100 protein-coding genes, 5 tRNA genes and 1 other RNA gene (2 of these 106 running past the window's edge) are annotated in these 115,343 nt (G+C 61.3%); 51 read left to right on the top strand and 55 right to left on the bottom strand.

Annotated features, from left to right (window positions below; all coding sequences use genetic code 11):
• Positions 1-171, top strand: partial view of a sulfite exporter TauE/SafE family protein gene (locus ACFCW2_RS13495; RefSeq protein ID WP_379547139.1) — the final stretch only. Its footprint begins 567 nt before the window's first position; only the last 171 of its 738 coding nucleotides appear in the window; its start codon lies beyond the left edge, outside the window; the stop codon is at positions 169-171.
• Positions 172-177: 6 nt separating this feature from the next.
• Here the strand turns inward: ACFCW2_RS13495 and ACFCW2_RS13490 are convergent.
• A tRNA-Asn gene (locus tag ACFCW2_RS13490) sits at positions 178-252 on the bottom strand.
• A 132-nt stretch (positions 253-384) separates the two neighbouring features.
• Positions 385-1,173: an NAD kinase gene (locus ACFCW2_RS13485; protein WP_379547137.1), complete on the bottom strand. Its 789-nt coding sequence runs from the start codon at positions 1,171-1,173 to the stop codon at positions 385-387.
• Positions 1,174-1,274: 101 nt separating this feature from the next.
• Between ACFCW2_RS13485 and ACFCW2_RS13480 the strand changes: the two genes are divergently transcribed.
• On the top strand, positions 1,275-2,582 hold the full coding sequence (locus ACFCW2_RS13480; protein WP_379547135.1) for an EAL domain-containing protein: 1,308 nt from the start codon (positions 1,275-1,277) through the stop codon (positions 2,580-2,582).
• On the opposite strand, the gene mfd is transcribed toward ACFCW2_RS13480, so the two are convergent.
• Positions 2,579-6,073 (bottom strand): transcription-repair coupling factor, encoded by a 3,495-nt coding sequence (gene mfd / locus ACFCW2_RS13475; protein ID WP_379547134.1) that lies wholly within the window; start codon positions 6,071-6,073, stop codon positions 2,579-2,581. The two genes, ACFCW2_RS13480 and mfd, sit on opposite strands and share 4 nt — an antisense overlap.
• Positions 6,074-6,123: 50 nt before the next feature.
• Positions 6,124-6,402, bottom strand: a complete 279-nt coding sequence (locus ACFCW2_RS13470; protein WP_379547132.1) for a succinate dehydrogenase assembly factor 2 — start codon at positions 6,400-6,402, stop codon at positions 6,124-6,126.
• A gap of 56 nt (positions 6,403-6,458) precedes the next feature.
• On the opposite strand from ACFCW2_RS13470, the gene recG reads away from it, so the two are divergent.
• On the top strand, positions 6,459-8,522 hold the full coding sequence (recG, locus tag ACFCW2_RS13465; RefSeq protein WP_379547130.1) for an ATP-dependent DNA helicase RecG: 2,064 nt from the start codon (positions 6,459-6,461) through the stop codon (positions 8,520-8,522).
• An 8-nt stretch (positions 8,523-8,530) separates the two neighbouring features.
• Here recG and ACFCW2_RS13460 read toward each other — a convergent pair whose 3' ends face one another.
• Both ACFCW2_RS13460 and ACFCW2_RS13455 read right to left on the bottom strand, forming a co-directional pair.
• Positions 8,531-10,108 carry a hypothetical protein gene (locus ACFCW2_RS13460; RefSeq protein WP_379547128.1) on the bottom strand — a complete coding sequence of 526 codons (1,578 nt, stop codon included), beginning with the start codon at positions 10,106-10,108 and terminating at the stop codon, positions 8,531-8,533.
• 87 nt (positions 10,109-10,195) lie between these two features.
• On the bottom strand, positions 10,196-10,690 hold the full coding sequence (locus ACFCW2_RS13455) for a low molecular weight protein-tyrosine-phosphatase (RefSeq protein ID WP_379548986.1): 495 nt from the start codon (positions 10,688-10,690) through the stop codon (positions 10,196-10,198).
• Positions 10,691-10,734: 44 nt separating this feature from the next.
• Between ACFCW2_RS13455 and ACFCW2_RS13450 the strand changes: the two genes are divergently transcribed.
• Entirely contained in the window at positions 10,735-12,486 is a 1,752-nt protein-coding gene (locus ACFCW2_RS13450; RefSeq protein ID WP_379547127.1) for a DUF885 domain-containing protein, read from the top strand.
• 21 nt (positions 12,487-12,507) lie between these two features.
• On the opposite strand, the gene ACFCW2_RS13445 is transcribed toward ACFCW2_RS13450, so the two are convergent.
• Both ACFCW2_RS13445 and ACFCW2_RS13440 read right to left on the bottom strand, forming a co-directional pair.
• A complete protein-coding gene (locus ACFCW2_RS13445) occupies positions 12,508-12,636 on the bottom strand; it encodes an entericidin A/B family lipoprotein (protein ID WP_379547125.1) in 129 nt (42 codons plus the stop codon).
• A gap of 57 nt (positions 12,637-12,693) precedes the next feature.
• Positions 12,694-14,049 (bottom strand): ABC1 kinase family protein, encoded by a 1,356-nt coding sequence (locus tag ACFCW2_RS13440; RefSeq protein ID WP_379547123.1) that lies wholly within the window; start codon positions 14,047-14,049, stop codon positions 12,694-12,696.
• 232 nt (positions 14,050-14,281) lie between these two features.
• Between ACFCW2_RS13440 and ACFCW2_RS13435 the strand changes: the two genes are divergently transcribed.
• The 4 genes from ACFCW2_RS13435 to ACFCW2_RS13420 are packed head-to-tail and all read left to right on the top strand — an operon-like array spanning position 14,282 to position 19,852.
• Entirely contained in the window at positions 14,282-15,640 is a 1,359-nt protein-coding gene (locus ACFCW2_RS13435; protein WP_379547121.1) for an O-antigen ligase family protein, read from the top strand.
• 21 nt (positions 15,641-15,661) lie between these two features.
• Complete coding sequence (locus tag ACFCW2_RS13430) at positions 15,662-16,372, top strand: polysaccharide biosynthesis/export family protein (protein WP_379547120.1); 711 nt, start codon at positions 15,662-15,664, stop codon at positions 16,370-16,372.
• Positions 16,373-16,403: 31 nt separating this feature from the next.
• Positions 16,404-18,608: a GumC family protein gene (locus tag ACFCW2_RS13425; RefSeq protein ID WP_379547118.1), complete on the top strand. Its 2,205-nt coding sequence runs from the start codon at positions 16,404-16,406 to the stop codon at positions 18,606-18,608.
• A gap of 47 nt (positions 18,609-18,655) precedes the next feature.
• On the top strand, positions 18,656-19,852 hold the full coding sequence (locus ACFCW2_RS13420; RefSeq protein ID WP_379547116.1) for a hypothetical protein: 1,197 nt from the start codon (positions 18,656-18,658) through the stop codon (positions 19,850-19,852).
• Positions 19,853-19,869: 17 nt separating this feature from the next.
• On the opposite strand, the gene ACFCW2_RS13415 is transcribed toward ACFCW2_RS13420, so the two are convergent.
• The 9 genes from ACFCW2_RS13415 to gmd form a co-directional block, all read right to left on the bottom strand.
• The gene (locus ACFCW2_RS13415) at positions 19,870-20,670 is read right to left on the bottom strand and encodes a sulfotransferase domain-containing protein (protein WP_379547114.1); all 801 of its coding nucleotides are present in this window, start codon (positions 20,668-20,670) and stop codon (positions 19,870-19,872) included.
• 34 nt (positions 20,671-20,704) lie between these two features.
• Positions 20,705-22,066, bottom strand: a complete 1,362-nt coding sequence (locus ACFCW2_RS13410) for a flippase (RefSeq protein WP_379547112.1) — start codon at positions 22,064-22,066, stop codon at positions 20,705-20,707.
• A gap of 87 nt (positions 22,067-22,153) precedes the next feature.
• The gene (locus ACFCW2_RS13405; RefSeq protein ID WP_379547110.1) at positions 22,154-22,840 is read right to left on the bottom strand and encodes a class I SAM-dependent methyltransferase; all 687 of its coding nucleotides are present in this window, start codon (positions 22,838-22,840) and stop codon (positions 22,154-22,156) included.
• Positions 22,841-22,910: 70 nt separating this feature from the next.
• Complete coding sequence (locus tag ACFCW2_RS13400) at positions 22,911-23,756, bottom strand: sulfotransferase family protein (RefSeq protein ID WP_379547107.1); 846 nt, start codon at positions 23,754-23,756, stop codon at positions 22,911-22,913.
• Positions 23,757-23,785: 29 nt separating this feature from the next.
• Positions 23,786-24,538: a hypothetical protein gene (locus ACFCW2_RS13395; protein WP_379547105.1), complete on the bottom strand. Its 753-nt coding sequence runs from the start codon at positions 24,536-24,538 to the stop codon at positions 23,786-23,788.
• Between the two features lie 34 nt (positions 24,539-24,572).
• Positions 24,573-25,652, bottom strand: a complete 1,080-nt coding sequence (locus ACFCW2_RS13390) for a glycosyltransferase family 4 protein (protein WP_379547103.1) — start codon at positions 25,650-25,652, stop codon at positions 24,573-24,575.
• Positions 25,653-25,837: 185 nt separating this feature from the next.
• A complete protein-coding gene (locus ACFCW2_RS13385; protein WP_379547101.1) occupies positions 25,838-27,079 on the bottom strand; it encodes a WcaI family glycosyltransferase in 1,242 nt (413 codons plus the stop codon).
• Positions 27,080-27,082: 3 nt separating this feature from the next.
• Positions 27,083-28,030: a GDP-L-fucose synthase gene (gene fcl, locus ACFCW2_RS13380; protein WP_379547099.1), complete on the bottom strand. Its 948-nt coding sequence runs from the start codon at positions 28,028-28,030 to the stop codon at positions 27,083-27,085.
• Positions 28,030-29,094 carry a GDP-mannose 4,6-dehydratase gene (gmd, locus tag ACFCW2_RS13375; protein WP_379547097.1) on the bottom strand — a complete coding sequence of 355 codons (1,065 nt, stop codon included), beginning with the start codon at positions 29,092-29,094 and terminating at the stop codon, positions 28,030-28,032. Before gmd ends, fcl begins: the two co-directional genes overlap by 1 nt.
• A gap of 283 nt (positions 29,095-29,377) precedes the next feature.
• Here gmd and ACFCW2_RS13370 point away from each other — a divergent pair, with 283 nt between their 5' ends.
• Both ACFCW2_RS13370 and ACFCW2_RS13365 read left to right on the top strand, forming a co-directional pair.
• Positions 29,378-30,751 (top strand): hypothetical protein, encoded by a 1,374-nt coding sequence (locus ACFCW2_RS13370; RefSeq protein ID WP_379547095.1) that lies wholly within the window; start codon positions 29,378-29,380, stop codon positions 30,749-30,751.
• An 89-nt stretch (positions 30,752-30,840) separates the two neighbouring features.
• Positions 30,841-31,599, top strand: a complete 759-nt coding sequence (locus tag ACFCW2_RS13365; protein ID WP_379547093.1) for an SGNH/GDSL hydrolase family protein — start codon at positions 30,841-30,843, stop codon at positions 31,597-31,599.
• Between the two features lie 29 nt (positions 31,600-31,628).
• Here the strand turns inward: ACFCW2_RS13365 and ACFCW2_RS13360 are convergent, their stop codons facing one another.
• A complete protein-coding gene (locus ACFCW2_RS13360) occupies positions 31,629-32,393 on the bottom strand; it encodes a hypothetical protein (RefSeq protein ID WP_379547091.1) in 765 nt (254 codons plus the stop codon).
• A 254-nt stretch (positions 32,394-32,647) separates the two neighbouring features.
• On the opposite strand from ACFCW2_RS13360, the gene ACFCW2_RS13355 reads away from it, so the two are divergent.
• Positions 32,648-34,627 carry an acyltransferase family protein gene (locus tag ACFCW2_RS13355; protein ID WP_379547089.1) on the top strand — a complete coding sequence of 660 codons (1,980 nt, stop codon included), beginning with the start codon at positions 32,648-32,650 and terminating at the stop codon, positions 34,625-34,627.
• Positions 34,624-35,961, top strand: a complete 1,338-nt coding sequence (locus tag ACFCW2_RS13350; protein WP_379547087.1) for an O-antigen ligase family protein — start codon at positions 34,624-34,626, stop codon at positions 35,959-35,961. The genes ACFCW2_RS13355 and ACFCW2_RS13350 overlap by 4 nt, the downstream gene beginning before the upstream one ends.
• Here ACFCW2_RS13350 and ACFCW2_RS13345 read toward each other — a convergent pair.
• Together ACFCW2_RS13345 and ACFCW2_RS13340 are read right to left on the bottom strand one after the other, a co-directional pair.
• Positions 35,958-37,106: an acyltransferase family protein gene (locus tag ACFCW2_RS13345; protein WP_379547085.1), complete on the bottom strand. Its 1,149-nt coding sequence runs from the start codon at positions 37,104-37,106 to the stop codon at positions 35,958-35,960. The genes ACFCW2_RS13350 and ACFCW2_RS13345 overlap by 4 nt on opposite strands.
• A gap of 73 nt (positions 37,107-37,179) precedes the next feature.
• Positions 37,180-37,256: transfer RNA gene (locus tag ACFCW2_RS13340), tRNA-Pro, on the bottom strand.
• Positions 37,257-37,369: 113 nt separating this feature from the next.
• Here ACFCW2_RS13340 and thyA point away from each other — a divergent pair.
• From thyA to ACFCW2_RS13320, 4 genes are all read left to right on the top strand, one after another.
• Positions 37,370-38,317 carry a thymidylate synthase gene (gene thyA, locus ACFCW2_RS13335; RefSeq protein ID WP_379547083.1) on the top strand — a complete coding sequence of 316 codons (948 nt, stop codon included), beginning with the start codon at positions 37,370-37,372 and terminating at the stop codon, positions 38,315-38,317.
• 73 nt (positions 38,318-38,390) lie between these two features.
• The gene (locus tag ACFCW2_RS13330) at positions 38,391-39,704 is read left to right on the top strand and encodes a 3-methyl-2-oxobutanoate dehydrogenase (2-methylpropanoyl-transferring) subunit alpha (RefSeq protein ID WP_379547081.1); all 1,314 of its coding nucleotides are present in this window, start codon (positions 38,391-38,393) and stop codon (positions 39,702-39,704) included.
• On the top strand, positions 39,704-40,765 hold the full coding sequence (locus ACFCW2_RS13325; protein WP_379547079.1) for an alpha-ketoacid dehydrogenase subunit beta: 1,062 nt from the start codon (positions 39,704-39,706) through the stop codon (positions 40,763-40,765). The genes ACFCW2_RS13330 and ACFCW2_RS13325 overlap by 1 nt, the downstream gene beginning before the upstream one ends.
• 6 nt (positions 40,766-40,771) lie before the next feature.
• Positions 40,772-42,094, top strand: coding sequence for a dihydrolipoamide acetyltransferase family protein (locus ACFCW2_RS13320; protein ID WP_379547077.1), 1,323 nt, complete (start codon positions 40,772-40,774; stop codon positions 42,092-42,094).
• Here the strand turns inward: ACFCW2_RS13320 and ACFCW2_RS13315 are convergent.
• Positions 42,091-42,534 (bottom strand): hypothetical protein, encoded by a 444-nt coding sequence (locus ACFCW2_RS13315; protein ID WP_379547075.1) that lies wholly within the window; start codon positions 42,532-42,534, stop codon positions 42,091-42,093. The genes ACFCW2_RS13320 and ACFCW2_RS13315 overlap by 4 nt on opposite strands.
• Before the next feature lie 189 nt (positions 42,535-42,723).
• On the opposite strand from ACFCW2_RS13315, the gene ACFCW2_RS13310 reads away from it, so the two are divergent.
• A tRNA-Asp gene (locus ACFCW2_RS13310) sits at positions 42,724-42,800 on the top strand.
• Between the two features lie 159 nt (positions 42,801-42,959).
• Positions 42,960-43,934: an NAD(P)H-dependent flavin oxidoreductase gene (locus tag ACFCW2_RS13305; RefSeq protein WP_379547073.1), complete on the top strand. Its 975-nt coding sequence runs from the start codon at positions 42,960-42,962 to the stop codon at positions 43,932-43,934.
• Positions 43,935-43,964: 30 nt separating this feature from the next.
• On the opposite strand, the gene ACFCW2_RS13300 is transcribed toward ACFCW2_RS13305, so the two are convergent.
• The 6 genes from ACFCW2_RS13300 to ACFCW2_RS13275 all read right to left on the bottom strand — a co-directional run bounded on the left by ACFCW2_RS13300 (position 43,965) and on the right by ACFCW2_RS13275 (position 47,494).
• Positions 43,965-45,443 carry an MFS transporter gene (locus ACFCW2_RS13300; RefSeq protein ID WP_379547071.1) on the bottom strand — a complete coding sequence of 493 codons (1,479 nt, stop codon included), beginning with the start codon at positions 45,441-45,443 and terminating at the stop codon, positions 43,965-43,967.
• A gap of 108 nt (positions 45,444-45,551) precedes the next feature.
• Positions 45,552-45,770 (bottom strand): DUF2842 domain-containing protein, encoded by a 219-nt coding sequence (locus ACFCW2_RS13295; RefSeq protein WP_379547069.1) that lies wholly within the window; start codon positions 45,768-45,770, stop codon positions 45,552-45,554.
• Positions 45,767-46,342, bottom strand: a complete 576-nt coding sequence (locus ACFCW2_RS13290; RefSeq protein ID WP_379547067.1) for a 5-formyltetrahydrofolate cyclo-ligase — start codon at positions 46,340-46,342, stop codon at positions 45,767-45,769. Before ACFCW2_RS13290 ends, ACFCW2_RS13295 begins: the two co-directional genes overlap by 4 nt.
• 31 nt (positions 46,343-46,373) lie before the next feature.
• Positions 46,374-46,546, bottom strand: a non-coding RNA gene (gene ssrS / locus ACFCW2_RS13285) — 6S RNA.
• Between the two features lie 10 nt (positions 46,547-46,556).
• Entirely contained in the window at positions 46,557-47,225 is a 669-nt protein-coding gene (gene zapA / locus ACFCW2_RS13280; RefSeq protein ID WP_379547065.1) for a cell division protein ZapA, read from the bottom strand.
• Positions 47,222-47,494, bottom strand: coding sequence for a hypothetical protein (locus ACFCW2_RS13275; protein WP_379547063.1), 273 nt, complete (start codon positions 47,492-47,494; stop codon positions 47,222-47,224). The genes zapA and ACFCW2_RS13275 overlap by 4 nt, the downstream gene beginning before the upstream one ends.
• A gap of 201 nt (positions 47,495-47,695) precedes the next feature.
• Here ACFCW2_RS13275 and tkt point away from each other — a divergent pair, with 201 nt between their 5' ends.
• The 7 genes from tkt (at position 47,696) to ACFCW2_RS13240 (ending at position 56,251) form a co-directional block, all read left to right on the top strand.
• Entirely contained in the window at positions 47,696-49,690 is a 1,995-nt protein-coding gene (tkt, locus tag ACFCW2_RS13270) for a transketolase (protein WP_379547061.1), read from the top strand.
• A 15-nt stretch (positions 49,691-49,705) separates the two neighbouring features.
• Complete coding sequence (gene gap, locus ACFCW2_RS13265; protein ID WP_379547059.1) at positions 49,706-50,710, top strand: type I glyceraldehyde-3-phosphate dehydrogenase; 1,005 nt, start codon at positions 49,706-49,708, stop codon at positions 50,708-50,710.
• Positions 50,707-51,909 (top strand): phosphoglycerate kinase, encoded by a 1,203-nt coding sequence (locus ACFCW2_RS13260; protein WP_379547057.1) that lies wholly within the window; start codon positions 50,707-50,709, stop codon positions 51,907-51,909. Before gap ends, ACFCW2_RS13260 begins: the two co-directional genes overlap by 4 nt.
• Entirely contained in the window at positions 51,910-52,719 is an 810-nt protein-coding gene (locus ACFCW2_RS13255; RefSeq protein ID WP_379547055.1) for a hypothetical protein, read from the top strand. It begins immediately after the preceding gene.
• Positions 52,720-52,834: 115 nt separating this feature from the next.
• Entirely contained in the window at positions 52,835-53,281 is a 447-nt protein-coding gene (locus ACFCW2_RS13250; RefSeq protein WP_379547053.1) for a PaaI family thioesterase, read from the top strand.
• A gap of 7 nt (positions 53,282-53,288) precedes the next feature.
• The gene (locus tag ACFCW2_RS13245; protein WP_379547051.1) at positions 53,289-54,812 is read left to right on the top strand and encodes a tryptophan halogenase family protein; all 1,524 of its coding nucleotides are present in this window, start codon (positions 53,289-53,291) and stop codon (positions 54,810-54,812) included.
• Positions 54,809-56,251, top strand: a complete 1,443-nt coding sequence (locus ACFCW2_RS13240) for a tryptophan 7-halogenase (protein ID WP_379547049.1) — start codon at positions 54,809-54,811, stop codon at positions 56,249-56,251. The genes ACFCW2_RS13245 and ACFCW2_RS13240 overlap by 4 nt, the downstream gene beginning before the upstream one ends.
• Here the strand turns inward: ACFCW2_RS13240 and ACFCW2_RS13235 are convergent.
• A complete protein-coding gene (locus ACFCW2_RS13235; protein ID WP_379547047.1) occupies positions 56,248-57,006 on the bottom strand; it encodes a flavodoxin family protein in 759 nt (252 codons plus the stop codon). The genes ACFCW2_RS13240 and ACFCW2_RS13235 overlap by 4 nt on opposite strands.
• A 152-nt stretch (positions 57,007-57,158) precedes the next feature.
• Between ACFCW2_RS13235 and ACFCW2_RS13230 the strand changes: the two genes are divergently transcribed.
• Positions 57,159-58,055, top strand: a complete 897-nt coding sequence (locus ACFCW2_RS13230) for a fructose bisphosphate aldolase (protein ID WP_379547045.1) — start codon at positions 57,159-57,161, stop codon at positions 58,053-58,055.
• Positions 58,056-58,059: 4 nt separating this feature from the next.
• On the opposite strand, the gene ACFCW2_RS13225 is transcribed toward ACFCW2_RS13230, so the two are convergent.
• Positions 58,060-58,500, bottom strand: coding sequence for a hypothetical protein (locus tag ACFCW2_RS13225; RefSeq protein WP_379547043.1), 441 nt, complete (start codon positions 58,498-58,500; stop codon positions 58,060-58,062).
• Positions 58,501-58,521: 21 nt separating this feature from the next.
• Here ACFCW2_RS13225 and thiE point away from each other — a divergent pair, with 21 nt between their 5' ends.
• Positions 58,522-59,166 (top strand): thiamine phosphate synthase, encoded by a 645-nt coding sequence (gene thiE, locus ACFCW2_RS13220; RefSeq protein WP_379547041.1) that lies wholly within the window; start codon positions 58,522-58,524, stop codon positions 59,164-59,166.
• Positions 59,167-59,232: 66 nt separating this feature from the next.
• Positions 59,233-59,958, top strand: coding sequence for a M23 family metallopeptidase (locus tag ACFCW2_RS13215; RefSeq protein WP_379547039.1), 726 nt, complete (start codon positions 59,233-59,235; stop codon positions 59,956-59,958).
• A gap of 12 nt (positions 59,959-59,970) precedes the next feature.
• Here ACFCW2_RS13215 and ACFCW2_RS13210 read toward each other — a convergent pair whose 3' ends face one another.
• A complete protein-coding gene (locus ACFCW2_RS13210) occupies positions 59,971-60,345 on the bottom strand; it encodes an elongation factor P (protein WP_379547038.1) in 375 nt (124 codons plus the stop codon).
• Positions 60,346-60,485: 140 nt separating this feature from the next.
• Between ACFCW2_RS13210 and efp the strand changes: the two genes are divergently transcribed.
• From efp to ACFCW2_RS13195, 3 genes are all read left to right on the top strand, one after another.
• Positions 60,486-61,049 (top strand): elongation factor P, encoded by a 564-nt coding sequence (gene efp / locus ACFCW2_RS13205; protein ID WP_379547036.1) that lies wholly within the window; start codon positions 60,486-60,488, stop codon positions 61,047-61,049.
• A 6-nt stretch (positions 61,050-61,055) separates the two neighbouring features.
• Complete coding sequence (locus tag ACFCW2_RS13200; protein WP_379547034.1) at positions 61,056-61,889, top strand: inositol monophosphatase family protein; 834 nt, start codon at positions 61,056-61,058, stop codon at positions 61,887-61,889.
• A gap of 28 nt (positions 61,890-61,917) precedes the next feature.
• Positions 61,918-62,002: transfer RNA gene (locus ACFCW2_RS13195), tRNA-Leu, on the top strand.
• A 107-nt stretch (positions 62,003-62,109) separates the two neighbouring features.
• Here ACFCW2_RS13195 and ACFCW2_RS13190 read toward each other — a convergent pair.
• Complete coding sequence (locus tag ACFCW2_RS13190; RefSeq protein WP_379547032.1) at positions 62,110-63,156, bottom strand: zinc-binding dehydrogenase; 1,047 nt, start codon at positions 63,154-63,156, stop codon at positions 62,110-62,112.
• A gap of 85 nt (positions 63,157-63,241) precedes the next feature.
• On the opposite strand from ACFCW2_RS13190, the gene ACFCW2_RS13185 reads away from it, so the two are divergent.
• From ACFCW2_RS13185 to ACFCW2_RS13175, 3 genes are all read left to right on the top strand, one after another.
• Entirely contained in the window at positions 63,242-63,835 is a 594-nt protein-coding gene (locus ACFCW2_RS13185; protein ID WP_379547030.1) for a hypothetical protein, read from the top strand.
• A 114-nt stretch (positions 63,836-63,949) separates the two neighbouring features.
• On the top strand, positions 63,950-65,749 hold the full coding sequence (locus ACFCW2_RS13180) for an SLC13 family permease (RefSeq protein WP_379547028.1): 1,800 nt from the start codon (positions 63,950-63,952) through the stop codon (positions 65,747-65,749).
• Between the two features lie 313 nt (positions 65,750-66,062).
• Positions 66,063-67,352: an amidohydrolase gene (locus tag ACFCW2_RS13175; RefSeq protein WP_379547026.1), complete on the top strand. Its 1,290-nt coding sequence runs from the start codon at positions 66,063-66,065 to the stop codon at positions 67,350-67,352.
• A 10-nt stretch (positions 67,353-67,362) separates the two neighbouring features.
• Here ACFCW2_RS13175 and ACFCW2_RS13170 read toward each other — a convergent pair whose 3' ends face one another.
• The 3 genes from ACFCW2_RS13170 to ACFCW2_RS13160 all read right to left on the bottom strand — a co-directional run bounded on the left by ACFCW2_RS13170 (position 67,363) and on the right by ACFCW2_RS13160 (position 69,867).
• Positions 67,363-67,875, bottom strand: a complete 513-nt coding sequence (locus tag ACFCW2_RS13170; protein ID WP_379547024.1) for a hypothetical protein — start codon at positions 67,873-67,875, stop codon at positions 67,363-67,365.
• 159 nt (positions 67,876-68,034) lie between these two features.
• Positions 68,035-68,208, bottom strand: a complete 174-nt coding sequence (locus tag ACFCW2_RS13165) for a hypothetical protein (RefSeq protein WP_379547022.1) — start codon at positions 68,206-68,208, stop codon at positions 68,035-68,037.
• A 57-nt stretch (positions 68,209-68,265) separates the two neighbouring features.
• Positions 68,266-69,867, bottom strand: a complete 1,602-nt coding sequence (locus ACFCW2_RS13160; protein ID WP_379547020.1) for an isocitrate lyase — start codon at positions 69,865-69,867, stop codon at positions 68,266-68,268.
• Between the two features lie 145 nt (positions 69,868-70,012).
• Here ACFCW2_RS13160 and ACFCW2_RS13155 point away from each other — a divergent pair, with 145 nt between their 5' ends.
• From ACFCW2_RS13155 to ACFCW2_RS13135, 5 genes are all read left to right on the top strand, one after another.
• Positions 70,013-71,395 (top strand): helix-turn-helix domain-containing protein, encoded by a 1,383-nt coding sequence (locus tag ACFCW2_RS13155; protein ID WP_379547018.1) that lies wholly within the window; start codon positions 70,013-70,015, stop codon positions 71,393-71,395.
• 144 nt (positions 71,396-71,539) lie between these two features.
• Complete coding sequence (locus tag ACFCW2_RS13150) at positions 71,540-72,925, top strand: TIGR03013 family XrtA/PEP-CTERM system glycosyltransferase (protein WP_379547016.1); 1,386 nt, start codon at positions 71,540-71,542, stop codon at positions 72,923-72,925.
• A complete protein-coding gene (gene prsK / locus ACFCW2_RS13145) occupies positions 72,922-75,042 on the top strand; it encodes an XrtA/PEP-CTERM system histidine kinase PrsK (protein ID WP_379547014.1) in 2,121 nt (706 codons plus the stop codon). The genes ACFCW2_RS13150 and prsK overlap by 4 nt, the downstream gene beginning before the upstream one ends.
• Positions 75,042-76,418 (top strand): PEP-CTERM-box response regulator transcription factor, encoded by a 1,377-nt coding sequence (gene prsR, locus ACFCW2_RS13140; RefSeq protein ID WP_379547012.1) that lies wholly within the window; start codon positions 75,042-75,044, stop codon positions 76,416-76,418. The genes prsK and prsR overlap by 1 nt, the downstream gene beginning before the upstream one ends.
• A gap of 10 nt (positions 76,419-76,428) precedes the next feature.
• Complete coding sequence (locus ACFCW2_RS13135) at positions 76,429-78,186, top strand: tetratricopeptide repeat protein (protein WP_379547010.1); 1,758 nt, start codon at positions 76,429-76,431, stop codon at positions 78,184-78,186.
• Positions 78,187-78,196: 10 nt separating this feature from the next.
• Here ACFCW2_RS13135 and ACFCW2_RS13130 read toward each other — a convergent pair whose 3' ends face one another.
• Both ACFCW2_RS13130 and panB read right to left on the bottom strand, forming a co-directional pair.
• Positions 78,197-79,270, bottom strand: coding sequence for a DUF475 domain-containing protein (locus tag ACFCW2_RS13130; protein WP_379547008.1), 1,074 nt, complete (start codon positions 79,268-79,270; stop codon positions 78,197-78,199).
• Positions 79,271-79,317: 47 nt separating this feature from the next.
• A complete protein-coding gene (gene panB / locus ACFCW2_RS13125) occupies positions 79,318-80,190 on the bottom strand; it encodes a 3-methyl-2-oxobutanoate hydroxymethyltransferase (RefSeq protein ID WP_379547007.1) in 873 nt (290 codons plus the stop codon).
• A 136-nt stretch (positions 80,191-80,326) separates the two neighbouring features.
• On the opposite strand from panB, the gene ACFCW2_RS13120 reads away from it, so the two are divergent.
• Positions 80,327-81,751: a sodium-dependent transporter gene (locus tag ACFCW2_RS13120; RefSeq protein WP_379547005.1), complete on the top strand. Its 1,425-nt coding sequence runs from the start codon at positions 80,327-80,329 to the stop codon at positions 81,749-81,751.
• A gap of 67 nt (positions 81,752-81,818) precedes the next feature.
• Here the strand turns inward: ACFCW2_RS13120 and ACFCW2_RS13115 are convergent, their stop codons facing one another.
• A complete protein-coding gene (locus ACFCW2_RS13115) occupies positions 81,819-82,301 on the bottom strand; it encodes a pyridoxamine 5'-phosphate oxidase family protein (RefSeq protein WP_379547004.1) in 483 nt (160 codons plus the stop codon).
• A gap of 156 nt (positions 82,302-82,457) precedes the next feature.
• Between ACFCW2_RS13115 and ACFCW2_RS13110 the strand changes: the two genes are divergently transcribed.
• Both ACFCW2_RS13110 and ACFCW2_RS13105 read left to right on the top strand, forming a co-directional pair.
• Positions 82,458-83,351 carry a hypothetical protein gene (locus ACFCW2_RS13110; protein WP_379547002.1) on the top strand — a complete coding sequence of 298 codons (894 nt, stop codon included), beginning with the start codon at positions 82,458-82,460 and terminating at the stop codon, positions 83,349-83,351.
• Between the two features lie 89 nt (positions 83,352-83,440).
• Entirely contained in the window at positions 83,441-84,964 is a 1,524-nt protein-coding gene (locus tag ACFCW2_RS13105) for a DUF6504 family protein (protein WP_379547000.1), read from the top strand.
• A 61-nt stretch (positions 84,965-85,025) separates the two neighbouring features.
• On the opposite strand, the gene ACFCW2_RS13100 is transcribed toward ACFCW2_RS13105, so the two are convergent.
• On the bottom strand, positions 85,026-85,757 hold the full coding sequence (locus tag ACFCW2_RS13100) for a carbonic anhydrase (protein ID WP_379546998.1): 732 nt from the start codon (positions 85,755-85,757) through the stop codon (positions 85,026-85,028).
• 277 nt (positions 85,758-86,034) lie between these two features.
• Between ACFCW2_RS13100 and ACFCW2_RS13095 the strand changes: the two genes are divergently transcribed.
• The 4 genes from ACFCW2_RS13095 to ACFCW2_RS13080 all read left to right on the top strand — a co-directional run bounded on the left by ACFCW2_RS13095 (position 86,035) and on the right by ACFCW2_RS13080 (position 93,327).
• On the top strand, positions 86,035-87,279 hold the full coding sequence (locus tag ACFCW2_RS13095; RefSeq protein ID WP_379546996.1) for a putative DNA modification/repair radical SAM protein: 1,245 nt from the start codon (positions 86,035-86,037) through the stop codon (positions 87,277-87,279).
• On the top strand, positions 87,276-88,718 hold the full coding sequence (locus tag ACFCW2_RS13090; RefSeq protein ID WP_379546994.1) for a UdgX family uracil-DNA binding protein: 1,443 nt from the start codon (positions 87,276-87,278) through the stop codon (positions 88,716-88,718). Before ACFCW2_RS13095 ends, ACFCW2_RS13090 begins: the two co-directional genes overlap by 4 nt.
• Before the next feature lie 107 nt (positions 88,719-88,825).
• The gene (locus ACFCW2_RS13085) at positions 88,826-92,587 is read left to right on the top strand and encodes an error-prone DNA polymerase (RefSeq protein ID WP_379546992.1); all 3,762 of its coding nucleotides are present in this window, start codon (positions 88,826-88,828) and stop codon (positions 92,585-92,587) included.
• The gene (locus ACFCW2_RS13080) at positions 92,584-93,327 is read left to right on the top strand and encodes an extensin family protein (protein ID WP_379546990.1); all 744 of its coding nucleotides are present in this window, start codon (positions 92,584-92,586) and stop codon (positions 93,325-93,327) included. The genes ACFCW2_RS13085 and ACFCW2_RS13080 overlap by 4 nt, the downstream gene beginning before the upstream one ends.
• Here ACFCW2_RS13080 and phoB read toward each other — a convergent pair.
• The 8 genes from phoB to recJ all read right to left on the bottom strand — a co-directional run bounded on the left by phoB (position 93,324) and on the right by recJ (position 101,716).
• Positions 93,324-94,013 (bottom strand): phosphate regulon transcriptional regulator PhoB, encoded by a 690-nt coding sequence (gene phoB / locus ACFCW2_RS13075; protein ID WP_379546988.1) that lies wholly within the window; start codon positions 94,011-94,013, stop codon positions 93,324-93,326. The genes ACFCW2_RS13080 and phoB overlap by 4 nt on opposite strands.
• A 52-nt stretch (positions 94,014-94,065) precedes the next feature.
• On the bottom strand, positions 94,066-94,737 hold the full coding sequence (gene phoU, locus ACFCW2_RS13070; RefSeq protein WP_379546986.1) for a phosphate signaling complex protein PhoU: 672 nt from the start codon (positions 94,735-94,737) through the stop codon (positions 94,066-94,068).
• Positions 94,737-95,504, bottom strand: a complete 768-nt coding sequence (gene pstB / locus ACFCW2_RS13065) for a phosphate ABC transporter ATP-binding protein PstB (RefSeq protein WP_379546984.1) — start codon at positions 95,502-95,504, stop codon at positions 94,737-94,739. The genes phoU and pstB overlap by 1 nt, the downstream gene beginning before the upstream one ends.
• Before the next feature lie 17 nt (positions 95,505-95,521).
• Positions 95,522-96,811, bottom strand: coding sequence for a phosphate ABC transporter permease PstA (pstA, locus tag ACFCW2_RS13060; RefSeq protein WP_379546982.1), 1,290 nt, complete (start codon positions 96,809-96,811; stop codon positions 95,522-95,524).
• On the bottom strand, positions 96,804-98,189 hold the full coding sequence (pstC, locus tag ACFCW2_RS13055) for a phosphate ABC transporter permease subunit PstC (protein WP_379546981.1): 1,386 nt from the start codon (positions 98,187-98,189) through the stop codon (positions 96,804-96,806). The genes pstA and pstC overlap by 8 nt, the downstream gene beginning before the upstream one ends.
• 160 nt (positions 98,190-98,349) lie before the next feature.
• Positions 98,350-99,603 (bottom strand): ATP-binding protein, encoded by a 1,254-nt coding sequence (locus ACFCW2_RS13050; RefSeq protein ID WP_379546979.1) that lies wholly within the window; start codon positions 99,601-99,603, stop codon positions 98,350-98,352.
• 132 nt (positions 99,604-99,735) lie between these two features.
• A tRNA-Glu gene (locus tag ACFCW2_RS13045) sits at positions 99,736-99,810 on the bottom strand.
• Between the two features lie 106 nt (positions 99,811-99,916).
• Positions 99,917-101,716, bottom strand: coding sequence for a single-stranded-DNA-specific exonuclease RecJ (recJ, locus tag ACFCW2_RS13040; RefSeq protein ID WP_379546977.1), 1,800 nt, complete (start codon positions 101,714-101,716; stop codon positions 99,917-99,919).
• Positions 101,717-101,859: 143 nt separating this feature from the next.
• On the opposite strand from recJ, the gene ACFCW2_RS13035 reads away from it, so the two are divergent.
• Entirely contained in the window at positions 101,860-102,288 is a 429-nt protein-coding gene (locus tag ACFCW2_RS13035; RefSeq protein ID WP_379546975.1) for a flavodoxin family protein, read from the top strand.
• 69 nt (positions 102,289-102,357) lie between these two features.
• Complete coding sequence (locus tag ACFCW2_RS13030; protein ID WP_379546973.1) at positions 102,358-103,185, top strand: hypothetical protein; 828 nt, start codon at positions 102,358-102,360, stop codon at positions 103,183-103,185.
• Between the two features lie 57 nt (positions 103,186-103,242).
• Here the strand turns inward: ACFCW2_RS13030 and ACFCW2_RS13025 are convergent, their stop codons facing one another.
• The 7 genes from ACFCW2_RS13025 to miaA form a co-directional block, all read right to left on the bottom strand.
• Positions 103,243-104,214 carry an NAD(P)H-dependent flavin oxidoreductase gene (locus ACFCW2_RS13025; RefSeq protein WP_379546971.1) on the bottom strand — a complete coding sequence of 324 codons (972 nt, stop codon included), beginning with the start codon at positions 104,212-104,214 and terminating at the stop codon, positions 103,243-103,245.
• 117 nt (positions 104,215-104,331) lie between these two features.
• The gene (locus tag ACFCW2_RS13020) at positions 104,332-105,381 is read right to left on the bottom strand and encodes an amidohydrolase family protein (RefSeq protein WP_379546969.1); all 1,050 of its coding nucleotides are present in this window, start codon (positions 105,379-105,381) and stop codon (positions 104,332-104,334) included.
• A 22-nt stretch (positions 105,382-105,403) separates the two neighbouring features.
• Positions 105,404-107,080, bottom strand: coding sequence for a 2-isopropylmalate synthase (leuA, locus tag ACFCW2_RS13015; RefSeq protein WP_379546967.1), 1,677 nt, complete (start codon positions 107,078-107,080; stop codon positions 105,404-105,406).
• A gap of 197 nt (positions 107,081-107,277) precedes the next feature.
• Complete coding sequence (gene ilvC / locus ACFCW2_RS13010) at positions 107,278-108,312, bottom strand: ketol-acid reductoisomerase (RefSeq protein WP_379546966.1); 1,035 nt, start codon at positions 108,310-108,312, stop codon at positions 107,278-107,280.
• 112 nt (positions 108,313-108,424) lie between these two features.
• Complete coding sequence (ilvN, locus tag ACFCW2_RS13005; protein WP_379546964.1) at positions 108,425-108,940, bottom strand: acetolactate synthase small subunit; 516 nt, start codon at positions 108,938-108,940, stop codon at positions 108,425-108,427.
• The gene (gene ilvB, locus ACFCW2_RS13000) at positions 108,940-110,724 is read right to left on the bottom strand and encodes a biosynthetic-type acetolactate synthase large subunit (protein ID WP_379546963.1); all 1,785 of its coding nucleotides are present in this window, start codon (positions 110,722-110,724) and stop codon (positions 108,940-108,942) included. The genes ilvN and ilvB overlap by 1 nt, the downstream gene beginning before the upstream one ends.
• A 101-nt stretch (positions 110,725-110,825) precedes the next feature.
• Positions 110,826-111,782, bottom strand: coding sequence for a tRNA (adenosine(37)-N6)-dimethylallyltransferase MiaA (miaA, locus tag ACFCW2_RS12995; protein ID WP_379546962.1), 957 nt, complete (start codon positions 111,780-111,782; stop codon positions 110,826-110,828).
• Positions 111,783-111,858: 76 nt separating this feature from the next.
• Here miaA and serB point away from each other — a divergent pair, with 76 nt between their 5' ends.
• Together serB and ACFCW2_RS12985 are read left to right on the top strand one after the other, a co-directional pair.
• Positions 111,859-112,659 carry a phosphoserine phosphatase SerB gene (gene serB / locus ACFCW2_RS12990; protein ID WP_379546960.1) on the top strand — a complete coding sequence of 267 codons (801 nt, stop codon included), beginning with the start codon at positions 111,859-111,861 and terminating at the stop codon, positions 112,657-112,659.
• 59 nt (positions 112,660-112,718) lie between these two features.
• Positions 112,719-113,549, top strand: coding sequence for a Coq4 family protein (locus ACFCW2_RS12985; protein WP_379546959.1), 831 nt, complete (start codon positions 112,719-112,721; stop codon positions 113,547-113,549).
• Positions 113,550-113,584: 35 nt separating this feature from the next.
• Here ACFCW2_RS12985 and ACFCW2_RS12980 read toward each other — a convergent pair whose 3' ends face one another.
• Positions 113,585-114,271: a nitroreductase family protein gene (locus tag ACFCW2_RS12980; RefSeq protein WP_379546957.1), complete on the bottom strand. Its 687-nt coding sequence runs from the start codon at positions 114,269-114,271 to the stop codon at positions 113,585-113,587.
• A gap of 110 nt (positions 114,272-114,381) precedes the next feature.
• On the opposite strand from ACFCW2_RS12980, the gene ACFCW2_RS12975 reads away from it, so the two are divergent.
• Complete coding sequence (locus tag ACFCW2_RS12975) at positions 114,382-115,173, top strand: Coq4 family protein (RefSeq protein ID WP_379546956.1); 792 nt, start codon at positions 114,382-114,384, stop codon at positions 115,171-115,173.
• Positions 115,174-115,176: 3 nt separating this feature from the next.
• Here ACFCW2_RS12975 and ACFCW2_RS12970 read toward each other — a convergent pair whose 3' ends face one another.
• Positions 115,177-115,343: the 3' portion of a DUF3052 family protein gene (locus ACFCW2_RS12970; protein ID WP_379546955.1), read on the bottom strand. It continues 241 nt past the right edge of the window; only the last 167 of its 408 coding nucleotides appear in the window; the start codon falls outside the window, past its right edge — the gene reads right to left on this strand; its stop codon occupies positions 115,177-115,179.

The following is a 115,343-nucleotide window of genomic DNA, read 5'->3' as shown; positions in this document are numbered from 1 at the left end:
GACCGGCTTGGCGAAGCCGCAGCATTCGGCCTGCCCCTCATGATCGCGGTGGTGATCGGCGGACAGATCGGAAGCCTGCTCGCGCTAAGAGTGTTTCCTGCACGGGTCATCCGCATGCTGACCGCCGCGCTGACCATCTGGGTCGGCGGGCGCTTGCTGCTTTCGATGTGAAGAAAATGGCTCCCCGAGTTGGATTCGAACCAACGACCAAGTGATTAACAGTCACCTACTCTACCGCTGAGCTATCGGGGAGCAGCCCCCAAGCGGTATGGAGGGGGCAGGGCTGGGCCTATATGGGGGCGTAAAACCTTTGGCAAGGCCCGTTCTCGCTCAAATGAAGCTTGAGGCAAAAAACCTGCCTTCGCCGGGAAAAATACCCGGAGTTCAGGTGACGAATTGCTCGGCCACAATCCGCTCGTCCAGCGTGTGACCCTTGTCGAACAGCAGCGTCAGTTGCTGTTCGCGGGAGATCGAGATGCGGACTTCCGCGATATCGCGAAATTCGGTCTGGTCGGCGACCACCGCAACCGGGCGCTTATCGGGCTCGCGCACTTTGAACGTCACGTCATTGCGCTCCGGCAGAACGGCGCCGCGCCAGCGGCGCGGGCGGAACGCGCTGATCGGGGTAAGGGCGATCAATTCGGAATCGAGCGGCAGGATCGGGCCGTTGGCGCTGAAATTATACGCTGTCGAGCCTGCAGGAGTGGCCACCAGCACACCGTCGCACACGAGCTCCTGAATCCGGACCTTGTCGCGCACGCTGACCTCGATCTTCGCAGTCTGGCGGGTTTCGCGCAGGAGCGAGACTTCGTTGATGGCAAACCGGGTGTGGGTCTTGCCGTCCTGGGTGATGGCTTCCATCCACAGCGGGGCGATGTCGCGGTCGATCGCGCGGTTGACGGAGGAAAGCAGGTCCACCCGCTTGCGCGGCTTGTTCATCAGGAAACCGACAGTTCCCATATTAATGCCGTAAACCGGCTTCAGCTGATGGTCATCGAGCATCTGGTGGAGTGTCTGGAGCATGAAACCATCACCGCCCAGAACCACCACCGCATCGGCATCGTCCAGCGCGACAAATTCATATTGCGCTGACAATTCGGCGGCCGCCTGCTGCGCCCGCTCGGTCTCGACGGCCAGCAATGCCAGCTTCGTGAATTGATGCGAACCGCCCATGCCTGTCTCCGAACCCGCTAATCTTGCGCTGCCGTCCCATAAGATGACGGCTTCGTCAAAGGCCAAAGACACAGGCACGAAGCGGGACTAGGGCCAAGGATATGAATGCAATGGTCGCAATGGAACGGGATGAGCTGACAGGTTTGCCGGGGCGTGCTGCGTCTCTGGAGCGGCTTGACCAGTGGCTGGCGCGCGAGGGCGTGCCGGTGCACGCAATGGTGCTGAGCCTTGGCCGGTTCGAAACCGTCAATCTGGCCTTTGGCGAGGCCACAGGGGATGGCGCCCTGGCCGAGGTGGCGCGGCGGCTGATGCATTTCGGGGAGGACGAGTTCGAGCTGTCCGACTGGATTGCCGCGCGTCTTGGCGGGGGAAAGTTCCTGTTAGCGCTGCGGGAGGATTGCACGCGCGAGCGGTGGCAATGGCTGGCCGAGGCGCTGGCCGATGCCGTGGCGCTGCCGATAGCGGCGGTTGAATCTGATGCCAGCCTGCGTCTGTGGCCACGGATTGCCCTGATACGCGCGGCACCGGGTGAAGATTCGCGGGCCCTGCTAGACCGGCTTGCCGAAGCGCTGGGCCGGATGAAGGGCCAGCCGGGTCGCCGCACGGAATGGATCGACAGGCAGAAGGCCCCCGACGGGATCAGCGGAGCGCAACTGGAGGCCGATCTGATGGGCGCGATGGCGCGCGGCGAGATCGAAGTGCGCTTTCAACCGCAATATGCACTGCCAGAAGACGTCCTGATCGGGGCCGAGGCTCTGGCGCGGTGGCAGCATCCGGTTTTGGGGCTCATCGGGGCAGGACCGCTGTTTGCGATAGCCCAACGCGCCGACCAGACCTCGGCCCTGTCGCGCCATGTTGCGGAGCGGGCGCTGGACATTGCGCGAGAGTGGCCGGAGCTATTGCGGCTATCGCTCAATATTACTCCCAACGATCTCGCCTCTCCCAATTTTGCGAATGATTTTCTGGCATTGCTCGGCCAGAGCGGGTTCGATCCGCATCGCCTGACACTGGAAATCACCGAGCAGGTTCTGCTGGCCGATCTCGACATGGCAGCGGCTGTTCTTGCGAAAATCCAGTCGGCGGGGATCGCTCTGTCGCTGGATGATTTCGGGGCGGGATTCTGCAATTTCCGCTATCTCAAACTGCTGCCTCTCAGCGCGTTGAAGCTGGACCGGACCATGGTGGAAGGCATCGCCGAAAACTCCCGCGATCTGGCGGTTTTGCGGGCGATTGTAGCCATGGCGAGGGCGCTCGATCTGACGGTCGTCGCCGAGGGGATCGACACCGAGGAGAAGCGGCGCATTGTCGCCGGAGAAGGGTGCTCAAGTTATCAGGGTTTCCTGCGGGCGCGCCCTATGAAGCCGGATGCTTTTGCCAAACTCGCGATGGCGAGGGCCGCAGCCGCTTAGGCCGCCTGCTTTTCCTTCGCCTTGCGCGCCTTGGCCGCAATCCCGCTCAGACCCTTGGTCAATTGGAACAAGCCATTCAGGCGGCTTTCGGGGCTGTCCCATGCGCGGTTAATCACCAGCTTCATATCGGGGCGCAATTTCGCAGTGCCTTTCAGCCGGTCGACATAGGCGAGCAGGCCGGGTCCGTCGGGGAAGTCGTCCTGATGGAATGTCACCAGCGTCCCGCGCGCGCCGACATCGATTTTCGAAATATTGGCGATAATCGCCTGATGCTTGATTTCCAGCAGCCGGACCAGATTGCGGGTTGCATCGGGCAGGGGGCCAAAGCGGTCGATCATCTCTGCGGCCATGCTTTCGATTTCGGCCTTGTCCTGTGCCTGATTGAGGCGGCGATACAGCGCCATGCGCACCGCGAGATCGGGCACATAGTCCTCGGGGATCATAATCGGCGCATCGACGGTAATTTGCGGGCTTAGCGCGCTGGTGTCGCGCTCCAGACCGGCTTCACCCGCCTTGGCTGCTAGAATCGCGTCCTCCAGCATCGATTGGTACAGCTCGAAGCCGACTTCCCGGATGTGGCCCGATTGCTCGTCACCCACCAGATTGCCTGCCCCGCGAATATCGAGATCGTGGCTCGCCAACTGGAAACCGGCGCCCAGCGAGTCGAGATCGCCCAAGACCTTCAGGCGCTTCTCGGCGACCTCTGACAGCTGCGTGTCCTGTCCATAAGTGAGATAGGCATAGGCGCGCAGCTTTGCCCGGCCGACACGGCCACGCAGCTGGTAAAGTTGGGCAAGGCCAAAGCGGTCGGCGCGGTGGATGATGATGGTATTGGCGCTGGGAATATCCAATCCGCTTTCCACGATCGTGGTGGACAGCAGAACGTCGTATTTCTTCTCGTAGAAGGCGCTCATCCGCTCTTCAACCTGGCCTGCGCCCATCTGCCCGTGCGCGGTGACAATCTTCACCTCCGGCACATGCTCCCGCAGCCATGCTTCCAGCTGCTCCATGTCGGAAATGCGCGGGACCACAATAAAGCTCTGCCCCCCGCGATGATGTTCGCGCAGCAACGCCTCGCGCATCACCATGTCGTCCCATTCCATCACATAGGTGCGCACAGCGAGACGATCGACCGGCGGCGTTTGGATGGTGCTGAGTTCGCGCAGGCCTGTCATCGCCATTTGCAGCGTGCGCGGGATGGGAGTGGCCGTCAGGGTGAGCATATGCACATCGGCGCGCAGCTGTTTCAGCTTTTCCTTATGCGTCACGCCGAAGCGTTGCTCCTCGTCCACCACCACGAGGCCGAGATTTTTGAAGGTGGTCGATTTTGACAGAATGGCGTGCGTGCCGATCACAATGTCGATCTGGCCGTTTTCCAACCCCTCGCGCGTTTCCTTCATTTCTGTCGGGGGGACGAGGCGCGAGAGGCGACCGATTTTCAGCGGGAAGCCTGCGAACCGTTCAGTGAAATTCTGGTAATGCTGTCGGGCAAGCAAGGTGGTGGGGGCCACCATTGCCACCTGCTGGCCGTTCATCGCGGCAACGAATGCCGCGCGCAGCGCCACTTCGGTTTTGCCGAAGCCAACATCGCCGCAGACCAGCCGGTCCATCGGTCGCCCGCTTTCCAGATCGCGCAGCACATCGGCGATGGCGCGTTCCTGATCGTCGGTCTCTTCCCACGGGAAGCGGTCGAGGAACTGGTTGTAGGTTGCTTCCTCCGCTTCCAGCACGGGCGCCTTGCGCAGGGCGCGGGCGGCGGCGGTTTTCATCAGCTCGCCTGCAATGGCCTGAATCCGCTCGCGCAGTTTTGCGCGGCGGCGCTGCCATGCCTCACCGCCCAGCCGGTCTAGCTGCACGGCCTGCTCGCTGCTGCCGTAGCGGGTTAGCACATCGATATTCTCGACCGGGATATAGAGTTTATCCCCGCTGGCATATTCCAGCATCACACAGTCATGTTTGCTTTTGCCTGCAGCAATAGCCTCCAGCCCGAGATATTTGCCGATCCCGTGCTCGATATGGACCACCAGATCGCCGCGATTGAGAGCTTGAATCTCAGCCAGAAACGCATCGGAATCCTTGCGGCGCTTCTTGCGACGGACCAGCCTATCCCCCAGCACATCCTGCTCGGTCAGCAGCTCCAGCTCGTCATTGGCGAAGCCGGTTTCCAGCGGCAGGACCAGAGCGACCGTCTTGCCCTTGGCCGATTTCCCAAGCGCATCCTGCCAGCTATCGGCCAGCAGGGTCTCGGCACCGGCTTCCGACAGGATCGAAGCAATCCGGCTGCGCGAGCCCTCCGAATAGGTTGCGAGGATCGAGCGCTTCTTCGCTTTGCCGAGCGTGCCGAGATGCTTGGCCGCTGCCTCGTAGATATTGTCGCCCCGCGCGCGCTCTGGTGCAAAATCGCGGGCAGATGAAAAGCCGAAATCGAGCACTTTATCGCTTTCCGGCTCGGCGAAGATCACGCTGCGATGGATCGGCGCGGCCTGCATGGCGCGCTGCCATTCGTCAGCGTCCAGATAGAGCGTTTCCGGGTCGAGCGGGCGGTAACCGCCCTTGGATTGGCCGGTCGCATTGGTCCGCGCCTCGCGGTAGTCGGCGATATCGGATAGCCGCTCGTCAACGGCGGGCAGGGCGGCGTTGTCGATCACCAGTGCATCGTTAGCACTCAGATGGTCGAACAGGGTGACCAGCCGGTCTTCGAACAAAGGCAGCCAGTGCTCCATGCCCGCCTGCCGCCGGCTGTCGCTGACCGCTTCATAAAGCGGGTCCTGCGTGGCGGAGGCCCCGAATTGCTCGCGGTACCGGCTGCGGAAGCGTTTGATGCTGTCTTCGTCCAGCAGCGCCTCGCTGGCGGGCAGCAGCAGGAATTTGTCGAGCGTGCCAGTGGTGCGCTGGGTCGATGGATCGAACAGCCGCAGCGATTCCAGTTCGTCGCCGAAGAAATCGAGCCGCAATCCCTGCTCCAGACCCGACGGGAAGATATCCACGATCGACCCGCGCATCGCGTATTCGCCGTGATCCACGACGGTGTCGGAGCGGGTGTATCCTTGCCGGCTGAGGAGTGCAGAGAGACTGGCATGGCCGATCTCGAACCCGGCCTTCAGCTCGCGGACACTCTCGCGGATACGGAACGGGGTCAGCACGCGTTGGAGGGCGGCGTTGACGGTAGTGACGACCAGTTGCGATCCCGTTTTGCCCGCCTGCAGATCATGCAAGGTCGCTAGGCGGGTGGCACTGATTGATAGTGCGGGGCTGGCGCGGTCATAGGGCAGGCAATCCCATGCGGGAAATTCCAGCACCTGCAATTCCGGCGCGAAGAAGCGCGCTGCCTCGGCCACAGACCGCATCGCCGCTTCGTCCGGAGCGATAAAAACCGCGCGGCCCTTCGCCGCGCGCGCCAGATCGGCCATCACGAGCGGTTGCGCCCCGCGAGCCACGCTGGCGAGGGTGAGCGGCCCATCGGCCTTCAGGATGCGGGAAAGGTCAGGCATGTGATTGGGGTATGCCGGGCGCGCCGAAGCGTTCCCGTGGGCCTATGATGTCAGCGTGGGATATCGACGTAATCGAGTTTTCGCATGGCGTCCATTTGTGGGCCGGTAAAGGCATCGGGGATCGGCTGCGTCCCCAATGCCCACGCCATGATGTCAACATCGTCCTCGTCCAGCAGAGCTTCGAACCAGGCCAGATCAGCCTCGTCCCAGTCTTTGCTGTACCGGTCCAGAAAGCCGCCGATCATATAGTCGGCCTCGCGCGTGCCGCGATGCCATGCGCGGAATTTGGCCCGCGCAAGCCGGGCTTCTTTGGTGAGGGATTGTGCCATCCCAGAGCGGTTAGGCCACTCGAAATCGCCGCGCAACAGGCTATAGGCTGTGGTCGATGCGCCCAGATGAACTCAATCCCCTGTTTGCCGAGGTCGATACGCTCGATGGCGTGGGCCCAAAGTTGATGAAACCGCTGGGCCGGTTGGGGCTCAGCCGTGTGCGCGATCTGGCGTATCACTTGCCGGACCGGTTTGTGACCAGGCGCGCGGTGGGCAATGTGGACGAGGCGGGCGAGGGCGAGCAGATCGTCATCCAGCTGACACCCACCGAACACAAAGCGCCTTACAATCCCGGGCGCGGACCATACCGCATTCTGGCGCAGGATGCGGTCGGCAACATCATCGCCATTACCTATTTTGGCCGCGCATCCTATTCGGGCAAGAAATTGCTGCCGGTGGGGGAAACGCGCTGGGTCGCCGGGCGCCTCGACCGCTATGGTGACATGCTGCAGATCGTCCATCCCGATCATGTGGTGGAGGAGGGCGGCGAGACGCTGCAGCGGCTGTGCGAGCCGGTGTATTCTTTGGCCGAGGGGCTGACACAGCCAAAGATAGGCGGGTTGGTAGGGCAATCGCTGGCCAAGCTGCCCGATTTGCCGGAATGGATCGAGCCGGGACTGTTCGAACGCGAAGGCTGGCCTGCATGGTTCGATGCGCTGAAACTGGCGCATAAGAGTGAGAACGCTAAGGCGCGCGAACGGCTGGCTTATGACGAATTGCTGGCGAATTCTCTGGCGCTGATGCTGGTCCGGGCGGACAATCGCCAGCGCAAGGGCCGCGCGCTGGTGGGTGACGGATCGCGGCGCGGCAAGCTGCAATTGCCGTTCCCGCTGACTGGTGCGCAGGAACGCTCGAACCGCGAGATTGCAGGCGACATGGCACAGGTCTCGCCCATGCTGCGCCTGCTCCAAGGCGATGTGGGCGCGGGCAAGACGGTGGTCGCGCTGGAAGCGATGCTGGTGGCGGTGGAGGCGGGGGCCCAGGCGGCGCTGCTTGCTCCCACCGAGATACTCGCCCGCCAGCATTTCGAGACATTGCGCAGCATGGCCGCACCTACAGGCGTCGAAATTGCCCTGCTGACGGGGCGCGACAAGGGGCGTGCGCGCGAGAGCATTTTGATGGGGCTTATGGATGGCTCGATCGATATGGTAGTCGGCACCCATGCGATATTTCAGGATACGGTGAGCTATAAAGATCTGGGACTGGTGGTGATCGACGAGCAGCACCGGTTCGGCGTCGCACAGCGGCTCATGCTGGCCAAGAAGGGCAAGACCACACCGCACACGCTGGCGATGACCGCAACACCGATCCCGCGCACGCTGACGCTTGCACAATATGGCGAGATGGAAGTCAGCCGCCTGGACGAGCTTCCCCCCGGCAGACAGGCCATCGACACGCGGGTGTTCCCGCAGGCGCGGATGGAGGAAGTCGCAGACGGCGTCGCGCGTCATCTGGAAACGGGGCAACAGGCCTATTGGGTGTGCCCGATGGTCAATGACAACGAGACGCTCGATATCGCCGCTGCCGAGGCTCGCTATGCTGCGCTGAAAGAACGTTTCGGCCAAGCGGTGGTGCTGGTGCATGGCCAATTACCGGCGGACCATAAAGACGCCGCAATGGCGCGTTTCTCCAGCGGGGAGGCGAAATTGCTGGTCGCCACCACTGTGATCGAAGTCGGCGTGGACGTGCCCGCTGCGACGCTGATGGTAATCGAGCAGGCCGAGCGCTTCGGGCTTGCCCAGCTGCATCAGCTCAGGGGCCGTGTGGGGCGGGGGAGCGAGAAATCGGTCTGCCTGCTCCTGCGCGGGGACGCCTTGTCCGAAACGGGCAAGAAGCGTCTCGCTTTGATGCGCGAAACACAGGACGGCTTTCGCATTGCGGAGGAAGATCTGGAACTGCGCGGCGGGGGCGAACTGCTCGGCACGCGGCAGTCCGGCGACACACCGTTCCGGATTGCCACGCTGGAGCAAATCCAGAAATGGCTGCCGGTGGCGCATGACGATGCGCAGATGCTGGTCGATCATGACGGCGGCCTCGCCTCGGAAAGAGGCAAGGCCGCACGTACTTTGCTATATTTGATGGAGCGGGACTGGGGCGTCCAGCTGCTGCGCGGAGGGTAGGCGCGCGATCAGAACGCCACCTGCGCGCCGATCAGTGCGACATTGGTGTCGGCCTCACGTACGGACCAGCTGCTGCCATCGGGTAGATTGCCGCCACTCAGGAAATTGAGCGGCGCCCAGCCGTCCACATGGGTGAATTCGGTGAACAGATTGATCGATTCGCTCGGGAACCAGGAGAATCCGAGAACTGCTTGGTTCTGCCGTTCCCACGGTGCACCATTGTCGCCCGAGATGAACTTGGAGAACTCACCCGATACCGCGAATTTGCGGCCCTGAGGACTGGCTGAGTAATCGCCAAAGCCGAACCGTCCGCCCAGTGTGAAGGCTTCTGCCTCGACCGCAGCAAACTGGCTGAGCGGGTTCATCGGAACGGGGACAGCCGTGCCGGGCCATTCGTCCGTCGTGGTCGCATATTCGCCGATCAGCTTGACCGGGCCGATATTGACCTGGCCATAGGCGGCGACCGCAGGATTGTTGTCGTCACACGGGTTGAAGTGGAAAATCGGATAGCCCTGGCAATAGGCGCTGCCATGGATGTAGCTGGCCCCGGCCATGACGCTGTTGCCATTCTCGCCAAAGGGCAGGGTAAAGCGCGCATCGACGGCGAAATTGTTCAGCCGCGAGGGAACGCTGGTGCCTTGTACAGGGACATTGGCTGCGCGGAACTGCGCTCCGCCTTGCACGGCCATGGCGCGTACCGTCACATTCTCGCTGGTGTACCCCGCTTGCGCTCCATAGGCGAGGCCGGCGAAAGCGTGCCAGTTGGTCGAATTGGTGAACGGGCTGACAGTCTCGTTCAGCCCGAACGGCACATCCATCTTGCCGACCAGCGCGTAGAACGGCGACTTGTCGAGATTGCCCAGCATTACCCAGCCGCGGCGCAGCTGGATCTGGTTGCGGGTGAGGGCAGTGATGTTGCCAGCACCGAAACTTTGCTGGGGATCATACAGCATCTCGGCATAGGCAATCACGCTGTCAGTCAGTTTGGCGGTCACTGCGAGCTGCGCCGAATGGATTACCGCTTCAGACACCGACTTGCCGATCTGGTTATTCGTAGTCGGGTGACGCATGAGATAACCGAATTTGCTGTCGGTATCGCTCCACTGCTGGTTTGCGATGGCAGTCACGCCGCCGGACAGAACGACGCGGCTGTCAAGATCGCCGGCGCTGGCCGCTGCCAGTTGCACCAGCGGTTTGGTGTTGGCGGCCTCTGCATTGTCCAGCATCTGGAACGCATAGGAATTGTTGAAGCCGACCGTACCCCGTGACCGGTCCTGAGAGGCCGTGCCGCCTTCGTCTGCATATGCGGGCGCAGGCGTTTCGGTGGCCGAGGCGACCTGAACTGCCGCTGCTTGCGCCGGTGTCCCTGCTGGTGCCGATGCCGGAGCGATGCTCGCCCTCAGCCGGGCATTTTCGGCTTCGAGCGCAGCCAGCCTTTGTTCCAGCGCAAGGAAACGCGCTTCGACGCTGTTTTGAGCGGCGGTTGGCTGGGCGACATCGGGAGCATCGCTGTCTTGAGCGAATGTCGGCGTGGCAAATGCGCCAAGCAGAAGTGCAGCGCCGAGCGGGAGAAGTTTACGGTTCACGAAAATTGCCTTTGGCTGATCGGGTCAGTCCGGCGGCAATAGGAACTATGGTTTAGAACTTGGTTAACACGGGCATAACATTCGGCTTCATTCCGTGAACGCCGCCACCAGAGCCTGCGCTGCCAGATCGACATCTTCCCATGTGTCCGCGAAGTTCTCCTCTCCGCCATAATACGGATCGGCGACCGCTGCGCCCTCGCGGCCCGGCACGGCATCCATCAGCAGGCCAACGCGGGCGGTGGCATCGGGCGGGGCAAGGGCCTGGATATTGGCAAGATTGGAATGATCGAGCGCAAGGATGTGCGTGAAGCGCAGAAAATCGCGGATTTGCAACTGACGGCCCTTGTATCCGGAAATGTCGATCCCGTGGCGCTGTGCCTCGGCGATACTGCGCGGGTCGGGCGGGGAGCCGACATGATAATCAGCGGTTCCTGCGCTGTCGGCATCGACGCACAGACCTACTTCGGCGGCACGCCTCCGAAACGCGCCCTCGGCGAGGGGGGAACGACAAATATTGCCTAGACAGACGAACAGGACGGCGGGGCGCTGGATCATCCGCATCGGATACTGGACCGGGGCCATATCGCGCAATAGGACAGACTGACACAATCCGGGAGACACACGTCATGCGCCGCTTCTTCACCGCCCTCGCTCTTTCCACCGCGATCGTATCACCTGCTCTGGCAGGTCCGGTGGAAGACTATGAGGCTTTGCGCGAGGAAGTTTGGCAGGCGACTCTCGACAGCGCACCGCAATTGGCCACCAGCATCGGCGACCGGCGCGGCGACGGGAAGTTGGGCGATATCTCGCTCGCTGAATATGAGCGCCAGACAGCGCAAAGCAGGGCGTTTCTGGAGCGGCTGGACGCAATCGACGACAGCGCATTGCCGGGTGATCTGCGGGTTGATTACGCCATTCTCAAACGCAGTTTCGAAGACGGACTGGCAGGCGCGGGTTTCGACCAGAACCGCTATGTGATCTTCACCAATCGCGGGGGCTGGTTCACCTGGTTTGCCTCGCTCCCGCATAGGTCTCCTCTGTTCACCAAGGCGGATTACGTAAGCTATATTTCCCGGCTGGAAGCATTCGCGAAAGTGAATGACGATGGCATCGCGCGCAGCCGCGAGGCGGTGGCGCGCGGGCTGACGCAGCCCTGCGGCCCGATGGAAGGGTTGGAAGACCGGATTTCGCAGCAGATTGTCGACGATTACACCCAGTCGCCCTTCTGGCGACCATTCGGCGAGCAACCTTCGACGATCAGCGATGCCGATTGGGCAGCCCTGACCAGCCGGGCGAGCGCGGCGCTGCAGGAGAGCGTGTTCCCGTCCTACCGCGAATTCCGCGACTTTTATGTCGAAGAATACAAGCCCGAATGCCGCACCGGCACACCGGGTGTCCTCGCCACCCCGGGCGGTGAGGAGTATTATGCCTACCGCGTGAAGAGCTTCACCACGACCGAGATGACGCCGGACGAAGTGCATGATCTGGGCCTGTCCGAAATCGCCCGGATTCGCGCCGAAATGGTCGAAGTGGCAAGCAGCGCGGGGTACGATACGCGCGAGGCCTATATCGAGCACCTGCGCACAGACCCGCAATATTACATGACGGATGCCGACGAGTATCTGCGCTATACGCAGGCATTAGCGAAGGAAATCGACGGCTGGATGCCCAAACTTTTCGGTAAGTTACCGCGTCAACCTTACACCGTTTCTCCGATTCCGGCAGCACAGGCACCGGGCAACACCACGGCCTATTATGAGCGCGGATCGCTGGAGACCGGGCAGCCGGGCATTTACCGGCTGAACCTGACCGAGCTGGACCAGCGGCCTTTGTGGGAGTTGCCTGCCCTGGGCGTGCATGAGGCTGTGCCGGGCCATCATCACCAGCTTGCCCTGCAGCAGGAGCTCGACATTCATCCGCTGCGCGCCAACGGCACGTTCTTCACTGCCTTTGTCGAGGGCTGGGGGCTCTATTCCGAGCGTCTGGGGATCGAGATGGGACTCTATGACACGCCCGCAAAAGAGATGGGTCGCCTGAGCTACGAGATGTGGCGGGCCGCGCGTCTGGTGGTCGATACCGGCATCCATGCCAAGGGATGGAGCAAGCAGCAGGCGGTCGATTTCATGCTCGACAATACCGCGCTCAGCCCGGGAAATATCGATGCCGAGGTCAATCGCTACATCACGTGGCCCGGACAGGCGCTGGCATACAAAATCGGCGAGCTGAAGATCCGTGAACTACGCACCCGCGCCGAAGAAGCGCTCGGCGCGGAGTTCGACCTGCGCGCATTTCACGATGCGGTGCTGGAAAACGGCGCGGTCCCGCTCAGCGTGCTGGAGCAGCATATCGATCGCTGGATTGCGGCCCAGGAAGGCTAGGCCGAGCGGGACCGGCTGCGCTTAGATCGCGCGGTCGCCAGCTTCGCCGACGGATTCGATGTCGCGGCCAACGCCTTTGACAGTGTTGCACGCCGTCAGGGTGAAGACGGTTGCGCCCAGAGCGATTGCGGCGATTGTCTTGCGGATCATGATGTTTTCCTTGCCAGTTAAGGTCTTTGCGGTTGCGCAGCGTTCCTGTCGCGCAGCTTAATTGCCAACGGTTGTGCGGCGAAATGTTTCCTGCACGGCACGGCGCACATTGACCTTCGCCTCCAGCCGCGCGCCAAGCAGGGCGGTTCCGCTGATCTTGCGCTGGACAAAAAGGGTTTCGGCCGGAGGCAGGTGCCAGTTTGCCCGGTCCTCGGCAATTTGCATGCCTTCATCCTTGAGCAGGGGCACGAAAGAGCGATCCCCGAAATCGAATGGGGCATCGGGGCTCATTTCTTCGACAATGATGTCGATGATCTTGCCAATCCGTTCCGGATGTCGCTCGATGACGACCGGGCTGATGAAACCGGCCTTTATCGCCTCTTCGCGAATGCGGTCCGCATCCTTGTCGAGGCCCGCTTCCAGCAAGCTGCGATAGGCCGCCGCGATATCGGGATCGACCGGGCGTGCGGCCCCGAAATCGAGCAGAACAATCTGGCCCGGAGCGCCGTCTTCCCCGCGGCGATAGCGAAAATTGGCGAAATTCGGGTCGGTTTGCATGATCCCGAACTCGAACATTTCGCGCAGGACCAATCGCAGCAACCGCTCGAAAATTGTGTCGCGCAATTCCTGCGGCTCGCTGATCAGATCCTCGATCGGAATGCCATCCTCGAAACTCATCGCGAGAATACGATCCCGTGTCAGTTCGGTGTCGAGGGTAGGAACAACGAATCCCTCGCTTTTGTCCAGATGCGATGCGTAGATCTGCATCTGCTCGCCTTCGCGGTGGTAATCCGCTTCCTCGTGCAATTGCTCCTTCGCAGCTGCCAGCAAAGGCTCGATATCCAGCTCCTTGGGCAGCAGGCCGGACACCCGCAAAAGGGTCGCGACATTGTCGACATCGCTATCGATGCTTTTGGCGACGCCGGGATACTGCACCTTGATCGCCAGCATGCGCCCATCGCGGGTCAGCGCGCGGTGGACCTGGCCAATGCTGGCAGCGGCAATCGGGCGCGGTTCAAAGCGGCGGAATTGTTTGCGCCAGTCCTTGCCCCAATCCTGCGCCAGCACCTTGTCGAGCTGTTTGGGGGGCATGAAGTTGGCCCGGTCACGCAGCGAAGCGAGGATCGTCGACAGCTCGGGCGGCAACAGGTCGCCTGCGTCCATGCTGATCATCTGGCCCATCTTCATCGCCGCACCGCGCAAGTGGGAAAGCCGGTCGGCCAGCCGAGCTGCATTCGCCGGGGTGAGCAGCAGCTCATTCATTGTCGGACGTTCGCCAGCCGCCATCCGGCGGGCACCTTCGCCCACGACAGAGCCTGCAACCCCGCCCGCAAGACGGCTGAATCCCGCCAGCCGCGCGATCCGACCGCTGGGCACCGCGCGATGACGGTCCTTGCCTTCATGATCAGCCACGGCAGGTGATGTCGCGTGCTGGGGGCATCTTTTGGTGAGGCATCAAACGGTTCCTTTGGCCCTCCAATCCACCCGGCCCGCGTCTGTTCCAAATATAGACATCAAAGCGCGGCTTTGGGCTGGTCACTCAGGGAAGTTCTGGCTAAATCACGACCCGATGCTTTCAGCCGCAAACCCTCAAGGCGCGCCTATTCGCGGCGAGCGAAAACTGCTTATCGGAGCAATTGTGCTGATGGCTGTCGCACTGCTCCTTGGCGGACAGGCCAATGGTAATGCTGGGCGTGAGATGGTTATCCAACTCGCCGCACTGTTTGTTGCTTATCAGGCCTATGCATCATCCACTGCCGGGCGCATCTCCGACGAGAAAGTCGTCCGCTGGGCTGGATGGGTGCTGGCCGCGACGATCGGGCTGGTGCTGCTCCATCTGGTTCCGCTGCCGTATAATTTGTGGGCTATTCTCTCGCCGGTGGACACTGCGAAGCAGGTTCTCGAGCAACTGGGTCTTGCCAACGGATGGCGGCCCTTCGCGCTCGATCCGGCGGAAACATTCGACAATTTGCTTCTTCTGCTGCCGCCCATCGCGATGTTCTATGCGGTTTTGCGCCTTTCGGAGCGCGGCCGGACGCGGCTCGCTCTGGTCGCACTGGGTCTGGCGATTGTTGGCGCGGCTCTCGGTCTTCTGCAGTATGGCAGCGGGACCCAGTCGCTGGACTTTTACGAGGCAACCCATATCGGCTTTGGTTCGGGCTATTTCGCGAACCGCAATCATCAAGCCGATTTTGCGATAATTGGCTGGCTGCTGGCGGCGGGATTGATCGCCTCTCCATGGGTGCCGACCGCCCGGTTCGGCGCTGCGGGCCAAGCGGGTATCCTTTTACTGATGAGCGCTCTGTTCATACTCGCCATCCTCGCGACGGGCTCGCGTGGAGGATTTCTGTTGGCCGGCTTTGCCGCTCTGGCCATCCTGATCATCCGGTTTGCCGGGAATGCGGGCAAATTGTTCGGCGCGCTGATCGGGGCCGGGGCTTTGGGCGCCGCCATTCTGGCCATCGCGGCAAGTTCGGGAAGCGCGTTGCTGGGCCGTACGCTGGAGCGTTTCGGAAATGAGGACGAGGTTAGGCTGATCATCTGGCCGCGCGTGCTCGAGATCGTGCAGGATACCATGCCATTGGGCGCAGGCATTGGCAGTTTCGTGGAATATTACCGCTTCACCGAACCGCTCCATATGGTTGGGCGCAAGTTTGTGAACAGCGCGCATAATGAATTTCTCGAAATCGCTTTCGATGCGGGCATTCCGGGTCTGCTCCTGCTGTTTGCCGGTATTTTCGTGATTGGCTGGGCCGCATGGAAGGCGCTGCGCGGGGGGCTTGGCGATGCTGGCGATTATCGGCGGCTTCAGGCTGTGGCGGGTGTCGCCGTCATTGTGCTGATTGCGCATAGCAGTTTCGACTATCCGCTGCGTACCACAGGTCTGGCGGTGACCTTCGCGGCCCTTTGCGGCTTGCTTATGCCCAGACCAAGCGATAGCACGATTGTTACATCGGAAACCGACCGCACCACGGTCGATTCCTCGGCCCGAAACACCACATGAAATGACGGGAATGTTCACGCGATGAAAAATTCGCCGCTCTTTTTGGCAGCTATGGGTTTGATGCTTGCAATGGTGTCTGCCTGCACCAGCACGATCGAACAGGCCTCTCCGCCGATTGCGCAGGTGGCCGAGCAGTTTGAAATGCCGCTGAACGAGGTCGATCCGGCGACATACCGTCTGGGTCCGCAGGACCAGATCAGCATCCGGACATTCCGCGAGGAAGATCTGTCCTTTGACCAGATTACCGTGGATTCGACCGGGGCGATTGCATTCCCGATCCTGGGCCGCGTGGAAGCTTCCGGGGCGACAGTGTTCGATCTCGCGCAGCGTTTGGAAAACGGGCTGGCGCAAAGCTATCTGCGCAATCCCGACGTGACGGTGATGCTGGTGCGTTCCGCTGCACAGCGGATTACGGTTGAAGGCGCGGTTGCCCAATCCGGCGTGTTCCCGATTGATGGCGATCTGACCTTGCTAGGCGCTATTGCCCGTGCACGGGGGACGACAGAGATTGCGTCGCGCGATGATGTCGTGATTTTCCGGACAATCGATAATCAGCGGATGGGCGCTTTGTTCGATCTTACCGCTATCGAGCGCGGGTATGCCGACGACCCGACAATGGTGGCGGGGGACGTAGTTGTCGTCCACACCGATGGCGCACGGCGCAACTATCTCGAGGCTCTCCGGCTGTCGCCGATTGCGGCCAGCATCTTCCGGATAATTCCGTCCCTCTAAACCCGACATTATTGGAACTGTGCAGAAACCAATGAATCAAGCGCAATCCGTGGTCCCGAGTGGACGCCCGAGCGGTGAAGGCACCAATGACAGCGTTTTGCTGGCAGGGGGCGCGCCCTCTGGCAGTGACAATGAGGGCGGTCTGTTCGATTTCGTCGAGCTGCGCGCCATTGTCATGCGGAACATCTGGCTGATCCTTGGATCGGTTGTGACGATGTTGATCGTAGCGGCAATCCTGACTGCACTGACCGTTCCCTTGTTCCGCGCTGAGACGACGCTGCAGGTTGACCCGCAGCAGGCGAATATTCTCGATGTCGAAGACGTGCAAGCTGATGTCCAATCGCGGGATACCGACCAGTTTCTGCAGACGCAGATCGAGATTCTCGAGAGCCGGTCTATTGCCGAGGATGTGGCCGAAGATCTTGGCCTGCTCGATGACAATGCGTTTCTACTGGCGATGAACCGGGCTGCACCGTCGGGCGAGGGCGATGAAGCGGCGACGCAGACCAATCGCACCGCTGCAGTGGTTGCAGCAATTATGGCCAATCGCCGTGTGGCGCGCGTTCCGGACTCGCAGATTGTCGAGATCGAATTTGTCAGCCCCAGTCCCCGCCTCTCGACAGAGATCGCCAACAGTCTGGCGGAAAACTATATCGAAGACAGCCTGACCCGGCGTTTCAGCGTCAACAATTATGCCCGCGAGTTTGTCGGCGAACAATTGGCCGAAGCACGCGAGAGGCTTGAGAATTCAGAAAAGGTTCTGGCCACCTACGCGCAGAATGCGGGCATCGTCACAACAGCACGCAACGCGGAAGGCGACAGCACCGGATCGCTCACCGGAGCGACGATCGAGCAGACCAACGAATTGCTGATCCGCGCGAAAGCTGATCGGATCGAAGCCGAGCAGGCTTGGCAGAGCGCACGCTCCAGCCCCGCGCTGGCGCTTCCGTCAGTCTATCAGAACCCCGCGATCACGAACCTTCTTCGCCGACGCGCCGAATTGCGCGGCGAATTGGCGGAATTGAACGAGCGCTATGTCGATGGCGCGCCCGAAGTGCAGGAAGTTCGGGCCGAGCTGGCCGAGATCGACAGAGAAGTTTCGTCGATTTCCGGCTCGATCAAAAGCTCTCTGCGCAAGGAATACGAAGCGCGCCTGGGCCGCGAGCGTGAGCTGAGCCAGGAAGTTGCGGAACTCACCGGACAGCAGCAGGGCGAACAAACCCGGGGGGTCCAGTACAATATTCTCGCCCGCGAAGTCGCAACCAACCGCTCGCTCTATGACGGTTTGCTTCAGCGCTTCCGCGAATTGACTGCGTCGGCAGGCTTGACCGGCAACAGCATCACCATTGTCGATGAAGCGCAATTGCCGCGCAATCCGTTTGCCCCGCAGCCGGTGCGGAACATGGCCATCGGACTGCTGGTCGGACTGGTTCTGGCTGGTCTGCTGACCATGCTGCGCGAACAGATTTTCAACCGGGTCCGTACGCCGGAAGACATTCGTCGCCATCTGTCGGTGCCGCTCTTGTCGACCATCCCCAAGCCGCACGACGGCGATATGAAGGCGGCGATGGAGGAGAACCTTTCCGGTGTTTCGGAGGCTTTCCAGACGCTCACGTCGATCCTGTCGCTATCCAGCGACACCGGTGCACCGCGTTCGATGTTCATCACGAGCGGCAGGTCGTCCGAAGGCAAGTCAACCACCGCCTTTGCAGTGGCAAAATATCTCGCGCGCCGTGGCAAGAGAGTGCTGATTGTCGACGCCGATTTGCGGCGTCCGCAAATGCACCGTCTCGTCGATTCACAGAACGAGGTCGGCTTGTCGGATTTGCTTGCGGGCCAGACCGATACGTCTTCGATCGTGCATTCGGCCACCGAATTTAATGGCCTGTCCTATGTCACTGCGGGGCCGATCCCGCCCGATCCTGTCGACCTGCTGTCGAGTGCGCGCCTTAAGGCTGCCATCGCCGAATGGCGTGAACAGTTCGATCATGTGATCGTCGACGGTCCTCCGGTTCTTGGCCTGTCCGACGCGTTGATCATTTCTTCCAATGTCGATGCGACCGTCTTTGCACTGGAATCGGGTGCGTGGCGTCCGGGCCAGGTGAAGGATATGCTGCGTCGCCTGTCGAACCATGCGAACCAGCTGGTTGGTATCGTCATGACCAAGTTCGATGCGAAGAGCGACGGATACGCCTATTATTACCAGGAGTATGAATACTCCTATTCCGAACGGTGAGCGAAAGCGCGAATAGCGAGGCCACAGCCGATCCGAAGAGTCGGCGCGTGAAGGCAATTCTCGTCGCGCTTGCCGGACTGGTGGTGGTTGTCCTTCACGGGCTGGGCAACGCCGCCGACGATGCCGATGTCGCCGGGCTTGGCTTTCTTTCGCCGGTCAGGTCCGCCGAGGGGCTTGCCAATGAAGCAGTCGTTCTCGCTTCGGCTGAGAATTTCGATGCGGCTGTGGAGACTGGAAAGGCTGCGGTGCGCAGATTGCCTGTCCAGCAATCCACTGTGCGCAAGCTGGGCGAGATAGAACTCGCGGGCGAAGCCTCCGATGCGTGGGCAAACGACACGATTCGCACCTCAGACCTGCTCGGATGGCGGGACAGCCCGGCGCAGGCACGACTGCTGATGATGGCCGCGCAGGATGGCGACATTACCGGTGCTATCGACCATATCGATGCGGTGCTTCGGCGAACCGAGCTGTCGGAAGAGGTCTTCCGGGCAATTTCCGCCGGCATCGCCAATGAGGAAATCCGCTCCAGAATGGTCACGCGGCTTTCGCAAGATCCCCCATGGCGGCTCGATCTACTCAAGTCGGTCGATGATTTCGGCGATTCGCAGTCGGCGCAGAACTTTGCCCAGATGGTGCTGGAACTTTCCGAGCGCGAAGGCGGCTCGCTGGCAAGCGAAGAGGTAGCGCCTGTCCTGTCGCGCTTGGCTGCGCTTGATCTCAGCGGTCCGTTGCTTGCTGCTGCCGAGCGTCTGGAGCCTGTTACTATGTTTCAGCAGGGCATAAATGATCCCCAATTCAGCGGCCTCCGCGAAGGTGCGCGTGATCCGGACGCTGCCGTCAGCCCCTTCGAATGGAAGCGCGGGCGCGCGCAGAGTATCGTTGTCACGGTCGGCAGCCGCGAGGGGGTCGACGATGCACTCAACATCCGGTCGCGGAGCCGCGTCCGCGGCGTGATCCTGATCCAGACGTTGCGACTCAATCCGGGGCCATATCAGCTCAACTACAGCAAGCTTGGCTCCCGATCGGAGAGCGAGGGTCTGGAATGGCGCGTTTTGTGCGCTGGCGAGACCATTGATACGCCGCAAAATGCCGCCGCCTCGGGCGGTGGTTGGCAAGCCCAGACATTGCCCTTCACGGTGCCCGCGAATTGCCCGATCCAACGCGTAGAGCTGCGCACGGGACGTAATCTTCGCGGCGAAACCCGCAGGGCGTCCTATTCCGATCTCTCGATAACGCCGTCCTAGAACGGCCAGCTGGCCTGCTACTGGGAATAGCCGATCCGGCGCAAGGTCGGGCCGCAGGTTTCTTCGACAAGCTCCTGCACCTCCCGCGGCAGTTCATCACGCCATCCGCCTGATTTGCCTTTGCGCAAGGTCGCGGTTTTCGCCGGAGCTTGAGCGATGTCATCGGGCAATCGGTCGGCAGCGATGCCTGCATGGACGGCGATCCGCTGGAATGCCGCATGCTTCGCCTCGTCCGTGCCGCCGCCACGAGCGCCGATGAGATCTTCGAATCGGACAGTCAGCGTGATGTCGCTTTCCACCCAGGGTGCGAATTGCGCGAGCATTTCGACCATCGGCCGCATGAACGGATCACCCGCATGCCCTTCGATCAGAAGCCTGTATCGTTCGAACTCCGACCGGGAAGGATCGGCGAAGAAGGTATGCAGACGATGCCGCTTCAGACCGAGAATGTAGTGGTAGCGGGACGCGAGCACATCGCGTGGATCCCGCAAGACGAAGAAGGTCGCGATGTTCTCTTCGCGCAGGATTTGCTCGAAGCCGGACGACCAGGGCAAATGCGCGCTGAAATATTGCCCTCCGCGCACCGTCTTCACCGCGCTGGCGATGCGGTCCAGTTTCATGGCCGGGTTGGCGGAATTGTCGAGCTTGTCCTCCAGAATATCGGTGTTGAGCAGATGAAGACGTGAATTCTGCAGTCCCTCGATGCGGGCCAGCTCGGCCGTCAGCAAATGGGTTCCGGCTTTGGGAATGGAATTGACCAGAATGCGCGTGCCCTTGCGCCAGAACTGGGCCCGGGCCCAGGCACGATAAGCGGCCATTCCGGCAGATCGCAGGGCTGCGTTCTGTACAAAATTAGACGACATCATCTGCACCTTTATCGTTCATCGGTTTGTCTATTCCGGTCTGGGCATCGCTGCCGCCCAACATTTTTCCGCGCCAAAGCGGCCGTGCAAACCAGATTTGACCCAGCAGCATGGTGATCGCCACTCCGCACGTCGCCAGCGCTGCGCCAACGGCGCCAAATTGCGGGATCAGCAGAACGCACAAGGTGATGTTTGCCGCCAGCATCAATGCATTCCAGCCGGCAAAGGCTTTCTCGCGCCCACCGATGATCAGCATGGACGCGAAAACCATAGCGAAACAACTGGCTGCCTGGCCCACGACCAGTAGCCGCAGAGGAGCAGCCGCGCCGACGAACTCCGCGCCGAAGACAATGCGCAGGATATCCTCGGCAAACAGCAGCACGGCCGTTAGCAATGGCAGCACCGTCACCGCCGTGAAAGCCAGCGACAGCCGCGTAACACGGCGAACCTGCCCTGCTTTTCGTTTGGCAAATGCCTCGCCGAGCGCGGGGGTCACAATGGTCATCAGGACCACTTGCGGGAAGCTCAGAAGGTAGGTGATCCGGTAAGCGGAGCCATACAGACCTGTCTCTATCAGATTGGAGAGCGGAGCCAGAAGAAGCACGTCCGTCTTGCCAAGCAACAGCTTGGAGGACATGCCGACCAGAATGGGCAGGCCGAGGGCCATCCACGCACGGATACGGTAAGTCGGGACTTGTCCCTTTATCTCGGACGGTGCGAGCCGGTGGACCATGAATGCGGCAATCAATGTGCCGAGCAAAGTCATGCAGGCATAGGTGACGACTGCCTCGCCCAGCGCCATCCCGCCCAGCGCAAGGAAGAGGAGAACCGTGCAAACTGCCCCAAAGCCCTGATCGAACAGCATGCCGAAATGGGCTTTACGAAAGGCAGCCAATTGCTGGCGTCGCAAGATGCAGAACGCGAAGGGAGGGACGAGCATTGCCGCGAACAGCAGCGAGCGCGACAGTTCTCCCGCAAATTGCGCAACCAGAACGATGATGCCGGAGGCTGTGAGTGAGGAGGCGAGGATGATGAAATTGCCGCCCCGCAGCAAACCACGCAATGCCGACCAATCCTGCGCTTCGCGTAGAGCCGGGATCAGACGGTTCATCAATGCGGGCCAGCCCAGTGCCGCCAATTGCCCGACAACCAGTGCGAGACCGGTGGCAAATGTGAAGGCGCCGAAATCCTCCGGTCCGAAACTGCGGCCGACCACCACGGCAAGAGCCAGCAGCCCCAGCCGAGCCATGATGCCGGCACCCATTGCGAGGGATATTCGCTTGAGCGCGGGACCGCGCATCCGTTCACCGATCAGGGTGCGCGCTCGCTGGATGTTGGCGGCAAGGGTCATGGTCAGTGCGTGAAAGTCCTGTCCGGCCCCCGGCTGCCCATTTCGCAGGAGCAGAAGCGGGGAACCGGATTTGGAGGTAACGCAGCGTTAGGCCTTGCCTGCGGAGAGCAGGCGTACCGTCACGATTTCCACTTTGCCATTGTCGTGTTCGCTGGTCAGCAGAACCTCGACAGGGCGATTATAGGGCGGCTTGTCGAGCCACAATCCGCTGCCGATCCCGGCGCGCGCACCGCGGCCGGGGGCGAGGTCGATATTGACCGGCTTCGCGCCTTTGGCGATCGTGTTGCTGACCAGCGCGTGCGGGAAAGCTTCGAGCTTGGGCAGGATTTCCAGGATGGCCGCATTGTCGAGATGCTGCATCACCTCGCGCATCAGGACCAATTCGCCCACCGGTAGCGATTTCTCCGAGGCGTCGACCTGCTGGAAGGAGATCCGGTCGGTCGCGTATTTCTTGTTGTTGTGGTCGATGACCACGCTCGACACATCGCAGCCGGTATAGGTGACGTCGTCGCCCAACCGCTCCATGATACGGCCGGAAACCTGGAAATCTCCGCAGCCGACATCGACGATCGATTTGATGCCATTCGCCTCGACATAGGCGACGATCATGTCCTCATACGCCTTGGAATTCTGTGGCTGGCTGCCCGATCCGGACGAAACTTCGCCCGGGCCATCCCAGATGCCCTCGCGGTAGATTTCGTCGAAAATGTCTTTGTTCGATTTGCCAACGCTTTGCAGCTTTTGGCGGACTTTGCTGGCGAGCTGCTTGAGCATAAAATCTCCTGGGTGTCTTACGAATGGGGTTGATAACAGGTCGGGCGAGGGTGCCCTAATCGAGAAATTGTCAGTGGTCTGGCGGCAGAGCGGGCTTGTTGATGGTGTAGGGGGCAAACTGCTCGGCCAAAGTGGCCCGCATCTGCGGATCGAGTTTTCCGCTTGCCGAGCGGGCCTTGGGCAAGAGCGCCTGCATGGCGCGTTCGCGCAAGGCACGCGGGACAGCCTGCTTTATCCCGCGCTGGTAGAGGCGCGAGGTCACGAATCGTCCGATCAATCCGCGCGCCACCGGCTTTCCTTCGCTGGCATTGAAGGCCTTGTCTTCCTCCGGCTGCGGCAACAGCGCGGGATCGATCCCGAGGAATTGGCAGACGACGAGCAATGTTGCCGCCCGGTCCTGCACATATTCCTCGAAGGATAGCAGCAGAATCTGGCAGGCCGGAAAAGCGGCCTGCCAGGGTTCGAGCTGATAATCATACCGGCTGTAATCGGCGTAACGGCTGTCTTGCGCAAAAGCGGTATCCATGGACAGGTCGGTTTCATGCAGGCCGAATTCATGGCGGTACTGGCTGACCATTCTGCCCACCGGCTCGCGCATGAGGTAAATCAGCTTGAGATCAGGCCCGCACAGCGCTTTCGCCCGGTCTGCTGCACCTTCGAAGGTCGGGCGCTTGGTATAGGCTGTGGAAGCCTCGCCGCGAATTTGCCCCTCGCGTGCACCGCGAAACAGCGAGGCATAATCGCGCAGGATGGCCTCATGGTCATCACCCATGCTGACAAGGGTTTCCGGCTCTTTCTCCTGCGGAAGGAACACCTGGGGATGCAATTCAAGGTCGCGATAGAGCGTGGTTGTGCCAGCCTTCATCGCCCCGATAATCAGGAATTGTGGGCAGTTTGGGGAGGGACTGGTGCTCATGGGCGATTGGCGGGTTCGGGCGGCCGCCCTTACGCTTCGGCCCGTTGCATCAGCGCTTCGAACAATTCGCGCGCTTCCGCTTTCGGACCGTCCAGCGCCGGATCTTTGAACGCGGCCTTCATCGCCTGCTTTTGGGTGTCCTTGTCCGCCGTGGGCTGCGCGACGCGCATGGGATTGCGATAGAGTTCGCCCAAGGCGTCGGCGCGTTTTTCGCGCTCCCGCGCCATGCGGGCAAAGACAGCGTCACTCGATTCTTCGCTATGATGGAACGGTTTGAAGTCGGTGCCGAAGCGTTCGTTCATGCGCTCGATCGTGCGCCCGAAATCGGATGTCACTTCGGGGAAGGGAGCCACGATGAAGTCTTCAAGCTCCAGCATTTTGCGATGGAAGAGATTGTACCAGTAATAGGCAACCGGCGGGGTGTAGCGCTTGTCGAACACCGAGAGAGAGAGCGTCGCCTGCACCGGATCGCGCAGCACCAGCATCGCGGGGACACCGTACCGCTGAGCCAGCACGAACTGCCCGGCCGAGTGCACGTGGTTGCCAAGCTTTACGTCATCGCCTTGGGTCAGAAAGAAGGCGTGCGTGGCAAACGTGTTGGATGACCGGGGGAAGCCGTCGATCACAGCATCGTCGCCCGGCCGCGCGACCCGCAGCGATTTCAGCGGTTTCTCCCGCGGCTGCCAATACAGCTTGAGCATGGTGGGCGAAGCGAGTGCATGGCAGCGCGCGAGATCGCGCAAGGGCACTTTGGCTCCGGATGTCGTGTGGTTGTCGGTCACTTTGGCCTCCGGTCGGTGATCGGCTGAGAGTGGTTCATTGCGGGCTCGATTGCGTCACGGCAGCGGAGCCGGACATGCGGACTGCAACTTGGTGGAAATGGGCGGTGATCGCATCGAGATCGCGCTGGTGTGTCTCGGTATGGCGCTGAAATTGGCGATGGGCCTTGGCGCGCGTTCCAGCCGGATCGGCTGCATAGGCGGCAGCAAATTGGAGTGCGACCCCTGCAAAATCGTCGTCATTGGCGGCAACGACGCCGCCTTCCGGACCGACCGTTTCGCCCACACAGCATTGGCCATAGGCTGCAACCGGCACTCCGTAGGAAAGCGCCTCGAGAACCACGATGCCCTGTGTCTCGTTGCGGTAGCGGGTGGGAAACAGAAACAGATCGAGGTCTTTAAAGAATGCGTCCTTGTCGGCGCCATAGACCGGACCGCGATATTCGAACCGCTGGCCCAGTTCCTGCTTCGCCGCTTTGACAGTGCGGGTAGCGAAATCGTCGGAGCAGGGTCCGGCAACGACAAGGCGCGCGTCCATACCGTCAGACAAAGCGCTGCGCAGCGTGTCCACCGCTTCGCCGAGGCCCTTGTCCTCGGTCAGATTGCTCATGTGCCCGAAGGTGAAGGCACCCTGCTGCGGACCCGCATCTGTCTGCTTCTCTACAAAGCCGACATTGCTGAAAGGCAGGGTGCGGGCGATTACCGGATATCGTGCAGCAAGTTCTGCGCCCATGCCGCTGCACTGGGTCAGATGCATGGCATTGGGGCCGGCGGCCTTTGCCATGCCAGCGGCCCATCCAGAGCGCGCCCCGATGTAGCTGTAGGCGTGGTGGTGCAGTGTCAGGGCGCGGCCCCGGATGCGGGCCAAAAGGCACAATAAAAACGTGATGCTCATGCCCAGATTGGCATTGGCGGAGATGTAGATATGCCGCTCGCTTCCGGTCATGATGCGCATCATGGCCGACAGCAGCCGGGTGATGCGGGTCATGCGCCCACCGCTGGCACCTTCGCCAGTGTCGCAGCGCCGCACGTCAAATCCCGCGTCGGCCAGCATTTCAGCCGTGGCGAGGGTCGCCGCCGACTGGCCGTGAACGGGCGGCGGAAACGGCCCGATCATCAACAACGCTGGTTTGGGAGGAGATGCGGGAGAATTCATGCGCGCGGTCGAAGGCTAATCCATGGAATACTGAGCAGGAGCGACCACGTCTGTATTGCGCGCAGTGCTAAGGCCGTCAAAGCGTGTTGGCAAGACTTCATGCTGCATTGCAGCGAATGGGCGTGATATCCGCAGCAAACCCTTGATCACGCGAGCGATGGGCCGGTGCTTGCCACGCTGCGAAGCTGGGCATCGAGCGCGCCGAAGATATTGTCCTTGTTCCACCGCTCGTCCGCGCGCTGCACAGCAGCTAGGGCGCTCGATGTGTAGAGCGCCTCGTCGTCGATCAGTCGCTCCAAGGCGGTGGCGAGGGCATCCGGATCGCCGGGCGGAACCAGCAAGCCGCATCCGTCCACTTCGCGCCCGAGGCCGGTGTCGCGGTCTGCAGTCGCTGCGACAGGGCGGCCGGAGGCGAGCATATTGGTGAGCTTGGAAGGCAGCACCAGATCGGCGGCATCGGCCTTTTGCGGCAAGAGATGCACGGTCGCCAAATTCATCAATTCGTTGAGCCGTTCCATCGGTTGCAGATTGTGGAACTGGATATTGCCAAGTCCGGCTGCCTGCTGTTCCAGCATCGCGCGATTGGGGCCGTTCCCGCAAATGACGAAGGTCAGATCAGTCCGGTCTTCCAGCTTCCGCGCAACATCGACCAGTATGTCGATCCCCTGCTTGTTGGCGATGTTGCCCGAATAAAGCGCCACATGCGGCGTCTGGATGTTCCATTCCTGCCGATAAGCGGAGGGCTCGTCTAACGGGTAAACCTCGCCTCCCTCGACCCAGTTGCGAAACTCGCTGACCCGGTCTTCCGGAACGCCATAGGTGCCAATCTTGCGGCACATCTCGAAACTGATGGAACTGACGTGGTCGAAGCCGGTGACCACCCATTTCTCGAAGGCCTTGGCGAGCCGCGAGACCATGCCGCCTTCGCTGACCAGCCCGGTGGCGAGCGCAGCGCCAACCTCAAAATCCTGAATATGCAGCCAGCTCTTGGCACCGGCCATGCGCGCGGCAATCCGGGCGCTCGCGGCGCCGATGGTGGAGGGCGCGATCGTCATGACCAGATCGGGCTTGTGGCTGCGGGCGGCCCGGATCATCGGCAACAATGCGCTGAGCCCGAAGGTCGCATGATGAATTATGCGCTTGGCCCCGCCCGGGTCGGACGGGACATAATGCGGCACGCGGGTAATCTTTACGCCGTTCTCGACCGATTGCCGCGCGCCGCCACCGCGATATTCCTCGGGCACTTCCCAGTCAGGGTAATAGGGTTTGCCGACGATTGCTTCGATCTGGTGGCCGCGCCGCGCAAGTTCTTCGCACATGCCGGTCGAGTACCGGGCAATGCCGATCTCTTCGGGCGCGTAATTCAGGCCGAGAAACAGGATTCGCATGGCTCAGGCGCCGCGAGCCTCGGCCTTGTTCTCCAGAAACCACTGATATGTGCTGGCGAGGCCATCCTTGAGGCTGATCGCAGGCGTCCACCCCATTGCGCGAAGGCGATCCGCCGCCATCAGCTTGCGCGGCGTGCCGTCGGGCTTGGTCTCATCGCGGACGATTTCGCCCTCAAATCCCACCACTTCGCAAACCAGCTGGGCCAGACCATAGATCGGCAGATCATCACCGGAGCCAATATTGACGTGAATATCGTCGCTATAGGTTTCCAGCAGATGGATGCACGCGCTGGCGCAGTCATCGACATGCAGGAATTCGCGGCGCGGTGTGCCCGTGCCCCAGATGGTGATGTTGGCGTCGCTAGCCTCCTTCGCCTCATGCGCTTTGCGCATCAGGGCCGGGATCACGTGGCTCGACTGGAGATCGAAATTGTCGCCGGGGCCGTAGAGATTGGTCGGCATGCCGGAGATGTAGTCGCGGCCATATTGCTTCCGGTAAGCCTGACACAGCTTGATCCCTGCGATTTTGGCGATCGCATACCATTCATTGGTCGGCTCCAGCGCGCCGGTGAGGAGCGAGTCCTCCTGAATGGGCTGCTCGGCAAATTTGGGATAAATGCAGGACGAGCCAAGGAACAGCAGGCGGTCCACGCCGGCACGGTGGGCTGCCTCGATCAAATTCGTTTCGATAACCAGGTTCTGGTAAAGGAAATCAGCCGGAAAATCGTTGTTGGCGAGAATTCCGCCGACCTTGGCTGCTGCCACCACCACTGCGTCAGGCCTGGCCTGCTCCATCCATGCGAAGACCGCGGCCTGATCTAGCAGATCGAGTTCTTGCCGGGTGGCAGTCAGGACGGTGCAGTCCCGGTCCTTCAATTGCCGTGCGATGGCGCCGCCGACCATCCCGCGATGGCCCGCGACATAAACGGACTTGCCGGTCAGATCGAACATCACGCGTCCTTCTGGATCGGGGCGTCCTGCATGATCTTCATGTCCTCGCGGACCATTTCTGCCGCCAGTTCGCCCACCGATGTGGTGTGTTTCCAGCCGAGCTTCTCATGCGCTTTGGACGGATCGCCGATCAGCAGGTCGACCTCGGTCGGGCGGAAATAGCGCGGGTCGACTTCGACCAGCAGACGGCCATCCTCTGCATCATAGCCTTTTTCATCCACGCCTTCGCCTTCCCAGCGAATGGTCACTCCGGTTTCGGCAAAAGCCATATCCACGAAGTGGCGCACTGTGACGGTTTCGCCGGTGGCCAGCACGTAATCGTCAGGCGTATCCTGCTGCAGCATGCGCCACATGCCTTCGACATATTCGCGTGCATGGCCCCAGTCGCGCTTGGCATCCAGGTTGCCCAGATAAAGCTTTTTCTGGCGGCCCAGTTTGATTGCCGACACAGCGCGGGTGATCTTGCGGGTCACGAAGGTTTCGCCGCGCAGCGGGCTTTCGTGGTTGAACAGAATGCCGTTGGAGGCGTGCATCCCGTAGGCCTCACGGTAGTTCACCGTGATCCAGTAGCCATACAGCTTGGCCACGCCGTAGGGGCTGCGGGGATAGAACGGGGTTGTCTCGCTCTGCGGGACTTCCTGCACCAGACCGTACAGCTCGCTGGTCGATGCCTGATAGAAGCGGGTTTTGTCTTCCATCTTCAGGATGCGGATCGCCTCGAGCAGACGCAGCGTGCCGATGGCATCGGCATTGGCGGTGTATTCCGGCGTTTCGAAGCTGACGGCAACGTGGCTTTGCGCAGCGAGGTTGTAGACCTCGTCGGGCTGCGTTTCCTGAATGATGCGGATCAGGTTCGTCGAATCCGTCAGGTCGCCATAATGCAGGTGGAAGCGTTGGTCTTCCTCGTGCGGGTCCTGATAGATGTCCTCGATCCGTCCGGTGTTGAAGGACGAAGAGCGGCGCTTTACGCCGTGGACGTCATATCCCTTGTCCAGCAGCAGCTGAGACAGATACGCACCATCCTGACCGGTCACGCCGGTGATAAGAGCCGATTTTCTAGTCACTGTAATTCCCGTTTTGACTTAACCCGACCCCGAAAGCGCATTAGCGCCGTAAAACGCAAATACAACCGCCCGTTGGAGTGATCATTCACGCTGTCGCCATTTGGGGCGGGCTATCGTAGTTTCTGGCGCTTAACCGTGCGCCGCTTGCGATGAGACGTTTGAGAGGATCCCGGTGACGCATACGATGCCAACATTTCGCGGCCCCAGCTGCATAGGCAGGCGCGGCTTTCTGGGCATGATGGCACTGCCGATTGCCTTTCCGTCTGTGTTATCGGGTTGCGCCATGGCGAAAGAAGTCGGTCCCCCGCAGGTTCCCCACGTGACCCCCGAAATGTTCGGATGGACGCCCGAAACCGATCCTGTCGAAACCGCGTCGATTATCAATATCGCTCTGGCTCAGGCGGTCGAGCGCGGGGTGCCGTTCTTCGACAATGCGGTGCGGCGGGTGGCAGGGACCATCCGTCTGGGCGGCAAAGTCGTGATGGAGTTCGGGACCAAACATCGCTGGATTGCCGACTACAGCAATCTGTCACGTTTTGCGGTGGTTGAAGAGAATCTGGCTGCGGGCGTCACGGTCGATCCGCGCCATGTGTTTGTCGATACCGCCAACGCGCGCGGGTCAATCCTGCGCGGGCCGATGCGGCTGACGGGCGCACGGATATCCGATATGACCATGGCCAGCCGGAGGGCAATTCCGTCTTCTCTGGTCGCGCTGACCGCCAGCAACGCGAACCCGTCGGCAGAAGTCTCTATCGAATCGCTCACTATCGAAGGGTTTGGTTTCGGATTCTACCAGGGGAGCCAGCGCGAACCGGGGCGCAATCTGCTCCCCTATACTCGCTTGCGGGTCGGAACGGCGGTGTTCCGTTTCTGCGGCATGGCGATCGAGACCGGCGAATGGGGCAATGGTCTGGACGATGCGACATTCGATATCCTGCGGATCAGCCGCTGCGGTGACGCCGCTCTGCTTCGCGGAACGGATTTGAATGCCGCTTCGCTTTTCTACTACGGACTGCGACCTGCCGAGGATGCTGAGGCGGGAACGGTCAATCTGCAGAGCGGGTCCAATGTTGCGATCCTGCGCGGTTTCACGGCCGAGCCTGGCATGGTTCTGGCCGTCCATCCCGGCCGCGATCGCCCGGGCTTTGTGGCCGAAATCGAACAATTGGACGGTGACCGGGCCATTCTGTCGCACAGGGCAACGCAGGACTACTCCGGCGCTTTCCTGATCGATCCGCCTTCACTGATTGCCCAGAATACCGCGATCAACGTGATGCATTACTACATCGAAGGTATCCATGATCTGCCATTGGCTTTGCGCAGTCGGTCCAAAGCGACAATTCAGGATCTGAAGATCAGCCGTGGCAGCTTCGGCGCGCGGGGCGGAGCGCCGGTTTCGGTCATGGGACGGCAGGTGAGTGTCGATCTCAATCTCAATCCGCGCTCGGTCGAAAACCCGATGGTTGCCGGCATGGTCGGCTTGTTGACGGCCAATGCGGAGGTCGCCGGGCGCATTGTCTCGGGCGCACGGCTCGGCGCGGAAAATGCCGCGGTGCTCGATACCCGTCCGATCAATGTCGGGCGCGGGCGCCCCAGTTCGGCGATACAGGGCTATTACGTGGATACTGCAGGGACCTTGCCGATCGTTGAGATGTGAGGATGTCCCCTTACGGTGGCGTGTAAGCGCGCGGGGAAAATTGTGAGCGCCCCTATGCATGACCCGCTGCATATGGAATGCACGCATGCATGAACGCGAAAACAATCACCATCGCGCTGGTCCTTCTCGTGATACTGGCTGGCGGTGCTGTCATGAGCAGCGACCGCGCGACCGCGTTTCTCGGGATAGGTACCAAGCCGTCCGAACGTGCTGATCGCATTTCAGCCGGGCCGGCGGTAGAGTTGAAAGATCTTTCGGAGGCCAGCGGCGTCGCCCGGTTTGGCAGGCTTTTTGTGGTTGGCGACAGCTATTCGGTGTCCAAATCGTGGCGTGCCTCGCTCGAAAAGAACCTGCCGGGTGTTGAGGTCGTCTATAGTTCCCGGGGCGGGAGCAGCCTGGCCGATCAGGTCGAGTTGGTGAAAGAACGCAATCGCCTTACTGGCTGGCCGCTGCTTATCATGGATGGCGGTCTGACGGACCGATATCCAGTGGACGAAATCCGGGCCATGGTCGGAGCGCAGCAGCCGCAATGCGACATGTGGTTCTACGTCGAACCCGTGCGGCGCCAATATGACAATGCGAAGGCGCAGAAGGGCCGAAACCGCCAGCACGAGCGTCTTGTTTCGGAATTACAGTCGGGTTTTCCCGATCATCTTATCGAGTGGATTTCGGAACTGTCGCAAGAAGGGGACGGTTCGGTTCAGGATGCTGTGGATCTGGAAAATATGGTGGTCCCGCGCTCCCTGAGGAAAGACAAGGTCCATCTCAACGACAAGGGCTACGAGATTCTCGGCACGATTGTGGCCCGAGAACTCATGTCCACACGATTGGCCAATTCCTGCGCGTGAGGCGATTGTTCCACTAGTGGTTGACCGCGTCAGCACCCCTCGTCGAGCTGGCTCGACTTGATCTCGCGGGCGATAATCCCGGCCAGCAGTCCGTAGCCGCGCTCGTTGAGGTGCACCATGTCCTTGCGCAAGGAATCGGGCATCAGGCCATCCTGAATGGCGAACTTGTCATTCTGAGTTCCGTCAGCCTGCGCTGCGACTTCCTCATTCCACTGGATGAGATGGCCGGGATACTCGGTTTCGAAATGTGTCGTCAGCCGGTCGATAACCCGCATCCGGCGTTGCTGGACCCGCTTGTTAGGATAGGCGCGGCGCACAGGCTCGACGTAAAACCACAGATTGCAATGCGCATTCTGGAAATCGACGATCTTGGCGATCTGGTCCTGGGGATCAAAATCGGTCAGGCCGCCATCAAGGATCAGCAGCGGCCATCCTTTCGTCTCGGGGTTTTGCTGCAGGCGCTCATATTGTTGCGCCAGCGAGCTTCCCCCACGCGAATCATATGTGATGTCGAGATTGGGGAACTGCTGTTCGAATGCGGCACGGAATGGCGGGGCTACCGAATAGCTGTCCCCGAGGACCAGCAATTTGCCGTAGGATTCGACCCCATTTGCGGGTGCTTCGATTTGCGTGGCATGGCCGACACCCACAGATAAGGGGGCTTGTTCGCCGGTGTCAGTAGCCTGCGAAGTAACGCGTGTGCCGGATGAGCCGGCAACGCGATCGCATCCGGCCAGAGTGAGCGAGGACACGGCGATGGCCGCGAGCGAAGTCAGGGCGAGTTGCATGATCATGCTTATTCCTTGGCATTATGCCTGTGACAAGGGGCTGAATGGGTCTGGCGAGTATCGTTCAGGTCCAATCGGGTGCCGTGCTGGGACTGTTGTGTTTCGAAGGTCGCAAGATCGCTGCCCGAGGTTCACTGATATCGTCGATCCGGCTCGTTACCTTGGCTTGTCTTGCGCCAGCCTCCTGCCTATGCATCCGCCGGGTCGCTTCCATAGCTGGTCTCGTGCCTGCTTCATCTTTCACGCACGGATCGTCTGGAATGATACCGAAGCTACTATCCGATAATGCTCCCGGCGCGGGAAAGCCGCATGGCTATCGCCGTGATATTGACGGGCTGCGCGCAATTGCCGTCCTGTCGGTGGTGGCGTTTCATTTCGGCGAGCACTTCATGCCCGGCGGTTATCTGGGCGTGGACGTGTTTTTTGTCCTGTCTGGATATCTCATTACCGGCATTATCGTGCGCGAGGCGGGCGAGGGGCGTTTCAGCATCGCCCGTTTCTACGAGCGGCGAATCAGGCGGATTGCGCCTGCCTTGCTGTTTGCGCTGACTGCGACGACTGGCTTTGCTGCGCTGATCCTGCTGCCGCTTGACCTGGAGGGGTATGGCGAGAGCCTGATTGCTTCGCTGGCGTTCGTGGCGAATATCTATTTCTGGCGCGACGGGAATTATTTCGCGCAAGGCAGCGAGACGAAGCCGCTTCTGCATATCTGGTCGCTTGGGGTGGAGGAGCAGTTCTACATCTTCTTCCCGCTGCTGGTCATGTTGCTGGCAAGCCGGAAGGGGTGGCTGTTCGCGACTGTTGTCGGGACCGTTGCGGCATCATTTGTGCTCAATGTCTGGTCGCTGCGCGCAGGCTATGCCTCTCCTGCCTTCTATCTGCTCCCGACTCGCGCATGGGAATTGGGGGCAGGGGCACTGCTCGTCTTCCTGCCCAAGCCGGCGATTGCGCGCGGCACGGCAGAGGCGCTGATGGCGATTTCCTATGTTATGCTCATCGCAGCAATCATAGCCGCGCCGCTTTGGGTACCGCATCCGATACCGACAGCATTGCCTGCCGTATTCGCCACTGCGCTGCTGATCTGGGTCGGCAGTGCGGGAACGCCGACGGCTCTGTCCGGCCCGCTGAAAACCGCGCCGATGGTGGGCGTCGGCCTGATCAGCTACTCGCTGTATCTGTGGCATTGGCCGGTGATCGTGCTCGCGAAATATTATCTGGTCGATGCGCCGGGGCCGCTCATGATCCTCGCGCTGCTGGCCGCCATGTTCTTGGCGGCATGGGCGAGTTGGCGCTTTGTCGAGAAGCCATTCCGCTCGAAAGATTTTCCGGTTCGCAAGCTCTATTGGATTACGGGTGGCTGGGCGCTCGCGCTCGCGCTGGCGGGATTGGCTTTCGTCCAATCCGGTGGCTTTCCATCCCGGCTTCCGCAATCGGTTGCCCAGTTGAATGCAGCAATCGGCTCGCATTACCGGTGCTCTCTGGCTGACACGAAGGTGTATGCTGGCGTCCGCTCCTGCTGGTTCGGCGAAGGCGATCCGGCAACAGCCGACACGGTCCTGCTCGGCAACAGCCATGCCCAGATGTACGCACCGATCCTGCGCGACCAGGCCGAGACCCGCGGCGAGAATTTGCTGATGATCCCGGCCAATGGCTGCGCTCCGCTCACCGGTATCAATATCCGGCCCGGCTGCATCGCGGTGGCCGAGGCCAATATTGAAGCCGCTGCCAAGCATCCGGAAGCCGACACGGTAATGATCGCATTCGCCTGGCACATTGCGGAAGATTTGGTTGATCCCTCGGGCGAAGCGCCCGCCGATCCGGCGCAGGCCCTGATCGCGGGTCTGGACCGGACAATCGATACGCTGCGTGCCGAGGGGAAACAGGTTGTGGTCGTCGGGCCAATTGCCGTGCCGGATTACGAGCTGCCTTCGGTGGTTAGCCGGGCCAACGCATTCGGGCGCGACAACCCCTATCCCATCGAGCGCGCGGAAAGCGATTTCCTGAGCGAGTTTGCTCCTTATCTGGACCACTTCCGCGCGCGCGGCGATATCAAGCTGCTTGAACCCCACCGCGTGCAGTGTCAGGACGGCGTGTGCCGTTATATGGCGGACGGCAAGAGTCTGTTTGCCGACAAAACGCATATCTCGCGGGATGGGCTGGAAGTATTTGCTCCGGTTTTCGACCCGGAGAACAGCGTTGCCCGGGGACGTACACTGTCTGAGAAAGAGGACGCGCAGTGACTTGGACGGATTATCTTGATCGGCGCATCCTTCCCTATCTGGGGCTGATATTCGGGTTGTTTGCGACAACTCCACTGGTTTGGGTTCGACTGTTCGGCACCTCCATCGCTCCGTACCATGTTTTCGCGCTGGGGCTGATTATGGCGGTGGCCATCACTCCGGGCGCGATCGATACGCTGCAAAGGCTCATCAAGAGCGGTAAGCTGATTTGGGCCGCATGCGGATTGCTGGCGGTCGCGATGATGATCAGCTTCGCGGGCGCGACGATCATTTTCGAGCCCTTCTTTTTCGCGAAATATGTCGCGTTCGTAGCCACTGCGCTCGCTACTGGGATGCTCTTCTTCATCACCATTCGCAGGGGCGGATTTCCGGTTGTCGCTCTTATGCCAGCGGTGGCCGGCGTGATCTTCGTCGCCTTTATTTCGGTCCAGTTTTCTCTTGCGAGCATCGACCCGATTGAGGTTTTGACCCTGGCGATCGCGCGGGTCGATCCAAATATCGTGATGAACCAGCTGTTCCGCGCCGCCTTTGCTGCCAGCAATGATGATGTGCTTTTCCGATCGAACCTGAAACAGTCGCTAAGTTTCGCCTTCATCGTGATGATACCGATTGGCCTGCTTGCTCTTTCCTACGCCAAATTTGCCAACAATGCGGTGAAAGCAATTGCGCTGACGGGGATTGGTTTCGCGGTCGTGATGACAATCGCTCCGTTCAGCCGGGCAGCTTGGCTCGCACTCTTTTTGATCGGCCTCTGCTACGCGATTTCCTACGTCCGCACGGCTGTCGGTCTGTCGATTTTTGCAGGCATACTGGGGCTCGGTATTCCGATGCTTTTTGTTCTCGGAGGCAATTCCAGCCTGTTCCAGTTAATCGAAGCACGGCTGACCGCGAGCGACTCCCTCGACGCGCGAGTCTTTACTGCGGAGGAGCATTGGCAGGCGATAGGCGAATCGCCGTTTTTGGGGCGGAGCGAAATTGTCGAGGGCTGGGCGCATAACGTCATTATCGATGCATGGTCGGCATTCGGCATCCTCGGCATGGTTGCGGCGCTGCTGTTTTTCCTTGCCATGCTAGGGATGGCCATAAAGGCTCTCATTTTGACCCTCAGCGCTCCTCTCGGCCAGCGTAAGGTCCACGCCACAATCGCTGCGCTTCTCTGCCCGGCTCTTGTGCGCATGGTCACAGCGCCCAATGTGACCATCGATTTCCCGGTGTGGGTCGGGCTGGGCATGGCGCTGGCGCTAGCAGCAGACGCTTGGGGCGAAGCGACAACTGGCGATCATTTGCGCGCGAGCTCTCCACAGCCGAGAGGCCGCCCCGCTTTTCAGGTCTAAGCCCGGAACGGAAGCAGCTTGTCGAGGCCGCGCGTCCAGTCAGCCCAGTCACGGGGCGCGACCAGTTGGTTGAGCGCCTCGCGTGATTGAATAAGCCATGCCACCGCAACAGAAAGCGCCATGGTTGCGACAAATGTAGCGATCCCGGCGACCTGACGGCTTGCGCCTTCGAGTTCGGGATCAACCTGAAATGCCACAGCGCGCAAACCGACAAAAATGATCTGATGGACCAAATAGATGAGCAGCGAAGCCTGCCCGAGCCATTGGAGCCAACGCGCCTCGCCCATTGCTCCAGCGGCGAACACGACCGTCGCCGCAGCGCTCATCGCGAGCCCTGCATGGGCCAATAGAAGGTCCGGGGAACGTATATCGTAGAAATCGAAAGAGGCGAGGACGAGTGCGGACCCGCGCGAAACCGAGTAGGCGTAGAGCAACCCGCAAACAGCCGCCGAAAGAACGGCGTAGAGAGCAAAAGTTGCAGTGCCCGGGTCGGCGCGCAGCGCACGAGTAACCAGATAGGCGAATACGAGACCGGGGCCGATCGCATAGAGCGCGATGGGTATGCCGAAGGGCAGCCATTGCTTGACGGCATCCGGAATAAGCCCAGCGAAGAGAAATCCCGCTATAGCTACCAATCCCAGCATCATCGGTCGGACGGTCTCGTGGAATTGATCGATTGCCCAGCGGATCAAGACCAGTCCCATCAGGGCGGGGAGGAACCAAAAAAGCCTCGCCCCAGAAGCCTGGTCGAGAAGCGCTGCTGAACCGATCAACACGGCTACCGCCCATTCCGAAAACCGGTCAAGCAGTCCTGCGGTGGTCCCGCCCAGAACCACCATGGCGGCCCAGGTCATGGTAAAAAATATGATGAATGGAACATAATATCGCACAAAGCGCGTGGTCAGGAACCCGGGCTTGTCGCTTCGGAAAGGCATCACCAGCGCAAGAAGCAAGAAGGCGAAAACGTGCCAGTTATAAAAGAACCCGCGCAGATCGGGCCACGATTGGGTGACCAAGGTGTTGTGGGCGAAGACGATCAGCACGATCAAAATGCCCTTCGCCCTGTCGAGGGTGGCGAAGAAGCGCTGGGTCGCAGAATTGTCGGACTTTACAGCCATTTTCTCTCCTCGACCCGGCTGCGTCATTAGCACGCACAACGCATTCGCCAAGCCGTGCTGGAGAACAGCGTCTCTTAATGGGATGGAAAAGGCGTTAAATTGGTCGGGGAGAGAGGATTCGAACCTCCGGCCCCTGCCTCCCGAAGACAGTGCTCTACCAGGCTGAGCTACTCCCCGACCGTGTCGGTCCCGTTTCGCCCTGAGGCTCTACGGGTCGAGGCAAGGCGCGTGCCTATAGGTGGGCGCGCGCGGGGTGGCAAGCGGGCATTTACCCGCTAAAGCTGACGGCAATGGAAAACGCCCCGGTACCTCACCCCGAACAGCAATATCTGGACCTGATGCAGCGCATCTGGAGCACTGGCGACGAACGGGTCGACCGCACCGGGATCGGCACGCGCTCCATCTTCGGCACGCAGCTGCGGTTCGATCTGGCAGGCGGCGCTATGCCGCTGCTGACGACCAAGCGGGTCTACTGGAAAACCGCGACGCGCGAGATGCTGTGGTTCCTGACCGGCGAAACCAATATTCGCCCCCTTGTGCTGCAAGGGGTGAAAATCTGGAACGAGTGGCCGCATGCCCGCTATGTGCAGGAAACGGGCGAGGACATTGCGCTCGACGATTTCGTGCAGCGGATTGCCGAGGACGAAGGCTTCGCGGCACGCTGGGGCGATCTCGGGCCGGTATACGGCAAACAGTGGGTCGACTGGCCAACCTATCGCTATCGCAAGGATGGCCTTTTCGAAGCTGGCGAGGGCATCAATCAGGTCGCGGAAGTGGTCCAGTCATTGAAAGCCAGCCCGGGCAGCCGCCGCCACATTATCGAAGGCTGGAATGTAGCCGAGCTGGACCGGATGGCCCTGCCGCCGTGCCACAAGACCTACCAGTTCCACGTCGCGGGGGAGGGTGCGGATGCGCGGCTCAATTGCCTGCTCTACCAGCGCAGCTGCGATGTCGCGCTGGGGCTGCCCTTCAATCTATGGTCAGCCGCGCTGCTGACGCGGATGATGGCGCAGCAGACCGGCCTGAAGCCGGGCGAGCTGGTCTGGATGGGCGGCGACACGCATCTCTATCTCAATCACGAGCATCTGATCGAGGAACAGCTGGCGCGCGAGCCGAATGGCACGCCCACGCTGGGAATAGTGCGAAAGCCCGAAACAATATTCGACTACAAAATCGAGGATTTCGTTGTCCATGATTACGCACCGCAGGCCCCGATCAAGGCCCCTGTTGCGGTGTGATCGGGAACGCTTGACCCCCTTGAAACGCTACCATAGGCGACGCCCCTGAAGCCTTCGCTGGGAGAGCAAGCCAATGGCCGGACCAACCGATACATCCTCGACTGGCGACAACCGCCCGGCGTTGTCGCTGCACGTGCCTGAGCCGAATTTCCGGCCGGGTGACAAGGTCGATTACAGCCATCTGAATATTCCCGAAGCGGGGGAACAATTCCGGCCTGACGAAGCCTGCGCCGCGCTCGATACCGCGCCGCTGGCGCATGATCTGATCCGTGTGCTGGGCGATGACGACAAGGCGCACGGGCCCTGGGATCCGAAGCTTGATGCCGACACTTTGCGCGAGATGCTCGGGCATTTTGCCATGGTCCGCGCCTTCGATGAGCGCATGTTCCGCGGCCAAAGACAGGGCAAGACCAGCTTCTACATGAAGTGCACGGGCGAGGAAGCGACCAGCATTTCGACCGCCATGGCGCTCGCCAGCGACGATATGGTCTTCCCCAGCTATCGCCAGCAGGGCGTGCTGATCGCGCGCGGCTATCCGCTCATCGAGATGATCAACCAGATTTACTCGAATAAGGGTGACAAGCTGAAGGGCCGCCAGCTGCCGATCATGTATTCGAGCCGAGAGCACAGCTTCTTCAGCATCTCCGGCAATCTGGCCACGCAGACTCCGCAGGCTGTGGGCTGGGCGATGGCGAGCGCTATCAAGGGCGATAGCCGGGTCGCCGCCACATGGGTGGGCGAGGGCAGTACCGCAGAGGGTGATTTCCACTCCGCCTGCACATTCGCCACCGTCTATAATGCGCCGGTGATCCTGAACGTGGTCAACAACCAATGGGCCATTTCCAGCTTCAGTGGCTTTGCCGGGGGCGAGCGGACGACGTTCGCCGCGCGCGGCCTGGGCTATGGTCTTGCCAGCCTGCGGGTGGACGGCAACGATCCGCTGGCATGCTACGCTGCGGAGAAATGGGCCGCTGACCGCGCACGGGCCAATGCGGGTCCGACGCTGATCGAGTTCTTCACCTACCGCGCGGAGGGGCACTCCACCTCCGATGATCCGAGCGGCTATCGCAGCGCCGAGGAGCGCGAGGAATGGCCGCTGGGTGATCCGATCAATCGCCTCAAAAAGCACCTGATCGCATTGGGCGAATGGGACGAGGAACGGCAAACTGCGCTCGATGTGGAATGCGTTGAGCTGGTCAAGAAGACCACCAAGGAAGCCGAGAAGAACGGCATTCTGGGCCACGGTCTGCACCATCCCTTCCGCACGATGTTCGAAGATGTTTTCGAGGAACTGCCCTGGCATCTCAAAGAGCAGGCCGAGCAGGCGATCCACGAGCGGGAGACCAAGTTTCCTGAAGGGCTCCCGGCGAAGGGAGTGCAGAGCTGATGGGCGAGACCATGACCAAGGACGCCGCCGCGCCTGAAGCAGGCACCGAGCGCCGCCTCAACATGATCGAAGCGATTAACGAAGCGCTCGATGTGATGATGACGCGCGACCCCGACACGGTCGTGTTTGGCGAAGACGTCGGCTATTTCGGCGGGGTATTCCGCTGCACAGCTGGCCTGCAGGAAAAGCACGGCAAATCGCGCGTATTCGACACGCCGATCAACGAATGCGGCATTATCGGTGTGGCGGTGGGCATGGGCGCATATGGCCTTCGCCCAATCCCCGAGATCCAGTTTGCCGACTACATCTATCCAGGCCTCGACCAGCTGATCAGCGAGGCCGCGCGCCTTCGCTATCGCTCGGCTGGCGAATACATTGCTCCGATGACTGTGCGCAGCCCGTTTGGGGGCGGCATCTTTGGCGGCCAGACCCACAGCCAGAGCCCGGAATCGCTCTTCACCCATGTAGCGGGCCTGAAGACCGTCATCCCGGCCACGCCCTATGACGCGAAGGGCCTGCTGATCAGCGCGATCGAGGACAATGATCCGGTGATCTTCTTCGAGCCGAAGCGGATCTACAATGGCCCCTTCAGCGGGTATTACGACAAGCCGGTGGAGCCGTGGAAGCGGCACAAGGACAGCGTGGTGCCCGAGGGGTATTACAAGGTCCCGCTGGGCAAAGCGCGCCGGGTGACCGAGGGCGAGCAGATGACCGTGCTGGCTTACGGCACCATGGTGCATGTGGCGCAGGCGGTGTGCGAGGCGAAGGGTGTCGAGGCCGACATTCTTGATCTGCGCACCATGGTCCCGCTCGATATCGAAGCCATTGAAGCATCGGTTAAGCGCACTGGCCGCTGCATGATCGTGCACGAGGCCACGCGCACATCGGGCTTCGGCGCGGAATTGTCGGCGCTGGTGCAGGAGCGCTGCTTCTACCATCTGGAAGCCCCGATCGAGCGCGTGACCGGCTTCGATACACCCTATCCCCACAGCCTCGAATGGGCCTATTTCCCCGGGCCCGTGCGCCTTGGCGAGGCCATCGACCGGCTTTTGAAGGACTGATCCGAAATGGCAAAATTCATCTTCAACATGCCCGATGTGGGCGAAGGCGTTGCCGAGGCGGAGATCGTCGAATGGCACGTGAAGGTCGGCGATACGATCTCCGAAGACCAGCATCTGGTTGACGTCATGACGGACAAGGCGACGATCGATATCGAGAGCCCCGTCGACGGCGTCGTGACCGAAGTCGCGGGCGAAGCAGGCGATATTATTTCTGTCGGCGGCATGCTGGTGGTTGTCGAGGTTGAAGGCGAAGTGCCTGAGGATGTGGCCGACGAAGCAGCGCCTGCTCCGGCTCCGGCTCCTGAGCCTGCAAACGAGCCAGCTCCATCTCCAGCCCCTAAACCCGCTCATCCTGAGCCTGTCGAAGGATCGTCTTCCTCTTCTGGTGCTGCGTTGGAAGAAAAGGACAGTGCTTCGACAAGCTCAGCACGAACGGAAGAGGGGGCGGCCGCGAAAAATTCAGCTAAAGTCCTCGCCACACCGGCTGTGCGCAAGCGCGCGAAGGAACTTGGCGTTGACCTGTCGCAGGTCAAACCGGCTGAAGACGGCCGCGTGCGCCATGGCGATCTCGACCAGTTCCTGACATACAATTCAGGCTATGCCGCCGCCGGACCAGCGCGGGCGGACGAGGAGAAGAAAGTTATCGGGATGCGTCGCCGCATTGCCGAAAATATGGCTGCCAGTAAGCGCAACATCCCCCATTTCAGCTATGTCGAAGAAGTCGACGTGACCGATCTGGAAGAGATGCGCGCGCAACTGAACGCCAACCGGGGTGACAAGCCCAAGCTGACTATTCTGCCGCTGATGATCACGGCAATCTGCAAGACGCTGCCTGACTTCCCGATGATCAATGCGCGCTATGATGACGAAGCGGGTGTGGTGACGCGTTATGGGTCCGTCCACATGGGCATGGCCGCGCAGACCGATGCCGGGCTGATGGTGCCGGTGCTGAAAGATGCGCAGGCCAAGAATGTCTGGCAGCTGGCCAACGAGATTACCCGTCTTGCAGAGGCCGCACGCAGCGGCAAAGCGACCAAGGACGAGCTGACCGGCGGTACGCTGACCGTCACATCGCTTGGCCCGCTGGGCGGCATTGCCACCACACCGGTTATCAATCGGCCCGAAGTCGCGATCATCGGCCCGAACAAAATTGTCGAGCGCCCGATGTATGTGCCCGATGGCAATGGCGGCGAACGAATCGAGAAGCGCAAGCTGATGAATATCTCGATCAGCTGCGATCACCGCGTCGTGGATGGCTGGGACGCGGCGAGCTTTATTCAGGCGCTCAAGAAGCTTCTGGAAACGCCGGTTCTGATTGTTTCGGCTTAGCGGACAACCGCTGCGAAGCTGACGCTGCCACGGCCCAGTGCGGCCTCGGCATCGCTGACATGCCAGCGCAAATGCGTTACGTCTTCGGGCGTGGCGCGACGATTGCCGACGCGCAGACGGTCGAGCGTGCCCCATGTCCGGCCGCCATCGATAGAAACTTTGGCGTCCTGCCCGCCGCTGCGGCGGAAGGCGAGATCGCGCGGCACCTGGCTGGAAACAACGAAATCATCGCCGCGGCCCGGCGCGCGCCAGTGGAGCATCAGCACCACCCGGTCGCCCTTGCGCAGGGATGTCGCAGGTTGCAGGGCCCGGACTTGCCGCCCGTCCACCGTTTGCGATTGTTCCAGGTACACCGAACGTTCAATGGCAATGCCGCTCTGCGCGGCAACGGCAGAGGCGGTGAGAGCTGCCAATGTTGTGGCAAGCAGAAGACGACGCATACATTCCCCCTGAAATCAGGCTGCGGGCACAATCCCGCCTTGCGTCAGGCCACTGCCTGCAAAGCTCCAAGATATGGTTAATTTCACCTCAATTTCACTTGGCGCCATTTATCCGCACACTGCGCATTGACAGGTCACAGAGGCTGGCCTAATTGCGCCGCTCCCAAGAGGCGCTAGCCGCTTAAATGCGCGGGTGTAGCTCAGTTGGTTAGAGTATCGGCCTGTCACGCCGAGGGTCGCGGGTTCGAGTCCCGTCACTCGCGCCACTTGGGACTTTTTCCTAGCTTTGTGATCATGTGATCCTCCCTTAAGGGGGAGGTTTCGCGCGGATTGGCGGCTTTCCTGACAAATCGGTGATTGAGCTTTGCTCGGCTCTGGGCAAGGGTCCGCGCCAGATTCGTATCAACGGGAAGGAAATTGCGCTCATGAAAACCGCCATCACCGAAATGTTCGGCATTCAGCACCCCATCATTCAGGGCGGCATGCATTTTGTCGGCTTTGCTGAAATGGCGGCTGCCGTTTCCAATGCGGGCGGGCTGGGCATTATTACCGGCCTGACACAAGGAACGCCGGAGAAGCTGGCGAATGAAATCGCCAAGTGCCGCGACATGACGGACAAGCCGTTCGGCGTGAACCTGACATTCCTGCCCAGCCTGACACCGCCCGATTACCCGGGCCTTGTCAAAGCGATCATCGACGGCGGTGTGAAGGTGGTGGAAACCGCCGGGCGCAATCCGCAGGAAGTTCTGCCCGCGCTCAAGGGGGCAGGGATCAAGGTGATCCACAAATGCACCAGCGTGCGCCATTCGCTGAAAGCGCAGGACATTGGCTGCGATGCCGTCTCTGTCGACGGCTTCGAATGCGGTGGCCATCCGGGCGAGGACGATGTGCCCAACTTCATTCTTCTGCCCCGTGCGGCGGACGAGCTGGACATTCCCTTCGTCTCCAGCGGCGGGATGGCTGACGGGCGCAGCCTTGTCGCCAGCCTCGCCATGGGCGCGGAGGGCATGAATATGGGCACACGCTTTATCGCGACGCAGGAAGCGCCTGTGCACGAGAATGTGAAGAAGGCCATCGTGGCGGCCAGCGAGCTCGACACGCGTCTGGTGATGCGTCCCTTGCGCAATACCGAGCGGGTGATGACCAACGAAGCGGTCGAGCGTCTGCTGGAGAAAGAAAAACGCCTCGGCGACGATCTGAAATTCGAGGATATCATCGACGAGGTCGCGGGCGTCTATCCCAAGATCATGATGGACGGGGACATGGACAAGGGCGCGTGGAGCTGCGGCATGGTCGCGGGCCTGATCAACGACATTCCGACCTGTAAGGAACTGATCGACGGGATCATGAGCGAAGCGGACGAGATCCTCGGCCGGATGAACAAGCTGGCCGCTGCCTGAGCCGTCGGCGAAGCCTATCGCGCGCGCTTGCTATCCTTGGGCCCCTTTACCCTCGGCGAGCGCGCGCAGATTGGCTTGATGGCCCTCGCGGTCCAGCCCGAACCGGCTGACCGCAAACAGCATTGTCGCCCACAGGGTCAGCAGGGTCGGGGCGTAGAGTGCGCCGAGCCACCAGATTACGTCATCATTCACGGTGCCCGGCGCCGCGCCGTCGGGAAACTGGATGAGTGAGAGCATCGTCCCGCCTGCAAATGCGCCAAGGCCCACAGTGGTTTTGCGGGTGAAGGTAACGGCGGAATAATACAGCCCCTCCGAGCGCCTGCCGGTGCGCAGCTCGCCGCTTTCCACCAGATCGGCAATCATCGAATACATCGTGCCCTGAAGCGCAATGATCATCGCCAAATCGACGGTGTTGATGATCGCCACAAGCGGGAACAGGAGCGGGTCGCCGTTCTCCGGCATCAGATCGAACAGGCGCAGGATCACCGGCATGGGCGCGACACTGAAGGCGACCACGCCTAGCCCGACAACCGTATTCCGCTTGCCGAACCGGCGCACCAACCGCGGCGCGATGAGGAGCGCTCCGAACGCCGATACCATGACCAGCGCGGTCCACAGGAATCGCTGGAATTCGGTGAACTCCCAGAAATAACTGAGCATGATGAAGGCCAGCGAGGCGGCCACACCGGTGGCCATCGAGCCCATGACAAAGGCCCAGAACAGCATCAGGAAATTGCGGTCGCGCAGGGTCTCGAAGATCTCTGCAAAGACGCGGCGCACCGTCTTGCGCTCTGGTGGGCCGGGCTGGCGCAAGGTGGGTATGCGGTTATGCGTGCCGAGAGAGGAGACCATGATCGACAGAAACATCAGGCACGATCCCACGATGCCGAAGGTCGCGTAAGCTTCGCGGTTCAGGATGCCGTCGGCATATTGCGCGGTGGGCACCAGCAAAACGCCGAACATCAGCACCGTCAGCGAATTGCCGCCAACCCATGCAAAGAATGTCCGGAAGATCTGGAAGGAGGTGCGCTCCTCGTAGCTGGTCGTCAGTTCCGGGAGCAAAGCGTAGCTGGGCGTTTCGTAGAATGTGATAAAGGTGCGGATCAGGATGGAGAGGCACAGCAGATAGGCAAACAGCGCGCCCTGGCTCCAGTCCGGCGGGTTCCACAGCAGGAAGAAGCTGAGCGAGACGGGGAGGGCAGAGGCATACATGAAGGGATGCCGCCGGCCCCAACGCGAGCGGAAATTGTCCGACCAATAGCCCACCAGAGGATCACTGATTGCATCCAGAACCAGCGCAATAAGGATAGCGAGCCCGACCAGACCCGGCTCCAGCCCCACAACGGTCCCGTAAAACAGCAACAGGAAATAGCTGAAGCCATTGTCCTTCACACCGAAGGCGACCGAGCCGAAGCCGAAAGTCACCTTCGTCCAGAACGAGGGCGCATTGCCATCGCCTGCATCCTGTGCGGAGCCCGTATGTGGCGCGCCTTGCGTGGTATCGGTCATCCAGCCCCCAACTCTCCCGCTTCTGTGCCTACGCGAAGCAGCAGCCGGGTCAACGCGCAACTGACCAACGGATGACCTCGGGCGGCGGGGGTGATGGCAGTCCGGCGGTCAGTCCTTCTTGTGACCGGTTTCCATCCAGTTCAGAAGCCGGCCCAGCGGCAACAGCCATACCAGCCCGAAGAACAGATAGACGATCGTCTGGACCGCGACATTCCAGCCCTCCAGCATTTCGGGTACGTAGCGGGCGACGACCAGAGCATAGACGATCAGGCCGAACAGGATCAGCAATATGCCAACGGGCACGCGCCATTTGGGTTCATCTGTCATGCGAAAGGTCCGTATAGCCTTGTGGGTGTTATGACAGCAGTGAGCGAGCGGTCATGCGGTTCCAGCGGAAGACTGTCTGCCAGCTGGGCGTCCCAAGCGAGACCGCTGGCTGTGACGTGCGGATGCGCGGCCAGCCAGCGGTCGTAATGGCCGCCGCCCTGACCCAATCTCTCGCCCGTTTCGGTAAACGCAACCAGCGGCACAAACAGCACATCCGGCTCCACCGCAGCGCAGTCGCCGCCGGGCTGCGGGATGTTATGCGGGCCCGTCTCCAGCGAAGCGTCTACGAACGGGTCGCTGTAGTTGGCAAACCCCATCGCCGATGCGCTGTCCGCAAAATAGGGCAGGGCAAGTGGATGACCGCGCTCGTGGAAGAATTTGGCATAGGCGGCCGTCGGCGCTTCAGCCCCCATTGCCACATAGAGCCCGATGGTTGCGTCCGCCGGAATCATCTCCAGCAGCGGCGCAGGCGGGCGATGAAACAGCAGCGCCCGGATGCTTTCCGGCTGGGCATCGACATGCGCTCGCCGCGCCGCGCGGTACTGTTTGCGCAAGGCTTGCTTGTTTTCCATCGGACCGATCTGTTTGCGGGCAAGAATAGGTAGCGGAACCACCATGGGTCGTTTGCCGGGAAATCCTCTGACGCGAAAACGTCAGGTGGGCGCCGTATGCCCTGACCCCACAGCCGAACTGGTGGACCAAGGCAGGGACAGCTCCCTTAGGATAGCTTATAGCCTCAGGGATATTCCAATCGGGCTCGTGCCGGGCAGTTCCGCCGCAGCCTATTTAGGAAGAGCCGCGCTTTTCCTCAAGCTTGTCGGCGGTTTCTTCCAGCAATTGGGCAAATCGTTCCAGTGCTGGGGGGAGGTCCTCGTCATCCGATGACGCACCTTGCGCTGCCAGCGCCTGCATCGGACTGGCGTGCACAGGCGCGGGGTCGGCCGGCTGGGCCGAGCGTGCCTCCTCCAGCCGATCAGTCAGCAAGGCGATCTCGGCGCGCAGCTGGTTCTCGGTGGCTTCCCAGCTCATTTCCTTCTCGCGCAATTCGGCAAGTTCCCTGCGCACGCCCTGCGTTTCTTCCTGTGAGCTTTGCTGTGCGGATTGTATCCGGTCCAGCTCTTGCTCCAGCTCCGTGACCCTTGTGGTCAGCTTGTCGCGCTGGTTGAGTGCCGTATCAGCATCGCGGCGCATGTCGGCGCTTTCGGCGCGAAAAGCGTCAAAGCCCTCCTGCAATTTGCGTTTATCGGCCTCGGCTGCCGAGGTGGCCTTGCGGGCTTCGTGCAGTTCGTCGGCCAGTTGTAGCGCGGCAAACAGCAGGTTTTGCGCGTAGCGCGGCCCCATCTCGACGAACTTCTCGTCAATCGATGCGCCCAGGGCGCGAACATGGCTTTCCTCGCCCTCTTCGCAGGCGATTGCATAGGTCTGGCCGCCGACCACAAGTTCGATGGTGTTCATTGCTCCAGCTTCCCGACCAGATCGTCGATCCGGCGAATCTGCGCGGCGACTTCTTCGCGCAAAGCCTCGTGGCGCACGACCAGCTGCGAGACCGATGCAGGCATTTGTCCGCTCGCCGCGGTGTCGCCGGTCGATCCCTCGTCCGGCGCGTTATCCACGGGGGAGGCGGGAACAGCCGGCTGCGCATCCGCTGCCGCAGCAATGCGGGCGAGCGCTGCTTCAATACGTTGAATGGCGTTTTCGGTACGGTCCGCTTCCATAATGACCATGAATTTACCGCGACTCTGGTGTCAGGGCAAAGGGTTGACCGGGCCTGTTGATAAATTGCGCGAGGGATCAGGAATTGGCGTCGTATCGGGCGCAGGCGGTCTTGCTGTCCTTGACCTTGCGCGGCGGCACGGCGAAGGCTTCCCGCAGGACGAATCGCGCCCGTGAGAGGCGCGGAACCGATGCAGGAGACGCCCGTCACAATGAGCTCTGATTCCGCGAGTCTCGATCCCGCCCGCCTGATGCCGATGGCCAATGCCATCCGCGCCTTGTCGATGGACGCTGTGCAGGCCGCCAATTCGGGCCATCCGGGCATGCCGATGGGCATGGCCGATGTGGCCACCGTGATCTGGTCGCGCTTTCTGAAATTCGATCCTGCCGCGCCTGACTGGCATGACCGCGACCGGTTCGTGCTGAGTGCGGGCCACGGTTCGATGCTGATTTACAGCCTGCTGCACCTGTCAGGCTATGCATCGCCGACCATCGAGGACATTCGCAATTTCCGGCAATTGGGTAGCCCTTGTGCTGGTCATCCGGAGAACTTCCTGCTGGACGGCGTCGAAGCGACAACCGGCCCGCTGGGTCAGGGGCTGGCCATGGCTGTCGGTATGGCGATGGCAGAGCGGCATCTGAACGCGCAATTCGGCGATGATCTGGTCGATCACAAGACCTGGACGATTGCCGGCGATGGCTGCCTGATGGAAGGCATCAATCACGAGGCTATCGGGCTGGCAGGACATCTGAAGCTGGGCCGGCTGAACGTTTTGTGGGACGACAACAACATAACTATCGATGGCTCGGCGGACCTTTCAACCAGCGAGAATATCCGCGCCCGCTATGAAGCAACCGGGTGGCACACGGTTGAATGCGACGGGCATGATTTTGCCGATATCGAGCGCGCTTTGGCAGAGGCCGAGGCGGATGATCGGCCATCGCTGGTCGCTTGCCGCACGGTAATCGGCCGGGGCGCGCCGACCAAGCAGGGCACCAGCGCAACGCATGGTGCACCGCTGGGCGAGGAAGAGATAGCCGGGGCGCGCGAGACGTTGGGCTGGGACGCGGCTCCGTTTGAAATTCCTGCCGATGTGCTGGCCGATTGGCGCTCTACCGCCGAAGCGGGCGCCCAGGCGCATGGCGAGTGGGCCAATCGCTTCCAGAGCCACGACCAGCGCGACGAATTTGCCCGCCGGATGGCTGGCGATCTGCCCGACGCGATCTTCGGCGAGAATTTCTTCGCCGATCTGTACGCCAACCCGCAAAAGGTCGCGACCCGCAAGGCCAGCCAGATTTCGCTGGAAGAGCTCAACCCGCTGGTGCCCGAAACTTTCGGCGGCTCTGCCGATCTGACGGGATCGAACAACACCAAGACTGCCGGCATGACAGCCTTCACTGCGGACAGTCCCGGTGAACGCTACGGCTATTACGGCATCCGCGAGTTTGGCATGGCCGCGGCGATGAACGGGATGGCGCTGCATGGCGGGGTGATCCCCTATGGCGGCACCTTCCTGGTCTTCACCGATTATGCCCGCGGCGCGATCCGCCTGTCGGCCCTGCAACAGACGCGCGTCATTTATGTGATGACGCATGACAGCATCGGGCTGGGCGAAGATGGCCCGACCCACCAGCCGGTGGAGCATCTGCAGAGCTTGCGGGCCATGCCCAATCTCCTCGTGATGCGCCCCGCCGATGTGGTCGAGACAGCAGAGTGCTGGGAAATCGCGCTCCGGAACAAGGACCGCCCGTCGGTCCTCGCGCTGAGCCGGCAGGGTCTGCCGCAATTGCGCCTGGAAGATGCGGGCGAGAACCTGTCGGGCAAGGGCGGCTACCGCCTGAAATCGGCAGAGGCGGAGCGCAAGGTCGTGCTCATCGCCACCGGTTCGGAAACCTCGCTCGCCGTAGAATGCGCAAAGGCGCTGGAAGCTGATGGCATCGGCGCAGATGTGGTGTCGATGGTATCGACGGAATTGTTTGACGAGCAGCCGGATGAATACCGCGCCGACATTCTGCCCGAAGGCGTACTGCGCGTGAGCATAGAGGCAGGCACCACGTTCGGATGGGAACGCTATACCGGTCTGGACGGGCTGAACATCGGCCTCGACCGCTTCGGCGCATCGGCCCCGGCCGGCGAACTGTTCGAAAAGTTCGGTTTCAGCGTGGACCAGATCGTCCCGCAAATACTCAACAAACTCAAAGCATAAGCAGGAGCATTTCTCATGGCGACCAAAGTTGCAATCAACGGTTTCGGACGGATCGGACGGCTTGTTGCCCGCGCTCTGCTGGAGCGGGACGATCACGATCTGGAGCTGGTGGCGATCAACGATCTGGCCGACACCAAATCGAACGCCCTGCTGTTCGGATTCGATTCCACCCATGGGCGCTTCCCCGGCACCATCGAGCATGGCGACGGCGAGATGACCGTCAACGGCAAGAAAATCGCCGTGACGTCCGAACGGGACCCCGGCAATCTGCCGCATAAGGAAATGGGCATCGATATCGTGCTGGAATGCACCGGCTTCTTCCAGAGCGACGAAGCCTGCCGCCCGCACATCGCCGCTGGTGCGCGCAAGGTGCTGATTTCCGCTCCGGCCAAGGGTGTGTCCAAGACCATCGTGTTCGGCGTCAATCAGGACACGCTGACGGCAGAGGACGACATCGTCTCCAACGCCAGCTGCACCACCAATTGCCTCGCGCCGGTCGCGAAGGTGCTGAACGACACGGTGGGTATCGAGCGCGGCTTCATGACCACGATCCACAGCTACACCAACGATCAGCGCATGCTCGACCAGATGCATTCCGACATGCGCCGTGCGCGCGGCGGGGCACAGAATATGATCCCGACCACCACCGGTGCTGCCCGCGCGGTTGGCCTGGTTTTGCCCGAACTCAACGGCAAACTGGACGGTTCGAGCGTTCGCGTACCGACGCCGAACGTCTCGCTGATCGACCTCGTCTTCACGCCCAAGCGCGATACCAATGCCGAGGAACTGAACGCAGCACTCAAAGCTGCTTCCGATGGCCCGATGAACGGCGTGCTCGACTACACCGATCTGCCGCTGGTTTCCGGTGACTTCAACCACCACCCCGCCAGCTCGACCGTCGACAGTTTGGAAACGGCTGTCATGGAAGGCAAGCTCGCCCGCGTCGTCAGCTGGTATGACAATGAGTGGGGCTTCTCCAACCGCATGATCGACACCGCCGGGGTGATGGCCGGCCTGTGACGCAGTTCAAAACTCTCGACGATCTCCCCGCCGATCTTTCGGGCAAGGTTGCCCTTGTCCGGGTGGATTTGAACCTGCCGATGGACGGTGGTTCGGCCAGTGATGTCACGCGGGTAGAGGCGGCGAAGCCGACGATCCTCGAACTGGCGGACAAGGGGGCGAAAGTGCTTCTTCTGGCGCATTATGGCCGCCCCAAGGGACAGCGTCATTCGACTATGAGTACCAGCTGGGTGCAGGGCGATGTCGAGGAAGTCATCGGGCGCGAGATCATGTTCATCCCCGAAGTGACGGGACCTGTGGTCGAGCAATCGATCGGCATTCTGGGCGATGGCGATATCGGCCTGCTGGACAATGTCCGGTTTTGGCCGGGCGAGGAAGCCAACGACGCAGAGTTTGCCAAAGCCGTTGCGGCGCATGGCGATCTCTACGTCAATGACGCTTTCTCCGCCGCCCACCGTGCGCATGCCTCGACCGAAGGCCTCGCGCATTTGCTCCCCGCCTATGCGGGCCGCGCGATGGAAGCGGAGCTAAAAGCGCTGGACGCGGCGCTGGGCAATCCGGAAACGCCGGTGGCCGCCGTGGTTGGCGGGGCGAAAGTCTCATCCAAGCTGGATGTGCTGACCAATCTGGTCGGCAAGGTGCAGCACCTGATCATCGGTGGCGGCATGGCCAACACTTTCCTCGCCGCGCGCGGGGTTGATGTCGGCAAATCGCTGTGCGAGCATGATCTGACCGACACCGCCAACACAATCATGGATCAGGCAGACCATGCCGGATGTACGATCCATCTGCCCTATGACGTAGTGGTGGCGCGGGAATTCGCGGCCAATCCGTCCAGCTTGCGCACTTGCAATGTGCACGAGGTGGGCACGGACGAAATGATCCTCGATATCGGCCCGCAAGCGGTCGAAGCTTTGGCAGATGTCCTGAAGACTTGCCGCACTCTGGTGTGGAATGGCCCGCTCGGCGCGTTTGAAACCGTACCATTTGATGAAGCCACAGTCGCACTGGCCAAAACCGCTGCCGCGCTGACTCAGGATGGCTCGCTCGTCTCAGTCGCGGGCGGCGGCGACACCGTGGCTGCATTGGCCCATGCCGGGGTGAAGGACGATTTCACTTTCGTTTCTACGGCAGGCGGCGCGTTTCTGGAGTGGATGGAAGGCAAAAACCTGCCGGGAGTTGCGGCGTTGGAGCAATAGATGGCGACACAATCATCTCATATCGGTTCACTGGTCCTTCTGCTTGATGATTTACCCGTCAGAACCAATCCCACTTCAGGTAATATAACTAATCTCTCTTCATTAGCGGCGGTCGCGTCGAAGGTAGGTTTTAAGACCGATTCTATATCCTTTGGAAAGATAATTCTTTGGCTCAATAGTTTCGTACTGGATGGAGACGATGTTCTAAGAAGATCATCTTTGAAATCTAGCGATAAAGAATCTGCCCTGAATACTTATCGGGGGCTTACTGGTGCATTTCGTTTCCCATTCAAACAAGAGCAGCATGAGCGATTCTGCAGTAATTTTCTCACGACAGAACGCCGCTCATTCTTGAGTCTTCTTGATCAGTTTTTACAAAAAGAACACCCTATCTTCATTCCTGAAATTGAGGAAATATCTGAGGTAATTGAGAAGCTGAGGAGCCTGATCCAAGAGTTTGAGGAACTTGAATTACCGGAATACATCAAGCGCGACTTTGCCGAGCAAATAGAGCTGTATATTCGTGTCGCTAATCATCTGCCGATGGTAGCCCACCGGCTATTGGCAAATGAGTCTTCAAATCTTCTATCGTGGCTTTTTTCGTCCTTGCCAGATAATGCGAAAAAGACAGTTTCGAAGGCTGCGGTTACCGTCAATCTGCTCGCGGCAGCATTTATTGCACCGGCAGAGTCAGCTGACGCGGCGAAGACGTACTATAAATGGTACTCTGAAACTTTCGCACAGCCGCAGCAAATTTCCACGGTTGTGGCCCCGAAGGCGCTGCCAAAACCTTCTAAGGGCGGTTCTTAATGCGCCTGATTGTGCTCGCCAATACCGAAGCCATCTGGAACGAGGGGTCTTCCCTGGTCGATGCCAAGGTTGCCCGCAGCCCGATTGCCCGCCGTTTTCTCGAAGAGTTTGTCCAATGACCGAGCCTGCATTTCCCGGTGGCACTGTCGTCCAGAAGGGCGAGTTTGCGGGGTGGTCATATTGGGAAGGGGACCCATACGAAACGCGCAGCGGGCCGTTCTTCACCAAGAAGCAAGACGACGGCAGTTTCCTGAGCGCCTTCCGCGCCGAAGACCGACACATGAACGGCGCAGGTTTCATGCATGGCGGATGCCTGCTGACCTTTGCTGATTTCGCACTGTTCTCGATTGCCACGAAGGAGCTGGATGGGCAGCACGGCGTCACAATGAACCTGTCCGGTGATTTTCTGGATGCGGCGCAGAACGGACAGCTGATAGAAGCGCGGGGCGAAGTGACGCGGGCCGGGGGACGCACGATTTATGTGCGCGGGATCATAACCTCGGACGGGAAACCGGTACTGAGTTTCACCGGCATTATTGCAAAGATTCGCAAGAAGGGCTGACAGCCGGATGAGCGGGCAGACCATAAGGCAGGTCGTGATCGTCGGCGGGGGAACTGCTGGATGGATGGCCGCCGCAGGTCTTGCGCGGGCGCTTGGCGGTGCTGGTTTGGCAATCACCTTGGTAGAGTCCGAAGCCATTGGCACCGTCGGTGTAGGCGAGGCAACCTTGCCGCAGATCCGCGACTTCAATCGCATCGCCGGGATCGACGAGCGGGAGATGATGGCGCGTACCGCAGCGACCATCAAACTGGGTATCGAGTTTTGCGATTGGGGCAGACCGGGCGATCGCTACATGCATCCCTTCGGGACTTATGGCGAACAGATAGGCCCCGCGCCGTTTCATCATTACTGGCTGAAGGAGAGGGCGGCCAAGAACGGCGGGAGCAAACCGTTCGGCGAGTACTCTTTCCCGATTGCTGCGGCGTGGGATGGGCGGTTCGAGCCTCCCTCAGCAGGCGATGGATTGCTGGCATATAATTACGCCTTTCAGTTCGATGCCGGGCTGTATGCCGCGTATCTTTCCGATGTTGCGCAAAAGGCCGGGGTGCAGCGGCAAGAGGGCCGGATCGTCGAAGTGCGCCGGGAGCAAACGGGTGGTGATATCGCCGCAGTGGTGCTGGAGGACGGCGCCGTCATCGAAGGCGATTTGTTCGTCGATTGCTCCGGCTTTCGCGCATTGTTGATCGAACAGGAATTGCAGACTGGTTTTGAAGACTGGAGCCAGTGGCTGCCGTGCAACCGGGCCTGGGCTGTGCCGTGCGAAACGAGCTCCGAGACAGTGCCCTACACAAGAGCAACGGCGCGCGATGCCGGGTGGCAGTGGCGTATTCCTCTGCAGCACCGCGTGGGCAACGGGCACGTCTATTGTAATCGCTATTCCAGCGATCAGGATGCGGTCGATCTGCTGATGGCCAATCTCGAAGGGAAGCCGATTGCCGACCCTCGCCAGCTGTTCTTTACCACCGGCAAACGGCACCAGATGTGGAACCGCAATGTCGTCGCCATCGGGCTGTCGGGCGGGTTTCTGGAGCCGCTCGAATCGACCAGCATCGATCTGATCCAGACCGGTATCCTCAACTTGATCGAATTGTTCCCGCAAGGTGCCTGCGCGCCCGTCGATGTGGCGGAGTACAACCGGCTGATGGATCTGGAATACGGCCGCATTCGTGATTTCCTGTTGCTGCATTATGTCGCGAACCAGCGTGAGGGGCTGCCTTTCTGGGATGATATGCGCGGCATGGAATTGCCGGGCAGTCTGGCTGAAAAGCTGGAAGCGTTCCGCTCGCGGGGGCTGACGCCGGACTATTCCGAAGGGCTGTTCCTCCTGCAAAGCTGGCTGTCGGTCTTCATCGGGCAGAATGTGGTGCCTGAAACGTTCGATCCGCGCGTGGAAGCGATGCCGGATGCCGAACGCTCAGCGCATCTGGCGCGCATTCATTCCAGCATTCAGGAAGGCGTAAAGCGCACCGAAGAGCACCTGTCGTTCATCGAGCAATACGGGGCGCGTTACCGGCAGGGTGGCGCGCATTGAGCAGGCCTGTCGAGACAATTGTGGTCACCGGGCGCACCGTCGATGTGTGGCCGGTGGCAGCGCTGCTGGCGCGCGAATTGCCCGGTGCGATTGCTCTCCATGTAGTCGAGGACATGGCGAGCGACGGAGCATTGGCAGCGACCGTGCCGATTGCCAGCGACTTTCATTCGCGGCTCGGGCTGGATTGCGCCGATTTGATCACCGGATGCGATGCGTGGCCGTCGCTCGGCAGCGCCATGGAAGGCTGGATGGGCGAGGGCAGCCGCTTCGTCACCGCGCCTTCGGGCACCTTGCCGATGGTCGGGGGCGTCGCGCTCCACCATCTGGTGCGGAATATGATCGCGGGTCAACGTCAGGACGGTGATCTGGCCAATGCTTTCGCGCCGCTTCGTTTTGCCGCTAGGGCGGCTGAGGCGGGTAAGATGGCGCTGCCTTCGGATGCACCCGAATCTCCGCTGGCCATGCTCGGACCTCAGGTGAGTGTGGGGCGGGGCGCCTATGCCGCGATGCTGCGGGATCGGTGCCGTCAGCGCGGCACAATCACCGCCGGCAAGGTGCAGGGCGCACAGCGCGATGATGACGGATCGGTCACAGCGGTAAAGCTGGCGGACGGCTCTCTTCTTTCAGGCGATTTCTTCGTCGATTGCTCAGGCGACCTTGGGGGCAGCGAAGGTCAAATTTCGGAGCTAGTTCCCTTCCTGCCGCACCGGATGGCCACTGCGGAGATGGCAAAGGATCAGGCACAGACCCTGCCGACATACCGCGCCTTGGAGGACGCTGTCCTGGCTTCCACGCCAACAGCCTCCAAACAGTTCCTTGCGTTCGCCTGTTCGGCCCAAACATCCGACGAAGTTATTGCCAAAACGGTCTGCGAAAATGCGGCAATCACCGACGCGGCTAACCATGCGACCAACGCCCCGTGGCAGGATAATGTCGCCCGCCTCGGACCAGCCTCAGCGCAGCTCGGCCCCATGCTCTCCGCCGATATAGCGCTGCTTCAGGCGCAGGCGCTGCTGCTGGCAGATGGCCTACCCAGCCGCACCGACATGCAGGCCGAGGCCAAGGCGTTTAACCGCAAGCACGCAGAAGCCCTGCGCGGCATCACCGATTTCGCCTTCGCTCCGCTGTATCTGTGCACGCGCAAAGGCGAGTTCTGGGAAGCGATGCGCGCCGCACCACCGCCGGCAAACCTGCAAACCCGGATCGACCAATTCTCCAGTCGCGGCCGCGTGCCTTCGTTCGAGCGGGACCATGCCGACCAGCAGACCTGGATAGAGCTGCTAATTCAGTTTGGCATCACTCCGCAGCAGATCGACCGCCGTGCCCAAGCGATCCCTCCCGAGCAGGCATCGCGTATCTTGTCGTCTATTCGCGCCGACCTGGAACGCGCTCTTACCGGTATGACCGACCAGGATGCGTATTTCCGGCGTATGCGTTAGCGATATTCCGGATTGGGGGCATCGAACCGGCGACCTTCGTTCCACAAATCGACCGAATTGCCATAGGCCGGGATACCGCCTGCATCTTTGAGCATCCGCGCGAAATGCAGCATGTTCCAAGTCGCGAAGGTCGCGTTGCGGCGGGTGAAGTCATTGTCAAATCCGACATAGCCCTCGCCGTCCTCCAGCGGGTCCCCATAACTTGGCCCCGGTCCTGCCTCGCCGATCCAGCCGGCATCGGCCTGCGGCGGGATGGTGTAGCCGACATGCTGGAGCGAGTAGAGCGTCCCCATGGCGACGTGTTTTATGCCGTCTTCATTGCCGGTAACGAACACTCCGGCAACCTTGCCGTAAAAGGCGTACTGGCCCTTGTCATTGGTTTGCCCCGAATGCGCGTAAAGCCGCTCTATCAGCTGCTGGCAGACACTGCTCTTCTCGCCCAGCCAGATGGGCGTGCCGACCAGCAGGATGTCTGCCGCCTTCACCTTCTCCCAGATTGCCGGCCAGTCATCACGCTCGGCGCCGTGCTCCGTCATATCGGGGTAGACGCCGTGGGCGATGTGGTGATCGACCAGCCGGACCTGTTCCAGCGACACGCCGCTCCGCACCATGATCGCCTCTGCTGTCCCGAGAAGTTTGTCGGTATGTGAAGCCTCCGGCGTGGGTTTGAGCGAGCAATTGATGGTCAGCGCCTTCAGGTCGCTGAAGTCGGTAGTGTTCGCGTTGCACAATTCAGTCTGTTTCTGGTCCAGCACAATATCTCTCCCTGATGTGATGTATACGCTTGGCTGCTTGAAAGGTTACCGTGCGCCTGTTGCGGGCCGCCGTCTCGCTGGCTAAAGGCTGCGCGTCGCATTCGTATGCACGCACATTCGCGCGTTCCCAAAGTTTGAAGGACCTGACCCCCATGAATTTCGACGAGATGAAAGCCAAAATGGCGCAAGGCGATGGCTTTATTGCAGCGCTGGACCAGTCCGGCGGCTCCACGCCCAAGGCGCTGGCAGGCTACGGCGTTGGCGAAGACGAATGGTCGGGCGATGAAGAGATGTTCGCAAAAATCCACGAAATGCGCTGCCGCATCGTGGAAAGCGCGGCATTCACCGGCGAGAAAGTCGTGGGCGCGATCCTGTTCGAGAAGACGATGGAAGGCTGCACGCCTGATGGCTCGCCCATCCCAGAACGTCTGCGGGCCAAGGGGATCGTGCCTTTCCTGAAAGTCGACAAGGGCATGCACGACACCGCCAACGGCGTGCAGCTGATGAAGGATATGCCCGAGCTCGATGCCAATTGCGCGCGGGCAAAGGAACTGGGCGTGTTCGGCACGAAAATGCGCAGCGTCATTCACGAGGCAGATGAAACAGGTGTCGCCGACAATGTCCGCCAGCAAATGGATTTCGGCCTGCAGATTCTTGGCAATGGTCTGGTCCCCATTCTGGAGCCGGAAGTCAGCCTGAAGAGCGAAAGCCGCCCGCAAGCCGAGGCGCAGCTCCTCGCCGCGATGCTCGATCAGCTGAACCGTGTGCCCGATGGCCAGCAGGTGATGCTGAAGCTGACGATCCCCAGCGAGCCCGACCTCTACAAGCCGCTGACCGAGCACCCGAAGGTGCTGCGCGTTGTGGCATTGTCGGGCGGTTATTCGCGCGACGAGGCCTGCACCGAACTCGCGAAAAACCACGGTATGATCGCCAGCTTCAGCCGCGCTCTGCTGCAGGAACTGCGCGCGCAGATGGACCAGCAGGGCTTCGATCAAGCGCTGGGTTCCGCAATCGACGCGATCTACGCCGCCAGCAAAGCGCCGGCGTAACGGTTCAACCCGGCGCGAATTTCGGGGTTCCCAGCGGGGTTACCTCGAAACGGAAGCGATAGGCTGACGGGGCGATGGGCATGGATTGAGTCGTCGGAATCGGTGCGATCTCGACGATTTCCAGCCTGACGTCCCGGTGGTCTGTCGGTTTCGCGCTGTTCAAGACGAGCCGGGCCTCTCCGGCATCGGTCAGGACTCGCGCTTCCAGAGTGAGTTCGCCCGGCCACACGCATCGGGCATCCGCTGGACAGCGGCTGTCGGACACCACTTCGACAGGCATGATCTCGGCATCCGCAAAGCTTTGCCACGTCCCGATCCCTACGCAGGGACCGAGGGTGCACTCTGCCTCGAGCTCTGCCGCATCATTGGGCACTCCAGCGCACCCCGTGCCCAATTGCAGTAAAGCGAGCATACTCGCGGCGGACAGGGCTTGGCGCGGGGTCATGCCGGGGATAATGCACGCGCCATGACCGATTGCCAATTGTACCTGATCTCCCCGCTCGATGTTGGCGGCGACTTTCCCTCTCGGCTCGAGCGCGCGCTTGATGCGGGGGAGGGCTTTGTCACTGCATTTCAGTTCAGGGTGAAAGGGGTGGATCAGCACGAGGCCGCCGATCTGGCTGCACCGTTGCAGGAGATCTGTGCCGCCCATGATGTGGCGTTTATCGTGAATGACGATGCGGCGCTCGCCCGGCGGCTGAATGCGGACGGCGTGCATCTGGGGCAGGGCGACGGCGACCCACGCGATGCCCGCGAAGAACTGGGCCGCGAGGCGCAAATCGGGGTGACGTGCCATGCCAGCCGCCATCTGGCGATGGAGGCGGGTGAGGCGGGGGCCGATTACGTCGCCTTTGGAGCCTTCTTCCCCAGCACCACCAAACAAAGCGAGCATCGTCCCGAGGTGGAAATCCTCGAGTGGTGGTCGAATGTCTTTGAAATCCCTTGCGTCGCGATCGGCGGGATAACGCCCGACAATTGCGGCCCTCTGGTAGAAGCGGGGGCCGATTTTCTGGCTGTGTCCGGCGCTGTCTGGAATGGCGATGAAGCCGCAGCGGTCGAGGCATTTTCGAAGGCCGTGGCGGAGGCGAAGAGCGAAGCCGTCGCCGATTGATCAAAGGGGGTGGTTTAAGCGCGCGCAATGCGTGATTTTCTTCTGCATATACTCTAATGCCGAACCATGAAGTTCCTGGATCGCCTTCTGACCATCGTCATCACTGCCACGCTGACCTCTGCCGTGTGGATCGTTGCGGGCGGCAGCCTGATCGAGAACGCGACAGCCGAAGGCCAGCGCGATGCGGTGCGTCCGGCTGAGGCTGCGCCCAGTCCCACGCCAACGGAAACGGCCGTTTCGGAAACAGAGGATGTTGCCGACCCGGCACCGCCCGCAGCCGCACCGCTCGATCGCAATGATGTTTCTTCGCCCACCGAGAGCGAGGCTGCGCAATTGCTGGTCCCGGTGCTGAATGTCCGCCCGTCCGACCTTTCCGATACTTACTCCGCCTCGGCGCAAGGTGGGGATCGCTTGCATGAAGCGATTGATATCATGGCCCCGAGGGGCACCTCGGTCATCGCGGCGGGCGCCGGCGAGGTCGAGAAACTGTTCCGTTCCGATGCAGGCGGGCTGACGATCTATGTACGCTCCCCCGACCGCCAGACGATCCATTATTATGCGCATCTGGATGAGTATGCGCAGGGCCTGCGCGAAGGGATGCGCGTGCGGCGAGGCCAGCGGCTCGGGTCTGTGGGATCGTCCGGCAATGCCGATGCCAATGCACCGCATCTCCATTTTGCGATCCTGCGCACGACCGAGGATGCCGAATGGTGGGAGCCTGCCAATGCGGTGAACCCGTTCCCGCTGCTGACCGGTCAGGCAACCGCGCAGCGTTCGGGCGGCGCGTTCTAACTGGCTTGATTTTTAACGCGCAGGCCCTTCACGCACACAGCGAACCCGGCTCAGTTGTCCGTCATCGCCGTATTTCTGCAGGATGCTGGCCATCCGGCGGGCAAACTTTGCACCCTTCATCGGGCCGCGCGTGAAGGTGACGGTCCTGGCCGTGGCCAGATAGGTCCCGCTGCCGCTTGCAGCGGTATAGCTGGACGCATTGCCGATCACGAAATCCATGCCGGGAACCGGAACCCATGCCTGCCCCGCAGCGCTGCCCGGAACAGAGCACCGGTATTGCCCCAGCGGCAGGGTTTCGAGCTGGCCGCTGGGCTGGGCAAGCGCCGGGCTGCCCATGGCGAGAGGCGTGGCGATGGCCACCGCTGCCAAGAGGAGGGATGTCTTCATAGAGCGTGCAATTATCATGGCGCGCACCATATCGCCACACTCCTTGCCGCAAGCTGACCCAGCGGCTAATGCGCGCAGGAAACTTACCAGGCCGGGCCGCGCGGTCCCGTCTGGCATTCGCACCAAAAAGGCATCTCCCCATGAAAATGAGCGGCGTGGACATTCGTCCCGGTAACATCATCGAATATGAAAACGGCATCTGGAAAGTTGCCAAGATTCAGCACACGCAGCCCGGCAAGGGCGGCGCGTATATGCAGGTCGAGATGAAGAACCTGCAGGACGGGCGCAAAACCAATGTCCGCTTCCGCAGCGCCGATACGGTCGAGAAGGTCCGCCTCGACACCAAGGAATACCAGTATCTCTATGCCGAGGACGATATGCTGGTCTTCATGGATCAGGAAACCTTCGAGCAGATCAATCTGCCTGCCGATCTGCTGGGCGACGCCCGCGCATTCCTGGAAGACGGCATGACCGTGAAGCTGGAACTGTGGGAAGAAAAGCCGATCTCGGTCGCTCTGCCGGAACAGGTCGAAGCCACCATCACCGAGGCCGATGCCGTGGTGAAGGGCCAGACCGCGTCCTCCAGCTACAAGCCCGCCGTGCTGGAAAACGGTGTGCGCGTCATGGTGCCACCGCATATCGAAAGCGGCACGCGCATCATCGTGGACGTGTACGAACAAACCTATGTCGGCAAGGCGAGCTAACACCTCATGTCGATGTATTCAGGACTGGTGCGCGTTATGGAACGCGCCGCGCGCAAGGCTGGCGGAAAGCTGCGCCGTGATTTCGGCGAGGTCGAACATCTGCAGGTGAGCCGAAAAGGCCCGGCGGATTTCGTGTCCAAGGCCGACCAGATTTCCGAGCGCACCCTATATGACGAGCTGCTCGCCGCGCGGCCCGACTGGGGCTTCGTGCTGGAGGAGGGCGGCACAATCGAGGGAGATCCGACGAAGCCGCGCTGGATCATCGATCCGCTGGACGGCACCAGCAACTTCCTGCACGCCATCCCGCATTTCGCGATTTCCATCGCGGTGCAGGAGCCCAAGCCGGGCGGTGCCGGGATGAGCGGTGACCCGTGGGGTGAAGTGACCGCCGGGGTCATCTACCAGCCGATCCTCGACGAGACCTACTGGGCGGAAAAATCGCGCGGTGCCTGGCTGCATGATGGCCGCCTACGGGTATCGTCGCGCCGGTCCCTTTCCGAAGCGCTCATCGCCACCGGCATTCCGTTCTCCGGCCACGGCGATTTCGCCGAATGGAGCCGCATTTTCGGCGCCATCGGTCCGGAAGTGGCGGGCATTCGCCGGTACGGCACCGCCTCGCTGGATCTCGCATGGCTGGCTGCGGGCCGGTTTGACGGTTTCTGGGAAAGCGGGCTCAACGACTGGGATACCGCCGCAGGCTGCCTGATGGTGCGCGAGGCGGGCGGTTTCGTGTCCGATTTCCGTGGGCGTTCGCAGCCTATCCATTCGCGCCAGGTTCTGGCCGCCAATGACGCATTGCATTCGCGGCTACACAAACTGTTGGCAAACGCCCTCAAGTAAGGCTATCCGCGCGCCGTCTGATTGGTGCGCCCCTGTGGTGGAATTGGTAGACGCGCTCGACTCAAAATCGAGTTCCTAACGGAGTGCCCGTTCGAGTCGGGCCAGGGGCACCATTTATTCTCTCACGGCTTATCGGCTTCGCCGATGCCTCCGAGGGGGCGCACCAGGGGCTGCGGCGCGCGGTCGCGCTCTGACTGCCGTGACTTGGTTTTGGTCCTGATCAAACGGTGATCTTCACCTTCACGACGCCGTCTTCTTTGGCGTCGAAGATGCGGTAGGCTTCTGCACCTTCGGACAGGGTGAAGTCGTGGCTGAACAGTCCTTCCGCCTTCACTCGGCCTTGCTGGACCATCGGTACCAGATGCTGCCACATATTCGGCACGTCGCAGATGCCGCCGCGCACGGTCACGTTTTTGAACATGATGAGGGGGAGGGGCAGGGTGTCTTGCGGCTCCGGAATGCCGACGAAACTGGCATTCCCGCCATGCGCCACCAGCGGCAACACCGCGGCAATCGCTCCGCTCGCACCGGATGCCTCGAAAACGCTGTCTGCGCCCAGTCCGCCCGTCGCCTCGCGGATTTGCTCGACCAGATCAGGGCCCGGGGCGAAGGTGATCGCACCCAGTGCCTCGGCCGCGTTGCGCCGTTCGGCGACTGGATCGATGGCGAACACTTTGGCGGCGCCCAAGGCAAAGGCCAGTTCCACCCCGATCAGCCCGATGGGGCCAAGGCCGACGATAGCCACCGTTCCGCCTGGCTTGGGCTCGGCGCGGGTCAGACCGAAATAGGCGGTCGCCATGCCATCTGTGAGCAATAACGCCTGTTCGTCGGTAAGCCCCTCAGTCGGCATCAAGGTTTTGTCGGCATTGGGCACGCAGACATATTCCGCCTGACCGCCCTGCAAGGCCGTGCTCAGCCCGAAGGCGGTGGCTTGCGGGCATTTGAGCGGCTGACCGATGAGGCAGGCGGGGCACGATCCGCAGCCCGTGCCGCCCGCCGCCAGCACTTTCGCGCCCGGCTTGTAGAGATGCACATCGCTGCCCGCTTCCACGACTTCGCCGATGAATTCGTGCCCGACACAGAAGTTGGGCGTGTCGGCGCCGTATTCCGTGTTTCCGATATGCGCGCCGTGATACATGTGCAGATCGCTGCCGCAGATGGAGCAGGCGGAGACTTTCATGATGACGCTGTTGGGCGTGGCCAGTTCGGGATCGGCATAGCTCTCGTACCGGATATCGCGGGGGCCGTTGAAGACGAGAGCTTTCATTATGGTGTAACCTTTCGATTGGACCGGGCGAACCTAGCAGGCAAGAGGCCCGCGTCCAGCGGCCATCAACAGGGGAATACGATTCATGACATTTTCAGTTCGGCGCGGCGCTTTGATCGTCGCTGCGGCCCTATTCGCCACTGCACTGACGCAGGTTTTTTACATTACCGTGGTGTCCAATTCAGAAGGCGAGACGCTGCGCCGGATCACATGGGTCACAGAAATGGCCCTGTTCAGCATTCCCGCTGTCGTGGCGCTGGTGCTGGCCGCGCGTGACCGGGTGCACCCGCTGGCATGGGCGGCCATCGCGGTGGGCGGAATGGTCAATCTGATCCAGGTCGGCATGGGGCTGGCGATGTTCGGGCCGGCGCAAGATGCTGGAGATCTGGCAGTCTTCGAGACCGTATTGCAGGGCGCATTCTTCCTCTATTTCCATGGCAAAGCGATGTTCGGCCTTGCGGCCATCGGCTTCGGTTTGTCGGCCATGCGCAGCGGCGGTGGCTTGGCGAAAGCACTCGGGGGCCTCGGCATTCTGGCTGGTCTGGCCGCTGTACTCCTCAACCTTCTCGGCATGACGGACGGCATGGCTTGGGTCCAGCAAGCAGGCGCTGCCGGCACGATCGCGACGGCGCTTCTGGCGATCCTGATCGCCATGACAGTGCGGGACGAGAACGCCTGAGAACAAGCAAACAAAAGTTGAGACGATCCGTGCGTCCGGCCCATCGGTCTGGCGCACGGATTCGTTAAAAGACTTGCGCTTGGGCGCTAGCTGGGGGATTCAGCCTCCAGCGATATGATACCGCCCCCATCCCCCCATGCCATCGCCGCCATGGTCGTCACTGTGGCGATGTTCGTCGGTTTTGTGCGCGGCCGGATGTCGACAGAGATTGTATCCCTGCTCACCATAGCGGTGATTGCCGTGGGTCTGTATTTCTTCCCGCTGGAGGGCACCAATCCCACCGACGGGCTGGTCCTCGCCTTTGCCGGGTTCGGCCATTACGCGCTGATTACGATTTGCGCGCTGATGGTGATGGGGCGCGGGCTGGTGGTGACCGGCGCGCTGGAGCCTGCCGCACGCTTTCTGGAAGGTGTCTTCAAATACAATCTGCAAGTCGGCCTGCTGGTCAGCCTGATTATCGCCTTCGTCCTCAGCATGGGCATCAACAACACGCCCGTTCTGGTGCTGCTCATCCCGATATTTGTCACACTGGCCGCACGCGGAGCGCTGCCTGCGTCCAAGGCTTTGATCCCGCTCAATGCCGCTTCGCTGATCGGCGGGGTGGCCACCACCATTGGCACGTCGACCAATATTCTGGTTGTCTCCATCGCCGTCGATCTGGGGATGGACCGGATGGGCGTGTTCCATTTCACCCCCATCGTCTTGGTCGCCGGAGCCGTGGCGTTGCCTTATCTTTGGCTGGTGATGCCCCGGCTCCTGAAGGATAACCGGGTAGAGGCAGAACATCAGGAGCGGCGCTTCACCACGCGGCTGAGGATCGGGGAAGATAGCTCTCTGGTGGGGACGGAGCTGTCCGACATGATCCCGCGCCTGCCCAAGGAAGTGGAGTTTATCGATCCGCCAAAAGGCAAGCTGGACGGTCAGCAACGCCTTCTGCTGTCAGGCACGCATGAAGGCATCGAGGAAGCGATGCGGACCTTGCAGGGCGAAATCGCGCCGACCTGGGTCATTGATCGCATCCATCGGCAGGCGACCGAGAAGAAGCTCGATATCGCAGTCGTCGAGATGGCCATCACTGCGGACAGCCGCTTGATTACCCGCACGCTGCCCAGTTCCGGCATTGCCGATCTCTATGGTGTGGCCGTTATCGGCATCCACCGGCCAGAGCGTCTCGTTGGCGAGGCGGAGAAATACAGCGAAGGCGGCGATCTGCGGATGCGCGAGGGCGATGTCCTGTTGGTGATGGGGCTGCCGGACAATCTGCAGGAATTTGCCCGGACCGACAGCCTGCTGATGCTAGAAGGCATGCGCGAACTGCCGCGCCGGTCCAAAGCATGGCTTGCCGCCGGGATTATGGGCGGCACGATTGGTCTGGCCTCCATTGGCCTTATCCCGATTGCCATCGCCGCGCTGGCGGGTGCCATTCTGATGTTCGTGACCGGCTGCGTGAAGTTTGACCGCGTGGGCCGTGCGCTGTCTGCGCAGGTCATTGTGCTCATCGCGGCCAGTATCGCCATCGGGCGGATTATCGATGAAAGCGGCGCTGCGGACTGGCTGGGGCTTGTGCTCGCTTACGGGCTGCAATTCCTGACCCCGGCGATGGTGCTGGCGACGATCATGATCTTCGTGACCTTCTTGACCAATTTCGCCTCCAACGCGACGGCGGCCACGGTGGGGACACCCATCGCCTTCAGCATTGCGAACCAGTTGGGCCTGCCTCCGGAGCCATTGGTGCTGGCCGTGCTGTTCGGGTGCAATCTGTGTTACGCGACACCCATCGCCTATCAGACCAATATGCTGATCATGGCCGAGGGGTCCTACGAGTTTAAGGACTATATCCGGACCGGTGTGCCGCTGGTGATCCTCATGGTGGGGACGCTCTCGTTCCTGCTGGTGATGACCTATGATATGTAGTCACAGGGACGGTGTTTGAGGTTGGACACGCCGCTCTTTCCTACTGCATCACGATGTGCAAGGTGATGAGTGCGAGGGACGCAGTGGGCGCGATTTTCGCGAATTCGCGCGAGACGTGTCAACCAAGTCCAACATTTGAAAAAGGCATATGTATAAGTGCTTTAGCGGCAAATTCTCTGTTGGAAACTGTCAAGCATGTGTCAAAAGTGTCAAGCTGGTAGGGTTTGCGGTGAGGGGATGGACTATGACTAGGTTTGCGAATTCTGGGGTGAAACGGTGGGCAGCGGCGTCGGCGCTCGCGATGGGGCTGGCCATGAGCGCGCCTGCCTCAGCGCAGGACGATACTCTCCGCGCCGATCTGGCCGCCGACATGCCCGGCCTGATGGAGCTCTACCGCGATCTTCACGCGACACCGGAGCTCAGCTTTCAGGAATTCGAGACTGCCAAGAAACTCGCAGCGCGGATGCGCGCACTGGGGTTCGAGGTGACCGAAGGAGTGGGGCAAACCGGCGTCGTTGCCATGATGAAAAACGGCGAAGGGCCCACTGTCATGCTACGCGCCGATATGGACGGACTGCCGGTGGTGGAACAGACCGGCCTGCCTTACGCCTCCAAGCAAATCGCCGTGCCGGCGTCGGGCGTAGAGACGGGCGTCATGCATGCCTGCGGACACGATACCCACATGACCGGGTGGATCGGTGCGGCCCAGCTTCTGGTTGATCGCAAGGACGAATGGTCCGGCACGCTGATGATGATTGCGCAGCCAGCCGAGGAACTGGGCGAGGGCGCGCCTGCCATGCTGGAAGACGGTTTGTACGAGCGTTTCGGCACGCCCGACTACGCCATTGCCTTCCACGACGCGGCGCAGTTTCCGGCAGGCATGATCGGCTATTCGCCGGGCTTCGCTCTCGCCAATGTGGACAGCGTGGACATTACGGTGCCGGGGATCGGCGGTCACGGCGCCTATCCCCACACGACCAAGGATCCGATAGTTCTGGCCAGCGCTATTGTGATGAAGCTGCAAACGCTGGTCAGCCGCGAAAGCTCGCCGCTCGATCCGGCGGTTATTACTGTCGGCAGCTTCCACGCGGGCGCAAAGCACAACATCATTTCCGACGAAGCGAAATTGCAGCTGACCGTGCGCAGCTATTCCGACGAGTCGCGCAAGCTGCTGCTCGATGGAATTGCCCGCGTAGCGAAGGGGGAGGCAATGGCGGCGGGGATGCCCGAGGACAGGCTGCCCACGGTGACGATTGCCGACCCCTATACGCCCGCAACTTTCAACGATCCCGATTTTACGCAGAGGATGATGGCCGGTTTTGCGACCCGCTTCGGAGCGGAACGCGTGATGCAGGTGCCCAGCGTGATGGGGGGAGAGGACTTCGGACAGTTCAAGCGTTATGCACCCGACGAGGTGCAATCGCTGATCTTCTGGGTGGGCGGCGTTCCGCAGGAGCAATTCGATGCGGCGCAACGCGGGGAAGCGGATTTGCCGTCGCTCCACAGCCCCTTCTGGGCGCCCGATGCGGAAAAGGTCATCGCGACTGCAGCAGAAGCGCTGGCCGATGCGACTTTACGCCTGATGCCCATGGGCGGCGAATAGGGCGACCCCGCTAGGGGTTGCTGGCTCCGGGTGCGTCGGCTGAAGGCGTGGTGCGTCCCGCGCGGCGCATAGACTGCTCGCTGATACGCGCCATTGTCGCCTGATCCATGGTTTCGGGGCCAAGCTGTGCGAGGAGGCGTTCGCGCTCCTCGGGGGGAAGCATCTCATATTGCTCCTGGCTCATTCCAAGCCGGACCCATGGCGGGCTCTGCGTTGCGTTGGAGGAGGGAGGCCTGCTGCTGGAAGTGCCCGAACCGGCATAGCCGACCCAGCTGTCATCGCCGAATTCGCCGGCGACATTGCGGGAATTGGAATTGTCGATCAGGCTGCCGGACTGGAACATGGCATCGCTTTTTGCCTGAAGCTCCGCGCGGTCCTGATGCTCTTCGACCGCTACGACGACTTCACGGCGGCTGTCGGAATCGGCCATCAGCGCGACCGCAGCCGTGATGATCACCGTCACAACCGCAAAATGGCGATACATTTTCGCCGGGTTGGGAGCATTCTTTGCCTTACGTACCATGACGCACCCGATAGCACCGGCGGGTTAATCAATTCTGCTCACCATCCGGCGGACCGGAATGGACCGGTGCAGCGGCCTAAGTTGGGCGCAAAAAAATGGGCGGCCGACAGATTGCTCTGCCGACCGCCCGTCTCCTCCCCAGGAGATGTGGTTTCGCGCTTAGCCGTAATTGCCCAGGCGGTGGTGCAGGGCATTGATCTTGGCCAGCTCTTCGCGGTCTTCGGTCGCTTTGGCGTGGCTTTCGAGCGCACGCCGAAGCAGTTTGAAATCCGCGGTCGAAAGCAGGGCGCGTGCGCGGCCCGGCTCTTTGGATGGGGGTGTACCTTCACTCATTATTTCTCTCCCAATGCCAGCCGTTTATGCAGCGGCGAGCTGGTTCCCAACCGCTGCTTAAGCAGCGGCGAACTGGTTCATAGTATTGTCCTTGCCGCCAGCCTTCAATGCAGCTTCACCGGCAAAGTATTCTTTATGCTCATCCCCGATGTCGGAGCCGGCCATATTCTGGTGCTTCACACAAGCGATGCTCTGGCGGATCTCTTCGCGCTGGACCTGCTTGACGTAACCCAGCATCGCTTCCTCGCCGAAGTAGCGCTTCGCCAGATTGTCGGTGCTGAGGGCCGCTGTGTGGTAAGTCGGCAGGGTGATGAGGTGGTGGAAGATGCCAGCCTGTGCCGCAGCGTCCTTCTGGAAGGTGCGGATACGCTCATCGGCCTCGGCAGCCAGATCGCTATCGTCGTAATCGACGCTCATGAGCGCATCGCGGTCATAGGCAGATACGTCCTTGCCTTCCTCGGTCCAGGCATCGAACACCTGCTGGCGGAAGCTCAACGTCCAGTTGAAGCTGGGCGAGTTGTTGTAGACCAGCTTGGCATTCGGGATGACTTCGCGAATGCGGTTCACCATGCCGCCGATCTGGCCGATATGCGGCTTTTCGGTTTCGATCCACAGCAGGTCGGCACCGGCCTGAAGGCTGGTGATCCCATCCAGAACGCAGCGGTCTTCGCCGGTGCCAGCGCGGAACTGGTACAGGTTGGACGGCAGACGCTTGGGACGCAGAAGCTTGCCTTCACGGCTGAGGAAAACATCGCCGTTCTTGATCTCGTCGGGCGAGACTTCCTCGCAATCGAGGAAGCTGTTGTACTGGTCACCCAGATCGCCTTCTTCCTTGGTGTAGGCAATCGACTTGGTCAGGCCAGCGCCGAGCGAGTCGGTGCGGGCAACGATGATGCCATCTTCCACGCCCATTTCGAGGAAGGCGTAGCGCAGCGCCCGGATCTTCTGGTGGAAGTCTTCGTGCGGCACCGTGACCTTGCCATCCTGGTGGCCGCACTGCTTCTCGTCCGAAACCTGATTTTCAATCTGCAGGGCGCAGGCGCCCGCTTCAATCATCTTCTTGGCGAGCAGGTAAGTCGCTTCGGCGTTACCGAAACCGGCATCGATGTCGGCGATGATCGGCACGACATGCGTCTCGTAATTGTCGATCGCCGTTTCGAGGCGCTTGGCTTCAACTTCGTCGCCCTTCTCGCGGGCGGCGTCGAGATCAGAGAACATCAGGCCAAGTTCGCGGGCATCGGCCTGCTTGAGGAAGGTGTAGAGCTCTTCGATCAGAGCCGGCACGCTGGTCTTCTCGTGCATCGACTGGTCAGGCAGGGGGCCGAATTCGCTGCGCAGAGCGGCAACCATCCAGCCGGACAGGTACAGGTAACGCTGCTTCGTTCCGCCGAAATGCTTCTTGATCGCAATCATCTTCTGCTGCGCGATAAAGCCATGCCAGCAGCCGAGCGACTGGGTGTACTGGGCCGGGTCGGCATCATAGGCCGCCATGTCTTCGCGCATGATCTTCGCGGTGTATTTTGCGATATCGAGGCCGGTCGGGAAGCGGTTCTGGAGCTTCATGCGGGCGGCGGATTCTGCGTCGATCGCATTCCAGGGTTCGCCATTTTCGGCAATGGTCTGGGACAGTGCGTCGGTCGTCTGTTGGTAGGTCGTCATAAAATCTTCCAATCTGGGGAGGTTTGTTGTTGCCCCATAGCCATGGACCAATGGCCCCTTAGGGAATAGGAAAACTTACAAACTATCTTGTCCTCTTGCGCGGTTTACGCAATTGAAGCATGTCAAGCTGTAAAGAAAATTACAAATGAGCGAAGCTTCTCTTCTTGCCGGTCCGGCTCTGCGCCGTCTTCGTAAACGCGAAGGCCTGACTCAAGCTGCCATGTCGGCGCGCCTGGGCATTTCAGCCAGTTACCTCAATCTGATCGAGCGCAACAAGCGCCCGGTATCCGCGCGCGTCGTTGTGCAACTGGTCGATCAATTCGACCTCGATCCCCGCCGTTTGACCGCTGATGAAGCGATTGGCGGGCTGGACGGATTGGCCCGGAGGTTGGCCGACGAACGGTTCGCCGATCTGGGCATCGACCGTGAGGAGGCTGCGGAGTTTCTCGCGGCTGCACCGCAGGCGGCGGCTGCCTTCGCGCAATTGTTCGACAAGGCTGGCGACGCCGGTGCGCGGCAATCCGATCCCTTGGCGGCATCGTCCCGCGAGATTGACCGGTGGCGCAATCACTTTGCTGATCTGGATCATGCGGCTGAGGAATTGTCAGACGAGCTGCGTCTCTCGCGCGCAGATATGGGAGCTGCCCTGACAGAGCGACTGCGCGAACGTCACCAGCTTGCGATCCGGGTGTTGCCGCGTGAGGTCATGCCGGAAACGCTGCGCAGGCTCGATCTGCACGCCCGGCAGGTCCAGTTGGCGGAGATGCTCTCGCCGGCGTCCCGCAATTTTCAACTCGCTTTGCAGCTGGCCTATCTGGAGCAGGGCGACGCTATCACGCAATTGGCCGCAGGATCGCAATTCGAGGAGGAGGCGGGCAGGCGTCTGTTCGAGCGCCATCTGGCGGGATATTTCGCTGCGGCGATCCTGATGCCCTATTCCCGGTTCATGCGGGCCTGCGATGCGACGGGCTATGATCTGCCGGTGCTGGAATGCCGGTTCAATGTCAGCGCGGAGCAATTGGCCCATCGGCTCACTACCTTGCAGCGCGTGGGCCAGCGCGGTCTGCCGTTCTTCATGGCGCGCATTGATCGTGCGGGGCAGTTCTCGAAGCGGATTGCCGGGGCCAGCGGGTCGCCCTTGCTGGGCAGCGATGCTTCCTGTCCGCTGTGGAATGTTCACGAAGCGTTCGAGCGACCTGACCGATGGATTGCTCAGGTGGTTCGATTGGAGGGCGACGGCGAAACGGCGCGGGACTGGTTCACGCTTAGCCACGCGGTCGATGCGAGCGGCGGTGGGGGCAAATTCTCGGTTGTGTTGGGTTTGGAGGCACGTCTGGCAGAACCTTTGGCACAAGCACGCGGCGTTGCCCTCCGCCCTGAACAGGCGCAGCCAATCGGGCTTGGCTGCGAGAGGTGCCGGAGGCCCGATTGTCGTCAGCGCTCGCTCCCGCCGCGCGGGGCGCAATTGGCGTTTGATACAATATCGCGGGCAGCCACTCCGTTCGAATTCGGGCACCGGGTTGGCTGACTGCGTTCTAACCGCCGCATTAACCACCACGCGCCAGCTCCCGCCGGTGCCTGAGGGCCCGGTGTAAAGTTTACCGACATTTCACTTATCGCCCGTAATCAGGCGCATGATCCACACGTTCTATCTCTGGAAAATGCGCACAAAATGATCCGGCTGTTCAAACACTATATTCCCCATGCGGTGCTGTTGCTCGGCATGGTCGATCTCGTGCTGTTGCTTCTGGCCGGCGAGTTTGCGTGGCATTTGCGCGCTTCGCAGATCGGCACGGGCGTGGGCGTGATCAGCGAGCGGTTGCTGCCGCTGGGCGGATTTGCGCTGACCATCTGGATCGCGATGATCGCTGTCGGGGTCTATGGCTCTGACGCGCTGAGGTCGATGCGTTATGCCTGCGCACGCCTGCTGGTGGCGATCAGCATGGGCATTATTGCCCTGTCGGTTATCGACTTCATCGCCCCCGGAGCGACGTTCTGGCGCTCGACGCTGCTCTACGCGATGGGTTTCTCCATCGTGATGCTCATCTTCGGGCGCCTGCTCGTCAGCGCATTTCTCGGTACGTCGGCGTTTCGTCGCCGGGTGCTGGTTCTGGGGGCAGGAGAGCGTGCAGAACGTCTTCGCAAACTTTCCGAGCGCCCGGAAAGCGGGTTCGTGATCGTCTCCTATTTGGCGATGAATGAAGGCGCATTGGTCGTCGAGGAGGCGATCCCGCGCGCTGCCATTCACGACATCGGACGTTTCGTGGAAAATCTCGGCGTCAGCGAGCTGGTGCTGGCGCTCGAAGAGCGCCGCAATTCGTTGCCGCTGAAGGACTTGTTGAGGGTGAAAACCCGCGGGGTGCACATCAATGAATTCTCCAGCTTTCTGGAGCGCGAAACCGGCCGCGTGGACCTGGATACGGTGAACCCGAGCTGGCTCATCTTCTCCGACGGGTTTTCGTCCGGCCGGATGGTGTCGAGCGCGGCCAAGCGGGTTTTCGACATTCTCGCAAGCGGCCTGCTGTTGGTTCTGACCCTGCCGGTCATTGCTCTGTTTGCTCTGCTGGTGAAGCTGGACAGCAAAGGTCCGGCATTTTTCCGGCAGAAGCGTGTGGGCCTTTTCGGCGAGCAGTTCGATGTCATCAAGCTGCGCTCCATGACGGCGGATGCGGAGAAAGACGGCCAGAAATGGGCTGACAAGAATGATGTGCGGATTACCCGCATCGGGAAGTTCATTCGCAAGGTCCGGATCGACGAATTGCCCCAGACCTGGAGCGTCCTGAAAGGCGAGATGAGCTTTGTGGGTCCGCGCCCCGAAGTGCCCAAATTCGTGGCCGATCTGGATGACAAGCTGCCCTATTATGCCGAGCGTCATATGGTGAAGCCCGGCATTACAGGATGGGCGCAGATCAACTACCCCTATGGCGCGAGCATCGAGGACGCACGGCATAAGCTGGAATACGACCTCTATTACGCCAAGAACTACACGCCGTTTCTGGATTTGCTGATCCTGCTGCAGACCCTCCGCGTGGTTCTGTGGTCAGAGGGCGCCCGTTGACGGAGAGCTTCGCCTCTTTCGCAGCTCTGCTGCTGGCGCTGCATTTTGCAGCGGCTGTCGCGTGCGGGCTGGCCGCCATGTGGCTGATCCGTGGCGGGCGGACCGGTCTGCCTGCCAGAATTCCCGTGCTTGTCGCATTGCTCGCAATGGCGATGTGGGCGGGCAGTGTCGCTGCTTCCGGCCCTTGGTCGCTGGCGTCCTGCATCGCGGAGTCGGTGCGCAACATTGCTCTCGTCATTCTCATTCACCGGCTGTTCGATACAGCCGGACAGCGCCTTAGCCTCAGGCCGATTGTTATCGTGCTGGTCGGCGTGGAGCTGGTGCAGGCGATGATGGCGATCCTGACCGTCCTCTACGCGCCAGAGGGCAGCATGGTCATGCATGTGTCTTTCATCCTGCGGATGATGGTTGCGGTGGGTGCGCTCTTGCTGGTCCACAATCTGTACGCCGGCGCAGGGGCAGAGAACCGCACCGGGTTGCGTCCCATTATCTTCGGCCTGGCGGGCATCTGGGCCTTCGAGCTCAATTTCTACGTCATTTCCTTCCTCGCCGACGGTCCGGCGATGGAGGTCGCAGCCTTTCGCGGACTGGTTCTTGCTCTGGGCGCATTGGGATTAATTCTCGGATCGCGGCCCGATGCCGCACCGATCCAGCTGCGACCATCGCGTGTCGCGGCCCTGCAAACCATCTCGCTGGTGCTGGTCGGTTGCTATCTGATCGCGATGATCGCGCTGGCAGAGCTTTTGGCGCTGTTTGACGGGGACGGCGCACGGCTCGCACAGGTTGGCCTTTTGAGCGGAGCGATAGTGCTGGGGCTGATCTGGCTCCCCAGCCAGCGGGTGCGAGCCCTTGTGAAGGTCGTCGCGCTCAAGCACTTTTTCCAGCACCGCTACGATTACCGCGAGGAATGGCTGCGTTTCACCGAGACAATCGGAAGCGAGTCCACCGCCGAAAGCACACTGAATGTGCGTATCCTCAAGGCGGTGGCCGATATTACCGATAGCCGGTCGGCATTGCTTTTTCTGGCCGATGAAGATGGCCGGTTTCTCGAGGCAGGGTATGTCGGTCAGTTGCTGGCAAGCGAACCGGGTGCGTCGATCCCGGCAGAACTGGCGCTGGTGATGGAGACCGAAGGCGACATTGTGGACGTGGATGCAATCCGCGCAGGCAAGGATCGCTCAGGAGAAAGCGCACATCTGCCGGACTGGATCCGGGCTGACGCCCGCTGCTGGGCTATCGTGCCGCTCATGCATTTCGAGCGACTGGTCGGTGCGATTCTGCTTGCCCGGCCTGCGGAAGAGCGCGAGCTCGATTGGGAGGACTTTGATCTTCTCAAGCTGGTCGGTCGCCAGGTGGCGAGCTATCTGGCCGAACAGGCTGGCCATGAGGCGCTCACCCAATCAGCGCAGTTCGACCAGTTCAATCGTCGCATTGCCTTCGTGATGCACGACATCAAGAATCTGGCCAGTCAGCTCAATCTGCTCGCCAGCAATGCAGAGCGCCACGCCGAGAAGCCCGCCTTTCGTGCGGATATGCTGATCACTTTGCGAACGGCATCGGCCAAATTGCAAAACCTGATTGACCGCCTGGGCGGATACCGTTCGGGACAGGACGGCACGCCCGAACCCGTCTCGCTTCACGAGGTGCTGACACATGTCGGCAAGCGGTTCGAAAGCGGCCATCAGCTCGACATTGCGGCGCCCGAAAACTGCATTGTGCACGCTCATCAGGAGGCACTGACCCAGGCGCTGATCCACATTGTCCAGAACGCCTTCGATGCGAGCGAAGCCGGGGTGCCGGTCAATATCGAAGTGACCACAGACGGTCTGCAGGCGCGGATCGAGATTATCGATAGCGGCGAGGGAATGGATGCCGAGTTCATTCGTACCGGGCTCTATCGCCCCTTCGTGTCTTCGAAGAATGGCGGGTTCGGCATCGGAGCGTTTGAAGCGCGCGAGCTGATCCGCGCCATGGGCGGCCGGATGGAAGTCACTTCACGCAAGGGGCTCGGGACGCGGTTCGTGATCATTCTGCCGCTTTCCGCCGCCGCCGGTCTGCTTGGCGCGCCCAGTGCCCATGAAGAACAACAAACTACGCCAATCGAGAAAGTAGCCTGATGTCCCAATCCAATGAGAAAACTCTGCCGAAGCTGCTGATCGTCGAGGATGACGAAGGCCTGCAGGCGCAATTGAAGTGGGCCTATGAGGACTTTGACGTGGTCATCGCCGGTACCCGCGAGGCGGCGATTGCTGCGCTGCGTGCCGATGAACCCGCTGTTGTTACGCTCGACCTTGGACTGCCGCCGGACCCTGACGGGGTGAGCGAAGGCTTGGCGGTGCTCGATGCGATCATGGCGATCAAGCCGGATACCAAAGTCGTGGTCGCATCAGGCCATGGCGCGCGGGACAGTGCGCTGGAGGCGATCGCGCGCGGCGCTTACGACTTTTATCAGAAGCCGGTCGATATCGACACGCTGGGCCTCATCGTCCGGCGGGCTTTCAACCTGCACGCGATCGAGGCCGAAAACACGCGCCTTGCCGGCAAGGTCGGCGAAGAAAAGCGCGTTCTGGGCACCATGATCACCGGTGCGCCGGAAATGGCTAAGGTGGCCCGTACAATCGAACGGGTGGCCGATACCAATGTCTCTGTCATGCTGCTGGGGGCCAGCGGGACGGGCAAGGAATTGCTCGCGCGCGGTCTGCATGATGCCAGCAACCGGCGCGACAAGCCGTTCGTTGCGATCAATTGCGCGGCAATCCCTGAGAACCTTCTCGAAAGCGAGCTGTTCGGTCACGAGAAGGGCGCTTTTACCGGCGCGGTTAAAACGACCGAGGGCAAGATCGAGCAGGCCAATGGCGGCACGCTCTTTCTTGACGAGGTCGGCGACATTCCGCTCCCGCTTCAGGTCAAGCTGCTGCGTTTCCTGCAGGAGCGGGTGATCGAGCGGATAGGCGGGCGCAAGCCGATCAATGTCGACGTGCGCATCGTCTGTGCGACGCATCAGGATTTGGAAGTGATGACCACCGAAGGAACCTTCCGCGAGGACCTGTTCTATCGCTTGGCCGAGATCGTTGTGAAGATCCCCTCTCTGGCCGAGCGCCCCGGCGACGCGACATTGCTCGCGAAAGCGTTCCTTCAGCGCTTTGCTGCGGAGATGAACCCGCAGGTCAAAGGCTTCGCTCCCGATGCGCTAACGGCGATTGATGGCTGGGGCTGGCCGGGCAATGTCCGCGAGTTGGAGAACCGGGTGAAGCGCGCTGTCATCATGGCCGATGCGCGTCTGGTCGGGGCGGAGGATCTCGATCTCGACACTGACGAAGGGGGCGATATCGATGTCCTCAATCTGAAAGCCGCACGAGAGCAGTCGGACCGCAAGGTGATCCGCCATGCGCTGGCGCGGACCGAGGGGAATATCTCCAGCACCGCCCGGATGCTGGGGATCAGCCGCCCGACGCTGTATGATCTGCTGAAGCAGTACGACCTGCAAGCCTGATATGGCCCCCTTGCGCCTTCTTGCCCTGGCCGGGGCCTTGTCCCTGATCGGCTGCGAACAGGCGGCGGCGCCATTGCCACCGCCCGAACGCGCGCAGGCTGCCTTGGCGAGTGGCGACGGCTTCGGGGCAGAGCTTGCCCTGCGCGAAATGCTCCAAAACGGAAGCCCGCGCGAAGCCGTAGCCGCCGCCATGGGCGAGGCGGAGCTTTTGCAGGGGCAGATCGCAGAGGCGCGGAAATGGCTCGGCAAAGGGGAGTTTACTGACGCAACCGCCGGGCGCGGTTTCCTGATGCTGGGCAAGCTGGAAATGCAGGTGGGCAATCTTCCTTCTGCAGGCACGGCTTTCGACAGGGCACTGGCATTCATGCCCGACGATGCGGAGCTGTGGGTCTATATCGCGCGGCTTCGCTACCGCGGCGGAGAGCAGGCGCAGGCTGTCGATGCGGCCTTGCGAGCCATCGAGCTTGGGCCGGACAATGCCGAAGCGTTGCTTCTGCGCGGACAGCTGGCGCGGGATGCCGAGGGTATGGCAGCCGCATTGCCGTTCTTCGAGCGGGCGCTGGAGAAGCAGCCAGACAATCTCGACATACTCGCCGATTACTCCGCCACCCTGGCTGAGCTTGGCCGTGCGCGCGAAGGCTTGGCTGTCGCGCGCCGCATGGTGGAGATCGACCGGGGATATCCACGCGCCTATTTTCTGCAGGCCGTGCTGGCCGCGCGTGGCGGAGAGTTCGCCCTTTCCCGCAAACTGCTGATGCGGAGCGGGGATTTTGCCCGCGATGTGCCTGCTGGTATTCTGCTTGGCGGCGTTATCGATATCGAACAGGGCAATTATGCCAGCGCGGCGCAGTCGTTCGACCGCCTCAATCGGTTGCAGCCCGAAAACCGGCAGGTGCGCGAATTGCTCGCGCGGTCCCTCTCGCTTGGGGGCAATCACAGGGAGTTGATCCATCGCTTCGATGATGAAGCCCGCTTGCTCAGCGCCTCGCCCTATATGCGGGTGATCGTGGCCCGCGCGCACGAGGCGGTCGGGGACCGCGATCAGGCTGTGGCATTGTTGGATCTGGCAGCTGAAACGCGCGATTCGAGCCTGGTGGCGATGCAGCCTGCGATGGACCTTACCGTGACCAGCAGGCGAGGGGTGGGCGACGGGCAAGACGCTTTGTCCCTTGTGCGCGGCCGCATCGTCAACGGGGACCGTTCGGGCGCTCTGGCCGCAGCCGGAGCTTTCAGGAACCGGTACCCCGGTTCGGCCGATGCCTTTGCGCTGCTGGGTGATGCGCGTCTTGCCAGCAGGCAGGTCGGTCCGGCCTTGCAGGCCTATGACGCGGCCGCGAGGATTCGCCGTCCTTGGCCATTGGCTCGCCGTATGATCGCGGCACTGCGTTCGGTTGGCAGGCGCGATGACGCGGTAGCGCTGGCCGAGGCGCAACTGGCGGGCAACCCATCGAATGGAGAGCTCGCTTCGATGCTCGCTCGATTCGCCTATGATCAGGGCAACCTGAACCGTGCGTCCGCGTTACTTGATCAGGCTCTCAGGCACGGGTTCTCCCGTGATCCGCAGGTTCTGTCCTTGCGCGCGGTGGTTGCCTCGCGGCAGGGGGACCCCGATCTGGCAAAACGCTATGCGCACCGGGCGGTATCGATCTTGCCGCAAAGCCCGGCTGCATTGCAGGCGCTGGCCATGGTGGAGGAGAGCGACGTCGCGCGCACTGCTCTGGCGAAGGCTCAGCAGCTGGAAAACAGTCCGGCCCTCGCGCGTCGTTAACAGGGGCTGCTTAATCCGTCTGGGCTTCGGATGCTCCATCAGCTTGTGCGCGCCGATTGTGCCGCACAGACCACCACAACGAGATGCCGATCAGGGTCGCGCCGATCAGGCCGGTGAATGTCTCGGGAATATGCCAACGCGCCGAGACAAGCATGATGGTGCCCAGCGCGATGATCGCCCAGAACGCGCCGTGTTCCAGATAGCGATACTCGGACAAGGTGCCTTGCTTGACCAGGTGGATGGTCATGGACCGCACAAACATCGCGCCGACGGACAGGCCGAGGGCGATCACGATCATATTGTTCGAGAGCGCAAAGGCACCGATAACCCCGTCGAAACTGAACGATGCGTCGAGCACTTCTAGGTAGAGAAATCCGCCAAGGCCGGAGCGGACCACAGCGCCCGCCGCCCGCTTGCGTGCCTCGGCCTGTTCGATCAGCGCGCCCAATGCATGCACCCCGATAAAGGTGACAAGACCGAGGACACCGGCAGTCATGAAAGTCAGCGCATCATCCGGCGCAAGCGTTGTCGAGACCGCGTAGATCAGCGTCAGGACCAGTCCGATTTCCACCGCCGGAATGCTGGAGAACCGGTTGATGGCCCGCTCGATCCCGGCAATCCAGTGCACATCCTTGTCGCTGTCGAAGAAGAAGGTAAGCCCGACCATCGCGAGGAATGCCCCGCCGAAACCCGCAATTCCGATATGCGCGCCCGACACGATCCGCTCATATTCCTGCGGGTCATTGAGCGAGAGGTTGATTGCCTCCACAGGTCCCAGATTCGCCGCGATGGCGACAATCGCAATCGGGAACACGATCCGCATCCCGAACACGGCGATCAGGATACCCCATGTCAGAAAGCGCCGCTGCCACACCTCGTCCATCTCGCGCAGAACAGTCGCGTTGACGACGGCGTTGTCGAAGCTGAGCGAAATCTCCAGAATCGACAGGACAAACACGATCCACAGGAGCGAAAGCATGCCTGTGAGCGTGCCTGTGCTGGCCCAGCCATACCATGCGCCCAGCGCAAAGCAGACGGCGGTAAAAGCGAGCGAGAAGGTGTAGAAACGCAGCAGCGTGGCCATAAGTCGGACTTATCTTTGCAATCGGAAAGGTGGAGCGGCGAAGTGCGCTATTTCTTGGGTTGGTAGGTCTGCTCTTCGCCCGGGAAGCTGCGATCCCGGACTTCGCCAGCATATTGGGCCGCAGTGTCGGAGATGACGGTGGCGATATCGCCATATTTCTTCACGAAGCGTGGCACGCGTTCGAACATGCCAAGCATGTCTTCGGTCACCAGAACCTGCCCGTCGCATTGCGCCGATGCGCCGATTCCTATTGTGGGGGCGGTGACAGCCTTGGTGGCCTCGATGGCGATGGGTTCGACAACACCTTCGATCACAATGGCGAAGGCACCGGCCTCATCGAGCGCCTTGGCATCGCCGACGATCTTGTCCGCTTCCGTATCGCTGCGTCCACGCGCCATATAGCCGCCGAGAACATTCACAGCCTGCGGGGTCAGACCAACGTGACCCATCACCGGAATTCCGCGCGAATTGAGGAAGGCGACAGTCTCGGCCATCGCCTCGCCGCCTTCCAGCTTCACCGCTGCCGCTCCGCTGGCTTTCAGCAATGTGGCGGCGTTCTCGAAGGCTTGCTCGGGCGACTGTTCGTAGGAACCGAACGGCATATCGACCACTACGACAGAGTGATAGCTGCCGCGGACAACAGCCGCTGCGTGATTGGCCATCATTTCCATGGTCACAGGAATAGTGGAGGGTAAGCCGTAAATGACCTGCCCCAGCGAATCCCCGACTAGCAGCAGATCGCAATGCGCGTCCAGCAACTGCGCCTGCCGCGCGGTGTAGGCCGTCAGCATCACCAGAGGTTCTTCGGTCACGCCATCCTTCTTGCGTGCCCTGATGCGCGGCACTGTCAGGCGTTTCATCGGGGCGGGCGTCGGATTGGCGCGACTGGTCGAGGTGTCGATCTGGAAGGTTGTGGACATACCCGCCCGATTAGCGGCGCGTTTGCGATAAGGCAAAGCCTGCCACTTGGCGGGGCGCAAGAATTCTTGCATGGAGCGCCGGAGAGAAGCGTTTGCATGGTGCCCAGGTTGCACCGGCGCGGGGAGAATTTGAGAAATGGTTGCTGCAACGTCCACCGCCGAAGGCTGGTCATCCCGGTCTGCCTTCATTCTTGCTGCTATCGGCGCGGCAGTGGGTCTGGGCAATCTCTGGCGCTTTCCCACGCTTGCGGGCGAGAGCGGCGGCGGCGCCTTTGTGATCTTCTATATTGGCTGCGTGGTCCTGCTGGGCCTGCCGCTGCTGCTGGCCGAGATATTCATTGGCCGGGCAGGGCAGACCGATGCGGTCGGCTCGATCAAGGTTGTCGCGCGGGAGTCGCGTGTATCCGAGCGTTGGTGGCTGTTTGGCGGCCTAGGCGCCATGGCCGCGTTCCTGATCGTCTCTTTCTACTCGGTCGTGGCCGGATGGGTGCTGTATTATGTCGGGGTGTTTGCTGCCGATTTCGGCAGTGCGCTGATGGCAGGCGACCCGTTCCGCGGCGCTCTCGCGGGTGAGAGTCAGGAGCAGATTGCGGGCCGGATGGGCGACCTTTTCGCCAATCCGACGCTTCTTCTGGCGATGCATTTCGCATTTATGGGCGTGACGTTGTTTATCGTGGCGCGCGGGATCAGCGGCGGGATCGAGAAAGCCGCGACATGGCTGATGCCGGCGTTTTTCGTTCTGCTCATCTCGATTACGATTTACGGCGCGATTGTCGGCGATGTGGGCGAGGCGGCAGCGTTTCTGTTCACGCCCGATTGGTCCAAGCTGACACCTGAGGTGATGAACTCTGCGCTGGGTCAGGCTCTATTCTCGCTTTCCTTGGGCGTTGCGGGGATCATCACCTACGGATCGTATATCCGTGAGGGCACCAAGCTTGGCTCCACCGCTGTGGCGATTGCCTTTGCCGATACGGGTGTGGCGCTGCTTGCCGGTCTGATGATTTTCCCGATCGTGTTTGCGGTCGGGCTGGACCCCGCTGCCGGGCCGACGCTGGTTTTCCAGACGTTGCCTTTCGCATTTGAATCCATGCCGGCGGGATCGTTGATCGGCCTGCTGTTTTTCGTGCTCATTCTGGTTGCTGCGGTGACCAGTTCGATTTCTCTGCTCGAGGTTCCGACCGCCTGGGGCGTCGGGCAGATGGGATGGTCGCGGACGACCTCCGCGCTGGTCTTTGGCGGTTCGGCATTCGTGATCGGGATCTTCTGCCTGCTGGGCTACAATGTCCTCTCTGATGTGCGTCCGCTCGGCTTCTGGTCGATCTTTGCAGAGACAGATATTCTCGACACGGTGGATGGTTTCACGGGCAAGGTGATGCTGCCGCTTGGCGCGCTGGCTGCCTCGTTGTTTGTCGGGTGGAAGGCTGATCGCAGGCTGCTGGAGACGACCACGGGTCTTTCGGGTGGTGCGTTCGCTGTCTGGCGGTTCCTGCTTGCTTGGCTGTGTCCGCTGGCTGTGAGCATCATTCTGGTGACAGGGCTGTTCCCCAGCGTTCTGGGTTAGACCCCAAGGCAAAACAAAGAGGGCCGCCCCGTGAGGAGCGGCCCTTTTGGTAGGTATATTCTGTCGCTTAGAGCGCGGTTTCGACGTGCTCTTCGCGGGCTTCGTCGCGGACATCTTTGCCCATTAGCATCTTGGCGGTGGTCAGCACGCCCAGATCACTGTTCCAGATTTCGGCTTTGCCGAGATCCATGCGCAGCATCAGCAGGTTGGGGTCGTCTTTGCCGCCGGGGAACCATGCTTCGACCATGTTGCTCCACTGCTTGTCGAGGCGCTCGCGGCTCGTTTCCTTGACCAGCGTGCCTTCGAAGCGGGCGAAGAGATCGTGGCCCTTGGCGGCGAAGGTCGCGATTGCGGGGCCGAGATTGGCGAGACTGTGATCCTTGGTGGTGAAGAACCAGATCGCGCTGTCGGCATCCTTGTCGAGCTGCGCGGTCATGACGACGGCTTCTTCCGGTTGGCTCTTGCGTTCGAGGAAGACAAAAGGCGAATCCGCCAGTGCCTGCCAGAAATCCTGCTTCAGGTCGTCGGACTTGTTCTCGTCATAAGTCATTGTGCTGTATCTCCTTTATATACCGGACCAACGGGCTGTCGGGGGGATTTGTTCCGATCTGGTACGGGCTGCACGACGAGGTGTGGTCTCATGAAGACAAGGCGTTGCACTCAAAGGCGTGTGGGAACATAATAAGAACATAAGAGTCGATTCGTTATGATTGTTCCCTCTCTCGACAGCCTGCCGGAAACGGCACGGCTCAGCAGCGCCGATGTGGCCGCGCTGTCTGCCACGCGTGCCGCACGCTGGCGCCCGGGTCTGGCCGATGCCGTGCATAGCGAGGTTTTCGCGAGCGCGCGTGATGCCGGCGGGGCGGGGCTGGCGCTGGCTCTTGCCATCGATACGCTGGAGGCGCGCAGGGCAGCGCAGGCGGATGAGCCCTCTGCCGAGAAAGAGGACCGCCGCGCCATTCTGTGGGTGCAGGATAAATCCGCTGTGCGCCTGACCGGGCGACCCTATCGCCCCGGCCTGCCAGAGGCGCTGCAGGGACGGATGATCCATGTCTATGCGGAGAATGCGCAGGATGCGCTGTTCGCGCTGGAGGAGGGGGTGCGGTGCCGCGATCTGGCCTGCGTGATCGGCGAAGTGTCGGGCAACCCGCGCGCGCTCGACTTTACCGCATCGCGCCGCCTCAGCCTGACGGCAGAGCGGCACGGTGTCCCGCTGTGGCTGGTGCGGATCGATGCGGGCCGCGATCTGTCCTCCGCCCGTCTGCGCTGGGCCGCCCGCTCTGCTCCTTCTGCTCCACCACGGTGGAATGCGCAGGCACCGGGAGCGGCCGCTTGGGCAGCAGAGCTGTTCCGCGCCCGCACCCATGCTCCGGGTGAGTGGACGCTGACGCAGCGCGGCGGAGCGCTGGTGGCTGATCCCAAGCAACGCCAACCCGCCACGGTAGGGATGAGGCTGGGTAAGATGAGTGCGAAGTTCCCGATTGCCGGACCATCCTCTCTTTCCGTTCGTCCTGAGCCTGTCGAAGGACCGCTTTTCTCTTCTGGCGGCCCGCTGGAAGGAAGGGCTGCCCATAGGCAGGCTCAGGGCGAACGGGGCTAGGCTATGCCGTGTCCGGCGAGCCACCGTCCCTTCAACCCCGCCGCATTCTGTCCGTCTGGTGCGCCCAGCTGGCGCTTGATCGGTGGCGCATGGCGCAGGGCTGCAAGCCGGGTGAGGGGGCAGACGCCGATCCGCTGGCTCTGATTACCGAAACCGCGCACGGGCCGCGCATCGATAGCGCCAATGCTGCGGGGCACGCTGGCGGCGCGCATGCCGGTATGATGCTGGCCGATGCTCGCACGCTGTGTCCGCAATTGCGCGCCGTTCCCGGCGATCCTGCGGGTGACCGGGAACTGCTGGAGAAGCTGGCCGCATGGGCCATGCGCTGGGGACCGTGGTCGGCGATGGACCCGCCCGATGGACTGCTGGTGGATATTACCGCAGTGGCGCATCTGTTCGGCGGAGAGAAGTGTCTGCTGGCCGATGCGGCGCAGCATTTCACTAGGCGAGGCCTGCACGTTCGGCTCGCGATAGCACCCACAGCAGGCGCGGCATGGGCGCTATCTCATTACGGTCCGCCACATTGCATCCTGTCAGCAGAGGACGACATTGCCGAAAGGCTCGCCGATCTGCCGGTTGCAGCGCTGCGGCTCGACGATGATGTGCTGGCCGTGCTGCGTCGTCTCGGCCTCAAGACATTGCGGCAGATCACCAATGTGGAGGGCGGAGCAACTGGACGCGATGCGATCCAGCGCCGTTTCCGCAACCGCCGCAATCCCGCCGCCAATCCGCTGATCCGGATGGACCAGCTGATCGGCCGCGTGCCCGAACCACTGCTGCCGGTGGTTCCGCAGGCCATGCCGCTGGTCCAGCGCCGCCTGGCCCAACCGATCCGCCACCGCGAGGCGCTGGACCATGTGCTGGCCGATCTGGCCGCCGATATGGTCCGCGATCTGGAGGGGCGGGGGCAGGGCGCCCGCCGTCTGGAGCTGGGCCTATGGCGGGTGGATGGCGAGGTGACGGTGCGCGCGCTCGAACTGGCCGCTGCGGTGCGCGATGCCGATCACATCTGCCGCCTGTTTGCGGAAAAGCTCGACAATATCGATGCCGGCTTCGGGATCGAGACGATGCGCCTGCGGGCCAGCTGGGCAGAGCCGCTGGCGATGGCGCAGGGCGATATAGAAGCCGCCGCGCGTGGCCATGGCACGTCGCTGGCTGCCTGTATCGACCGGCTGACCACGCGCCTTGGCCCCCACGCCGTATCACGCCCGGTGCTGCACCCCAGCCATCTGCCCGAACGGGCGCAGCGCTGGCAGGCGCCGCTGGAGCCGGAACCGGTGCAGCAGCATGAACTGCGCTTTCACGCCCGCCCGCTGAAACTGCTCGACCGGGCGGAGCCTATTTCAGTGCTCTATGCCACGCCCGATGGCTATCCCCGCCGGTTCCAATGGCGCGGCGAAATTCACGAAATCGTCCGGGTGGAGGGGCCGGAACGGATCGCGCCGGAATGGTGGCGCGAGAAATCCACCACCCGGCTGCGCGATTATTACCGCATCGAGGATACGCAGGGCCGCCGCTACTGGATCTATCGCCACGGCCTGATCGGAGACGGACGGGGCAATGACCGAAATGGCGGACTGCCCGACTGGTATGTGCAGGGCCTATGCGCCTGACAGCAGAACGGCGACGCATCTTTCGATACGCCGCCGCCTGCAATTTCAATGCTGTGACCGCTTACTCGGCCGGGGCAACCAGCAGGCGCGAACCCAGCGGCTGCAGAGAACGCGCGCTGTCGCCCAATGCACCGCGCAGGGAAGCAATCTGCTCTGCGCTGGCCGTCAGCGGCTCGTCCGCGACATGCCAGTTGACGCCTTCGCTGCAGGGCGGGGTGGTCAGCGAACCCATGTAACGGAACACCGACAGATCATCGGGGACCATGTCGTTGATGTCGAATGTGGCCAGCATGCCGCTGGGGTGGCCTACATGTTCGGTGATCTTGGCCAGCGCCGGATTGGCTTCGCCTTCTTCAAACATCACGCCCAGAACGCCCAGTTCACCGGCATCGGTGGCGTGCACGAAATGCGCAACCAGCGGCGTCCGCTCGCCATTCACGGCGTGCTCGGACGGGGTGTGGAAGTGGACCTGGATGAGATTGAAGGACTTTCCGCCCGACGTCATGCCCATGCCGGCAGGGAAATCGACTTGCACTTTTTCTTCGCCAAAAACGACTGTGCCGGTGGTTTCGCCGAAATTGGTTTCGAGCGCGACATCGCCGCGTGCATTGGCCGCGCCAAGATCGATGGGGCTTTGGTTGAGACCGGCATCGCAGATCGCGTAATCGGTGTTGAGAGTGGACCAGCGCTCGGGCATTTCACCGTCGCCGAAATTCCAGTCCTTTTCCTGCGCGATGGCGGCGGTAGGGGATACGACCATCGCGGTTGCGAGAAGCGCGGGAAGCATTTTCATAATCATTCTCCAAGACCTGCCGCGCACCGGTCTTCGCCGGTTGGCGGCGTGAAACTTGCGACCGATCATGAAAGAACCAGCCGCCCTGTTGGTACGTCCGACATCACGAGCGTTGCTCGCCAGAGGGGCCCGGTCCGTGGCTGCAATACGCGCTCCCCTCGATTGAGTTCCCGGCAAGTACCTGAAAACAAATGATACAAAATCTCATTGAATGAGTGGATTGACCCTTGCGCAGAATGCACTGGATTCAATGTGCGTAGGAACATATATAGAACGAATGGCCGCACAGAGCATCTTGCAGAAACTCGAAATCCTCGCCGATGCGGCGAAATACGATGCCTCCTGCGCGTCGTCCGGCACGGCCAAGAAGAACTCGATTGGTGGGAAGGGCATCGGTTCGACCGAGGGGATGGGCATCTGCCACGCCTATGCGCCCGATGGCCGGTGCATATCCTTGTTGAAGGTGCTGATGACCAATCACTGCATCTTCGATTGCCATTATTGCATCAACCGCAAGAGCAGCAATGTCCGCCGCGCGCGCTTCACGCCGCAGGAAGTGGCCGACCTCACGCTGAGCTTCTACCGGCGCAATTATATCGAGGGGCTGTTCCTGTCCTCGGGCATCATCAAAAGCTCCAACTTCACGATGGAGCAATTGGTCGAGACGGCCCGTATCCTGCGCGAGGAGCATGATTTTCGCGGCTACATCCACTTGAAGACCATCCCCGAGGCCGATCCGCAGCTGGTCTATCAGGCCGGGCTCCACGCGGACCGTGTCTCGATCAATGTCGAGCTGCCGACCGATAGCGGACTGACCCGCCTCGCGCCCGACAAGGACGCGCGCCAGATCGAAGGCGCGATGGGCGGCATGAAGTCGAGCATCGTTGAGGCGAAGGACGCGAAGAAGCGGTTCAAGCACGCGCCTCGCTTTGCGCCCGCCGGTCAGTCGACCCAGATGATCGTCGGCGCGGATGCGGCCAGCGATGCGGACATCGTGGGCAAGGCGAGCCGCCTGTATGACAATTTCCGCCTGCGCCGGGTGTATTACAGCGCGTTTAGCCCGATCCCCGACGCCAGTGCCGTCTTGCCGCTGAAACGTCCTCCGCTGATCCGCGAGCACCGGCTGTATCAGTCGGACTGGCTGATGCGGTTCTACGACTACAAGCCGGGCGAGATCATGCAAGCGACGGATGAGGCCGGAAATCTGCCGCTGGATATTGATCCTAAACTGGCCTGGGCCCTGAAATTTCGGGATTGGTTTCCGGTCGATGTGAACCGCGCCACGAAGGAGCAGTTGCTCCGCGTGCCGGGGCTGGGCGTGAAAGGCGTGCAGCGGATACTGGCGGCGCGGCGGCACCGCACGCTGAGGCTGGACGATGTGGCGAAGCTGACTGTGTCGCTGACCAAGATCCGCCCCTTCATCGTGACCTGCGACTGGCGTCCCACCGCCCTGACGGACCGCGCCGACCTGCGCCGCTTGCTCGCCCCGCCGCAGGAGCAACTGGAGCTGTTTGCGGCATGACCGCGCTTCAACATGTCAAACCGGGCGCCTATTACGCGGTAAACTTGCCCCGGCCGGACGACTTCGCGTTCTGGCGTGACCGGGCGCGGCAGTTGATTCAGTGCGATGTTCCGCCCGACCGCGTGGCATGGGTGGAGCCAGGCGGGGCGGGCGATCTGTTCGCAAACGGTGATACGCGGCTGCCTGCATCGCCTGTCGATGCGCGGCCGGTGCGGGCGAGCAAGCGGTTTCTCGGTGTGGCGAAGAATGCCGCGCTGCATTCGGACCCGGAGCGTTTTGCACTGCTGTATCGCCTGCTGTGGCGGTTGCAGGCCAATCCGCGCATCATGGAGGACAAGACCGACGCCGATGTCCGCCGAGTGGAGGAATGGGACAAGAATGTCCGCCGCGACAGCCACAAGATGCACGCCTTCGTCCGTTTCCGGCAGGTGGAGGATGGGGACGGCGGGGAGCATTACGTCGCCTGGTTCGAGCCTGACCATCACATCGTACGCGCCAATGCCGGCTTTTTCCGCCGCCGCTTCGCCAATATGCGCTGGTCGATCCTGACCCCGCGCGGCACGCTGCACTGGGACGGCGAGACCATGCGCGAAGGGCCTCCGGCGCGGCGCGAGGACGCCCCCGGAGATGATCCGGTGGAGGATCTGTGGCGCAAATATTACGCCTCCATCTTCAACCCTGCGCGGTTGAAAGTCGGTGCAATGCTGTCCGAAATGCCCAAGAAATATTGGAAGAACCTGCCCGAGGCTTCGCTGATACCGGAGCTGATCGCAGGCGCGCAGACGCGCGAGGCGCAGATGGTCGATGCCGGAAAATCAGGGTTCGGTATGGAATTCGAGGACAAGCCGGAAACGCTGGAGGCAATCGACAAAGCCATCCACGCCTGCCGCCAATGCCCGATCGGCAATCTCGATAATCACGCGGTGATGGGCGAGGGGCCTTCCGATGCCGCGCTCATGATTGTCGGCGAGCAGCCGGGCGATCAGGAGGATATGGCTGGCCGCCCATTCGTGGGCCCGGCGGGGCAATTGCTGGATGTGCATCTGGAGAAGGCCGGGATCCGGCGCAGCACGGCCTATGTCACCAATGCCGTGAAGCACTTCAAATATGTGCAGCGCGGCAAACGGCGGATCCACCAGTCGCCAGCGGCCAAGGAAATCGATACCTGCCGCTGGTGGCAGGAGGCAGAGCGCGCCATCGTGCAGCCCAAGCTGGTGCTGGCGATGGGCGCCAGCGCGGCGCGCGGTATCCTCGGCAAGACCGTCAGCATTAACAAGGCGCGTGGTGCACCAATTGCCCTCGAAGACGGCAGCGAGCTGTGGATCACCGCGCACCCCTCCTATCTCCTGCGCCTCGACGGAGAAGCCCGCGAAGAGCAGGCACGACTGTTCGACGCCGATCTGGCTGCGGTGAAGGCGCGGTTGGGGGAGCTTTCATGACTATCGTCGTCCCAGCGAAAGCTGGGATCTGGTGCGTCCGGGTCGGACATTGCTGCACGAGATCCCAGCTTTTGCTGGGATGACGGCGGCGAAAGGGCCTGTCCGTCATGCCCGACCAGCCCCTCACCCCCGACAAACGCACTCTCGAAATCGATCCTGACCTGATCGACACGCCGCCGCGCGCGTCCTTTGTAGAGCTGGGGGTGGTGTCCTGTTTCAGCTTCCTGCGCGGGGCGTCGGATGCGGTCGATCTGGCGATGGCGGCGCGGGCTGCGGGCTATGACGCCATCGGGATTGCCGATGCCAATTCCATGGCCGGAGTGGTGCGCATGCACACCGAGGCGAAAACTCTGAAATTGCGGCCGGTTATCGGTTGCCGGATAGAAACGGTCGAGGGACTGGCCTTCCTCGCATACCCGAGCGACCGGGCGGCCTATGGACGCCTGTGCAAGCTGATCAGCGCAGGCCGGATGCAGACGCTGGACGGTAAGTGGCAGGCCAAGGGCGAATGCGCGATCAACCTGAAGATGCTGGCCGCGCATAGCGAGGATGTGCAGCTGATCCTGCTGCCGCCGCGTGATCTGGATGCGGTGTTTGCGATTGCAGTCGAAAGCAATGTGGTGCCGCTGCGCGATGCAGACGCGCAGGGCGGGAAGATGATGCGTCTTACAGCACCTTTCCCCGAACTCCTCCCCCACCTTACCGACCAATTCCCAACCCTGCGCCACCTCGCCGCCAGCCATTTGCACACTGGAGACGATATCGCCCGGATCGACCGGCTCGACGCACTGGCCCGCGCCAATGGCCTAACCCTGCTCGCCACCAACGACGTGCATTATGCCGGTCCGGAAAAGCGGCCCTTGCAGGATGTCATGACCGCGATCCGCCACAAGACGACTGTCGCGCGGGCCGGGCATCTGCTGCACGGCAATGGCGAACGCTATCTCAAACCCCCGCACATCATGGAGAAGCTGTTCGAGCGCTGGCCCCACGCCATCACGGCGGCGCGGGAGGTGGCCGATGCCTGCCAGTTCAGCCTCGACGAGCTGCGTTACGAGTATCCGGAGGAGATTTATCCCGGCGGCATGGAGCCGCAGGAATATCTCGAAAGCGCCACATGGGAGGGCGCAAAATGGCGCTACCCCAATGGCTTGCCGGACTCTGTTCGGGAGACTCTGCACAAGGAGCTGGCGCTGATCGGCAAGATGGATCTGGCGCGCTATTTCCTGACCATCAAGGATATCGTCGATTTCGCGCGCGAGAAGGTCAACCCGCCGATCCTGTGCCAGGGGCGGGGCAGTGCGGCCAATTCTGCTGTGTGCTTCTGCCTCGGGATTACCTCTGTCGATCCGGCGCATCACCAGCTGCTGTTCGACCGCTTTATCTCCGAGGACCGCAAGGAGCCGCCGGACATCGATGTCGACTTCGAACATGAGCGGAGAGAAGAGGTTATCCAGTATCTCTACCGCAAATACGGAAGACACCGTGCCGGATTGACGGCGACGGTCATCCACTATCGCCCACGCATGGCGATCCGCGAAGTGGGCAAGGCGATGGGCCTGTCCGAAGACGTCACCAGCACATTGGCAAAGACCGTGTGGGGCGGATGGGGCCGGGAAATTGGTGAGGGCCATGTCGCGGAGAGCGGCATGGATATCACCGACCCGCACCTCAAACGGGTTCTCGCGCTCACCCGGCAAATGATTGGAATGCCGCGCCATTTGTCCCAGCATGTCGGCGGGTTCATTCTGACCGAAGGCGCACTGACCGAGACTGTGCCCATCGGCAATGGCGCGATGCCGGAGCGCAGTTTCATCGAATGGGACAAGGACGATATCGAGGCGCTCGGCATCCTGAAGGTCGATGTGCTGGCGCTGGGCATGCTGACCTGCATCAAGAAATGCCTCGATCTGCTGGAGGATCACCACGACCGCCCGCTGGAGCTGGCGACCGTCCCGCGCGAGGATCCCGAAACCTATGCGATGCTGCGTAAGGGCGATTCCCTCGGTGTGTTTCAGGTCGAAAGCCGGGCGCAGATGAACATGCTGCCCCGCCTGCGCCCGCGCGAATTTTACGATCTGGTGATCCAGGTCGCCATTGTGCGTCCCGGGCCGATCCAGGGGGATATGGTGCACCCCTATCTTAAACGGCGGCGCGGGGCGGAGCAGGTGCGCATTCCTGCCCCCGGCCCGGAGCACGGCCCGCCGGATGAATTGTCGAGCATTCTGGAGCGGACGCTGGGCGTACCGATCTTTCAGGAACAGGCGATGAAAATCGCGCTGGATGCGGCGAAGTTTTCCAGCATGGAGGCCAATCGCCTGCGCAAGGCCATGGCGACGTTCCGCAGCCGTGGCATGGTTGACGAGCTTCAGGACATGATGGTCGAGCGGATGGTGAAGCGCGGGTACGACCGCGACTTTGCCCAGCGCTGTTTCAACCAGATCAGGGGCTTTGGCGAATATGGCTTCCCCGAAAGCCACGCGGCCAGTTTCGCGCATCTGGTCTATGTGTCGAGCTGGCTGAAATGCCATTTCCCTGCGGCGTTTGGCTGCGCGCTGCTCAATTCCCAGCCGATGGGGTTCTACGCGCCCGCACAGATCGTACGCGATGCAGCGGAGCATGGGGTGGAGGTGCGCAGCGCGGATGTGAATTGCTCCGACTGGGACTGCACGTTGGAGGATATGAGAGAGGGAGTTTTTTTCGCGCAGAGACGCAGAGGGCGCAGAGGGACGGACCGCGCTGAAGGCGCCTTTCCCGCTACGATACAGGAAGAGGACGCTGTCGAAGAGGGAATGCGGCTTCGCCGAAGATGCGAGACCTCTGCGCCCTCTGCGTCTCTGCGCGACAATCAATCGACTGACTTCGTCGTGTCGCACGGCTGTCCGCGTGAGCAAAACCCAGACAAAGGCCGCCAGGACAGGCACCTCTCCCTGCGCCTCGGCCTGCGCCAGATCGACGGGCTGCCCGAACACATCGCCGCGCGGTTGATTGCCGAGCGGGCGGAGAACGGGCCTTATGCCGATGTGCGCGAGCTTCAGGACCGGGCGGGGCTCTCGCCTGCGCATATCGAGCGGCTTGCCAGCGCGGATGCGTTTGGATCGCTCGGTCTGCCGCGCAGGCAGGCGCTGTGGGATGCGCGCAGTCTGGTGGCGGGGCCGGACCTGCCGCTGTTCCGTGCCGCGGCAGAGCGGGACGAGGGTGCAGAGAAACGCGCCGTGCAATTGCCGCATATGCCGCTGAGCGAGGAAGTGGTGGCCGATTACCAGACCACCCGGCTCAGCCTGAAGGCGCACCCCATGGCTTTCCTCCGGCCCGATCTGGCCGAGCGCGGCTTCGTGCGGGCCTGCGATCTGCGCGACCGCAAGTTTCGCAGCATGGTGCAGGTGGCGGGCGTGGTGCTGATCCGCCAGCAGCCGGGCAGCGCGAAGGGCGTGTGCTTCATCACGCTGGAGGACGAGACCGGGGTCATCAATCTGGTCGTCTGGCCCGATCTGAAGGAGAAGCAGCGCAAGGTGGTGATGGGCGCGCGGCTGATAGAGGTGCGCGGAAGGGTGGAATATGATGACGAGGTGATCCATGTCATCGCACACCACATGACCGATGCCACGCACCGTCTGCATGCCCTGTCCGACGATATGTTAGAGGCTCCGCTCGCCCGTGCGGATCATGTCACCTCGCCGCTGCCGAGCAAATTCGGCCCTCGCAAGGAAGCGGATATTCCACCTGAGGGAGATACTGAAAAAGCCAGACCGATAGAGCCGTGGGAACCACCGCCCGCCAATAACCGTGAATGCGGTAACCACACCAATGGCGGTCGCGGCCATCCCCGCAATGCGCGGATCATTCCCAAGTCGAGAGATTTTCATTGAGTTCAACGCCGCCAACCCAACGCATTTCCCGCCGCATCGGACGGTTCCGGGGCGACAGGCGGGTTATTCTCATCCTGCTTCTCGCCGCCATCGGTCTTGCCGGATGGAGCTGGTTGCAGGATCATCCGGAGCACAATCCGTGGGCACCACTGGATCTGCGCGATCCTGCGGGCTGGGCGACCGGTGCCAAACTCGCGAATCTGGCGGATGACCCGGAGCAATGCCGCGCTGTTCTGGCCCGCAGCGACATATCCTTTACCGCATTGGAACCTCAGGGCGATGGCGCATGCCGGCGCAGCGACCGGACTTTGTTGGATGCTTTCCCCTATGCTTCGCCCCCGCCAGCCAGCACGTGCCCGGTCGCTGTCGCAATGCAATTATGGCTGGATCAGACAGTGCAGCCTGCGGCGGAGCGGCTGTTCAATCAGGATGTGCAGACGATCGAGCACTATGGCGCCTATAGTTGCAGGCGCCTCTATGGCCGTGATGAAGGCCCGTGGAGCGAGCATGCGACGGGCAATGCGGTGGACATATCGGGCTTCATCCTCGCGGACGGAACGCGCGTCTCGGTTCTCGACGATTGGGACGGGGAGAGTGCCAAAGCGGAATTCTTGCGCACGGTGCGCGACGGGGCCTGCTCGGGCTTCAGCACCGTTTTGTCGCCGGACTATAATGCAGCTCACGCCGACCATTTCCATTTCGACCGTGCCCCGCGCCGTATTGGCGGGGTGTGCCGTTAGGGCGTCTCGAACGCGTATCCGGCGGACCGCACAGTCCGAACCAGATCGGGCGCGCCGTCCATCTGGATTGCCTTGCGAAGACGGCGGATATGCACGTCCACAGTGCGCAATTCGATATCGCTTTCGGTGCCCCATACTCCGTCGAGCAATTGGCCCCGGCTGAATACACGGTCGGGGCTTTCCATGAAGAATTTGAGCAAGCGGTATTCTGTCGGGCCGAGTTGCAACGGCTTGCCCGCCCGTTCCACCCTGTGCGCAACCGGGTCCAGCTTGATGTCGCCTACCTCTATCACTTCGCCTGCAAGGGCGGGGCGGATGCGGCGCATGACCGCCGAGACGCGGGCCAGCAATTCGCGGGGGGAGAAGGGCTTGGTCACATAATCATCCGCGCCTGTTTCCAGCCCGCGTATGCGGTCGTCCTCGGCTTCGCGCGCGGTCAGCATGATGATCGGGACATGCGCGGTCGCTTTCTCGCGGCGCAGACGGCGGCACACTTCGATCCCGCTGGTACCGTTTATCATCCAGTCGAGGATGACCAGATCGGGAAGCTCTTCAGTTGCCAGCATCAAGGCGTCATCGCCATCGTCGGTCGCGCGAACACGGTAGCCTTCCCGCGAAAAGCGAAACTCCAGCAGCTCCGAAAGCGCAGGGTCGTCTTCAACTAGGAGCAGGCTGGCGACAGACACTTGGTGTTCCTCTGCTGGCCGCACATGCGGCAATCAATCCTGGTTCGCGTCCCTAAATGTCATCGTCATCAGGCGGATAGTCGCCAGTGGCGGCGAAATGGACCATCTCGGCGACATTGGTCGCATGATCGCCGATCCGCTCGATATTCTTGGCAACGAACAGCAATTGCGCCGCGGTCGAGATGGTCTTCGGGTTTTCGACCATATGGCTGACAAGGTTGCGGAAAATGCTATCGTAGAATGCGTCGACCTTGTTGTCGGCGGCAATCACTTCCAGCGCCAGCTCGGGGTCCCGCGCGGCGTAGGCGGTCAGCACGTCATGGACCATTTCGGCGGCCAGTTCGGCCATGGTCGGCAGCAGGGTGAGCGGTTCGAATTTGCCGCGCTCCTTGATCTTATCGACCCGCTTGGCGATGTTCTTGGCGTAGTCGCCAATCCGCTCGACCACGCCGGCGATTTTCAGCGCTGCAATCACTTCGCGCAAATCGTCCGCCAGGGGGGCACGCAGCGCAATGATCCGTACGGCGAGTTTGTCCACCTCGGTTTCCAGCGTATCGAGCTTCTTGTCGCGTGCGACCACGGCATCACCGAGCTCCTTGTCGCCGCGCACCATGGCGTCGATTGCTTCCTGCACGGCGACCTCGGCCAGCCCGCCCATTTCCGCGATCAGGCCACGTAGGCGGGTGATGTCTTCGTCGAATGCCTTGACTGTGTGGTCCATCATCAGCCGTACCGCCCTGTGATATAATCTTTGGTCCGTTCCTCGATCGGATTGGTGAAAATGTCCTCTGTCGGACCATATTCGACCATCTTGCCGAGGTGGAAAAACGCCGTGCGCTGGGAAACGCGCGCGGCCTGTTGCATGGAGTGGGTGACGATCACGATGGCGTACCGCCCGGTCAGATCGTCGATCAGTTCCTCGATTTTCGCCGTGGCAATCGGGTCCAGCGCCGAGCACGGCTCGTCCATCAGGATGACTTCGGGATCGACCGCGATGGCCCGCGCAATGCAAAGGCGCTGCTGCTGGCCGCCGGAGAGTGCCGTGCCGGATTCATCGAGCCGGTCCTTCACCTCGTTCCACAGACCGGCGCGGGTGAGGGATTTCTCGACGATCTCGTCGAGCGAATCCTTGGTTTCCGCCAGCCCGTGGATTTTCGGGCCATAGGCAATGTTGTCGTAGATCGATTTCGGGAAGGGGTTGGGCTTCTGGAACACCATCCCCACCCGCGCACGGAGCTGCACCACGTCCATGCCGGAGGTGTAGATATCCTGCCCGTCCAGCTCGATCGTGCCCTCTACCTTGGCGGAGGGGATCGTGTCGTTCATCCGGTTGAGCGCGCGCAGAAAGGTCGATTTGCCGCAGCCCGACGGGCCGATAAACGCCGTCACAAATTGCGACGGAATATCGATTGTCACAGAATCGATGGCCTGCTTGTCGCCGTAATAGACATTGACGTCGCGCGTGCGCATCTTTGCCTCAGCGTCATTCATATTCTCGTGTCGTACGGTCACCAGGTTTTCTCGAATTTGTTGCGCAGATAAATGGCAAGGCCGTTCATCAGCAGAAGGAAAATCAGCAGCACGATGATAGCAGCGCTGGTCCGTTCCACGAAACCGCGATCGATTTCATCGGACCAAAGGAAAATCTGCACCGGCAGAACGGTGGCAGGCGAGGTGAAGCCATCGGGCGGGCTGGCGACGAAGGCACGCATGCCGATCATCAGCAGAGGTGCGGTTTCACCCAAAGCGCGCGCCATGCCGATGATGGTGCCGGTCAGGATGCCGGGCAGGGCAAGCGGCAGGACATGGTGGAACACCACCTGCACCGGCGATGCGCCGACCGCCAATGCGCCGTCGCGAATAGAAGGCGGAACGGCCTTGATCGCATTGCGCCCGGTGATGACGATGACGGGCATGGTCATCAGGGCCAGTGTCATCCCGCCAATCAGCGGAGCGGAGCGCATATTGGGAAAGATCGTGAGGAAGACGGCCAGCCCCAAAAGACCGAAGATAATCGAAGGCACAGCCGCAAGATTGTTGATCGAAACCTCGATGATGTCGGTCCAGCGGTTCTTCGGCGCGTATTCCTCCAGATAAAGCGCTGCCAGAACGCCCACAGGGAAGGCGAGCAGAAGCGTGACGATCATCGTCAGAATAGAGCCCTTGAGCGCGGCCCAGATGCCCACTAGCTGCGGGTCCGTCGCATCGGCCCGCTGCAGAAAGCCAATGTCGAGCCGCTTGTCGAGCGAGCCCTCGCTTTCGAGGCGGTCAGCCAGCGCCTGCAATTCGGGCGAACCCTCACCTTCCATGCCCTGTGCCAGATCCGCGCTGGCGGCGACCCAGATGTCTTGCTGGCCACGCGCAATGGAGGGATCAGCTACGATCCTGGTCGCGAGTTCGCGCCATGCCTCGCTGCTGATCTCTGCTGCGCCATCCGCGCCCAGAGCTTCTCCGGCGAAATACTCGACGACTTGCGGCAGGCCCTGCGTTTCCAGCGACTGCACGCCGGACTGCTCCAGCGTTGCGGGATCGACCGAAAGGCCAGCCTCGGCAAAATCGATCGGCACTTTAAGCTCGGCCCGCTGGAAGCCTCCAATGCCGTTATACAGCATTGTGCCGAGCAGGAGCAGAAGGACGGCGACCGAGAACGACACCGCACCAAGGCCCAGAAGGCGGAAGCGCTTCTCGGATGCGTAGCGCTGCTTCAGCCGCTTCTCGAAAGCGGCCTGCCGCTCGTCTGAAGCGGACGAAGGCGCGGGCGCGGAACCTGGCGCGCTCAGGGCGGGGCTATCACTCATACGCTTCGCGGAACCGTTTGACGACGCGCAGCGCGAAGAAGTTCAGCGCCAGCGTTACGAGGAAAAGGACAAAGCCAAGCGCGAATGCGCTGAGCGTTGCGGGGTGATCGAAACTGCCTTCGCCTGTAAGCATGGCCACAATCTGCACCGTGACGGTCGTCATGGAATCCAGCGGATTGCCTGACAGATTGGCCGCCGTGCTGGCCGCCATCACCACAATCATGGTTTCACCGATAGCTCGGCTGATGGCGAGCATGATCCCGGCCACAATCCCGGGCAAGGCGGCGGGGATGAGCACCTTCTTGATGGTTTCGGACTGGGTCGCGCCCATCGCCAGACTGCCGTCGCGCATGGCACTGGGGACGGCCGCGATGCTGTCATCTGCCATGGAAGAAACGAAGGGGATAATCATGATGCCCATCACGAGGCCCGCAGCCAGCGCGCTCTCGCTCGAGGCGTTCTGCACACCTGCGGCCTGAGCGATGTCGCGGATGAAGGGCGCAACCGTCAGAGCAGCGAAGTAACCGTAAACCACGGTGGGCACACCGGCGAGCACTTCCAGCGCAGGCTTCAGCCACGCGCGGACCCGGGGATTGGCGTATTGCGTCAGGTAAATCGCGCTCATCAGCCCGAGCGGAATGGCCACAATCATGGCGATGATCGCGCCGATATAGATCGTGCCCCAGAACAGCGGAATGGCCCCATACCGGTCGCCCTGATCGGCATCGGGGTTAGACATCGGATCGGGGTTCCAACTGGTGCCGAACAGGAAATCAATCGGGCTTACAAAGCCGAAGAACCGGATAGTTTCAAAGATCAGGCTGGCGAGGATACCGAATGTCGTCAGGATCGCGACCAGCGATGCGATGAGCAGCACGGCCATGACCGCCCGCTCTACGCGCGTGCGTGCGGTGAAGGAGGGGTTGATCCGCGTGTAAGACCAGAGCGCGCAAACCACAGCAATGCATAGCGCTAGTACCAGCCCGATAACTGTGTAGCGCTGGATTGCTTCACGGAATGGTTCGACCAGAGCGCGGGCCTGCGGATCGAAGACGGCTGCCGCATTGCCTGTCGCCACGGCGCGGGCCTCTGCTAGCAATGTCTCGCGCATGAAGCCGAATTCCGGCAAATCGGCTGCCGCATCGCTCGCGAGCACCGATTGATTGACCAGCAAAGGCATCAATCCCATCCACAGCGCGGCAAAGCCCAGCAGCGGGACACCCACCCACAAGGCCACATACCACCCGTGATAATTTGGGCGCGCCACTGGACGCGCGGAAGGGTTGGGCGCTTGAAACGCCGACGCCTTTGCACGGCCGGCCAGCCAGCCGACAAAGCCGAGGCCGAGAGCAACAAGTAAGAGCAGGGCCGGCGACATCAGCGTGGCGGTTCCTCAAAGTGTTCGAGTCGCGTTTGCCGCGCGTTAGCAGCGGGTTACCGGCTGCGCCATGTCCCACTGGATACAGGAGTGGATAGCGATCGATTGGGGCCTGATTTCAAGCCTTGATTTTCCCGGATCGGCATGTCGAATTTGTGTTTCAGCTTTGTGACATTCTGTCGCCGGAAGCTGCTTTTCCGTCTTTCGTCACGCTTTGTGAAACCGTTGACAAAAGAGGAATTCGCGCGGTTACGGTCGTGCCTTCTCCCGGTGTGCTGCGAATTTCCAGACGGCCCCGGTGCCGCTCCACGATGTGCTTTACAATCGCCAGTCCGAGGCCGGTCCCGCCCGACGCCCGGCTGCGGCCCGGATCGGTGCGATAGAAGCGCCTTGTCAGGTGCGGCAGGTGTTCATGCGGAATGCCTTCACCGGTATCGCTGACAATGAGGCGGGCATTGCCGTGCGGTCCGGTATCCAGAGCAACGCTGACCGTTCCGTCTGCAGCGCCGTATTTGAGCGCATTGTCGACCAGATTTCGGGTCAGTTGTTCCAATTGCTGCGCGTCGCCCGCGACCCGTAATCCGGCGTCGATGTTCATCTGAAGGCGATCACGCCGGTCCGCTCCGGCGGCATCCTGCGCGGCGCGCTCCACCAAAGCGGAATAGTCGAGAGGTTTGGCAGGCTGCTCGTGTTTCTCCGCCTCAATCCGGGAGAGCGACAACAGATCGCTGACAAGACTTTGCAGGCGCCGCGCCTCGCGGTGGATGGTGTCGAGAAATTTGGTTGCCATGGGCGTATCGAGCTCGCCCGGATTTTCCCGCAATGTTTCGGCATATCCGATGATGGATGCGAGCGGCGTGCGCAGTTCATGGCTGGCATTGGCGACGAAATCCGTGTGCGCGCGCCCGATATCCGCTTCGCTGGTGCGGTTGAGCAATTCAATCACGGCATAGTCCGCGTCGAGCACATGGCGGCTCACCCGCCAGATATCGCGCCGTCTGACGAGGCCGGTGACAATCGCTTCCCCGTGCTTGCGCGATTCCATCAGGGCAATCGCTTCGGGATGACGCAGGGCCACGCGCGGGTCCTGGCCGAGAATGTGATCCCCCAGAACCGACCGGGCGGCCTTGTTGGCAACGGTAATGCGCGACCCCTTGGTCAGCAGCAGAGGCGTGCCGGAATGTTCGATCATCGCGGCCATACTGTCCGCGATCGCAATGGCGGAGGACGCACTGGCCCCATCGTCAGGGAAGCGCTGTTCGCTGGGTTCGCGCGCCAGTAGGGCGACGGACCCGCTCCAGATAGCGAACAAAAGGATGGCGAGGGCAGGCGCCAGCCCCGCTAGCGCCAACGCCGTAGACGTCACCCCGGCCAGAACAATGGCAGGCCAGAAGAAAATTTGTGCCGGGTTCATGAGCTGACCTCTAGCCGCAGGAACCGCGCGCCACCAGTCACGTCCGGTCGTATCGCCACAGATACGCAAAATCTCTTCGCGCCGGGCTGAGCGCGTTTGTGGCAATGAGAAGAGGAGAAATGCGCCTCCGGGTGGTGACCCCTACGGGAATCGAACCCGTGTTTCAGCCGTGAAAGGGCCGCGTCCTAACCGCTAGACGAAGGGGCCGTATCGGGACCAGTCCCGGAGGCGAGCCGCGCATTTAGGGAGGGGGTGTGACGCGGTCAAGCCCCGTTTGCTCTCAAATGCGCGCAAACGGATGGCTTATCCTGCGCTAATCCGCCCAAGCAGCATCTTCGAGATGCAATTCGGCACGCGGGGTGGGGCCCCAGTCGTCGATTTTGGCGCGGCCTGCCAGCCATAGCCGCCGCCCCTTCGCACCGTGGAGCAATGCCTGACCCATTTCGGTTTCAGCCGCGCGGAATGCGATGGCTTTGAGCGAGCCTCCATCGGGCCCTCCCGCGATCAGCCGCAAGTGATCGCTCCCCACAATATCTGCCTTGATCAGATGCACCGGCCCGACAGCGACTCGCGGGCCGGGCCAGCCGACGCCGTAGGGGCCTGCTCCGTCCAGTGTGTGCACCAGATCGGGGGTCAGACCACGAGCGGCCAGCGAGAGGTCGAGGACCATTTCGCGGCCTTCGTTCGCCTGCGAGACAGCGCGCTCGAGCCGTGCATCGAGCCACTCGGAGAACGCCTCCAATTTCTCGGTCTCGATTGTCAGGCCCGCCGCCATCGCGTGGCCTCCGCCAGCGACCAGCAGCCCTTCCTCGCGCGCGGCAATGATCGCTGCGCCCAGATCAACGCCGGAAATGGAGCGGCCCGAACCTTTGCCTGTTTCCCCGTCCAACGCGATGACGAGTGCGGGCTTGCCGGTCTTTTCCTTGATGCGTCCAGATACGATACCAATCACGCCGGGATGCCAGCCATGGCCCGAGACAATCTGTACGGCGCGGTTGTGCTGCGCTGCGATCTGCTCCTCGGCGGCGGCTTGCACCTCTGCTTCAATCTGGCGGCGGTCTTCGTTGAGGGCGGAAAGCTGCTCGGCAATCGCTCGCGCTTCTTCGGGGTCTTGGGTCGTGAGCAGCCGAACACCCAAGGTCGATTCGCCGACCCGCCCGCCAGCATTAATGCGCGGACCGAGTGCAAAGCCGAGATCGCTGCATTGCGGTGCGCGTTTCAGGCGGCTCGCGTCGATCAGGGCGGCCATGCCGATATTGTCCCGCTTGGCCATCACCTTCAGGCCCTGCGCGACAAAGGCCCGGTTAAGCCCGTGAAGCGCGGCGACATCGGCCACGGTCCCCAGCGCCACCAGATCGAGCAGGGCGCGGATGTCGGGCTCTTTGCGGTCCTTGAAATAGCCCTGCTCCCGCAGGGTGCGCACAATCGCGATTGCCAGCAGGAAGGCCACACCCACTGCCGCGAGATGCCCGTGTGAGGCGGCGAGGTCGTTCTCGTCCAGTCGGTTCGGATTCACCAGCGCGACGGCTTGCGGAAGTTCTGCGGCGCATTTGTGGTGGTCGACCACGATCACATCGATCCCCGCGTCGCGCGCCTGTGCCAGAGCATCAAAGGCCATTGCCCCGCAATCGACAGTCACGATCAGACTTGAGCCGCTCTTCCCCAGCTTGACCAAAGCCTCGCCGCTTGGACCGTAGCCCTCCAGCAGCCGGTCGGGAATGTAGTACTGCGCGTCGGCATCCAGCATCCGCATCAGCCGGATCAGCAAGGCTGCACTGGTCGCGCCATCGACATCGTAGTCGCCGTAAACGGTTACTGTCTCGCCGGAGATTATCGCCTGTGCGACCCGCTCCGCCGCGGTATCCATATCCCGAAATTCGGACGGGTTCGGAAGAAACCCGCGCAAGGTCGGTTGCCGGTGCCGTTCCAGATCGCTGCGCTCAACACCGCGCGCAAGCAGCAGCTGCGTCGTGATGTCATCTTCAAGGCCCGCGACGCCCGAGCCTGCCATCGCGTCATCCGTCATCGCCATATTGCCGCCACGCCAGCGCCAGCGCTTGCCGCTGAGCGACTGTTCGACACCGCAGACAGCGGAAATTGCATTGGAAGCCATGAAAGCATTCTACCCGAAACGAGAGGCAAGGGGAACGCAGCGTCCATTGACTTTCGACAGCCCACAATCTCTTTTGGCGCGCCATGGACAACGGCACTTCTTTGCTCATTATCTGGCACAGCCGAACGGGAGCTGCACGGGCAATGGCGGAGGCAGCATTCGAGGACGCTGGGGACGGCGCGATGTTGATGCGGGCCGAAGATGTTGAGCCAGACGCTCTGCTTACAGCGGACGGTTACCTGTTTGTCTGCCCGGAAAACCTCGCCACGATGAGCGGCATGATGAAAGAGATGTTCGACCGGTGTTATTATCCGGTTCTGGGACGTATCGAAGGACGGCCCTATGCGACGGCCATTGCTGCGGGCTCAGATGGGGAGGGTGCCCAGCGCCAGATCGACCGCATTGCCAAAGGCTGGCGGCTGAAACGGGTGGCCGAGCCTTTGATCGTGAATATGAGCGCGCAGACCGCAGAAGAAATACTGGCCGAAAAATTCGTTGGCGAACAAGAACTGGGCAAATGCCGGGAACTGGGGGCGGCAATGTCGGAAGGTCTTAGGCAGGGCATATTTTAGAAGATGCGTCCAAACCGGATACAATTGCGCGCTGGGGACTCGACCAAATCCTTGGAACAAGGCAATGTTTTGTCGCCCGCCCAAGGAGAATTTACGATCGCACATGGTGGAGGCGCCGCCGAACCCGGCAAAGCCATTCCCTCTTTGCTGCTGCTGTTTCCCCGTGGGAAGCGGCCCGGCAGCGATGTATTGCACGATGTTTTGCACGGGGCATCGGCGCGAGCCGATGGGATCGCCGTTTCACTCGATTATTCGGACATTACCGGATCGGATGAAGACGGACCTTGGTTTGAGCTTATCGCGAATGCAGTCACGATGGAATTGCGAGGTTTCGGCGCCGCCAAATCCTCAGATGCTATGACAGTAAAGGCATTGTCGGCTTCGGTTGACGAGGCAGCGGAAGCTGCTGGTTTCGGCCAATTGGAAGCAGTGATGCTGCACGTTTCGCCGCATCTGGAAAGCGGGGCGATGGCGACACCGGTGCTGCGGGCACTGTGCTCTGCCGGCGCGCGGATTGGTGCGCATCTTGAGCATTTGGCGGCTTTTGCATGGCCGGATTCCGGCGTGCTTTTTGCTCCTGCGCAGTTCAGTCAATTGATGGATGACTGGAGCACTGCCAGCCAGCCATCGGCCGCATTCTTCGTCGGTTTTCGTGACGAGATAGATCGCGGAATGGTCAGTCGCGGTTTGGCCCGCTTCACGCAGCAGGAATTACGCCTGGAACCGGAGCTGGTGGAAGACCGCTCCGATGCCATCAGGCTGGGGCAGCGGGTTGCCGCCCAGCTTATCCCCATGGGCAGGATGAGCGAGGCGCAGGAGTTTACTCTGCCGGACACCCGCATCTTGCGGCTCGAGCCATCAGCCAATGGCCGGTTTGTCCGGGCCTTTCTCGGCTGAGGGGATTGGGCCGGGCGGGGCGATTGTAACGACGCAGCTGTCGATGACCGTTGTGGCCTAGCCGCCAGTCGCTCCCGCCAAGGCTGCCTTGGCTGCGTTGTATTCTGTCTCCAGACGCGCGACCATTTCCTCGACTGTGCCGACGCTCTTGACCGCCCCGACGCCCTGGCCCGAACCCCAAATATCTTTCCACGCCTTGGCCTTGGTGTTGCCGCCGCTGCCGAAATTCATCTTGCTGGGATCGCTGGTGGGCAGATTGTCCGGATCAAGGCCCGCATTCTCGATTGAGCTGCGCAGATAGTTGCCGTGCACGCCGGTGAACAGGTTCGTGTAGACGATGCCGTCCATGGTCCCGTCAACGATACCCTGCTTGTAGCCCTGATCGGCATTGGCTTCCTCAGTCGCGATGAACGCGCTGCCGATATAGGCAAAGTCGGCTGACAGAGCCTGCGCGGCGAGGATCGACCGGCCATGGGCGATGGATCCGGACAGCGCGATCAGCCCGTCAAACCATTCGCGGATTTCCTGCATCAGGGCGAAGGGCGACAATGCGCCCGCATGGCCGCCTGCGCCAGCGGCAACGGGGATCAGACCAGTCGCGCCTTTCTCGATCGCCTTGTGCGCGAATTTGTTGTTGATCACGTCGTGCATCGTGATGCCGCCCCAATTGGTCACGGCCTGAAAGATTTCTTCCCGCGCACCGAGCGAGGTGATGATCATCGGTACTTGCCACTTTTCGCACGTCGCCATGTCCGCCTCGACCCGGTCGTTCGATTTATGAACGATCTGGTTCACCGCATAGGGCGCGGCGGGGCGATCGGGGTTCTCGCGATTATGCTTGGCCAGTTCCTCGGTGATCTGGTGGAGCCATTCATCCAGCAGCGATTGCGGGCGGGCGTTGAGGGCCGGGAAGCTGCCCACAATGCCTGCCTTGCACTGCGCGATCACCAGTTCCGGGCCGGATACGATGAACAGGGGCGAACCGATTACCGGCATGCGCATACGGTCGAACGGGGCGGGAAGGCTCATATGTATCTCTCCGGAATTTGTATTTGGCCGCGCTTATCGTGGCGGGGCCCACAAAGTCGAGAGGGCCTTTTTGCTAGGGTTTGGTTGCCTTCCTTGGCGTGTCCCCGTGCCGTAACGTCAGGTGTCTGACAGCGAGTCCTCGATTGCGTAGAATTTCGCCGCAGTCCCGCTGTAGAGCGCCGTTTTCTCGTCGCCACTGGCCCCCGAGGTGATCCTTTTGAAGGCATTCCACAGCACCGGATAGCTCGCGCCCCAGTGATCGACAGGGTAATTGCTTTCGAACATGCCGCGGGTCGGCCCGAACGCGTCGATGCAGGTTTCGATATAGGGCCGCCACAGCGCGGCGAGCTCTTCCGATCCTTTGCCGGCAGAAGGTCCTTCTTCGGGCATCCCGCAGAACGCCATGGCCAGGCCGCCCAGTTTGACGCTGACATTGTCGAGGCTGGCCAGCTCGCGGATAGAGGCCTCCCAGCGCTCGTAATTCTCTTCCAGCGTGCCCTTGTATGCCCCAACGTTCAGAGGTGTGCCGCAGTGATCGAGGCAGATGGGTTGATTGGGAAATGCCTTTGCCAGATCGATGACATCGCCCAATTGCGGTTCCAGCACCCATGCATCGAAGGTCAGGCCCATTTTGCCTAGATGCGCAAATCCTTCGCGGAATGACGCGCTGGCGTAGAGGCCTTCGGGAGCGTGGAAGGGCGGGCCCAGAACCTCCGGATCGGCATCCCATGCGCCCTGATGGCGGATACCCTTGAACCGGCCATTGCCCGCCGCGACCAGAGATTCCAGCACCGCCGCAGCCTTGTCGCCCAGCATCATATTGGCATGGCCGATAATGCCAGCACACGCACGGTAATTGCCATAGAGGCCGCTGGCCGATTGCGCGGCGACACCGTTCACATATTCGACTTCGCCGACGACTTTAAAGTCTTCGGCCCGGTCTGCGTCGTAGAACGCGCCGCACTCCATAAACACGGTGGCGACAATGTTGTGGCCGGTATCGGTGTCCTCACGCAGCGCGTCGAAGTTGTAATACGGCTTCTCCGCAAGGGCCGCGATAAAGTGATGGCGCGGTTCGGGAAACATCGAGACCAGCGGACGCAAATCCCACAAATGGTGGTGCGGATCGACAATCGGCAGATCGGGTTCGAGGATCGCTTCTGTCATCAATCTACTCCGCTGTGTGTTGTTAGCTGATTGCCGTGTTTGCTGCGCTTAGCACGGCTCTGACCGAAGCCGTTGCAATATCCTCGTCGATCCCGCAGCCCCAAACGGTGTTGCCGTCCTTATCGAGGCATTCGAGATAGGCAGCCGCGCGGGCGTCGGTGCCGGTGCCCAGTGCATGCTCGGTATAATCCTGCACTTCCAGATGCAGACCAAACGCCTGCTCGATGGTCGTGATGACAGACGAGATGAGGCCGTTGCCGCGTCCGCTGACGCTTTGCTCCTTGCCCGCAACCGCGATGGTTCCGGCAAACAGGCGCGTTCCGTCGGCAGCGCGGCTCTCTTCGTAATTGACCAGTTGGAAATGCTTGTCGCTGGTTTGCACGTGATAGGCGCTGCGGAAGGTCTGCCAGATGTCCGCAGCATCCAGTTCGCGGCCCAGACGGTCGGCCATTTCCTGCACGTGACGCGAGAAATGGGCCTGCATCTTCTTGGGCAGTTTGAGGCCTTGGTCCTGTTCCAGCACCCACGCAAAGCCGCCTTTGCCCGATTGGGAATTCACGCGGATCACCGCTTCGTAATTGCGGCCCAGATCGGCAGGGTCGATCGGCAGATAGGGCACGCGCCAGCGCTCGTCATTCTGGCGCCCATGCGCATCGAAGCCTTTCTTGATCGCATCCTGATGGCTGCCGGAAAACGCGGTGTAGACCAGCTCGCCGCCATAGGGATGCCGCTCATGCACCGGCAGTTGATTGCAATATTCGACGGTTTCGATCACCCGGTCGATGTCCGAGAAATCGAGGCCCGGATCGACGCCTTGCGTGTACATGTTGAGCGCCATGGTCACGAGGCAGCAATTGCCGGTTCGCTCGCCATTGCCGAACAGGCATCCCTCGACGCGGTCGGCTCCCGCCATCAGCCCCAGTTCTGCCGCGGCTACGCCTGTCCCTCGATCGTTATGCGTGTGTAATGATATGACCACGCTGTCGCGGTTGGGAATGTTCTTGGCGAAATACTCTATCTGGTCGGCATAGATGTTGGCCGTCGCGGCCTCCACTGTGGCCGGCAGATTGAAGATAATTGGATGGTCTGGCGTCGGGGCGAGCACCTCCATCACCGAGGCGCAAACCTCCAAGCTGAAGTCGAGTTCTGCGGTGGAGAATGTCTCCGGACTGTACTGGAAATGCCAGTCGGTATCGGGCTGCTTCGCCGCCTCGTCGCGCATCACCTTGGCTCCGGCCACGGCGATATCGCGCACTTCGTCGCGGGTCATTCCAAAGACAATATCGCGCCATGCCGGGCTTACAGCATTGTATAGGTGCACGATGGCTTGCTTCGCGCCGGTCAGGCTCTCGAAGCTCGTGCGGATCAGCTCCTCACGACTCTGGGTCAGCACCTGCACCAGCACATCATCCGGCACGCGGCCTGACTTGATCAGACCGGAGATAAAATCGAACTCGGTCGCGCCAGCGCTGGGGAAGCCGACTTCGACTTCCTTTACGCCGATGTCCATCAGCAGATCGAAGAAGCGGTTTTTCTTAACCGCGTCCATCGGGTCGATGATCGACTGGTTGCCATCGCGTAAGTCAGTGCTGAGCCAGCGGGGCGGGGCAGTGATGGTGCGGGCGGGCCACTCGCGGTTTTCCAGCGGGACCTGCGGGAAAGCGGCGTATTTGGCAGAAGGATTGCTGAGCATTGGCATGACGGTTCGCTAACTCGGTATCTCTGATGGAATGGCCTGAGATGTCCCTTGAGCGCTTGCCGCGCGCCCATCGGCCACGCGTCAGATCACGCCCAAGGGCGCGTTAGTCGTAGCAAACGGGTATCGTGGCGTGTCATGAGCATATGTGTTGCCGAAAATGCCGCGTCACGCAAGCGCAACGCGGCAATTCGTGGTTCCTAGTTCTTGGTCTTGTCGACCAGCTGGTTGTCACCGATCCATGGCATCATTGCGCGAAGGCGAGTCCCGACTTCCTCGATCGGATGCGCTTCCTGACGCTTGCGGCTCGCCTTCATTTCCGGATTGCCGACCATGTTGTCCATCATGAATCGCTGGACGAAGCGCCCCGCCTGGATGTCTTCCAGAACGCGTTTCATCTCGGCCTTTGTCTCGTCGGTGATGACGCGCGGGCCGGTGTGATAGTCGCCGTATTCCGCAGTGTTGCTGATGGAATAGCGCATATTTGCAATGCCGCCTTCATACAGCAGATCGACGATCAGCTTGGTCTCGTGAAGACACTCGAAATAGGCCATTTCTTCGGGGTAACCGGCCTCTACCAGGGTCTCGAAGCCCGCCAGGATCAGGTGGCTGATGCCCCCGCACAGCACGGCTTGCTCGCCGAACAGATCGGTCTCGCATTCGTCCTTGAAGGTGGTCTCGATGATCGCGGAGCGGCCTGCGCCCATTGCGCCGGCATAGGCGAGGGCGAGCTGCTGCGCGAAGCCGTTGCCGCCGCTGCCGGAGCCTTCCTGATGCACGGCAATCAGCGCGGGAACACCGCGGCCGTTCTCGTATTCGTTACGCACCGTATGGCCGGGGCCTTTGGGGGCGATCATGATCACGTCGAGATCGGCGCGCGGTTCGATCAGGCCGAAATGAACGTTCAGACCATGGGCAAAGGCGAGAGCGGCGCCTTCCTTCATGTTGTCCTTGAGGTCGCGGTTCCAGATTTCCGCCTGCGTTTCATCGGGGGCGAGGATCATCACGATGTCGGCCCACTTGGCTGCATCGGCGTTGGACATGACGGTGAAGCCAGCGGCCTCGGCCTTCTTCGCCGTTGCGGAGCCTTCGCGCAGGGCAACGCGGACTTCGCCCGCTCCGCTATCGCGCAGGTTCTGGGCGTGGGCGTGGCCCTGGCTGCCGTAGCCGACGATGACGATGTTGCGCTCTTCGATCAATTTGCGATCGGTGTCGGCGTCGTAATAAACTTTCATGGGTGGTCCTTTTTCAAACTTTGTCGTCTCCCCAGCGAAAGCTGGGGCCTGTGTCCACAAATTCCGTCTTGGCTGCACGAGACCCCAGCTTTTGCCGGGGCGACGCGGCCTCTCAAGCCCCTTCGGCCCCGCGCATCATCCCGACAATGCCGGTGCGGCCGATTTCCACCAGCCCCAGCTCGCGCATCAGGTCGATAAAGCTGTCCAGCTTGTCCGGCGGGCCGGTGATTTCGAAGATGAAACTCTCTGTCGTGGTGTCGACCGGGCGCGCGCGGAAGATGTCCGCAAGTCGCAGCGCCTCGACGCGTTTTTCGCCCGTGCCGGCAACCTTCACCAGCGCCAGCTCGCGCTCCACATGCGGGCCTTCCTCGGTCAGATCGACCACGCGGTGCACCGGCACCAATCGCTCTAACTGCGCCTGTATCTGATCGATCACTTGCGGCGGGCCGTTGGTCACCACGGTAATCCGGCTGACCGCATGGTCTTCCGAGATATCCGCCACGGTCAGGCTATCGATATTGTAACCGCGCGCAGTGAACAGGCCGGTGATCTTCGCCAGAATGCCTGGCTCGTTATCGACGGTGACGGCGAGAACGTGCCGTTCGGATTTGGCTTCTGTAATTTTCATCAAACCAGCGCCTTCGCTTCGTCGTCCATCGTGCCTTCGGTTTCGTCACCATAGAGCAGCATGTCGGTGTGCGCCGCGCCGCTGGGGATCATCGGCAGGCAGTTGGCTTCTTTGGACACGCGGCAATCGACGATCACCGGGCCATCATGAGCGAGCATCGCCTCGATGCCTGCGTCCAGTCCGGCTTCTTCCTCGATCCTAATGCCCTTCCAGCCATACGCCTCTGCCAGCGCGACAAAGTCCGGCAGGCTGTCCGAATAGCTGTTGGAATAGCGGCTTTCATAGGTCAGTTCCTGCCACTGGCGGACCATGCCCATATATTCGTTGTTGAGGATGAAGACCTTCACCGGCAGGCGGTATTGGCTGGCGGTGCCGAGCTCCTGAATATTCATCTGGATGCTGGCCTCGCCCGCGATGTCGATCACCAGCGCATCGGGGTTGCCCAATTGCGCGCCGATAGCGGCAGGAAGGCCGTAGCCCATCGTGCCAAGGCCGCCGCTGGTGAGCCATTTGTTCGGGCCCATGAAACCAAAATACTGCGCCGCCCACATCTGATGCTGGCCGACTTCTGTGGTGATGATCGGGTCGCGGTCGCGGGTGAGGGCAAACAGGCGCTCGACAGCCTTTTGCGGCATCATCAGCCCTTCCGTCCCGGCGGCATCCGGGTAGGCGAGGCATTCGCGCGCGCGCCATCCGGCAATGCGCGCCTTCCATTCACCGCGGTCGGGATGGCTGCGTTTGCCCCAGCAATCGACCATCTGTTGAAGCACAGTGCCGCAATCGCCAACAATGCCCAGATCAACGGGCACCACCTTGTTGATGCTGGCCCGGTCGATATCGATGTGGATCTTCTTGGAGTTGGGGGCGAAGGCGTCCAGCCTGCCGGTGACGCGGTCATCGAACCGCGCGCCAACGGCCACGATCAGATCCGCCTGATTCATGGCCATATTCGCTTCGAACGTGCCGTGCATGCCCAGCATCCCAAGCCAATCAGGATGGTCCGCGCTAAATGCGCCCAGACCCATCAGAGTGGACGTAACCGGTGCATCGGTCAGCGCCTGCAATGCGCGCAAGGCCGTGCTGGCATTGGGACCGGAATTGATAACGCCGCCTCCGGTGTAGAAGACCGGGCGTTCTGCCGCTGCCAGCATCTCGACTGCTTCCGCAATCGTTTCTGCGGGAGCGACGGTGGCGGGTTGGTAGCGTGCCGAGGCAAGCGCAGGGTCCTTCGCCGCCCGGCCTGCCTGCGCAATCTGCACATCCTTCGGAATATCGACCAGCACCGGGCCGGGGCGGCCCGTGGTTGCGATGCGGAAAGCTTCGGCCAGTGTGGCTTCCAGCGCATCGGGATCCTTCACGAGGTAATTGTGCTTCGTGCAATGACGCGTGATGCCGACCGTGTCCGCTTCCTGAAACGCATCGGTCCCAATCAGGCCGGTCGGGACCTGGCCGGTTATGACCACAAGCGGGATCGAATCCATATACGCGTCGGCAATACCGGTGACGGCATTGGTCGCACCGGGCCCGCTGGTAACCAGCACAACGCCGGGCTTGCCCGTGCTGCGGGCATATCCCTCTGCCGCGTGGGCAGCGCCAGCTTCGTGGCGCACAAGAATGTGGCGCAGACGCTTATCGCCAAACATCTCGTCATAGATCGGCAGCACCGCGCCGCCGGGATAGCCGAAAACGAATTCGACGCCCTGTTCGACAAGGCTGTCGACAAGGATCCGCGCGCCGCTGCGCTGTTTCGCTGGGGTGCCGAGATTGGCATCTGGGGAGGGCATCGCAGTCTTCTCTCAAAAGTAGAGCCCGGTGTTGGGGGAAACACCGGGCCCTTTGGGTCTGGAGTCTCGATAGGCGTTATAATCTATCTTGTCAAGGCTCTCTATTGTAATAATATTTCAAAATGGTGTTCGACCAATTGGGTCGGGCTGGATTGCTCTCGCTCTCTGGGCCACCATTCGGGCGGCTGGTTACGGAACCAAGTATATTGCCGCTTTGCATATTGCCGCGTGGCAGTGCCACCCGCTTCTTCCACCGCGTCGCGCGATTGCTTGTCCAGAGTGGCAATTTCGGGCACGCCGATAGCGCGCATAACGGGCAGATCGGGATGCAATCCGCGCTTCATCAGTGCCTCCACTTCCTCGACCGCTCCATTGTCCAGCATCCAGCGAAACCGCTCATTGCAGCGTGCATAAAGCCATTCGCGATCGGGCAGTAAGATTAGGGGGTGCAGCGCGATATCCTGTGCAATCCCGCCTTCTTTGTGCTGCTGCCAGTCACCCAGAGTTCTGCCGGTCGAGGCGGCAACTTCCAGAGCGCGGCAAAGGCGCTGCGTGTCGCTTGCGCCAATCCGGGCCAGCGACACCGGGTCCAGCTCGGCAAGTTCGGCTCGTACCTTCTCGAGGCTGGCCGAGCGAATACGCTGCCGCACATCCTCGGCAATTTCGGGGATCGGCGCGATGCCTTCCAGCAGGGTTTGCAGATACAGCCCCGTGCCCCCAACAAGAATGGGGACCGCGCCTGCAACATGGGCGGCTGCAATCTCGTCCTTCGCTGCTTTCGCCCAATCGGCCGTGGAACACGCCTGTGCGCCGTCCCACGTGCCGAACAGGCGGTGCGGTATGCCGCGCATTTCCTCTCGGGTCGGCCGGGCGCTGACGACTTGCAGATCGGCATAGACCTGCATGCTGTCGGCATTGATAATGACTGCATCCCGTCCCCGATCGTGCAGACGCAATGCGAGTTCCACCGCCACATCGCTCTTGCCGCTCGCGGTCGGCCCTGCGATGAGCGCGACCTCTTTCCCGGCCTTATCTTTCGGAGAATTGTCAGTGCCCATCGCCCGGCTAATAGCAGACCCTCAGGCGCTGGAAACAGCCGTCGACCCACTGCTTGCCGCACTGGACAACGCGGGGATGCCCGTCGCCAATGCATCCATGCTGGAGCATTGCGGAGAAGTTCTGCAGTTAGAGTTGCCGAACTGCGATGTGCGGGCCTTACGCGCGGCTATCGATGAGCATTTGGGGCAAACCGATGGCCTGATTGCACAAGATGGCTTCGCGCTGCCGAAACTGTTTGTGTCCGATATGGATTCCACAATGATCGGACAGGAATGTATCGACGAGCTGGCGGATTTTGCAGGGCTGAAGGACAAAGTTTCCGACATCACCGAGCGGGCAATGCAGGGCGAATTGGACTTTGAAAGCGCCTTGAAAGAACGGGTCGGTCTGCTGGCCGGGCTCGATGAAAATGCTATCCAGCGTTGTCTGGACGAGCGGATCAAACCGACGCTGGGCGCGCGGGATCTGGTGCAAACATTGAAGGCGCACGGGTGCCGCACAGTTCTGGTGACCGGGGGCTTTCACCATTTTGCCGATCCGGTGGCAGCTATGCTGGGCTTCGATCAAGTGGTCGGCAACCGACTGGCCGTTGCTGACGGCGTACTGACGGGTGAACTCGCGGGCCCGGTTGTGGACAGCGCAACGAAAAAGGCGACGCTTGAAGAAGAGTTGGCGAGGCTGGGGCAGGGGGCTCGGACGTTGACGGCGGGTGACGGGGCCAACGATATCCCGATGATTGCCGCGTCCGATTACGGCATGGCTTACCGTGCAAAGCCGAAAGCCCGCGAGGCCGCCAATGGGTGGATTGACCGGGGGGATCTGACGGCGGTCCTGGCGCTGCTCGACATTCCGGCGGGTGAGCGGGTTTCTGCCTAAGGGCTTCCTATTTCCGCCGTTCACGCTATATTGACATTGATGTCAGTAAGGGATGCGGAATGACCGACCAGCAAGCCATTCATTCGACAATCGAATGTGCCCGTGACGGGACCATTCTGCGTGACCCGCGCCGTCCAGAGCCGAAATATTCGCTGCCCAATGCGTTCGGCCATTTCCGCGAACTGCTCAAAGACAAGGAGGACACCAGCCACGTCTTCCGTATTTTTGAATCGCTCCCGTCCAAGAATTTCATGGATCGCGTGCGGGCTCTGACCTTGAGTGAGCATGGCGAGACCTTGCGTGCCAATGAGCCCTCGCTGGTTCCGATCCTCGATGACCATGAAAAACTGCGGAAATTGCCACGCGGAAGTGTCGCGCATGCTTATGTCAATTTCATGGAGCGCGAAGGCCTTTCGGCAGCGGGGCTGGCTGCGGAGGCCGACAAGCTTGGCAATGTCCGTTATAACGATCTGGTGCAATGGTTCGGCTTCCGGTCGCGCGATACGCATGATCTGATGCATGTCCTGACAGGATATGGCCGCGATGCTCTGGGTGAGCAATGTGTGCTGCTCTTCACCTATGGCCAGTCACCCAGCCATGGTCACTTGCTGATCGGCTATGCCGGAGCAGTGAACATCAAGAAGACGGTCAAGAGTCCTGCGCCCGTGATGAAGGCCTGCCGTCAGGCGCAGCGCACCGGACGTGCTTGTCCGCCGCTGGTCGCTATGTCGATCCGCGAATTGCTGGCGATGGATTTGCAGGATGCGCGCACGCGATTTGGTATTCCCGAACCGACATATTACCGCGAATGCCACCGGATCTGGTCAGAAGAAGGCGTCGATCCGTATGATCTGTTGGGCAAGCACGCGGTGGAAGCTCAACCTGCCTGATCTGGCGGCCTGTTGTGCCAGCTTGATCTCAAGTTCTAGAGCCAGCTGGCAATCTGGCTGAGCGGTTTCTTGCGCATGGCATGGGCGGGCACAGTCGCCCCTTCCGCCGGGTGTCCCACAACCACGATCATCATCGGTTTCTCGTGATCGGGCCTGCCGCACAATTCGCGCAGGAACCCCATAGGACTGGGGGTGTGGGTGAGGGTCGCAAGCCCCGCCTCGTGCAGCGTGGCAATCAGCATTCCGCAGGCAATCCCGACGCTCTCATTCACATAATAGTTCTGCGTTTTGCCGTCCTCTTCGATCCCGCCTTTGCGCTGGGCGAACACCACGATCAGCCATGGCGCTGTTTCGAGAAACGGCTTGCTGGCATCGGTGCCGATAGGGGCGAGGGCGGAGAGCCATTCGTCGCTGGCCTTTGGGTCATCGCCGTCTTCGCCATAGAACCGGCGCTCTTCTTCTTCGGCTGCCTGCCGGATGGCGTTCTTCTTGTCGCGTGAGCCGACTACGGCGAAATGCCACGGTTGATGGTTCGCACCATTGGGCGCGCTGCCAGCGGCAAGTATAGCCTGCTCGATAATCTCTCGGGGAACCGGCTGATCGGTAAAATCGCGGCATGTCCGCCGTTTCGAAAGTTTGTCCTGCATCGCCGTGGCACGGGCGAGGCCTTCGGCATCATCTATTGTTGGAAGCGAGTAAGGGTACGTCTGTGGGTCTTGCATGGTGTGCACCTATTGGCCTGCGTTTTGCATTTGAACAAACTGCTGCTCTGGTGGTATTGACAGGATTGTCAGTAATTCTTTGCAAGGGTTCTCGATGTTAGGAGGCTGGCGTGCGATTGATTGATAGGCCTCTGCAGCATCCTGATCGGGCGATGGTTCGATTCCAGCCTTTGAAGGCACTCGGCCATTTCCGCAAGTTGGTCGCGGACAAAGAAGATACCGAGCAGGTCTTTCATATCATCGAAGCGACAGCAGGGCGCAAATCGGCGCGTCAGGCTGCTGCGTTCGTCAAATCTCCCGACGGGCAGAGGCTTCTTGCGAAGGGCAATGACTTGCCGCCAATGCTCGACGATCATGATCGGTGGGCCGATTGCGCGCCCAACAGTGTGGCTGCGCAGTATATGGCCTTCATGCGGCGCGAAGGTCTGACTGCAGCCGGATTGGTGGCGGAAAGCCACAAGTTCAAACCCTTGGAAGAACGCCACGAAGACCTGTACGAATGGTATTTCGACCGGCTGCGCGACACCCATGATTTGTTTCATGTGCTGACCGGTTATGGCCGCGATGCGCTGGGTGAGACCGCGCTGCTCGGCTTCAGCTATTCGCAGAACCACAACAATGGAATTCTGTTTATCGCTTATGCCGGTGCGCGCGAAATCAAGAACGACAGCGGATCCTCTGCGCCGATCTATGGCGCTATCAATGAAGGCCGCCGGTTAGGGCGCGCTTGTGCGAAGCTGGCTCATCAGGATGTCGAAGCGCTTATGCATGAAGACATCGACGAGGCCCGCGCACGGTTGAACCTCGGACGGCCAGCGCTCTACTTCCAGTGCCTCGAAATCATGAAATCCGAAGGCGTCGGGCCAGAGCAGGTCATGACGGGCAACGCCACAGCAGCGTAGGCGCTAGCGATCGGCCTTAGGGATCACGAATTTCAGACCCGACCAGATCTCGTCCACCGCGCATTTCTTCGTGTCGATGAAACCGGTAGCCAAGCCGATCCTTTGGACTTCCGCCTGATCAAGCTCGGTTTCGTGGCCGGAGCCCTTTTTCGGCCAACTCACCCAGACTT

The organism is Qipengyuania algicola (genome assembly GCF_042492175.1).
Taxonomy (GTDB): Bacteria; Pseudomonadota; Alphaproteobacteria; order Sphingomonadales; family Sphingomonadaceae; genus CAJXSN01.
The sequence above is the reverse complement of the archived record's forward strand: the minus strand, read 5'-3'. Positions and strand labels throughout refer to the sequence as shown.

Coding starts and splice junctions, on each gene's coding strand:
- ACFCW2_RS13250 (WP_379547053.1), top strand. CDS start 52,835: ATGACCGAGCCTGCATTTCCCGGTGGCACTGTCGTCCAGAAGGGCGAG.
- ACFCW2_RS13400 (WP_379547107.1), bottom strand. CDS start 23,756: ATGAGCACCAGTCCCTCCCCAAACTGCCCACAATTCCTGATTATCGGG.
- ACFCW2_RS13365 (WP_379547093.1), top strand. CDS start 30,841: ATGAACGCGAAAACAATCACCATCGCGCTGGTCCTTCTCGTGATACTG.
- ACFCW2_RS13100 (WP_379546998.1), bottom strand. CDS start 85,757: ATGAAAATGCTTCCCGCGCTTCTCGCAACCGCGATGGTCGTATCCCCT.
- ACFCW2_RS13210 (WP_379547038.1), bottom strand. CDS start 60,345: ATGAAGACATCCCTCCTCTTGGCAGCGGTGGCCATCGCCACGCCTCTC.
- ACFCW2_RS13480 (WP_379547135.1), top strand. CDS start 1,275: ATGAATGCAATGGTCGCAATGGAACGGGATGAGCTGACAGGTTTGCCG.
- ACFCW2_RS13385 (WP_379547101.1), bottom strand. CDS start 27,079: ATGCGAATCCTGTTTCTCGGCCTGAATTACGCGCCCGAAGAGATCGGC.
- ACFCW2_RS13305 (WP_379547073.1), top strand. CDS start 42,960: ATGAAAACCGCCATCACCGAAATGTTCGGCATTCAGCACCCCATCATT.
- ACFCW2_RS13405 (WP_379547110.1), bottom strand. CDS start 22,840: ATGCTCAAGCAGCTCGCCAGCAAAGTCCGCCAAAAGCTGCAAAGCGTT.
- ACFCW2_RS13160 (WP_379547020.1), bottom strand. CDS start 69,867: ATGACGACCTACCAACAGACGACCGACGCACTGTCCCAGACCATTGCC.
- tkt (WP_379547061.1), top strand. CDS start 47,696: ATGAGCTCTGATTCCGCGAGTCTCGATCCCGCCCGCCTGATGCCGATG.
- ACFCW2_RS13185 (WP_379547030.1), top strand. CDS start 63,242: ATGACATTTTCAGTTCGGCGCGGCGCTTTGATCGTCGCTGCGGCCCTA.
- recG (WP_379547130.1), top strand. CDS start 6,459: ATGCGCCCAGATGAACTCAATCCCCTGTTTGCCGAGGTCGATACGCTC.
- ilvC (WP_379546966.1), bottom strand. CDS start 108,312: ATGAAAGTTTATTACGACGCCGACACCGATCGCAAATTGATCGAAGAG.
- ACFCW2_RS13105 (WP_379547000.1), top strand. CDS start 83,441: ATGGCGCAGGGCTGCAAGCCGGGTGAGGGGGCAGACGCCGATCCGCTG.
- ACFCW2_RS13430 (WP_379547120.1), top strand. CDS start 15,662: ATGAAAAATTCGCCGCTCTTTTTGGCAGCTATGGGTTTGATGCTTGCA.
- ACFCW2_RS13330 (WP_379547081.1), top strand. CDS start 38,391: ATGGCCGGACCAACCGATACATCCTCGACTGGCGACAACCGCCCGGCG.
- ACFCW2_RS13245 (WP_379547051.1), top strand. CDS start 53,289: ATGAGCGGGCAGACCATAAGGCAGGTCGTGATCGTCGGCGGGGGAACT.
- ACFCW2_RS13410 (WP_379547112.1), bottom strand. CDS start 22,066: ATGACCCTTGCCGCCAACATCCAGCGAGCGCGCACCCTGATCGGTGAA.
- ACFCW2_RS13130 (WP_379547008.1), bottom strand. CDS start 79,270: ATGGCCACGCTGCTGCGTTTCTACACCTTCTCGCTCGCTTTTACCGCC.
- ACFCW2_RS13050 (WP_379546979.1), bottom strand. CDS start 99,603: ATGAACCCGGCACAAATTTTCTTCTGGCCTGCCATTGTTCTGGCCGGG.
- leuA (WP_379546967.1), bottom strand. CDS start 107,080: ATGCCAATGCTCAGCAATCCTTCTGCCAAATACGCCGCTTTCCCGCAG.
- serB (WP_379546960.1), top strand. CDS start 111,859: ATGCCCGTCGCCAATGCATCCATGCTGGAGCATTGCGGAGAAGTTCTG.
- prsR (WP_379547012.1), top strand. CDS start 75,042: ATGTCCCAATCCAATGAGAAAACTCTGCCGAAGCTGCTGATCGTCGAG.
- ACFCW2_RS12985 (WP_379546959.1), top strand. CDS start 112,719: ATGACCGACCAGCAAGCCATTCATTCGACAATCGAATGTGCCCGTGAC.
- ACFCW2_RS13290 (WP_379547067.1), bottom strand. CDS start 46,342: ATGGAAAACAAGCAAGCCTTGCGCAAACAGTACCGCGCGGCGCGGCGA.
- fcl (WP_379547099.1), bottom strand. CDS start 28,030: ATGTTCGATCTGACCGGCAAGTCCGTTTATGTCGCGGGCCATCGCGGG.
- miaA (WP_379546962.1), bottom strand. CDS start 111,782: ATGGGCACTGACAATTCTCCGAAAGATAAGGCCGGGAAAGAGGTCGCG.
- ACFCW2_RS13155 (WP_379547018.1), top strand. CDS start 70,013: ATGAGCGAAGCTTCTCTTCTTGCCGGTCCGGCTCTGCGCCGTCTTCGT.
- ACFCW2_RS13320 (WP_379547077.1), top strand. CDS start 40,772: ATGGCAAAATTCATCTTCAACATGCCCGATGTGGGCGAAGGCGTTGCC.
- ACFCW2_RS13165 (WP_379547022.1), bottom strand. CDS start 68,208: ATGAGTGAAGGTACACCCCCATCCAAAGAGCCGGGCCGCGCACGCGCC.
- ACFCW2_RS13275 (WP_379547063.1), bottom strand. CDS start 47,494: ATGGTCATTATGGAAGCGGACCGTACCGAAAACGCCATTCAACGTATT.
- ACFCW2_RS13450 (WP_379547127.1), top strand. CDS start 10,735: ATGCGCCGCTTCTTCACCGCCCTCGCTCTTTCCACCGCGATCGTATCA.
- ACFCW2_RS13370 (WP_379547095.1), top strand. CDS start 29,378: ATGGCGAAAGAAGTCGGTCCCCCGCAGGTTCCCCACGTGACCCCCGAA.
- ACFCW2_RS13175 (WP_379547026.1), top strand. CDS start 66,063: ATGAGCGCGCCTGCCTCAGCGCAGGACGATACTCTCCGCGCCGATCTG.
- ACFCW2_RS13355 (WP_379547089.1), top strand. CDS start 32,648: ATGATACCGAAGCTACTATCCGATAATGCTCCCGGCGCGGGAAAGCCG.
- ilvB (WP_379546963.1), bottom strand. CDS start 110,724: ATGCCCTCCCCAGATGCCAATCTCGGCACCCCAGCGAAACAGCGCAGC.
- ACFCW2_RS13180 (WP_379547028.1), top strand. CDS start 63,950: ATGATACCGCCCCCATCCCCCCATGCCATCGCCGCCATGGTCGTCACT.
- ACFCW2_RS13425 (WP_379547118.1), top strand. CDS start 16,404: ATGAATCAAGCGCAATCCGTGGTCCCGAGTGGACGCCCGAGCGGTGAA.
- thyA (WP_379547083.1), top strand. CDS start 37,370: ATGGAAAACGCCCCGGTACCTCACCCCGAACAGCAATATCTGGACCTG.
- ACFCW2_RS13300 (WP_379547071.1), bottom strand. CDS start 45,443: ATGACCGATACCACGCAAGGCGCGCCACATACGGGCTCCGCACAGGAT.
- ACFCW2_RS13090 (WP_379546994.1), top strand. CDS start 87,276: ATGACCGCGCTTCAACATGTCAAACCGGGCGCCTATTACGCGGTAAAC.
- recJ (WP_379546977.1), bottom strand. CDS start 101,716: ATGGCTTCCAATGCAATTTCCGCTGTCTGCGGTGTCGAACAGTCGCTC.
- ACFCW2_RS13345 (WP_379547085.1), bottom strand. CDS start 37,106: ATGACGCAGCCGGGTCGAGGAGAGAAAATGGCTGTAAAGTCCGACAAT.
- ACFCW2_RS13230 (WP_379547045.1), top strand. CDS start 57,159: ATGAATTTCGACGAGATGAAAGCCAAAATGGCGCAAGGCGATGGCTTT.
- ACFCW2_RS13150 (WP_379547016.1), top strand. CDS start 71,540: ATGATCCGGCTGTTCAAACACTATATTCCCCATGCGGTGCTGTTGCTC.
- ACFCW2_RS13020 (WP_379546969.1), bottom strand. CDS start 105,381: ATGACAGAAGCGATCCTCGAACCCGATCTGCCGATTGTCGATCCGCAC.
- ACFCW2_RS13470 (WP_379547132.1), bottom strand. CDS start 6,402: ATGGCACAATCCCTCACCAAAGAAGCCCGGCTTGCGCGGGCCAAATTC.
- pstB (WP_379546984.1), bottom strand. CDS start 95,504: ATGAATGACGCTGAGGCAAAGATGCGCACGCGCGACGTCAATGTCTAT.
- efp (WP_379547036.1), top strand. CDS start 60,486: ATGAAAATGAGCGGCGTGGACATTCGTCCCGGTAACATCATCGAATAT.
- ACFCW2_RS13435 (WP_379547121.1), top strand. CDS start 14,282: ATGGCTGTCGCACTGCTCCTTGGCGGACAGGCCAATGGTAATGCTGGG.
- ACFCW2_RS13120 (WP_379547005.1), top strand. CDS start 80,327: ATGGTTGCTGCAACGTCCACCGCCGAAGGCTGGTCATCCCGGTCTGCC.
- ACFCW2_RS13445 (WP_379547125.1), bottom strand. CDS start 12,636: ATGATCCGCAAGACAATCGCCGCAATCGCTCTGGGCGCAACCGTCTTC.
- ACFCW2_RS13115 (WP_379547004.1), bottom strand. CDS start 82,301: ATGACTTATGACGAGAACAAGTCCGACGACCTGAAGCAGGATTTCTGG.
- ACFCW2_RS13215 (WP_379547039.1), top strand. CDS start 59,233: ATGAAGTTCCTGGATCGCCTTCTGACCATCGTCATCACTGCCACGCTG.
- pstC (WP_379546981.1), bottom strand. CDS start 98,189: ATGTCGCCGGCCCTGCTCTTACTTGTTGCTCTCGGCCTCGGCTTTGTC.
- ilvN (WP_379546964.1), bottom strand. CDS start 108,940: ATGAAAATTACAGAAGCCAAATCCGAACGGCACGTTCTCGCCGTCACC.
- zapA (WP_379547065.1), bottom strand. CDS start 47,225: ATGAACACCATCGAACTTGTGGTCGGCGGCCAGACCTATGCAATCGCC.
- ACFCW2_RS13295 (WP_379547069.1), bottom strand. CDS start 45,770: ATGACAGATGAACCCAAATGGCGCGTGCCCGTTGGCATATTGCTGATC.
- ACFCW2_RS13035 (WP_379546975.1), top strand. CDS start 101,860: ATGGCGGAGGCAGCATTCGAGGACGCTGGGGACGGCGCGATGTTGATG.
- pstA (WP_379546982.1), bottom strand. CDS start 96,811: ATGAGTGATAGCCCCGCCCTGAGCGCGCCAGGTTCCGCGCCCGCGCCT.
- gap (WP_379547059.1), top strand. CDS start 49,706: ATGGCGACCAAAGTTGCAATCAACGGTTTCGGACGGATCGGACGGCTT.
- ACFCW2_RS13085 (WP_379546992.1), top strand. CDS start 88,826: ATGCCCGACCAGCCCCTCACCCCCGACAAACGCACTCTCGAAATCGAT.
- ACFCW2_RS13025 (WP_379546971.1), bottom strand. CDS start 104,214: ATGAGCCTTCCCGCCCCGTTCGACCGTATGCGCATGCCGGTAATCGGT.
- ACFCW2_RS13200 (WP_379547034.1), top strand. CDS start 61,056: ATGTCGATGTATTCAGGACTGGTGCGCGTTATGGAACGCGCCGCGCGC.
- ACFCW2_RS13255 (WP_379547055.1), top strand. CDS start 51,910: ATGGCGACACAATCATCTCATATCGGTTCACTGGTCCTTCTGCTTGAT.
- ACFCW2_RS13485 (WP_379547137.1), bottom strand. CDS start 1,173: ATGGGCGGTTCGCATCAATTCACGAAGCTGGCATTGCTGGCCGTCGAG.
- ACFCW2_RS13415 (WP_379547114.1), bottom strand. CDS start 20,670: ATGGCCGCTTATCGTGCCTGGGCCCGGGCCCAGTTCTGGCGCAAGGGC.
- ACFCW2_RS13225 (WP_379547043.1), bottom strand. CDS start 58,500: ATGACCCCGCGCCAAGCCCTGTCCGCCGCGAGTATGCTCGCTTTACTG.
- thiE (WP_379547041.1), top strand. CDS start 58,522: ATGACCGATTGCCAATTGTACCTGATCTCCCCGCTCGATGTTGGCGGC.
- ACFCW2_RS13455 (WP_379548986.1), bottom strand. CDS start 10,690: ATGGCCCCGGTCCAGTATCCGATGCGGATGATCCAGCGCCCCGCCGTC.
- ACFCW2_RS13170 (WP_379547024.1), bottom strand. CDS start 67,875: ATGGTACGTAAGGCAAAGAATGCTCCCAACCCGGCGAAAATGTATCGC.
- ACFCW2_RS13360 (WP_379547091.1), bottom strand. CDS start 32,393: ATGATCATGCAACTCGCCCTGACTTCGCTCGCGGCCATCGCCGTGTCC.
- ACFCW2_RS13190 (WP_379547032.1), bottom strand. CDS start 63,156: ATGAAAGCTCTCGTCTTCAACGGCCCCCGCGATATCCGGTACGAGAGC.
- panB (WP_379547007.1), bottom strand. CDS start 80,190: ATGTCCACAACCTTCCAGATCGACACCTCGACCAGTCGCGCCAATCCG.
- ACFCW2_RS13315 (WP_379547075.1), bottom strand. CDS start 42,534: ATGCGTCGTCTTCTGCTTGCCACAACATTGGCAGCTCTCACCGCCTCT.
- ACFCW2_RS13325 (WP_379547079.1), top strand. CDS start 39,704: ATGGGCGAGACCATGACCAAGGACGCCGCCGCGCCTGAAGCAGGCACC.
- phoU (WP_379546986.1), bottom strand. CDS start 94,737: ATGATGGACCACACAGTCAAGGCATTCGACGAAGACATCACCCGCCTA.
- ACFCW2_RS13110 (WP_379547002.1), top strand. CDS start 82,458: ATGATTGTTCCCTCTCTCGACAGCCTGCCGGAAACGGCACGGCTCAGC.
- ACFCW2_RS13095 (WP_379546996.1), top strand. CDS start 86,035: ATGGCCGCACAGAGCATCTTGCAGAAACTCGAAATCCTCGCCGATGCG.
- mfd (WP_379547134.1), bottom strand. CDS start 6,073: ATGCCTGACCTTTCCCGCATCCTGAAGGCCGATGGGCCGCTCACCCTC.
- ACFCW2_RS12980 (WP_379546957.1), bottom strand. CDS start 114,271: ATGCAAGACCCACAGACGTACCCTTACTCGCTTCCAACAATAGATGAT.
- ACFCW2_RS13390 (WP_379547103.1), bottom strand. CDS start 25,652: ATGATCGGGCCGTTTCCGCCGCCCGTTCACGGCCAGTCGGCGGCGACC.